Source organism: Acetobacter aceti NBRC 14818 (assembly GCF_000193495.2).
GTDB classification, from domain to species: Bacteria; Pseudomonadota; Alphaproteobacteria; order Acetobacterales; family Acetobacteraceae; genus Acetobacter; species Acetobacter aceti.
On sequence record NZ_AP023410.1, the window covers coordinates 2437501 to 2550000 of the forward strand.

Annotated in this window: 111 protein-coding genes, 1 tRNA gene, 2 rRNA genes, 2 pseudogenes and 1 riboswitch (1 of these 117 only partly in view); of the genes and pseudogenes, 69 read left to right on the forward strand and 47 right to left on the reverse strand. The window is 59.0% G+C overall.

Features of this window, described 5'->3' with window-relative positions; all coding sequences use genetic code 11:
• Positions 1–267 precede the first annotated feature (267 nt).
• From EMQ_RS11145 to EMQ_RS11155, 3 genes are all read left to right on the forward strand, one after another.
• Positions 268–3005 (forward strand): 23S ribosomal RNA (locus EMQ_RS11145).
• A gap of 108 nt (positions 3006–3113) precedes the next feature.
• A 5S ribosomal RNA gene (gene rrf / locus EMQ_RS11150) occupies positions 3114–3229 on the forward strand.
• 37 nt (positions 3230–3266) lie between these two features.
• A tRNA-Met gene (locus tag EMQ_RS11155) sits at positions 3267–3343 on the forward strand.
• On the opposite strand, the pseudogene EMQ_RS11160 reads toward EMQ_RS11155, so the two are convergent.
• Positions 3300–4978 (reverse strand): annotated as a pseudogene (locus EMQ_RS11160) (recombinase family protein). The gene EMQ_RS11155 and the pseudogene EMQ_RS11160 overlap by 44 nt on opposite strands.
• Between EMQ_RS11160 and EMQ_RS11165 the strand changes: the two are divergent.
• A complete protein-coding gene (locus tag EMQ_RS11165) occupies positions 4977–5237 on the forward strand; it encodes a hypothetical protein (protein WP_162467794.1) in 261 nt (86 codons plus the stop codon). The pseudogene EMQ_RS11160 and the gene EMQ_RS11165 sit on opposite strands and share 2 nt — an antisense overlap.
• Before the next feature lie 287 nt (positions 5238–5524).
• On the forward strand, positions 5525–5644 hold the full coding sequence (locus EMQ_RS17465; protein WP_010666006.1) for a hypothetical protein: 120 nt from the start codon (positions 5525–5527) through the stop codon (positions 5642–5644).
• 257 nt (positions 5645–5901) lie between these two features.
• Here the strand turns inward: EMQ_RS17465 and EMQ_RS11170 are convergent, their stop codons facing one another.
• From EMQ_RS11170 to dndC, 4 genes are read right to left on the reverse strand one after another with little or no spacing between them, the layout of a single operon-like run.
• Complete coding sequence (locus tag EMQ_RS11170; RefSeq protein WP_010666007.1) at positions 5902–7449, reverse strand: ATP-binding protein; 1548 nt, start codon at positions 7447–7449, stop codon at positions 5902–5904.
• On the reverse strand, positions 7446–9524 hold the full coding sequence (locus tag EMQ_RS11175) for an AAA family ATPase (RefSeq protein WP_010666008.1): 2079 nt from the start codon (positions 9522–9524) through the stop codon (positions 7446–7448). Before EMQ_RS11175 ends, EMQ_RS11170 begins: the two co-directional genes overlap by 4 nt.
• The gene (locus EMQ_RS11180; RefSeq protein ID WP_010666009.1) at positions 9524–9748 is read right to left on the reverse strand and encodes a DNA modification system-associated small protein; all 225 of its coding nucleotides are present in this window, start codon (positions 9746–9748) and stop codon (positions 9524–9526) included. The genes EMQ_RS11175 and EMQ_RS11180 overlap by 1 nt, the downstream gene beginning before the upstream one ends.
• Positions 9735–10895, reverse strand: a complete 1161-nt coding sequence (gene dndC / locus EMQ_RS11185) for a DNA phosphorothioation system sulfurtransferase DndC (RefSeq protein WP_010666010.1) — start codon at positions 10893–10895, stop codon at positions 9735–9737. Before dndC ends, EMQ_RS11180 begins: the two co-directional genes overlap by 14 nt.
• Positions 10896–11228: 333 nt before the next feature.
• Between dndC and EMQ_RS11190 the strand changes: the two genes are divergently transcribed.
• Both EMQ_RS11190 and EMQ_RS11195 read left to right on the forward strand, forming a co-directional pair.
• Positions 11229–11483, forward strand: a complete 255-nt coding sequence (locus tag EMQ_RS11190; protein ID WP_010666011.1) for a type II toxin-antitoxin system VapB family antitoxin — start codon at positions 11229–11231, stop codon at positions 11481–11483.
• Positions 11480–11905, forward strand: a complete 426-nt coding sequence (locus tag EMQ_RS11195) for a type II toxin-antitoxin system VapC family toxin (protein ID WP_010666012.1) — start codon at positions 11480–11482, stop codon at positions 11903–11905. Before EMQ_RS11190 ends, EMQ_RS11195 begins: the two co-directional genes overlap by 4 nt.
• 132 nt (positions 11906–12037) lie before the next feature.
• Here the strand turns inward: EMQ_RS11195 and EMQ_RS11200 are convergent, their stop codons facing one another.
• Positions 12038–12271 carry a hypothetical protein gene (locus EMQ_RS11200; protein ID WP_010666013.1) on the reverse strand — a complete coding sequence of 78 codons (234 nt, stop codon included), beginning with the start codon at positions 12269–12271 and terminating at the stop codon, positions 12038–12040.
• Positions 12272–12558: 287 nt separating this feature from the next.
• On the opposite strand from EMQ_RS11200, the gene EMQ_RS11205 reads away from it, so the two are divergent.
• The 3 genes from EMQ_RS11205 to EMQ_RS11220 all read left to right on the forward strand — a co-directional run bounded on the left by EMQ_RS11205 (position 12559) and on the right by EMQ_RS11220 (position 14947).
• Positions 12559–13239, forward strand: coding sequence for a DNA methyltransferase (locus tag EMQ_RS11205; protein WP_018307995.1), 681 nt, complete (start codon positions 12559–12561; stop codon positions 13237–13239).
• Between the two features lie 142 nt (positions 13240–13381).
• Positions 13382–14017 (forward strand): hypothetical protein, encoded by a 636-nt coding sequence (locus EMQ_RS11210; protein WP_231367947.1) that lies wholly within the window; start codon positions 13382–13384, stop codon positions 14015–14017.
• A 612-nt stretch (positions 14018–14629) separates the two neighbouring features.
• Positions 14630–14947, forward strand: coding sequence for a DUF736 domain-containing protein (locus EMQ_RS11220; RefSeq protein ID WP_026200067.1), 318 nt, complete (start codon positions 14630–14632; stop codon positions 14945–14947).
• A 61-nt stretch (positions 14948–15008) separates the two neighbouring features.
• Here the strand turns inward: EMQ_RS11220 and EMQ_RS11225 are convergent, their stop codons facing one another.
• Positions 15009–15257 carry a helix-turn-helix domain-containing protein gene (locus EMQ_RS11225; protein ID WP_018307993.1) on the reverse strand — a complete coding sequence of 83 codons (249 nt, stop codon included), beginning with the start codon at positions 15255–15257 and terminating at the stop codon, positions 15009–15011.
• Positions 15258–15528: 271 nt separating this feature from the next.
• Here EMQ_RS11225 and EMQ_RS17320 point away from each other — a divergent pair, with 271 nt between their 5' ends.
• The 9 genes from EMQ_RS17320 (at position 15529) to EMQ_RS11265 (ending at position 19800) form a co-directional block, all read left to right on the forward strand.
• A complete protein-coding gene (locus EMQ_RS17320) occupies positions 15529–15657 on the forward strand; it encodes a hypothetical protein (RefSeq protein WP_269208723.1) in 129 nt (42 codons plus the stop codon).
• Positions 15612–15734, forward strand: coding sequence for a transcriptional regulator domain-containing protein (locus tag EMQ_RS17200; RefSeq protein WP_231368046.1), 123 nt, complete (start codon positions 15612–15614; stop codon positions 15732–15734). Before EMQ_RS17320 ends, EMQ_RS17200 begins: the two co-directional genes overlap by 46 nt.
• A 58-nt stretch (positions 15735–15792) precedes the next feature.
• Entirely contained in the window at positions 15793–16314 is a 522-nt protein-coding gene (locus EMQ_RS11235) for a DNA -binding domain-containing protein (protein ID WP_231367945.1), read from the forward strand.
• 96 nt (positions 16315–16410) lie between these two features.
• Positions 16411–16707, forward strand: a complete 297-nt coding sequence (locus EMQ_RS11240) for a helix-turn-helix transcriptional regulator (RefSeq protein ID WP_006560342.1) — start codon at positions 16411–16413, stop codon at positions 16705–16707.
• Positions 16704–17753, forward strand: a complete 1050-nt coding sequence (locus EMQ_RS11245; protein WP_018307991.1) for a replication initiator protein A — start codon at positions 16704–16706, stop codon at positions 17751–17753. The genes EMQ_RS11240 and EMQ_RS11245 overlap by 4 nt, the downstream gene beginning before the upstream one ends.
• Positions 17750–18238 (forward strand): DUF2840 domain-containing protein, encoded by a 489-nt coding sequence (locus EMQ_RS11250; RefSeq protein WP_018307990.1) that lies wholly within the window; start codon positions 17750–17752, stop codon positions 18236–18238. Before EMQ_RS11245 ends, EMQ_RS11250 begins: the two co-directional genes overlap by 4 nt.
• Positions 18235–18864, forward strand: coding sequence for a S26 family signal peptidase (locus tag EMQ_RS11255; protein WP_010668428.1), 630 nt, complete (start codon positions 18235–18237; stop codon positions 18862–18864). The genes EMQ_RS11250 and EMQ_RS11255 overlap by 4 nt, the downstream gene beginning before the upstream one ends.
• Positions 18865–18910: 46 nt before the next feature.
• The gene (locus EMQ_RS11260; RefSeq protein WP_010668429.1) at positions 18911–19252 is read left to right on the forward strand and encodes a DUF736 domain-containing protein; all 342 of its coding nucleotides are present in this window, start codon (positions 18911–18913) and stop codon (positions 19250–19252) included.
• Positions 19249–19800 carry a lytic transglycosylase domain-containing protein gene (locus tag EMQ_RS11265; RefSeq protein ID WP_010668430.1) on the forward strand — a complete coding sequence of 184 codons (552 nt, stop codon included), beginning with the start codon at positions 19249–19251 and terminating at the stop codon, positions 19798–19800. Before EMQ_RS11260 ends, EMQ_RS11265 begins: the two co-directional genes overlap by 4 nt.
• Before the next feature lie 123 nt (positions 19801–19923).
• On the opposite strand, the pseudogene EMQ_RS17205 reads toward EMQ_RS11265, so the two are convergent.
• Positions 19924–20046: pseudogene (locus tag EMQ_RS17205) on the reverse strand (glutathione S-transferase); the annotation flags it as partial.
• Positions 20047–20196: 150 nt separating this feature from the next.
• On the opposite strand from EMQ_RS17205, the gene EMQ_RS11275 reads away from it, so the two are divergent.
• Complete coding sequence (locus EMQ_RS11275; protein WP_010668432.1) at positions 20197–20751, forward strand: TetR/AcrR family transcriptional regulator; 555 nt, start codon at positions 20197–20199, stop codon at positions 20749–20751.
• 200 nt (positions 20752–20951) lie between these two features.
• Here the strand turns inward: EMQ_RS11275 and EMQ_RS11280 are convergent, their stop codons facing one another.
• Entirely contained in the window at positions 20952–21551 is a 600-nt protein-coding gene (locus tag EMQ_RS11280; protein ID WP_010668433.1) for an alpha/beta fold hydrolase, read from the reverse strand.
• A 453-nt stretch (positions 21552–22004) separates the two neighbouring features.
• Between EMQ_RS11280 and EMQ_RS11285 the strand changes: the two genes are divergently transcribed.
• Together EMQ_RS11285 and EMQ_RS11290 are read left to right on the forward strand one after the other, a co-directional pair.
• On the forward strand, positions 22005–22238 hold the full coding sequence (locus EMQ_RS11285) for a type II toxin-antitoxin system Phd/YefM family antitoxin (protein WP_010668434.1): 234 nt from the start codon (positions 22005–22007) through the stop codon (positions 22236–22238).
• A complete protein-coding gene (locus EMQ_RS11290) occupies positions 22223–22621 on the forward strand; it encodes a type II toxin-antitoxin system VapC family toxin (protein WP_231367944.1) in 399 nt (132 codons plus the stop codon). Before EMQ_RS11285 ends, EMQ_RS11290 begins: the two co-directional genes overlap by 16 nt.
• 26 nt (positions 22622–22647) lie before the next feature.
• Here the strand turns inward: EMQ_RS11290 and EMQ_RS11295 are convergent, their stop codons facing one another.
• From EMQ_RS11295 to EMQ_RS11310, 4 genes are all read right to left on the reverse strand, one after another.
• Complete coding sequence (locus EMQ_RS11295) at positions 22648–24396, reverse strand: recombinase family protein (RefSeq protein WP_018307989.1); 1749 nt, start codon at positions 24394–24396, stop codon at positions 22648–22650.
• A 36-nt stretch (positions 24397–24432) separates the two neighbouring features.
• Complete coding sequence (locus tag EMQ_RS11300) at positions 24433–24858, reverse strand: hypothetical protein (RefSeq protein ID WP_010667351.1); 426 nt, start codon at positions 24856–24858, stop codon at positions 24433–24435.
• A 9-nt stretch (positions 24859–24867) separates the two neighbouring features.
• Positions 24868–25122 (reverse strand): type II toxin-antitoxin system prevent-host-death family antitoxin, encoded by a 255-nt coding sequence (locus EMQ_RS11305; RefSeq protein ID WP_010667350.1) that lies wholly within the window; start codon positions 25120–25122, stop codon positions 24868–24870.
• 72 nt (positions 25123–25194) lie between these two features.
• Complete coding sequence (locus EMQ_RS11310; protein WP_041247386.1) at positions 25195–25440, reverse strand: hypothetical protein; 246 nt, start codon at positions 25438–25440, stop codon at positions 25195–25197.
• A gap of 318 nt (positions 25441–25758) precedes the next feature.
• On the opposite strand from EMQ_RS11310, the gene EMQ_RS11315 reads away from it, so the two are divergent.
• Positions 25759–27021: a cation:proton antiporter gene (locus EMQ_RS11315; protein WP_014106140.1), complete on the forward strand. Its 1263-nt coding sequence runs from the start codon at positions 25759–25761 to the stop codon at positions 27019–27021.
• A 70-nt stretch (positions 27022–27091) separates the two neighbouring features.
• Positions 27092–27568: a DUF2840 domain-containing protein gene (locus EMQ_RS11320; protein WP_010668365.1), complete on the forward strand. Its 477-nt coding sequence runs from the start codon at positions 27092–27094 to the stop codon at positions 27566–27568.
• Between the two features lie 638 nt (positions 27569–28206).
• Here the strand turns inward: EMQ_RS11320 and EMQ_RS17210 are convergent.
• Positions 28207–28836 (reverse strand): hypothetical protein, encoded by a 630-nt coding sequence (locus tag EMQ_RS17210; RefSeq protein ID WP_231367943.1) that lies wholly within the window; start codon positions 28834–28836, stop codon positions 28207–28209.
• Positions 28837–28875: 39 nt separating this feature from the next.
• Between EMQ_RS17210 and EMQ_RS11330 the strand changes: the two genes are divergently transcribed.
• Together EMQ_RS11330 and EMQ_RS11335 are read left to right on the forward strand one after the other, a co-directional pair.
• On the forward strand, positions 28876–30444 hold the full coding sequence (locus EMQ_RS11330; RefSeq protein ID WP_231367942.1) for a DUF3363 domain-containing protein: 1569 nt from the start codon (positions 28876–28878) through the stop codon (positions 30442–30444).
• A 162-nt stretch (positions 30445–30606) separates the two neighbouring features.
• The gene (locus EMQ_RS11335; protein WP_026200066.1) at positions 30607–31041 is read left to right on the forward strand and encodes a ribbon-helix-helix domain-containing protein; all 435 of its coding nucleotides are present in this window, start codon (positions 30607–30609) and stop codon (positions 31039–31041) included.
• Between the two features lie 112 nt (positions 31042–31153).
• On the opposite strand, the gene EMQ_RS11340 is transcribed toward EMQ_RS11335, so the two are convergent.
• The 3 genes from EMQ_RS11340 to EMQ_RS11350 are packed head-to-tail and all read right to left on the reverse strand — an operon-like array spanning position 31154 to position 34596.
• The gene (locus tag EMQ_RS11340) at positions 31154–31927 is read right to left on the reverse strand and encodes a sulfite exporter TauE/SafE family protein (RefSeq protein WP_010667964.1); all 774 of its coding nucleotides are present in this window, start codon (positions 31925–31927) and stop codon (positions 31154–31156) included.
• A gap of 1 nt (position 31928) precedes the next feature.
• Positions 31929–33614, reverse strand: a complete 1686-nt coding sequence (locus tag EMQ_RS11345; RefSeq protein ID WP_018307987.1) for a bifunctional protein tyrosine phosphatase family protein/NAD(P)/FAD-dependent oxidoreductase — start codon at positions 33612–33614, stop codon at positions 31929–31931.
• Positions 33615–33669: 55 nt separating this feature from the next.
• Positions 33670–34596, reverse strand: coding sequence for an MBL fold metallo-hydrolase (locus EMQ_RS11350; RefSeq protein ID WP_010668596.1), 927 nt, complete (start codon positions 34594–34596; stop codon positions 33670–33672).
• Between the two features lie 106 nt (positions 34597–34702).
• Between EMQ_RS11350 and EMQ_RS11355 the strand changes: the two genes are divergently transcribed.
• The 9 genes from EMQ_RS11355 to EMQ_RS11395 all read left to right on the forward strand — a co-directional run bounded on the left by EMQ_RS11355 (position 34703) and on the right by EMQ_RS11395 (position 43446).
• Positions 34703–35359 (forward strand): peroxiredoxin, encoded by a 657-nt coding sequence (locus tag EMQ_RS11355; RefSeq protein WP_010668597.1) that lies wholly within the window; start codon positions 34703–34705, stop codon positions 35357–35359.
• Positions 35356–35757 carry an ArsR/SmtB family transcription factor gene (locus EMQ_RS11360; protein ID WP_010668598.1) on the forward strand — a complete coding sequence of 134 codons (402 nt, stop codon included), beginning with the start codon at positions 35356–35358 and terminating at the stop codon, positions 35755–35757. Before EMQ_RS11355 ends, EMQ_RS11360 begins: the two co-directional genes overlap by 4 nt.
• Positions 35758–36045: 288 nt before the next feature.
• Entirely contained in the window at positions 36046–37731 is a 1686-nt protein-coding gene (gene cydD, locus EMQ_RS11365; RefSeq protein ID WP_010668599.1) for a thiol reductant ABC exporter subunit CydD, read from the forward strand.
• Complete coding sequence (cydC, locus tag EMQ_RS11370; RefSeq protein ID WP_018307985.1) at positions 37728–39425, forward strand: thiol reductant ABC exporter subunit CydC; 1698 nt, start codon at positions 37728–37730, stop codon at positions 39423–39425. The genes cydD and cydC overlap by 4 nt, the downstream gene beginning before the upstream one ends.
• A gap of 89 nt (positions 39426–39514) precedes the next feature.
• A complete protein-coding gene (locus tag EMQ_RS11375; protein WP_018307984.1) occupies positions 39515–41140 on the forward strand; it encodes a cytochrome ubiquinol oxidase subunit I in 1626 nt (541 codons plus the stop codon).
• Between the two features lie 14 nt (positions 41141–41154).
• A complete protein-coding gene (cydB, locus tag EMQ_RS11380; RefSeq protein WP_010665736.1) occupies positions 41155–42291 on the forward strand; it encodes a cytochrome d ubiquinol oxidase subunit II in 1137 nt (378 codons plus the stop codon).
• Between the two features lie 10 nt (positions 42292–42301).
• Complete coding sequence (locus tag EMQ_RS11385) at positions 42302–42493, forward strand: hypothetical protein (protein WP_010665737.1); 192 nt, start codon at positions 42302–42304, stop codon at positions 42491–42493.
• Between the two features lie 123 nt (positions 42494–42616).
• Positions 42617–43048: a YeeE/YedE family protein gene (locus tag EMQ_RS11390; protein WP_010665739.1), complete on the forward strand. Its 432-nt coding sequence runs from the start codon at positions 42617–42619 to the stop codon at positions 43046–43048.
• Positions 43045–43446 (forward strand): DUF6691 family protein, encoded by a 402-nt coding sequence (locus tag EMQ_RS11395; protein WP_010665740.1) that lies wholly within the window; start codon positions 43045–43047, stop codon positions 43444–43446. Before EMQ_RS11390 ends, EMQ_RS11395 begins: the two co-directional genes overlap by 4 nt.
• A 63-nt stretch (positions 43447–43509) precedes the next feature.
• Here EMQ_RS11395 and EMQ_RS11400 read toward each other — a convergent pair whose 3' ends face one another.
• From EMQ_RS11400 to EMQ_RS11410, 3 genes are all read right to left on the reverse strand, one after another.
• Positions 43510–43938 (reverse strand): ester cyclase, encoded by a 429-nt coding sequence (locus EMQ_RS11400; protein WP_231367941.1) that lies wholly within the window; start codon positions 43936–43938, stop codon positions 43510–43512.
• A gap of 63 nt (positions 43939–44001) precedes the next feature.
• On the reverse strand, positions 44002–45285 hold the full coding sequence (locus EMQ_RS11405) for an ATP-binding protein (protein ID WP_010665742.1): 1284 nt from the start codon (positions 45283–45285) through the stop codon (positions 44002–44004).
• Between the two features lie 133 nt (positions 45286–45418).
• Positions 45419–46087: a DUF4410 domain-containing protein gene (locus tag EMQ_RS11410; protein ID WP_010665743.1), complete on the reverse strand. Its 669-nt coding sequence runs from the start codon at positions 46085–46087 to the stop codon at positions 45419–45421.
• Between the two features lie 136 nt (positions 46088–46223).
• Between EMQ_RS11410 and EMQ_RS11415 the strand changes: the two genes are divergently transcribed.
• The 7 genes from EMQ_RS11415 to EMQ_RS11445 all read left to right on the forward strand — a co-directional run bounded on the left by EMQ_RS11415 (position 46224) and on the right by EMQ_RS11445 (position 50047).
• Positions 46224–46895 carry a sigma-70 family RNA polymerase sigma factor gene (locus EMQ_RS11415; RefSeq protein WP_231367940.1) on the forward strand — a complete coding sequence of 224 codons (672 nt, stop codon included), beginning with the start codon at positions 46224–46226 and terminating at the stop codon, positions 46893–46895.
• Complete coding sequence (locus EMQ_RS11420) at positions 46892–47404, forward strand: SH2 domain-containing protein (protein WP_010665745.1); 513 nt, start codon at positions 46892–46894, stop codon at positions 47402–47404. Before EMQ_RS11415 ends, EMQ_RS11420 begins: the two co-directional genes overlap by 4 nt.
• Positions 47401–47853, forward strand: coding sequence for a periplasmic heavy metal sensor (locus EMQ_RS11425; protein ID WP_010665746.1), 453 nt, complete (start codon positions 47401–47403; stop codon positions 47851–47853). The genes EMQ_RS11420 and EMQ_RS11425 overlap by 4 nt, the downstream gene beginning before the upstream one ends.
• A 127-nt stretch (positions 47854–47980) precedes the next feature.
• Complete coding sequence (locus tag EMQ_RS11430; RefSeq protein ID WP_018307983.1) at positions 47981–48532, forward strand: glycine zipper family protein; 552 nt, start codon at positions 47981–47983, stop codon at positions 48530–48532.
• Positions 48533–48604: 72 nt separating this feature from the next.
• On the forward strand, positions 48605–48964 hold the full coding sequence (locus EMQ_RS11435; protein WP_010665748.1) for an EF-hand domain-containing protein: 360 nt from the start codon (positions 48605–48607) through the stop codon (positions 48962–48964).
• A gap of 37 nt (positions 48965–49001) precedes the next feature.
• Positions 49002–49370 (forward strand): hypothetical protein, encoded by a 369-nt coding sequence (locus EMQ_RS11440; protein WP_010665749.1) that lies wholly within the window; start codon positions 49002–49004, stop codon positions 49368–49370.
• Positions 49367–50047, forward strand: a complete 681-nt coding sequence (locus EMQ_RS11445) for a DUF4410 domain-containing protein (RefSeq protein ID WP_010665750.1) — start codon at positions 49367–49369, stop codon at positions 50045–50047. Before EMQ_RS11440 ends, EMQ_RS11445 begins: the two co-directional genes overlap by 4 nt.
• Before the next feature lie 30 nt (positions 50048–50077).
• Here EMQ_RS11445 and EMQ_RS11450 read toward each other — a convergent pair whose 3' ends face one another.
• The 11 genes from EMQ_RS11450 to EMQ_RS11500 all read right to left on the reverse strand — a co-directional run bounded on the left by EMQ_RS11450 (position 50078) and on the right by EMQ_RS11500 (position 61688).
• Positions 50078–50332 (reverse strand): hypothetical protein, encoded by a 255-nt coding sequence (locus EMQ_RS11450; protein ID WP_018307982.1) that lies wholly within the window; start codon positions 50330–50332, stop codon positions 50078–50080.
• 102 nt (positions 50333–50434) lie between these two features.
• Entirely contained in the window at positions 50435–52753 is a 2319-nt protein-coding gene (locus EMQ_RS11455; RefSeq protein ID WP_010669078.1) for a TonB-dependent receptor, read from the reverse strand.
• A 727-nt stretch (positions 52754–53480) separates the two neighbouring features.
• On the reverse strand, positions 53481–54551 hold the full coding sequence (locus EMQ_RS11460) for an ornithine cyclodeaminase (RefSeq protein ID WP_010668064.1): 1071 nt from the start codon (positions 54549–54551) through the stop codon (positions 53481–53483).
• Position 54552: 1 nt separating this feature from the next.
• Entirely contained in the window at positions 54553–55476 is a 924-nt protein-coding gene (rocF, locus tag EMQ_RS11465) for an arginase (protein WP_010668063.1), read from the reverse strand.
• Positions 55477–55559: 83 nt separating this feature from the next.
• A complete protein-coding gene (locus EMQ_RS11470) occupies positions 55560–56375 on the reverse strand; it encodes an ABC transporter ATP-binding protein (protein ID WP_010668062.1) in 816 nt (271 codons plus the stop codon).
• 30 nt (positions 56376–56405) lie between these two features.
• Complete coding sequence (locus tag EMQ_RS11475; RefSeq protein WP_231367939.1) at positions 56406–57089, reverse strand: ABC transporter permease; 684 nt, start codon at positions 57087–57089, stop codon at positions 56406–56408.
• A gap of 2 nt (positions 57090–57091) precedes the next feature.
• A complete protein-coding gene (locus EMQ_RS11480; protein ID WP_010668060.1) occupies positions 57092–57805 on the reverse strand; it encodes an ABC transporter permease in 714 nt (237 codons plus the stop codon).
• The gene (locus EMQ_RS11485; RefSeq protein WP_010668059.1) at positions 57802–58947 is read right to left on the reverse strand and encodes an NAD(P)/FAD-dependent oxidoreductase; all 1146 of its coding nucleotides are present in this window, start codon (positions 58945–58947) and stop codon (positions 57802–57804) included. Before EMQ_RS11485 ends, EMQ_RS11480 begins: the two co-directional genes overlap by 4 nt.
• The gene (locus EMQ_RS11490) at positions 58931–60457 is read right to left on the reverse strand and encodes an NAD(P)/FAD-dependent oxidoreductase (RefSeq protein ID WP_010668058.1); all 1527 of its coding nucleotides are present in this window, start codon (positions 60455–60457) and stop codon (positions 58931–58933) included. Before EMQ_RS11490 ends, EMQ_RS11485 begins: the two co-directional genes overlap by 17 nt.
• On the reverse strand, positions 60454–60759 hold the full coding sequence (locus tag EMQ_RS11495) for a (2Fe-2S)-binding protein (RefSeq protein ID WP_010668057.1): 306 nt from the start codon (positions 60757–60759) through the stop codon (positions 60454–60456). Before EMQ_RS11495 ends, EMQ_RS11490 begins: the two co-directional genes overlap by 4 nt.
• 77 nt (positions 60760–60836) lie before the next feature.
• Positions 60837–61688 (reverse strand): transporter substrate-binding domain-containing protein, encoded by an 852-nt coding sequence (locus EMQ_RS11500; protein WP_010668056.1) that lies wholly within the window; start codon positions 61686–61688, stop codon positions 60837–60839.
• 119 nt (positions 61689–61807) lie between these two features.
• Here EMQ_RS11500 and EMQ_RS11505 point away from each other — a divergent pair, with 119 nt between their 5' ends.
• Positions 61808–62695: a LysR family transcriptional regulator gene (locus EMQ_RS11505; RefSeq protein ID WP_010668055.1), complete on the forward strand. Its 888-nt coding sequence runs from the start codon at positions 61808–61810 to the stop codon at positions 62693–62695.
• Between the two features lie 150 nt (positions 62696–62845).
• Here EMQ_RS11505 and EMQ_RS11510 read toward each other — a convergent pair whose 3' ends face one another.
• Together EMQ_RS11510 and EMQ_RS11515 are read right to left on the reverse strand one after the other, a co-directional pair.
• On the reverse strand, positions 62846–63580 hold the full coding sequence (locus tag EMQ_RS11510) for an ABC transporter ATP-binding protein (RefSeq protein ID WP_018307980.1): 735 nt from the start codon (positions 63578–63580) through the stop codon (positions 62846–62848).
• On the reverse strand, positions 63577–64311 hold the full coding sequence (locus EMQ_RS11515) for an ABC transporter permease (RefSeq protein ID WP_187326315.1): 735 nt from the start codon (positions 64309–64311) through the stop codon (positions 63577–63579). Before EMQ_RS11515 ends, EMQ_RS11510 begins: the two co-directional genes overlap by 4 nt.
• Before the next feature lie 284 nt (positions 64312–64595).
• Here EMQ_RS11515 and EMQ_RS11520 point away from each other — a divergent pair, with 284 nt between their 5' ends.
• The 3 genes from EMQ_RS11520 to EMQ_RS11530 are packed head-to-tail and all read left to right on the forward strand — an operon-like array spanning position 64596 to position 67493.
• Positions 64596–65570, forward strand: a complete 975-nt coding sequence (locus EMQ_RS11520) for an ABC transporter substrate-binding protein (protein ID WP_010667949.1) — start codon at positions 64596–64598, stop codon at positions 65568–65570.
• 21 nt (positions 65571–65591) lie between these two features.
• Positions 65592–66755, forward strand: coding sequence for an acyl-CoA dehydrogenase family protein (locus EMQ_RS11525; protein WP_018307978.1), 1164 nt, complete (start codon positions 65592–65594; stop codon positions 66753–66755).
• A 51-nt stretch (positions 66756–66806) separates the two neighbouring features.
• On the forward strand, positions 66807–67493 hold the full coding sequence (locus tag EMQ_RS11530; protein WP_010669270.1) for an RBBP9/YdeN family alpha/beta hydrolase: 687 nt from the start codon (positions 66807–66809) through the stop codon (positions 67491–67493).
• 40 nt (positions 67494–67533) lie between these two features.
• On the opposite strand, the gene EMQ_RS11535 is transcribed toward EMQ_RS11530, so the two are convergent.
• Positions 67534–68145, reverse strand: coding sequence for a nitroreductase family protein (locus EMQ_RS11535; RefSeq protein ID WP_026200062.1), 612 nt, complete (start codon positions 68143–68145; stop codon positions 67534–67536).
• Between the two features lie 234 nt (positions 68146–68379).
• Between EMQ_RS11535 and EMQ_RS11540 the strand changes: the two genes are divergently transcribed.
• Positions 68380–69735 (forward strand): cytochrome P450, encoded by a 1356-nt coding sequence (locus EMQ_RS11540; RefSeq protein WP_026200061.1) that lies wholly within the window; start codon positions 68380–68382, stop codon positions 69733–69735.
• Between the two features lie 139 nt (positions 69736–69874).
• Here the strand turns inward: EMQ_RS11540 and EMQ_RS11545 are convergent, their stop codons facing one another.
• Positions 69875–72028, reverse strand: coding sequence for a catalase (locus EMQ_RS11545; RefSeq protein WP_132012090.1), 2154 nt, complete (start codon positions 72026–72028; stop codon positions 69875–69877).
• Between the two features lie 829 nt (positions 72029–72857).
• On the opposite strand from EMQ_RS11545, the gene EMQ_RS11555 reads away from it, so the two are divergent.
• Positions 72858–74228, forward strand: coding sequence for an NAD-dependent succinate-semialdehyde dehydrogenase (locus EMQ_RS11555; protein WP_018307973.1), 1371 nt, complete (start codon positions 72858–72860; stop codon positions 74226–74228).
• Between the two features lie 72 nt (positions 74229–74300).
• Here EMQ_RS11555 and EMQ_RS11560 read toward each other — a convergent pair whose 3' ends face one another.
• Positions 74301–74489, reverse strand: coding sequence for a hypothetical protein (locus EMQ_RS11560; RefSeq protein WP_010666525.1), 189 nt, complete (start codon positions 74487–74489; stop codon positions 74301–74303).
• A gap of 184 nt (positions 74490–74673) precedes the next feature.
• Positions 74674–75174 carry a DUF721 domain-containing protein gene (locus EMQ_RS11565; RefSeq protein ID WP_010666524.1) on the reverse strand — a complete coding sequence of 167 codons (501 nt, stop codon included), beginning with the start codon at positions 75172–75174 and terminating at the stop codon, positions 74674–74676.
• 11 nt (positions 75175–75185) lie between these two features.
• On the opposite strand from EMQ_RS11565, the gene EMQ_RS11570 reads away from it, so the two are divergent.
• The 4 genes from EMQ_RS11570 to EMQ_RS11585 all read left to right on the forward strand — a co-directional run bounded on the left by EMQ_RS11570 (position 75186) and on the right by EMQ_RS11585 (position 79898).
• Positions 75186–76271 (forward strand): A/G-specific adenine glycosylase, encoded by a 1086-nt coding sequence (locus EMQ_RS11570; RefSeq protein ID WP_026200060.1) that lies wholly within the window; start codon positions 75186–75188, stop codon positions 76269–76271.
• A gap of 48 nt (positions 76272–76319) precedes the next feature.
• A complete protein-coding gene (locus EMQ_RS11575; RefSeq protein WP_010666522.1) occupies positions 76320–76958 on the forward strand; it encodes a hypothetical protein in 639 nt (212 codons plus the stop codon).
• A 98-nt stretch (positions 76959–77056) separates the two neighbouring features.
• Positions 77057–78097: a ferrochelatase gene (hemH, locus tag EMQ_RS11580; protein ID WP_026200059.1), complete on the forward strand. Its 1041-nt coding sequence runs from the start codon at positions 77057–77059 to the stop codon at positions 78095–78097.
• A gap of 460 nt (positions 78098–78557) precedes the next feature.
• Complete coding sequence (locus EMQ_RS11585; RefSeq protein WP_231367938.1) at positions 78558–79898, forward strand: hypothetical protein; 1341 nt, start codon at positions 78558–78560, stop codon at positions 79896–79898.
• A 280-nt stretch (positions 79899–80178) separates the two neighbouring features.
• Here EMQ_RS11585 and EMQ_RS11590 read toward each other — a convergent pair whose 3' ends face one another.
• Positions 80179–81489: a hypothetical protein gene (locus tag EMQ_RS11590; RefSeq protein WP_190653913.1), complete on the reverse strand. Its 1311-nt coding sequence runs from the start codon at positions 81487–81489 to the stop codon at positions 80179–80181.
• Between EMQ_RS11590 and EMQ_RS11595 the strand changes: the two genes are divergently transcribed.
• From EMQ_RS11595 to cobD, 8 genes are all read left to right on the forward strand, one after another.
• Positions 81443–82267: an IS5-like element IS12528 family transposase gene (locus EMQ_RS11595; RefSeq protein WP_081617470.1), complete on the forward strand. Its 825-nt coding sequence runs from the start codon at positions 81443–81445 to the stop codon at positions 82265–82267. The two genes, EMQ_RS11590 and EMQ_RS11595, sit on opposite strands and share 47 nt — an antisense overlap.
• Before the next feature lie 782 nt (positions 82268–83049).
• Positions 83050–83270: riboswitch (cobalamin riboswitch) on the forward strand.
• A 113-nt stretch (positions 83271–83383) separates the two neighbouring features.
• Positions 83384–83791, forward strand: a complete 408-nt coding sequence (locus EMQ_RS11600; RefSeq protein ID WP_010665778.1) for a DUF1636 family protein — start codon at positions 83384–83386, stop codon at positions 83789–83791.
• Positions 83788–84849, forward strand: coding sequence for a cobalamin biosynthesis protein CobW (cobW, locus tag EMQ_RS11605; RefSeq protein ID WP_010665779.1), 1062 nt, complete (start codon positions 83788–83790; stop codon positions 84847–84849). The genes EMQ_RS11600 and cobW overlap by 4 nt, the downstream gene beginning before the upstream one ends.
• Positions 84850–84856: 7 nt before the next feature.
• Positions 84857–88210 carry a cobaltochelatase subunit CobN gene (gene cobN, locus EMQ_RS11610; protein WP_010665780.1) on the forward strand — a complete coding sequence of 1118 codons (3354 nt, stop codon included), beginning with the start codon at positions 84857–84859 and terminating at the stop codon, positions 88208–88210.
• Positions 88211–88242: 32 nt separating this feature from the next.
• Positions 88243–89565: a cobyrinate a,c-diamide synthase gene (locus EMQ_RS11615; RefSeq protein ID WP_026200057.1), complete on the forward strand. Its 1323-nt coding sequence runs from the start codon at positions 88243–88245 to the stop codon at positions 89563–89565.
• Entirely contained in the window at positions 89562–90170 is a 609-nt protein-coding gene (gene cobO, locus EMQ_RS11620; protein ID WP_010665782.1) for a cob(I)yrinic acid a,c-diamide adenosyltransferase, read from the forward strand. The genes EMQ_RS11615 and cobO overlap by 4 nt, the downstream gene beginning before the upstream one ends.
• Entirely contained in the window at positions 90170–91636 is a 1467-nt protein-coding gene (locus EMQ_RS11625; RefSeq protein ID WP_010665783.1) for a cobyric acid synthase, read from the forward strand. The genes cobO and EMQ_RS11625 overlap by 1 nt, the downstream gene beginning before the upstream one ends.
• Positions 91633–92658, forward strand: a complete 1026-nt coding sequence (gene cobD / locus EMQ_RS11630; protein WP_010665784.1) for a threonine-phosphate decarboxylase CobD — start codon at positions 91633–91635, stop codon at positions 92656–92658. The genes EMQ_RS11625 and cobD overlap by 4 nt, the downstream gene beginning before the upstream one ends.
• Positions 92659–92766: 108 nt before the next feature.
• Here the strand turns inward: cobD and EMQ_RS11635 are convergent, their stop codons facing one another.
• Together EMQ_RS11635 and EMQ_RS11640 are read right to left on the reverse strand one after the other, a co-directional pair.
• Positions 92767–94113 carry a PQQ-dependent sugar dehydrogenase gene (locus tag EMQ_RS11635; protein ID WP_187326299.1) on the reverse strand — a complete coding sequence of 449 codons (1347 nt, stop codon included), beginning with the start codon at positions 94111–94113 and terminating at the stop codon, positions 92767–92769.
• Positions 94114–94216: 103 nt separating this feature from the next.
• Complete coding sequence (locus EMQ_RS11640) at positions 94217–96403, reverse strand: FUSC family protein (protein WP_010665786.1); 2187 nt, start codon at positions 96401–96403, stop codon at positions 94217–94219.
• A gap of 241 nt (positions 96404–96644) precedes the next feature.
• Between EMQ_RS11640 and EMQ_RS11645 the strand changes: the two genes are divergently transcribed.
• Complete coding sequence (locus tag EMQ_RS11645; RefSeq protein ID WP_010665787.1) at positions 96645–96986, forward strand: YidB family protein; 342 nt, start codon at positions 96645–96647, stop codon at positions 96984–96986.
• A gap of 30 nt (positions 96987–97016) precedes the next feature.
• Complete coding sequence (locus EMQ_RS11650) at positions 97017–97529, forward strand: hypothetical protein (protein WP_010665788.1); 513 nt, start codon at positions 97017–97019, stop codon at positions 97527–97529.
• A 70-nt stretch (positions 97530–97599) separates the two neighbouring features.
• On the opposite strand, the gene EMQ_RS11655 is transcribed toward EMQ_RS11650, so the two are convergent.
• Positions 97600–99117: a replicative DNA helicase gene (locus EMQ_RS11655; protein ID WP_018307970.1), complete on the reverse strand. Its 1518-nt coding sequence runs from the start codon at positions 99115–99117 to the stop codon at positions 97600–97602.
• On the opposite strand from EMQ_RS11655, the gene EMQ_RS11660 reads away from it, so the two are divergent.
• On the forward strand, positions 99101–99286 hold the full coding sequence (locus EMQ_RS11660) for a hypothetical protein (protein WP_018307969.1): 186 nt from the start codon (positions 99101–99103) through the stop codon (positions 99284–99286). The genes EMQ_RS11655 and EMQ_RS11660 overlap by 17 nt on opposite strands.
• 188 nt (positions 99287–99474) lie before the next feature.
• On the opposite strand, the gene EMQ_RS11665 is transcribed toward EMQ_RS11660, so the two are convergent.
• The 4 genes from EMQ_RS11665 to cysQ all read right to left on the reverse strand — a co-directional run bounded on the left by EMQ_RS11665 (position 99475) and on the right by cysQ (position 103583).
• Positions 99475–100902, reverse strand: coding sequence for an FAD-binding oxidoreductase (locus tag EMQ_RS11665; RefSeq protein ID WP_010668411.1), 1428 nt, complete (start codon positions 100900–100902; stop codon positions 99475–99477).
• 143 nt (positions 100903–101045) lie between these two features.
• Positions 101046–101591 carry a hypothetical protein gene (locus EMQ_RS11670; protein WP_010668410.1) on the reverse strand — a complete coding sequence of 182 codons (546 nt, stop codon included), beginning with the start codon at positions 101589–101591 and terminating at the stop codon, positions 101046–101048.
• Positions 101588–102610 carry an L-threonylcarbamoyladenylate synthase gene (locus tag EMQ_RS11675; RefSeq protein ID WP_010668409.1) on the reverse strand — a complete coding sequence of 341 codons (1023 nt, stop codon included), beginning with the start codon at positions 102608–102610 and terminating at the stop codon, positions 101588–101590. Before EMQ_RS11675 ends, EMQ_RS11670 begins: the two co-directional genes overlap by 4 nt.
• Before the next feature lie 181 nt (positions 102611–102791).
• A complete protein-coding gene (gene cysQ / locus EMQ_RS11680; protein ID WP_010668408.1) occupies positions 102792–103583 on the reverse strand; it encodes a 3'(2'),5'-bisphosphate nucleotidase CysQ in 792 nt (263 codons plus the stop codon).
• Positions 103584–103972: 389 nt separating this feature from the next.
• On the opposite strand from cysQ, the gene EMQ_RS11685 reads away from it, so the two are divergent.
• The 5 genes from EMQ_RS11685 to EMQ_RS11705 all read left to right on the forward strand — a co-directional run bounded on the left by EMQ_RS11685 (position 103973) and on the right by EMQ_RS11705 (position 109645).
• Complete coding sequence (locus EMQ_RS11685; protein ID WP_018307967.1) at positions 103973–105130, forward strand: MFS transporter; 1158 nt, start codon at positions 103973–103975, stop codon at positions 105128–105130.
• A gap of 176 nt (positions 105131–105306) precedes the next feature.
• Positions 105307–106350 (forward strand): MYG1 family protein, encoded by a 1044-nt coding sequence (locus EMQ_RS11690; protein ID WP_010668919.1) that lies wholly within the window; start codon positions 105307–105309, stop codon positions 106348–106350.
• A 212-nt stretch (positions 106351–106562) separates the two neighbouring features.
• A complete protein-coding gene (locus EMQ_RS11695; protein ID WP_018307966.1) occupies positions 106563–108029 on the forward strand; it encodes a leucyl aminopeptidase in 1467 nt (488 codons plus the stop codon).
• Positions 108030–108037: 8 nt separating this feature from the next.
• Positions 108038–108484, forward strand: coding sequence for a DNA polymerase III subunit chi (locus tag EMQ_RS11700; protein ID WP_010669233.1), 447 nt, complete (start codon positions 108038–108040; stop codon positions 108482–108484).
• A gap of 306 nt (positions 108485–108790) precedes the next feature.
• A complete protein-coding gene (locus EMQ_RS11705; protein WP_010667793.1) occupies positions 108791–109645 on the forward strand; it encodes an aldo/keto reductase in 855 nt (284 codons plus the stop codon).
• A 109-nt stretch (positions 109646–109754) separates the two neighbouring features.
• Here the strand turns inward: EMQ_RS11705 and EMQ_RS11710 are convergent, their stop codons facing one another.
• Positions 109755–110147 carry a YidB family protein gene (locus EMQ_RS11710; RefSeq protein WP_010668381.1) on the reverse strand — a complete coding sequence of 131 codons (393 nt, stop codon included), beginning with the start codon at positions 110145–110147 and terminating at the stop codon, positions 109755–109757.
• Positions 110148–110309: 162 nt separating this feature from the next.
• Positions 110310–110948: a TetR/AcrR family transcriptional regulator gene (locus EMQ_RS11715; protein WP_010668382.1), complete on the reverse strand. Its 639-nt coding sequence runs from the start codon at positions 110946–110948 to the stop codon at positions 110310–110312.
• Positions 110949–111169: 221 nt separating this feature from the next.
• Here EMQ_RS11715 and EMQ_RS11720 point away from each other — a divergent pair, with 221 nt between their 5' ends.
• Positions 111170–112500, forward strand: the 5' portion of a protein-coding gene (locus EMQ_RS11720; protein ID WP_018307965.1) for an efflux transporter outer membrane subunit. It continues 166 nt past the right edge of the window; the window shows 1331 of its 1497 coding nt (coding positions 1–1331); its start codon is at positions 111170–111172; its stop codon lies off the right edge, out of view.

Here is a 112500-nt window from a genome sequence, read left to right on the forward strand (position 1 = left end):
CTTTTATCTGACTGCGGTGCAGCGGGTTTTAGAAAGTGTCTGGTGATGTATTCTTTGTCAGTGTGAATCGGTTGGTGCGTATGTGGGCGTGCCGAAATCCTGGGTTGGTCTGACCCATGAGCTGAGCAATCGGCTTGTGTTAAGGGATTTTGGCGGAAGCGTTCATATGCGATTTTGAAATGTGACGCGCTTGAATGAGCTGTCGTGCATGTTTCCTGAGATATCGGGGTTCTGCCTTGGTATGGATGGTTTCTGTGCATGGGAGCAAGTGAGTGCGAGAAGGGCGTTCGGTGGATGCCTTGGCACTAGAAGGCGATGAAGGACGTGGCACGCTGCGAAAAGCCACGGGGAGCCGCGAGTAGGCTTTGATCCGTGGATATCCGAATGGGGCAACCCCCTCGCAAGAGGATCCTGCACTGAATACATAGGTGTAGGAGGCAAACCTGGGGAACTGAAACATCTAAGTACCCGGAGGAAAAGACATCAATTGAGATTCCGCTAGTAGTGGCGAGCGAACGCGGAACAGGCCAGTGGCCATGAGAAGACAAGCAGAATGCTCTGGAAAGTGCAGCCATAGTGGGTGATAGCCCCTTATGCGTAATGCTTCTTATGGTCCTTGAGTAGGGCGGGGCACGTGAAACCCTGTCTGAACATGGGGGGACCACCCTCCAAGCCTAAATACTCTCTAGTGACCGATAGTGAACAAGTACCGTGAGGGAAAGGTGAAAAGCACCCCGATGAGGGGAGTGAAAGAGACCTGAAACCGGACGCCTACAAGCAGTCGGAGCCTCTTATGGGGTGACGGCGTACCTTTTGTATAATGGGTCAGCGAGTTTCTGTTTGCAGCAAGCTTAAGCCGGTAGGTGTAGGCGTAGCGAAAGCGAGTCTGAATAGGGCGACGAGTTGCTGGCAGAAGACCCGAAACCGAGTGATCTAGCCATGGCCAGGTTGAAGGTGCGGTAACACGCACTGGAGGACCGAACCCACGCCTGTTGAAAAAGTCGGGGATGAGCTGTGGTTAGGGGTGAAAGGCCAATCAAACTCGGAGATAGCTGGTTCTCCGCGAAATCTATTGAGGTAGATCGTCAGGTGTTGACCCCGGGGGGTAGAGCACTGGATGGGCTAGGGGGGCCCAAAGCCTTACCAAACCTAACCAAACTCCGAATACCCGGAAGTTTAGCCTGGCAGACAGACAGTGGGTGCTAAGGTCCATTGTCGAGAGGGAAACAGCCCAGACCACCAGCTAAGGCCCCTAAATCGTGGCTAAGTGGGAAAGGATGTGGGGATTCCAAAACAACCAGGAGGTTGGCTTAGAAGCAGCCATCCTTTAAAGAAAGCGTAATAGCTCACTGGTCTATTAGAAACCCTGCGCCGAAAATGTAACGGGGCTCAAGCCACGTGCCGAAGCTGTGGGTGCATACTTTGTATGCGCGGTAGCGGAGCGTTCCGTAAGTCTGTGAAGGAGACGGGGTGACCCTCTCTGGAGATATCGGAAGTGCGAATGCTGACATGAGTAGCGACAAACAGTGCGAGAAACACTGTCGCCGTAAGTCCAAGGTTTCCTGCGCAAGGTTAATCCACGCAGGGTTAGTCGGCCCCTAAGGCGAGGGCGAAAGCCGTAGTCGATGGAAATCAGGTTAATATTCCTGAACCTGCCAGAAGTGACGAATGCGAGATGTTGTCAGTCCTTATCGGATTGGACTGGCTTTTTGAGCATTCCAGGAAATAGCTCTGGCATATAGACCGTACCCTAAACCGACACAGGTGGACTGGTAGAGCATACCAAGGCGCTTGAGAGAACGATGCTGAAGGAACTAGGCAAATTACTCGCGTAACTTCGGGATAAGCGAGACCCGTGAGTGGGCAACCATTTGCGGGTGGCACAGACCAGGGGGTAGCGACTGTTTATTAAAAACACAGGACTCTGCGAAGTCGAGAGACGACGTATAGGGTCTGACGCCTGCCCGGTGCCGGAAGGTTAAGAGGAGGTGTGAGAGCACTGAATTGAAGCCCCGGTAAACGGCGGCCGTAACTATAACGGTCCTAAGGTAGCGAAATTCCTTGTCGGGTAAGTTCCGACCTGCACGAATGGCGTAACGACTTCCCCGCTGTCTCCAGCATCGGCTCAGCGAAATTGAATTCCCCGTGAAGATGCGGGGTATCCGCGGTCAGACGGAAAGACCCTATGAACCTTTACTGCAGCTTTGCAGTGGCATCAGAGACATTCTGTGTAGGATAGGTGGGAGGCTTTGAAGCAGGGGCGCCAGTTCCTGTGGAGCCATCCTTGAAATACCACCCTGAATTTTTCTGATGTCTAACCGCGACCAGTAAGCCTGGTCCGGGACCCTGCATGGTGGGCAGTTTGACTGGGGCGGTCGCCTCCCAAAGTGTAACGGAGGCGCGCGATGGTGGGCTCAGGCCGGTCGGAAACCGGCTGTCGAGTGCAATGGCATAAGCCCGCCTGACTGTGAGAGTGACAGCTCGATCAGAGACGAAAGTCGGCCATAGTGATCCGGTGGTCCCGCGTGGAAGGGCCATCGCTCAACGGATAAAAGGTACTCTAGGGATAACAGGCTGATCTCCCCCAAGAGTCCACATCGACGGGGAGGTTTGGCACCTCGATGTCGGCTCATCACATCCTGGGGCTGGAGCAGGTCCCAAGGGTTCGGCTGTTCGCCGATTAAAGTGGTACGTGAGCTGGGTTTAGAACGTCGTGAGACAGTTCGGTCCCTATCTGCCGTGGATGTTGGAGACTTGAGAGGATTTGTCCCTAGTACGAGAGGACCGGGATGAACATACCTCTGGTGCACCGGTTGTCGTGCCAGCGGCACAGCCGGGTAGCTAAGTATGGAAGGGATAACCGCTGAAAGCATCTAAGCGGGAAACCCACCTCAAAACTAGGTCTCCCCAAGGGCCGTGATAGACCATCACGTCAATAGGCCAGGTGTGGAAGCGCAGTAATGCGTGCAGCTAACTGGTCCTAATCGCCCACGAGAACTCACTTGCAAGCTTCTCCCAGAGAAGCACCCCATGCACAGAAATCATCCATGCCGCACATTTCAAAAATAACACCAACCGTTAATCACTGACCTACTCAGATGTGGGTTGGATGACCTGGTGGCTATGGCGGGGAGAGATCCACCCGATCCCATCCCGAACTCGGCCGTGAAAACCCCCAGCGCCTATGATACTGCGGCTTAAGCCGTGGGAAAGTCGGTCGCCGCCAGGTCTTCCAATCCACATCATAATCACATCACATAAACCACCGCGGGGTGGAGCAGCCCGGTAGCTCGTCAGGCTCATAACCTGAAGGTCACAGGTTCAAATCCTGTCCCCGCAACCAACGATACTTGCGATACGAACGCATCACGAACCCCAGTCCGGAAACGGGCTGGGTTTTTCGCGTTTCCATTGCCCGACGCGACTGCCAGGATACCAGCAAGATCGCCCCGGACATCGATCTGTAGCCCCTTGTCGGACGGGGTGAGAATGATGGCCTCGATCACCTCGGCCGCCTCCTGGCGCTTCTCGTCCAGCTCCGAATGCAGCATGTCGTGCAGGCGCGCGAGTTGCCGATGATAGAACTCTGCCATCTGCGGGTGCAGCAAAGGCGGGGGTGCCTCGGCGGTGGCGAGGAAGTCCTTGAGTTCTGTCTTGCGGGCTTCGAGCTTCGATCCGCGCTCTTTGACCGTCTCGATCGAGATGGCTTCCGAAAGATAGAGGTCCATCAGGCGCTGGATGTCGCGCTCGACCCGCTTCAGTTCTGATTCCGCTGCGCCGATGTCGGCCGACGCCTCCATGCGCAGTCGGTTCATCTCGGTGGTGAAGGCGGCGCAGAATTCGGCGAACAGGTCCGGGTCCATGAGATGGTGGCGCAGGGCATCGAGGACGCGCCGCTCCAGCTCCTCGCGACGGATATTGGTGCGGTTGTCGCATGTGCCCTTGTTGCGCGCGGTCGAGCAGCCGAGCAGCCGAGCAATGTGCCGGAGATCATCGAATAGCCACCACCACAGCAGCCGCATTTGCTCAGGCCGGAGAAGAGATAGCGGGGGCGGCGTTTCTCGCGGAAATGGTCGGGCGATGATGTGTCGCGTGTGTCCCGGCTGGCGCTGACGCTGGCCTGCCGCGCCTTGACCGCGTCCCACAGCTCCTGGTCGACGATCCGCAGCTCCGGCACCTCCTGGATCACCCATTCGGATTCAGGATTGAGGCGCGAGACGCGCTTGCCGGTATCGGGATCCTTGATGAAACGCTGGCGGTTCCAGACCAGGCGCCCCACGTACATCTCGTTGTTGAGGATGCCGGTGCCGCGTTCCCGATTGCCGTGAATGGTCGAAAAACCCCAGGCGCCGCTGCCTGGGGCAGGGATGCGTTCGTCGTTGAGACGGAAGGCGATGGCGCGCGGTCCCAGTCCGGCCGCGAAGTCACGGAAGATGCGACGGACCACCTCGGCTTCCGCTGGATTGATGGTGCGGTCGCCCCGGATCGGCTCGCCGTTGGCGTCGAGCTTGCGCACCACGTCATAGCCGTAGGCATTGCCGCCGCCGGACTTGCCCTGTTCGACCCGGCCTCGCAGGCCGCGATGCGTCTTCTCGGCCAGGTCTTTCAGAAACAGGGCGTTCATCGTGCCCTTGAGGCCGACATGCAGATGCGACACCTCGCCCTCGGAGAGAGTGACGATCCGCACGCCGGCATAGTTCATGCGCTTGAAGACGCCGGCGATGTCCTCCTGGTCGCGGGACAGGCGGTCCATCGCCTCGGCCAGCACGATCTGGAACCGTCCGCGCTGCGCATCCGCGATCAGCGCCTGAATGCCGGGCCGCATCAGGGACGCGCCCGAAATGGCGTGGTCGGTATAGTCCTCAACGATGGTCCAGCTCTGTTTCTCCGCGTGGGTTCGGCAGACGCGAAGCTGGTCGGCGATCGAGGCGTCACGCTGGTTGTCGGAGGAATAGCGGGCGTAGAGCGCGACCTTCATGACGAGGCATCCCTTACGGTCCGGAGCGGCGGCGCTGCTCCTGTTGCTGCGACCGGAACCAGTCCCGTGCCGCACGGCGCGCCATGAGGCGGACCAGCGCTATCAGGCGCGGGTCGGGGGTATTGGGTCGCAGGACGAGCCGCAACTCGGGCTCGGGCGGCCGATACGCCGGGACAATGGACTGGTTGGGTCTGTCCGTCATCGTTGCTCTCTTCCGACCGCATGGCAAGGAAAACAGACACACGATCCGGACAGATGACTGTTATTTCAATGAAAAATGGTAATCTAGGAAGGTGTGCCCACGCGTGCTCCAGAGTGCGGAATCGTAGTTATGGGTAGTCCCGGATACAGGCGCGTCGTACAAATACTGGCTTACGGCGGCGTTACGGGAGGGGAGGGCGAGTCATGAACGATACGGGAATGTGGTCCTGCCAGCTGGGCGAATGACTGGCCGCGTTTATGACGCTTTTGCCCACAGAGCGCTGAACGGGCTTGTCGAGTGGCGACAATCCACCACGCTGAAACGGCTTCTGTGTCCTATGGATAATGGCGCGCGGCCAGAGGGATCTGGTCACTGTGGTCGGTTATGCTGCCCTGATTTTAGAGGGCGAATTCGTACAGATGTTCGACCGATGGACCAACGGCCACACTCACGGGCTACAGTGAAGGCTAGCCAAAGACGCTCGAGTAGATCGAGTGGTATCTTGACTCGCGCCTGATCCGGAATATCAGTCCGGCTTATGCGAAGAAACTGATCCGGGCATTCGGCAAAGCCATCTTCGACCTGATTGACCAAGAGTTAAATTATTTCTCTCTGGCGATATGAAAAACGATAGACCTACGCTGAAGTTTGTAAAAACCCACTATTCTAGCTTGGCCGAGACTCAAAATCTAAAATATATCTTGCATGCGGCTTCTCTCGATCAGTCGTTCCGGCCGCCACGTAGGCTTTGCCGCTTGCCTTCGCTTTTCTTCCAAGCCAGAACGCGCTGCGTTCCACCGGCGCCCCGCATCTTCGCGTAGCACTCGCCGACTTGGAGGTTCGCAAGGTTGGAGCCTTTACCGAAGATCCGATTGACAGCAGTCGTTTTCGCATTCGTTGTGAAAGCCACGGTTAGGCCCATTTCGTTGAGGAAATCATCCTCCTCGCCGAGGAAATCATCTGGAGACTGACTAACCAACATAACCATGCCACCCTTGGATCGTGATTGGCGGATCAGCGACGACAGTGATGGAAGCTTTGTGCTGAGGATCCGATGCGCTTCATCTACCATGCACAAGACGCGTAGCGCGCGATTGCCGTTGTCATCCTTGTCGGAGTCCGGCAAACTGTTTAGATGTCGATCGAGAGCGTCCAGCAATAAGTTCACGGTCATTGTCTGCGTCGCCTCGGGAACGGACTTCGGCAGATTAATGATCCAGCTTTGTTTGAAAAACTCGGAAGGCGAGAGCATTGGCTCAAATAGCGGGAAGCGACAGAGGTCTGTGATGGAGGCCAATGCACCGTCGTGCTTCATTCCGGAGCTCTGATATTCGCGTGACATTGCATCGCGGATGTCCGACAATCGGGTTGGACGGCGGGTGCGAAGCGCTTGTTCTGCCGCAGCGGCAACAATCTCGCGCTGCTTGTCGCCAAGCCGGGTGCCCTTGAGACGTCCGAACGAATCTCTGAACTGGTCGGCGGCTATTTTGACGTCGTAAGGGTCGGTGGAATTCAAGTACAACACGTCCAGTGGGACCGGTTCACGCGGTGGCGAGATCACCGTGGCACTGAAGGTTTCGTTAAGCTTGTAGTCGCCGACGAGGTCACCCTTGAAGTCAAACGCGAGTATGGGGACGGCGACCTCTTTGCGGAGTTGACGCAGCATAGCCATGGCAGTCCGGGTCTTGCCAGATCCGACGCCTCCCATGATTGCGCAATGTGGGCTTCCGCCTTCACCGGTTGCCGTCCAGACAATACGTTCATTAGTGGCGACGTTAAGTCCAACCTCGCCAATAAGCAGTTCGATCGAGGTTGGACTCGGACCGTCTTCCGACGACTCTTCAGCTTGGCTGCCGCTCAACAGTCCGGCGGAGTCGGTCAATCGCCTAGTAAACCGGGCAAGGTCACCTTCTACAGCGGACCAATGATCGTCGAGGATATCTAAGCCGCGGCTCCAATGGTCGGCGACAAGCGCTTGGAAATCGCGGAGCGAAACGTCTAGCCGCCCGGAACGCTCGACGATGAGGGCCACCCACGCAGCCAAATCGGTTCCTTGTCCGAAAAGCGTATCGCCCTTGATTGCGAGGCCGAGTTCGCCTTCCACCCGTTTGGGAGGCTCAGGCAGCGCAAGGCTACAGGCGATCGCTAGCCTCGCAGGTGCATAGCGCGCCTTCAAAGTGAGGCGCTCCATGAATTTCCGGTTGAGAGTATCTTTGCTTTCGTCGGTTCGAAAATTGGCTCCGACGATGTCGATCAGCGAGACGCTCATGAGCGGCGATCCGTAAAATAACCTTCGACCGGCCAACTATGCCCGAATTCCACGTCGTCCTCATGCTGGATGGTATACGTCTTCAGAATGCGTGGTCGGATCACGTCGAAGTATTCGCCGACTACTTCGCTATCGGTGGAGAGTAGAATTACTTGACCATTGTTCTTGGCTAAGTGCTTCAGTACGTTTTTCCGGTGCTCCTCATCGAGGCGACCCATCGGAGTGTCGACAATCATTGGGAAAGTGCGCCTCGATACTTGAACGACGGCCGTTATCAATGCCTGCGTGAAGACCTGTTTCTCGCCCGCCGAAGGAAGGACTTCTCGGACGTCGCGGCCGCTCTTCGAAAGCATCCGCACATTGCAGTCGCCGTCAATGTCGATGTGATCGATGCGCGCGCCCTTATGGGCAATCGCTTTGTAAGCGGCGGTCATGGCCTCGGCGACGGCTCCAATCTGAGAGGGAACGGCGTCGGCTCCGATCGCGTCCAGAAGGGCGGCGATCTGCTCTGCCTTAGCTGCCCGGCGCAATCCGGGGGCCGCCGCTCCCAGTTCAGACCGCAGCTTGCCGAGTTGAGCGCGTTTTTTGTCCCGTTCAGTGCGGGCTAGTTCAAGGTGGCTACGCACGCCGCCGATGTCGCGTTGTAAGGAACCAAGGGTCGCAGACATCTCGGCCAATCGCGCGCGTTTGATGTCGAGATCGGGGGCAACCGATTGTGTGCGGTTGACTTCACCTTCGAGGCGCTTGATTTGCGTCTCATGGACTGTCTCTTCATCCAGCACTGAAACCACGCGCCCGGCGGCGAGACCGTCGAGGGCAATGAGGCGTTCCCTGGTTTTCTGCCGCTCGAACCCGGTGAGATATGGGTGCCGGAATTCAGGCGCTGTGTCGTCGTCCGGCGGGTTCCATAGCTTGTCCCAAACCAGACGAACCTTATCCATAACCGCATCACGCTGCTCGTCAACCAACGGAGGAATCACGTCCTCGACTGTCTTGCCAAGCGCGCTGACGAATGTATCCAAGCGACTATCGCCTTGGGCTTTCCCAGCCTCCCATTGCTCTCGGCGGTCTTCCTTACGAAGGCGTTCGGCAGTCTCTGCTCGCAATTCACGCCCGCAGAGCGCTAGTGCCAGGTCGCCGACAAGCATCGCTTGCAGCCGGGAGCGAGCAGCATCCAGATCGCTTCGGTGCTGTTGAATTCGTTGCAAAAGTTCCTGCAAATTTGCCTGAGTGCCATTGCCGTAGCTCATCAGGTCGCGTGTCAGGCGGTCTTGTTCGGATTCCATTGAAGCGATGTGGGCTTCCATCGCGATGGCTTTCTCGTTCGAATCCAAAATATCCTTATCCAGATCCTCGACTTCCTGTTCCAGCCGGACGACCGTGTCGCCCGTTGTGCCGGAAGGCTTCCCTTTCGATTTGGCGTAGTCCCGAAGGTCACTGGCAAGATCGCGCAAGACCGGCAGCCCAAGAAGACCTTCAACGCCGACCTTGACCTGAGTCGCCATCTCGCGTTCGGCGAATGTTCCGACCATCTCTCCGTCGAATAGAAAAAACCATCCGAGATAATAGGGGAGAAAAGTGGAGGCGACGTAGTCTTTAAACCAGTCAATTCGTTCTGCGCCAGTGAGCCTCGCAGGTCCGACGGCTTTGCGAACTGTCCCGGCGAAAGCGCGCGGATCCTCCTCAAATGGCTTGAATTGGCCGCCGGCGGTGAACCACCAAGTCCTTTGGAGCACAAGCGGCTGGCCTTCGTCGTCGTCGAAAACGAGTTCGACAGAACATGAAGTTCTGCCGTCGGCCAAGGCTCGTTTGTTCAGCACCCCTTGCATGAACGTCGAATAACTAACCTGGAGCCGGTCCGTGGTGGTGCCACCGAATTCTGCCGTAGCAATCAGTGGCATCCCGCTCTGGCCAAAGAGTCCAAGAACAATGGCGTGAAATAGCGAAGTCTTGCCATAGCCGTTCCTGGCACCGATCAGCACGACATTTTTGCGGTCAGTCGGCGCTGGGAAGTCGAAGCGAACGGCACCCGAGTATGCCCGCCAATCGCGGAGGACGATGGACCTCAGATGCATCAGGCGGCATCCTCACTCATTCGGTCGATGATCTCGTCAAACTGATCCCAGAGGCCGGCCTTACGCTGACGTCCGACCTGATCGGCCTCGATTTCCACCAGTTCACGTAAATCCGCGATGCGGATCCCGGCTGCACGACAATGTTTGCGCACAAGCGCTTCGCCCTCTTTGGTTGAGAATAGGACTACAGCATCCTTAGGCATGTCGATATCAGCCTTCCACATGTGGGTCTTCGGCCCGTTCCGCCGCTACGCGGCCTGAATTATTCATTGCGTCATCACGCCACACTTCGCGGATCCGGGCTATCTCTTCACTTGAAATGAGTTCGCGACCCATATGTTGCTGGATAGCAAGAAGCCGCCGCAGAATTTCAGCACGCGTGTCCGGCGTGAACGGACCTGGCACAAAGGTTCCGGCTTCACTGACTGTGAATTTGCCATTGCGGCGACGAGCAGAACGAAGATTGGGATCGTTCCGGATCTGCGATAGCCAATCCCGGAATTCAAGCAGCGGCCCGAACTCCGCAAATCCGGCTTCGACGAAGCCTTCCAAACTCCGATCCTTCTCGACGACAGTGCAGGTCCAGCATCCGAACCGCGACGACGACGTTCCACAAGAAGGGGCATCCGATTTACCCGTGACCACCGGACACTCGCCCCCCAACGAGTTGCGGTAGAGAGAAATCAGTTCGGTATGCGAGGCTCCCCACGGCGGCGGGTACGTGCCGAGGAACTCCCACACGTTTTCAGTCGTCAAGTCGACAATCGGGCGAAATACCATGCACCCTACCATGTCATTATGACGGTTTAGGCGCTGCCCATTGTCGTATTTGGCCACGGAAACAGCGCGCCTAGCGGACTCGTCCCGCCGGACGCCAAGCAGCAGGATGACCTGTCCGGTAGTGTCTACCTGCTCGCGAATATAGCGCGACGTTGGTTGGATTTTCATCCGGTCGGTGCACCACCGGAAGCTTCGATTCGGGGACGGGTAGCCGCGTCCGATCAGATTCACCCAGAACGTGCCGTCCAAGGTTGGCTGGGTGGTCACGACTTTTACCGGCAAGTTGAAGGCTTCGGCGGCTTCCCGCATTTGGGCTTGCACCGTTTTGATGTGCCCGATTACTAGCGGCGACTCAACCAGGGTATCGTTCGCGACAATATGAACGGTGCGTCGACGCTGGCTAGGGGAAATATTTAGAAGCATCTCGAAGACGAGATGAGCTACCAGGGTCGAGTCTTTGCCACCAGAGAAGCCTACGATCCACGGATGCGGTAGGTCGGAGAAGTATTCGGATCTGATTTCCTCGCGAATTGCCTTGATCTTGATCTCCAGATCATCATCGGCATCCGCAAATAGTAGGGTTTGGCTCATGTCAGCCAGATTCGATCATTCATTCTAGTCAGCCCTTCCGCTCCGCTGGTCCGTCCGCCCCAACATCAGAGTTGCGCTTGACCCAATCACCTACCCTCATTGCTCTCAACGATACTCGACGCTTCTCCTTAGACTCAACCCTCTATAGACTCAACCCTCTATGGCATCCGGCGCCCCCCGTTGCAATCTGAACGCTCTGGCCATTCTGTGTAGAACCCTGTCTCCGAAATGCTACAAAGTTTTGATCACCTTATCATAAACGTTTTCAGTATCTTGCACATCAAGATGGCTGAATGGTAGAGTGGATGATAAATTCTACCACCGGGTGATATCATGCATCTCAACATCAAAAACGACGAGGCGCACAGGCTGGCCGCCGAACTGGCCCGCCTGACCGGCGAAAACCTCACATCGGCCGTGACGACGGCCCTGCGTGAGCGCCTCGACCGGGAGCGGCGGCGCCATGCCCGCAACGACGTCGCCGAACGGCTTATGACGATCGGGCGGCGTTACGCGGCACTCCCTGACGGGGCGTCTACGGATCCCGATGCGATCCTCGGGTATGACGAGAACGGCGTGCCTGTATGATCGTCGTCGATACGTCGGCAGTCATCGCCATTTTCCGACAGGAACCAGAGGCTGCCGATTTCGCCACGCGCATCGGAAACGATGACGACCCGGTGATTTCGGCCGCCACGGTGGTCGAAGCGTCCCTTGTGCTCCGGGGCCTGAAACAGATCAGTCCCACCAGGGCGGAAGCCTGGCTGGACGAGTTCATCCGTATCGCCGGAATGCGGATCGAGCCGGTAACACCAGAGCAGGCGGCTCTCGCACGGGACGCGCATATCCGGTTCGGAAAAGGCACGGGACATCCGGCGGGCCTGAATTACGGCGACTGTTTTTCCTACGCGCTGGCAAAAGCTATGGGGGCGCCCCTCCTGTTCAAGGGAGAGGATTTCACGAGAACCGATGTCTTGCGGCTCATTGTCGACCCGTCCGACAAGTTCTGATTACTTCCTGCCCAGACGTATAAAAACTTCGACCCGCCTCTTTTCCGGGCTGTCTTAACGTCCCAGCGGGAGGTCAATGGTATCGCGGCCACTCGGTTCCCGAGGCGAGTAGCAGGTGATGGCCCGTATGGGTCATCCACTCTGCTCGTGCGAGATGGGATTCCCACATCGCCTTGTTCTGGCGAGGTCGGCATCTGGATCACGACGCAGCACGATCCGGGCGACCTCTTTCCAGTTTGCTTCGTCTTCGGCTGCGTCGAGCAGGCGAAGATAGACGACCAGTATCTTGAAATCATATGGCGTCAGGAATGGCTCCGTGGGGGCCAGATCCTGGAACGCGGGATTTATCTCGGGACGCGGAAACATAACAAGTCTCCTTGCGGCACGGGTATTCAGAATATCCTGAATCGTTTTTGTATTGCATCAAAATTTGACTGTTCCGATGTAGAAAATTCGAAAGACCATGAAAAAGAAGAGAAAAAACTTGGGGCGCTGCCCCCGGCGCACTTCGTAACGTCTTCCGCCCAGCTTCCTTCGCTGCGCTCCGTGCAGCCGGTTCCCCGCGAAGCCGTCACTCCGTTTTCACCCCCGCTGCTCGCCGCGAGGCAGTGGAACAGCGGGGGCTGTTCCTCGCGGAACAAAGGGCAAAGACCATGACCGGCAACACCAACACGGCAGCCGATTACCGCAATACCATCCTCAATGGCGATAGCGTGCAGCTTATGCGCGGACTACCCCGCAATGCGGTGGATTTCATCCTGACAGACCCGCCTTACCTGGTGAACTATCAGGGCAGGGACGGGCGGAAGGTTCGCAACGACGACAATGCGCGTTGGCTCCGACCGGCCTTCAACCAGATGCACCGTGTCCTCAAATGCGGCGGCTTTGCCATTTCGTTCTATGGCTGGAACCGGATTGATCTGTTTGCCGATGCCTGGAAGGCGGCCGGGTTCCGCATGGTCGGGCATATCGTCTTTCGCATGTCCTATTCGTCCTCTTCCCGGTTTCTTCGGTATGAACATGAAAGCGCCTATCTGCTGGCCAAGGACAACGTGACACCGCCCGCAAAGCCCATCCCGGACGTGATTGACATGCCCTATTCGGGAAACAGGTTGCACCCGACGCAAAAGCCGGTGGCTTCACTCCTGCCCCTGGTGGAAGCCTTTTGCCCGGTGGGTGGGCTGGTTCTGGACCCGTTCGCCGGTTCGGGTTCATCCCTGGTGGCGGCGCAGCATCTTGGCCGCGACTGGCTGGGTATGGAACTGGACTCGGACCATGCAGCCACGGCAACCCGTCGGCTGGCCTGGCACGGGGCGGCGAGGGCGGCGGCTTAAAGCCGCCCCCTTCTTCCCGTTACCGGACACGGCCGGAAAATCGCGCTGGTCCCGACGGACCGGCGGCAAAGACGCGCCGCGACCCGGCGCGTGCGGCGCTCGCCGGCATGGCCGGCTCGCAAAGTTAATGTATGGCAGGACGTTGGTCCTTGGCCCATTCGCAACGCTGCCGGGACAACGCGCCGCGTCCACGGCGCGAGCGGAGGGCGCCGACAGGGGGCGCCCCGGTCGTAGTCCGGCGCGCTCCGCGCGCTGTCCTGATCGTGAAACTAGTGTAGGAAAGTCCAATGCTATTTCATGGATATTCCTGAATCGTCGCGGCATGTGTGTGGTGTTCCTCCTCGTGGAAAGGACGCGATTCATGCTGCTCGGTCTCGGTATTGTCCTCGGCTTCGCCGGTATCGGTTTCCTGTGCTGGCTGCTGTTTCTGTGCGCGGTCTATGCCGCGCCCCTGTTCGTGGCGGCGATGGTCTCCACCATACTCTACGACCATGGCGTGCTGTCCGGCGCGCATGCAGCACTCGCGGGCATCGCCGCCGGGATCATGGTCCTGGCATGCGGCCAGACGATCCTGGCGTCCTCGCGCGATCCCGCGCTCCGGGCATCGGTGTCGCTCCTGCTCGCCCTGCCGGCCGCGCTGGCGGGATTTGGCACGACGCTGGGTTTCTGCGGCATGGGCGAGATGGGCGTCGTCCCCGGATACCTGTTCGCGACTTTCGGGGCGCTGTGCGTCGGTGGGTCCGCATGGACACGGCTCTGTGCCATTCAGCCAGCCTGACGGAGTGCTCGGGGTCGGAGCGGGCGGTCAGTTCCCGTTGCGGGCGTGCGGTCGGCTTTGGACGGTGCAAACGCCTTTCCCTCTGTGGCAGCAGTCCGCACAGACCCAATCGGCTTGAAACGGCAGCCAGCTTTGATGCAGGGAACGCAGGCTATTGCCGGTGTGGCTGATGGGCAGCGTCCCGTCCCGTGTTCCGTTCCTGACCGAGTGGGGAAGGTTGCGGCGGCGTGGTGGGTCATTCCAGCGGCGGACATGATCGGGTTTCTCTCGCGACAGCAAACGATCTCTCCCGACACCCCACGACCCTGTCACGGAACACGACGGGCTGACTTGTCTCCCACAATACTGACGGCGCCGCACACCATGGCCTCTCGATATGGCCGATCTGCCCGAAGAGCGGCTTCGCCTCGCCCGGCTCTGGCGCAACGGCGTCCCGCAACTTTCTTCCTCTGCCGGCTGCGCCGTCATTCCTCGCGCATCAACAAAGTTCCGCGCCGCCGTCCTCCGCGTTGCTCCGGCCTGCACGCAGGTGCGCCGCCGGTCGTCTCCGGGCTGGCGATGGCCATCGAGGCCACGGTGGTCGCGGCCCGATACAAGCCAGGAGACAGGACAATGATCATCGGTTCATTCAAGAAGGTGGGCGAGGGGTACGAGGGCGAGATCGTCACCCTGACACAGAAAGTCCGGGGGATCCGCTTCGTGCCCGAAGGCAACCGGGCCAGCGACAATGTTCCCAACTTCCGGGTCCAGATCGGAAAACTCGAAGCCGGGGCCGCCTGGATCAAGCACACCACGGACTGGCGTGAATATCTCAGCGTGAAGCTGGACGATCCGACCCTTCCCGGTCCGATCTTCGCCAGCCTCTTCGAAGAGGAAGGTGGCGCCTACAACCTAGTCTGGAGCCGCCAGCGCCCGCGTAACGGGGACTGACCACCCCCACACTGGCCCTTCCCGGCGCCGCCGGGAGGGGCTTTCCCTACCGCCAGGCGGCCTACCGTTCCTCACTGGCTGGCGTCACGGTCGCGGCGACATGACTTTCATCCAGCAGCACGGCTGGTCGTACGCCCAGCGCCTGCGACGCATGCCACAGCGAGAGCAGCGTCGCGTTCTGGCGCCCGGTCTCGATCCAGCTGATATAGGCGCGGTCCACGCCCATCCGTTCCGCCAGGGCTTCCTGGCTGAGACCGGCGGCGCGTCGCAGGCGCCTCACGTTCGCGCCGAAAAGTCCTCGGATGTCCATCCGCAGGATAGGAACGATTTGTGTATTATCGCGCTACGTATTATAATACACGAACGGTTTCTCTCCCGCCAGAGTGATGTGCTGAGCGCATCACGTAATGCCGGAAAAACCGACATTTCCCGCCCGCGTGGCCTGAATCTTCCTCCCTCCTCCAAATAGTCCCTATCTGGTCAAAGATTTTCGGGATCACCTCCCTGAGTCTTCGGGACTACCCGTTCCGGTTCCGCACCGGATACTGGGTCGAATCCGTGACATATTGGGGGAGGGGGGCGTGCCGACAATCCGGCCGTGGGATGCCGACCCCTTCGTCGCGCCTTCGCCGGGCTCGACCCTGCCGGTCTCGCCCAGGAATGGCTGCGGCACAACCCGGCCTACCGGCACGATCATGCCGCAACCATGACGACGGGCAAGATTGACGCCGAGGCATGGCGCGCTTTCGCCCGTCGCTGGGGATTGCGTTTTCCCTGTCGACCCTGATCTCCCCGCCTGGCTTGCCCCTGCGTTCTGGGATCCGGACATCGCACCCGAGGTCGCCGTGCGTGGCGATGGGGGTGACATTCTGTCTCGTCTCACGCCGTACGCGCGGGCACGACACGACGGTCCCGATGGTATCCATCTTGTGCTGGACAGCGCAACAGGGCCGCTGCGCATCGTCATCGTCGTCGATCGGCAACCCGATGCGCCAGGAACCTGGTTTGTTATCGATGATGGGCACCTCGCGACCCGTCTCGCCTGCATTGCGCGCTTCGGCCGCCTGCTTGCCGGCCAGGCGCCTGGCCCTCTTCCCTCCACTTTGCGCCTGAGTTCCCAGCAGAAACTGCGCCAGGTTCGCATGCTTTGCATCGTCGAAGGCCGGCACATAGGAATGGCGACACGCCGGATCGCGGCGGGCATCTACGGCGAGAGCATCCTGCACCTGTCCCGCAATGAATGGCGTGCCAGCTCATGGCACCGGGCTTTCTACCGCGATCTCGACGCTGCCGCATTCTATCAGAACGGCGGTCACATCGCTCTCCTTCAAGGGCTGAAGCAGGGGGGTGACAGTCTGGCGGCCTGAACTTTGTCATCCCTCCCCAGGCTCCATTCTCCGGCAGCGTCTTTCCATGAGCCGCGATATTCCGCACGCGGCCCGATCCAACGGGAGGAACACCTCATGCGTGTCCAGCCGACACTGCCACCGCGCTATCTGCGCACCCCGGACGCGGCCAATTTCGTTGGCCTGTCCATCCGCACCCTCGAAAAACACCGGAGTTGCGGTACCGGTCCGCTCTACCGCCAGCTTGGCGGCCGGATCGTCTATGCCGTGGAAGATCTCTGTGCCTGGGCCGACCTGAACGTCCGGCTCTCCACCGGGGATGGTGGTGGCATTCCCATGCCGTCCGATCCCCGCGCCTATATCATCCGCTTGCAGGCCAGGGCTCGCAAGGCGCAGCGGAGTGCCGGACGATGATGCCGGCTGCCGATAGCTGGCGTCAGCCCGACCGCCGCTTTGTGGTCACGGGATCGGCTCGGCCCTGCGACATCCGCGATCTGATGGGGCGTCCGTTTTTCGCGCTGGGGCACATGGCGCGCCTTGAGCCCCTTCGCTACCGCTCGCGTCAGATGGAAATAGTTGTCGAAGCCTCGGCTCCTCTGGGAATGGCGACCATCCGGGACGCCGATATCCTGCTCTGGCTGACCGGCCAGATCGTCGATGCCCTCAACCACGATCTGTGGGTGTCGCGCCATGTGCGCTTCACGCCCTGGCGTCTGTTCCAGGATCTGGGATGGGCTGACGGCACCCACCAGTATCGCCGGCTTCATGGCGCCCTTGCACGTCTGGCGGAAACGCGCGTCACCACCAGCCTGCGGCAGGGGCCGGAGTGGCGCGAGAAGCCGTTCGCCTGGATCAGTGACGTCCGGATTTCCCGTGAGGATGGGGTAGCCCTGACCCTGCCGGACTGGCTCATGGAGATGGCCTGTGATCGCTCCCATGTCCTGAGCGTCGATCCCGCCTATTTCCGCCTTTATGGCGGCCTGGAGCGGTGGCTTTACCGTCTGGCGCGCCGACATGCCGGCCGGCAGAAAGATGGATGGCGTTTCGATCTTCGTGATCTCCATGCCCGGTCCGGCACCCTCTCTCCCTGGCGGAATTTCGTGATCGACGTCGCCGGCATTGCCCGTCGCCAGGTCGTCCCAGGTTACGACTGCAAGGTCATTTATGGCGGAAAACAGCCAGTCCTGCGTATTTCGCCAACGGTATTACCCACCGGTTCTGTGGATAACCGTGTGAATCCTACCATTGCTCACGGTGCGGAAATACCGTTGCTGACGGTGCAGAAAACGCCGCAGTGCGTTGTTTTCAAAAGCGGAATCAGTCCCGTAACTTATATAACTAATATAATAACTTATTATGTAGGGGATTCCGGTCTTTCGGTTTCCCTTCCGGCAGCTCAATCGGGGCATGGAAAAAAGGCTCGGGAAACGGTCGCGGATCGCCTGGTTGGTGTTCCATGAGCGCCCCTTCTTTCCGGCCAGCAAACCATGCACTCACCACGGTCGAACTGACCTGGATCGAGAAGCGCATCGAGCACTGGATCCGGTTCGGCCGTCCCGTCGAGGACCGCATCCTTGATCGCAGGCGCCGGCTGATGAGCTTCACGCCGGACAGTGTATTTGCGTTCATCCGCTGGGCCGCAAACGATTTCGGCACGGTGGTGTCCTGCATCGACATCGTGCGCGCGGTCGGAGCTTCGGAATCATGCCAGACCGTGCCGTTCGTGCGCCCCGGTGGCGAGAGTCTGCTGCGGCAGAACGGCTGGCCAAAGGTGCGTCGGGTGCTGGAGGCCATCGACGGCGTGGAGGCGCTGGGAATTGACCCTGCGGCCGCCTGCCCCGATCACTGGCGGCACCTGCATCACCGGCTCACAGTGGTGCAGGAGCCGCGTCCCTACACGCGTGAACGCCACGAGGCGTGGCTGCGCAGGAGGGCCGCGTCATGACCCGTCGCGCCTGGTTTTTCGCCACGTATTTTGCCGTGCTCGGCGTGGGCGCCTCGCTGGCGTTTCATCCCACACCGCGCTGGGTCTGGAACGAGACGGCGAGCGTTCCGGTCGGGCTATATCGCATCCAGCCTACCACCCCGGTCCATGTCGGCGACATCGTCGCCATCCGCCTGCCGGAGCGCGAGGCCACGTTGCTGGCCACACGCGGCTACCTGCCGTTCGGCGTGCTGCTGCTCAAGCCTGTGGCAGCACTGGCGGGGCAGAGTGTCTGTCGCATCGGCGTCCACGTCACCATCGACGGCAAGGCGGTCGGCGACGCGAAGACCGTCGACCATCGGGGCCGCAAGCTGCCCGTCTGGCAGGGCTGTCAGCATCTCGGGCCAGGACAGGTCTTCGTCATGAACGCCGCTGTGCCAACCAGTCTGGATGGGCGGTATTTCGGTGTCCTGCCGATGGAAACAGTGATCGGCCGCGCCGTGCCCGTGCATGTCCGGACCGGTGAAGCCGAGCCACCACCGCCGCATTTCGCTCCCCTTCCGGAACCGCCCGAGCCGATGCGGGAGCGACCGCTTCTGGCGCCGCCCATGATGCCCATGAAACCCGGTGAACCACCCATCCAATGATGGTCGCCAGCCATTGAATTTTCATACACCCGAAAGGACTTCTCTCATGAGCCAGATCGGTTTTTTCACCCGGACGTCGGATGGTTTCGCCGGACGGGTGCGCACCCTGTCGCTGGACGCTGAACTGACCTTCATGCCGGCGGAAAACAATGGCGCGGAACATGCACCCGATTATCGCATCCATCTCGGTGAAGGCGATTCAGCATTGGAGATCGGTGCCGGGTGGAAACGCACCGGGGAGCGTGCCGGCGAGTATGTTTCCGTTGTCCTGGACGATCCCTCTTTCATGCAACCGATACGCGCCACGCTGTTCCAGGCCGGGCGCGGCGGGCGTGAGTGGCAACTGGTCTGGAACCGGCCTGCAAAACGTCCAGGAGGTCGGGAATGAACACCCGGTTTTTCATGTCCGCCGGCGTGTTGGCCGTGCTCGCGCTGCCGCTCTCGCCGACCATTGTCCGGGCGCAGGATTTTGACGATCTGGTGCGTCAGGCAGCGAAGCAAAATGCGATCCCGGCGACGTGGGTACGGGCGGTCCTGCGGGCCGAAAGCGCTGGCGATCCGGACGCGGTATCCGGTGCCGGTGCGATGGGGCTGATGCAGCTCATGCCCGGCACCTGGAAGGACGTCCGCCGCACGCTCAATCTGGGGGCCGATCCCTTCGATCCGCACGACAATATCGCAGCCGGGGCAGCCTATCTGCGATGGCTGCACGACCGTTATGGCGATGCGGGTTTTCTGGCTGCCTACAAAGAGAGCGCAGTCAGCGATCGTAGGGTGACCGAGGGCAAACCAGTCCTGTGTCTCGACATGCGCATTGAGCAGCGGCAGGAGTTTGTCGGTCCAGCGCGTGGCGGTTCTCATATCGAGAGGATATCCGAATTTCCGGATCAGACGGGCGGCATTGGGGCCGTTGCGAACCTCGCTCGACGCCACTGAAAGCCATTGTGTGATGGTGGCCTGTGACATGGCGTCTTCAGGCCACCAAGCGCGGTCCGCCAGCCGGGCGGCAAGGTAAACCAGGATGGCCTGAGAGTCCCGAAGTGTGAAGTCACCATCCACCAGAACCGGGACTTCCCCGAACGGGTTCAGTTTCCGGAAATCCGGATCATGGTTCTCACCTGCCGCGAGATCGACCGGAACCAGATCCAGCTTCGTATCGGTCAGGGCCGCGAAAAGCCGGATCTTGTAGCAGTTTCCGGAGACGTCCAGATCATAGAGAAGCATCACGGGGTGTCCTGTGACCGGAGATAGAGGACAGGAGGTGGACGGGACTTGCCCGGCAGCACCATGCATCCTACTGTGACGAACGACCGTTCGTGAGTCAAAGGCGAAATGAGAGAACCCGTTCCTATCCACCGGATCGTTGTCGAAGCCCGCGAACTGTTTCGCGAGTATGGCTACGAAGGGGCGTCCATGCGCGATCTGGCCGATCGCGTGGGCCTGCGTCCGCAAAGTCTCTACACGCGCTTTCCGTCAAAGGAATCGCTGGTGCGCGAGGTGCTGGCCATGACACTCGACGACACGCTGGCCGGTCTTCCGGATCCTGCGACGGACTGGCGTGCGGCTTGGCGGACGCTGATCAAACGGATCGCCGGGACATTCGAGGCGAGGGGGCGCTGCGTGGGATTGCATCTCGCGTATGGCGTGACGGCGCAGACACCGGACGCTCGGGACGCGGTGCGGGCGTTTTTCGCACGATTGCGCGATGCGATGGCCGGGATTCTGGAAGCTGGGAAGATTTCCGAACCGGTATCCGTCGCAACGGATACCCTCGCGCAACTCGAAGGGGCAACGCTCTGGATCACGACCGAAGGCGATATGGAACCTCTCCGGCATGCTGTAGAGCGTGCCTTGCGTATTGGTGACCAGGAAGGGAGGGCCGTGTGATCGAAGCCGGAAGATTGCGTCTCTCGCCCCATCAGATGACGGATTGAAGCCGTAATGCCGGCGTGCCCGGTCACTCAGTGACGCGCGCGAGCTGAGTGTCCAAACTGTGTGAAGACTGACTTCAGACTGTCATCGATTCCGACGCGTAGACTGATGACAGGAGTGCGGGGCGGAGAACATCCGGTTTCGATGAATAACCGTTACAAAGTCGCCGTTAAATGACGCTTCACTTCAATTGCAACGGCTTCGGAATGCGTTTGAGCGAGATCATGATCTGCACCGGGAAAAATGTCGAGGCGAGCATTGGGAAGAAGCGACAGCAGTCGTTCTCCGACTGCTAAGGGACTAATAGGGTCTGCGTCCCCCCAGAGCAGCAATGTTGGCATATCAATGCTTGGTAACTGACTCGATAGATCAACTACGGGATCTGCAATCCATTTTGCTGCCTGCGGGAAGGTGGAAAAATAATCGGACTGCCATTCCGATCCACCTAAGTCCGCGACTGGCACTCCACCCGATGTTGCGGCGAGCACGAGAGATCTGACCATGCCCGGAAATTTCAGTGCCAGTTTCATCGCTATAAAACCGCCCATTGACTGGGCAACGATGCTTACTGGTTCGGTTATTTCATTAGCCACCAAAGTGGTCAAATCATTGATGCTGTTTATGCTAGGGAGAGGTGGCTCAGTGCCCAATCCCGGCCAAGCAAAAAAGATACCGTCAAGCTGGGCATGGGCTGCGACAGGTTTCCAAAAGGAAGCACTGCCACCTGCACCGGGAAGAAACAGCGTCTTAAACATAGCCAATTCTATCGTAGCTTTCGGCGATATGGAAGATAGCGCTGAATAATCGACTTGAGGTAACTTCTGCCTGCCTACCCCGCTCTTACTAAGCAGATAGGCAGTCTTTTGGGGGATTCCCGCCAGTTCGCTGTCGGAAAGCGCGATCAGAGACAGGCCATTAATTGATTGCCGTTCATGATGGACGTGCCATTTGGTGATGAAGAGCTAGCCCTTCCAGAAAAGTCCGGGTCTCTGGGCTCAGCACGACATGATGTGCCTGTTGTCTTACCATCAACCCGTTTCTCCGTCGTTGTGACTAGGGCCTTATATGGTGAGCAGCCCCCACTGGGTGGACCATCGAGTATGATGGGAATCACCAGGAAACGGGGCAGTTCACACACGGGTGGAGCGGAAGGCTGCTCTTGCCAAAAGAAAGGTGGTTAGCTATATAGTTAGACAAAGAGATGCCCCATGGCTCAGTTCTCGGTTCACGATGCCAAGACCAACCTGTCCCGTCTGATCGCCGACGCACTTGCGGGCGGTGAGGTGGTGATCGCGCGTGGTTCCGTACCAGTGGTGCGTCTTGTGCCGGTGGAACCGCAAGGTCGTCGCGTGTTTGGGGCGCTCAAAGGCAAGATCACCTTGGATAAGACCTTTAATGAAGTGCTGCCCGAGGATGAACTGGACGGGTGGAATCTCGTTTGAGGCTACTGCTTGATAGGCACGCGCTGATCTGGTGGCTGGCGGGCGATGAGCACCTGAGTCACCGCGCCCAGGAGGCCATAGCGGATGAAGCCAATGTCATTGCCGTGAGCGCGGCTTCGGCCATGGAGGTCGCAACCAAGTTCCGCATCGGTAAACTGCCGGGGGCGGCGCTGCTGGCGCAGGACTTTGAAGCTATTGTTGCCGGGCAGGGGTTCGTGGAACTGCCAATCAGCGTGACTCACGCGCGCGTCGCAGGCGAGATGAACATTGCTCATAAAGACCCGTTTGATCGTTTCCTGATTGCCCAAGCGCAGGCCGAGGGTATGACGTTGATCTCCAACGAGGCCTTGTTTGACAACTTCGCCGTCAATCGTCTTTGGTGATCGAAGTTACTATGGTTATGAAAAGATCAAGCGAGAGCAGAAAAAATCTTTTCAAAACAATTATCTAAACCCGCTTTATTCTCACCTTGCGATTGTCGCAAATTGAGAACCAATCCTGCCCCCGCAATACCCGATACCGACACTCCCGAAGCCCTGGCTCCGGGAGTGTTCGTGTTTTTGGCTCCCTGACCGTGCGAGGCGGCGAAATCCAATAGCGTGCCCAGTTCGCCATGCAGCGTGGCGTGTATCTCGCCCCGAACCTTGCCGGGTGTGACGACGATTTTCTCGATCAGTGCCCGGATGGCCTCTGAGGCTTCCTGCCGCTCCTCGGGATGGTTCAGGGTTTCCGCCAGCCGCTCGACCTTGTGTTTGAAGATTCCGGCAACGTTGGGATGGATATCCGGCACGTCCTGGGGCTGGGCAGCGAGCAGGGCGACCAGTTCATCCTCTCGGGTCTCCATCTCGCGCATGCGCTCGACCATGCCGCGTGTATAGCCGCCATCCTCGATCACCTGGAGCATCTGTTTCAGCCCCTTGCGCAGTTTCGTCAGTTCCGTCTGCCAGCCCGCCGTACTGGCGCGACGCTCATGGTTGGCGCGATTGGTTTCCTCGACATAGGCGCGCATCGCCTCCGCCGCCGCTTCGGGCGTCATCAGTCGGTCCTTGAGACCCGACAGCATGCGGTCTTCCAGTTCCGGACGGCGGATGGTGGTTTTGTTGGTGCAGGAGCGGTTGTCCATATGGGTGGAGCAGGCGAAGCGGTCGCCGCCCCGGATCGAGCAGGGACCGCCGCACACGCCACAGAACACCAGACCGGAGAGCAGGGATTTCGGGCGGCGCTGGCCATTGAGGCGATTGTTGGAGGCGCGGATACCGGCGCTGATGTTCACGCTCTTTTCCGCGATCAGTGCCTGCTGGGCACGGACGGCTTGCCAGAGATCATCGTCCATGATCCGTAGATCCGGAACCTCGGTGACGATCCACTCTGATTGCGGGTTCAGTCGCGAGACGCGCTTGCCCGTCTGCGGGTCTTTCAGATAGCGCAGGCGGTTCCAGACCAGCCGACCGATATAAAGCTCGTTGTTGAGGATGCCGGTGCCGCGCAGGGCGTTGCCCCGTAGGGTGGTGTTGTTCCACTTACCGCCCGTGGGGCTGGGGATGCCTTCGTCGTTCAGGCGTCCGGCGATGGAAAGCGCACTGCGTCCGGACGCAAACTCACGAAAGATGCGGCGGACGATTTCCGCCTGCGCGTCGTCGATCTCGCGTTCGCCCCGGATCAGTTCGCCCCGTGCGTCCATCTGATGCACGACACGATAACCGTAGCAGATCCCGCCGCCGGATTTGCCAGCCTCGACGCGCCCGCGCAGCCCGCGATGGGTCTTCATGGCCAGATCCTTGAGGAACAGGGCGTTCATCGTTCCTTTCAGGCCGACGTGAAGCTCGCTGATCTCGCCTTCCGCCACGGTGACGATCTGCACTCCCGCGAATTGCAGGCGCTTGAACAGGGTGGCGACGTCGGCCTGATCGCGGGAAACGCGATCGAGCGCCTCAGCCAGCACAATATCGAATTGTCCGGCCTGGGCGTCGCGCAGCAGGGTCTGGATGCCGGGGCGCAGGATCATGCTGGCCCCGGAGATCGCCGCGTCGCGGTAGGTATCCACCACCCGCCAGCCCTCGCGCGTGGCGCGCTCTTCACAGAGCCGGAACTGGTCCTCGATCGAAGCCGCCCGCTGGTTGTCCGAGGAATAGCGGGCATAGAGCGCGACACGGGTCATGACTTTACTTCCTTTATCCTTATAGGTTCTCCATGCTCAGCGACGCACGACGGCGCTTTTCTTCTGTCGGGCGAGGGCCACGAACTCCGCCTTGATCCGGGTGAACAGGCCCGGAGGAATGAAGCCGTAAGCGAAAACACCCGCTTTGCCGGGGACCGGCGACACGCCGCTGCTCGGCCATTCATCGACGTTGTGCTCCGAGACGATGACCCAGCTTGGGACATCATCCAGTCCGATCGCCGCCTTGACCTTCGCCGGTATCTCGATCCCGACCGTATCGCCGGAAGGCGGCGTATGCGTGATTGGCAGAAGCACGACGTAGCGGGGCCGCAGCACGCTGTCGCTGGCCGCAACGAGGCAGGCGGGACGATCCTTGCCCTGATCCTGTCCTCGCGCGGTCTCATGCGTCCACAGATAATCGTAACGGATCACGAGGCCCGGCTTCGGTTCGGGAAACGACACCGACGGCCCTTATTTCAGCAACTCGTCGAGATGCGCATGTTCGGGGTCCATCTCGGCGCGCTCCACAGCAGCCAGCACCACGTCGGACACATCCTCCATCCGGTGGCTTCGCTGGGCCGCCGCGCGGAGCCAGTCATAATGATCGGCGGACATCAGCACATATTCACGGCGGCCGTGCCGGGTGATCTCAACCGGCTCACGCTGGGCCTGATGCTGGAATTCGCCGAATTTGCGCTGGAATTCGAGGGCGCCGACGGTGGGCATGAGCGGGGCATCCTGCTGATGGAGTGGTGATGCCCAAATTATACGTATAATACCTCTTTCTCAAGGATAATCTCATTCCTCCTGTTCCGGCCTGGCCCTGCTGGCGGGATCGTTGTCGTTGGCGATCTGGCCCAGCCGCCGCTCGAATTCCTCGCGGGCGATCTGCCGTCCCAGCAGGCGCGCCAGGACGAGGATCAGTGCGTCCGTTCGCGCCTTCATGGCCGGATTGGGAAGAGCGGACTGGATATTGTCCGTGGGTTCGTTATCGTTGGCCGGAGAATTCGGTCCGGCGTTCGATATGCGGTTTTCGTCCGTCATCGTCCTGCCCTTTCCGTCTGGAGAGGGCAGCAGGATCACGCGCTGAAAATTGCCGCGCAACCGAAAAAATATAGCCATTCCAATGGATTGTCGGCGTGTATCTGCTGCTGCGTACTGGGGCGTAGTCAGGCGTACATTTGGCGGTGTTTTGTACATAAAACGGGAAATCACAAGTTGGTGAATGGTTGGTTTGAGGTTACGACTCGCTGATTGGGTGACTGCGGCTTCTGCCATTCATCAAACCGTCAAGCCCTCCCGCTAATGGACCATGTCCCGGTTTTTCTTGACGTAAAGCGCCTGAGCGGCCAGCGGAGGGGCATGGATACGATCAGCCTCCTTGCCCTGCTGCTGAGCCTCTCGGCAGGCTTCAGCATTCTTAATCACCATACGTTCCGCGTTCCGGTCACGATTGGTGTGCTTGTCTTCTCGTTGCTGACATCGCTTCTGGTGATGGTCCTGAATCCGCTGATTCCGGCCTATGATCTTCAGGCCCTTCCGCGATCTGTACTCGGCGCCATCAATCTGCCTGCGGCACTTCTGAATGGCGCGCTGTCGCTGCTGCTTTTTGCCGGCGCCATGCAGGTCAATGTCGGGCATCTGCGCGCAAAGCTTGCCTCCGTCACCGCCCTCTCTGTCCTGGGGACCGTGCTGGCCGTCGCCTTTCTGGCGATCGCGGCATGGTCTGTCTTCCCGCTGCTAGGCCATACCGTTCCCTTCGCATGGTGCATCGTGCTGGGTGCCATCCTCGCGCCCACCGACCCGGTTTCGGTCGTGGGAATGCTGAAACGTCTGGGACTACCGGGACCGCTTCAGGCTGTTTTTGCGGGAGAAAGCCTGTTCAATGATGGCGTGGGCGTTGTCATTTTCGGTGTAACGATCGGATTGGCGACCGGAGACAGTCAGGGAGTGGCCGCGTCCGGAATTGCCCTGAGCTTCTGCCGCGAGGCGCTCGGTGGCGGTTTTCTCGGAGCGCTCACGGGATGGATCGCGCTCCGTGTGCTCAAGGCGCAGCGGGATCCGCATATCGACCTGCTGACGTCGCTGGCTCTTGCGACCGGAACTTTCAGCATCGCCAACCAGCTTGGCATGTCAGGCGCGATCGCGGTCGTTGTCGCCGGTCTTTGTTTCGGAACACGTTACAGCCATTCCATTTTTGATGAAGCGTCGCGCAAGGAACTCGACGTCGCATGGTCACTCATTGACGAGGTCCTGAACGTCCTGCTGTTCATGCTGATCGGCTTTGAAATCCTTGAGATCACGCCGCATCTGTTTACGGTTCTGGCGACACTTGCCGTAATCCCCCTGTCCATTGCCGTGCGGGCTTTGAGCGTGCTGTTCTCGACCCTTCCGGTCCATCTTCGTCAATGGGAACGGGGCCGCGTTCTCGGCGTCCTGACCTGGGGCGGGCTGCGAGGTGGTATTTCGGTCTCACTGGCGCTTGGTCTACCGCCCGGAGAACTGCGTGATCTGTTGCTGCCCGTCTGTTACGGTGTGGTGGTGTTCACCATCATCGTGCAGGGATTGACCATGGAACGGGTCGCCCGCCGGCTTTATCCGGCATCTCCATCTCAACCTCAATAACGGGTTCCTCCATTCTTCCATCGGCATTCGTGTCGTCTGATGAGCCGACCGTGAAGAGGAAACAGACGTGATGCCCGACGATCCGTCCGTCCTGATCACGACGGTTGAACTGACGTGGATCGAGAAGCAGGTGGAACGCTGGCTGCGCTTCGGGCGGCCGGTCGCGGACACGATCCTCGACCGTCAGCGGCGCATGCTAAGCTTCGCGCCCGGCAGTGTGTTCGCCTTCGTCCGCTGGGCCGCCAACGAGTATGGCACGGTTGAATCGCACATCGACATCGTGCGCACGGTCGGCTCCGGCGAAGACTACCAGACTGTCCCATGCGTGCGGCCGGGCGGCGAGGTGTTGCTGCACCAGACTTCATGGCCGCGCGTCCAGCGTGTACTGGGAGCGATCGACGCGATCGAGGCGCTGGACATCGACCCGACAGAGGTCAGTCCCGATTACTGGCGTCACCTGCACCATCGGCTGGAGGCACGGCAGCAGCCCGATCCCTATACCAAAGCACGGCATCGGGCATGGCTGCGTCGTCGCGCGTTGCATTGAGTGTGCTTCCCGCGTCTAGCTTACCGACGTTTGCCCGTGCCTTTCCCTTCTCTTTCCGGTCAGCTTTTCCATCCTCCTGTCGCGTTCGTTTTGTGCCGGGACAACGCGGCGCTTCGCGCCGCGAGCGGAAGGCGTCGGCTGTGCCGCCGCGTCTATTTCGGGTCGCCTTTGGCGCTCCTTCGAACACCCATTCGACGAACGATCCGACGTTCAGTGACACGCGTTTTCCCGCATCCGGAACACCATACGCAGGGGGTGGATGGCCCGTCTGGATGCACAACGAGCGCAGGTTGACCGATTGGTCATCGTCACCGTGAGCGTCATCACTTTGACAGTTCCCGATGATGTTCGGATGTCGCTTCCGATCACGTCCGACGCATGATTTTGACGTGTGTTCGGCACGTCATAAGATGCACCGAAGATAGGTCGCGGCAGCGTTTCGTCGTCCAGTTCGCGTGGTGGCGCGAGGCGCTTCGTGGCAGGTTTTGCCAGTCATTCCGGTCAGGTTGGCAAGGGGGCATCAGATTCGGAAAAGCCGAATTCAGAGGCCGGAAAGAAGAAAAAACGTGAGGGCAAGATTAAAGGAACCGGCACTCCAGCCGGTCCTGACCTGTGGTTTTCTCTGTCTGCACATGGGGTTAGAGAAAGTTTGTGTGGCACTCTGGATTTTGCTCTCCTGAGCCGTCATTTTTCAGGAGTGATGGTTTCCCGCCGTTTCTGACGGCACTGTCCCTGGAAAAACCCGGTTTTGGCGAGGTCCGGCCATGGCGCAGGATGACGACACCGCGTTCCGTCCCCGGCCGGGACGCATCCGCTCGAAGGGTAGCGCGACACGCGGTCGCACGGACTTTCTGGCCAGCATCCGGACGCAGGTTCGCCGGCAATCGCTGCACCCCGGAAAGAGGGGCGGCAGCGGGGCGGGCGGCGGCAGTGGCCGCCGCTTCTCTTCCGGGTCTGGTGAGACCTCGCGTTCGGGGAGCGCAGCGCGTTCCGGTTCCACCCGTGGCGTGGGACGCGGGCGGGGCGCGTCCTTCGTCCGCGCGCGCGGGATCGCCGGCTGGCGGCATCAGGTTCCTGGTTCCCGGCGTGTGGCCGTGAAGGCGCGTGTGGTGCGTCAGGCCGGGAAGGGAGGCGGGGCCGCCGCCCATCTGCGCTACATCCAGCGCGATGGCACGTCCCGCGACGGCGAGCGTGGCGTCCTCTATGGTGCGGAGACCGACCGCGTCGATGCGAAAGCTTTCCTCGAACGCGGTGCGGACGACCGGCATCAGTTCCGTTTCATCGTCTCACCGGAAGACGCCGACCGGTTGGACGATCTGACGGACTTCACGCGCGACCTGATGACGCGGATGGAAGCCGATCTCGGCACACGGCTGGACTGGGTGGCGGTGAATCATTTCAACACCGGCCATCCCCATGTCCATGTCGTGGTCAATGGCCGCGACGACCAGGGCAAAGACCTCGTCATCGATGGCGGCTACATCACCCACGGCATTCGCGAACGCGCCTCCGAATTCGCGACGCTGGAACTCGGTCCCGTGTCCGAGATCGAGCAGCGGCAGAAGCTGGAAACCGAGATCGACCGCGGCCGCTTCACCCGCCTCGACCGTGCCCTGCTGGATCAGGCAACAGAAAACCATCTCGACATGCGCCCCGGCATTGAGACGCCGACCTCCGATCTGGTGGACCGGCGGCTGCGCCTGTCGCGCCTCGCGAAGCTTGAACGCATGGGACTGGCCAGCCAGACGGAGCCGGGGAGATGGACGCTCGACGACCGGCTGGAAGAGCGTCTGCGCAATCTCGGTGAGCGCGACGACATCACGCGGCAGATGCACCGCGCCCTGAAGGCGCGCGACAAGGGAACAGCGCCGACGCGCGACCCGGCGCATTTCCGCCTTCATGGCGAGGTACCAGAGAGGCCGGTGACGGGACGGCTGGTGGACAGGCACCTGACGGAAGAACTGGGGGAGAAGCTGTCGCTGGTGGTCGATGGGATCGACGGGCGGGTGCATCATCTGCGCGGCTTTGATCCTGCCCAGATGGAGGACATCCCCGGTGGCGCGATCGTGGAAATCGCGGCGGCCCCGGTCCCCGACAAGCCGCGCCCATCCGACCGGGCGATCCTCACCCATACCGAGGATGGGATCTATCGCCCTTCCGCCCATCTGGAGCGGATGCAGCTCGACCGCTGGAGCATCAAGGGTAACCCGGAAGACCTGATCAAGGGGCATATCCGCCGTCTGGAGGCTCTACGTCGGGCGGGGATCGTGGAGCGGCTGGAGGCCGACCGCTGGCGCATCCCGGAAGACTTCCAGCAACGCTCCATCGCCTATGACGCCGCCCGTGCGCCGAAGGCGACGGTGCGGCTGCTGTCGGCCTTCGATCTGGAAGCGCAGATCGGCTCAGATGGGGCGTCCTGGCTCGACCGGCGTCTGGTGGCCGGGATAAGCCGTGAGGGCGACCGGGTGGAGGCCGGGTTCGGAGGCGAAGTCGGTGACGCGCTGGCGAGACGGCAAAAGGCGCTGCTCGACCGTGGCGATGCCAGCCTTACCCCGGAGGGCATGGTCCGTTATCGGAAGAACCTGCTGGCGACGCTGGAAGGGCGGGAAGTGGAACGGGTCGGGCAGGCTATGGCCGAGAAGCGGGGGAAATTATGGCGACCCCTCGACCGCTTCGAGACCATCCAGGGCACGATGAAAGGCCCGGTCGATCTGGCCAGCGGGCGCTTCGCGGTGCTGGAGAGCGGGCATGAATTCTCGCTGGTGCCCTGGCGGCCGGAGATCGGCAGACAGCACCAGAAGGAGATGGCCATTTCCATGGATGAGCATGGCGGCATCTCCTGGGAACTGGGACGGGGCAGGGGCCTTGGCCTGTAGCGGGAAAGTATCACGAGTCGTTCCGGAACTCTGACAAACACCGACAAAAGCCGCCAATTTTACGCTTGGCTACGCCCCGGTACTATGCCGACCAATCAGGGACTTGCGTCGGGAAAATTTCAGCGCACTCTGTCATCGGACCTCCAGATCGGGAACACGGCGATGACCAGACGGCAGCGGATGAACGTGTATTTCGAGCCGGGCCTGCTGAAGCAGGTCGAGGCGCTGGCGGAGCGCCGGAAGGTGTCGAAATCGGCGGTGATCGAGGCGGCGGTGCTGTCGCTGGTTTCTGGCGAGGACGATGGACGCCGGGATGCCGCCCTGTCGAAGCGTCTGGACCGGCTCGGGCGGCGGATCGACGATGTGGACGAGGCTGTCGCCGTGCTGGGCGAGGCGTTCGCGCTCTATACCCGTGCCTGGATGAGGCATCAGCTTCCCATCCCGGCGAACGAAAACGAAGCCGCCAGGGATCGGGCGGCGGACATGTATGCCCAATTCAATGAGGTGCTCGTCCGGCGGCTGGCGAGGGGACAGCGGTTCCTTAACGAGCGGGTGCGGGATGTTGCAGGGCGGAAGGAGGCAGGTACGGGCTCATAAAGTGAGCGCACGTCGCGGCGATATTGCAGAAGGAAGCGCAAGCTTCGTACTTTGCGCGCATGCGCTTATCTGCTTCAAGGCACTCTTAGGCGGGCGATCATGGATCGTCCTATTAGAAACTGCGCCAAATCATATAGGTGGCTACACAAAAAATAACGCCAGAGAAGAAAACAGTCAGGGCGCCGGTGGTACCGGCCAGGGCCCGCGCCGCACGCATCCCGCCGAAGCTGCCGGCGATACCGCCGACGATGAACAGCACGGCCAGGTTCCAGTCGATCAGGCCGGATGCCATGTAGCTGAGAGCGGTGCTGGCCCCGAACGCGGCCACGGCGACCAGCGAGGTGCCGATGGCGTTGAGGATCGGCATCCCGGTGGAGGCGATCAGCGCCGGCACGATCAGAAACCCGCCGCCGATCCCGAAAAAGCCCGACAGCGCCCCCGTCCCCAGGCCATAGGTCATGACGCGGCCTACATTCTCACGATTGCAGGCGGCCCCCGCGCACCCCTGGTTGCGCCGTCCGCGCACCATCAGAACGCCGACCACGATCATCAGCAGCGCAAAGCACAGCAGCAGGCGACGGCCGTCCATCGCCTTGCCCAACGTCGCCCCGCCGAACGCCCCCACAACGCCACAGGTGGCGAAAATTGCGGCACAGCGCCATTTGACCGTGCCCGCGCGCGCGTGCTGCGCCAGCCCCGCCAGCGCATTCACCGCAACGGCAAGGGCGCTGGTGCCGATGGCGACATGCGGGTTGGCAACACCGACGACATAGACCATCAGCGGCACGGCCAGAATCGACCCCCCGCCGCCGATCAGCCCCAGCGTGAAGCCAACCACCGCACCGGAGAGAACCTCGAGCGCCAGATGTGTCAGGTCGGGCGGCATGTCACGCTCCTGAAGCGTTCCGGGGAGCGGCCAGCAGTTCGCGCCCGCGCAGCATGCCCCGCCAGTAGAGCTGGGGCATGACCTTCTCCTTGAGGAACCATGCCAGGCGCGTCGGCTGCGTGCCGCGCAGCAGCCACAGCGGCAAGGTCGGCGCCAGCCGCCCGCCGTAACCGAACTCGGCCAGCACGATCCGCCCGCGCTCCACCGTCAGCGGACAGGCGCCATACCCGTCATAGGTCGCGACGGGCGCCTTGCCGTCCAGCGCCGCCAGCACATTGACCGCCACGACGGGGGCCTGCTTGCGCACGGCGGCGGCCGTCTTGGCGTTCGACGTGCCGGCAACGTCCCCCAGGGCGAAGACATCGGCAAAGGTCGCATGCCGCAGCGTCGCGGGATCGACGGCCACAAACCCGTCAGCCCCGGCCAGCGGGCTGGACCTGACCACCGCCGGCGCCACCTGGGGCGGCACCGCATGCAGCATGTCGAATGTCTGCTCGACCCGCTCCGACCCACCTTCCGTCGCCCGCTCGAAAGTCGCCACGCGCCGCGCGCCATCCACCGCCACCAGCTTCGAACGCAGATGAAGGTCGATGCCGTAGCGTTCGATATAGGCCATCAGCGCGGGCACGAAGGCCGCGACGCCGAACAGGGCCGGCGTTGCGGTGTCGAAACCCACCGAGATATCCTTCAGCACGCCGCGCCGCCGCCAGGCATCGCAGGACAGGTACATCGCTTTCTGCGGCGCCCCGGCACATTTGATCGGCATGGGCGGTTGGGTGAACAGGGCCCTGCCGCGCGACAGGCCCTGCACCAGTTGCCAGGTATAGGGCGCAAGATCGTAGCGGTAGTTGGAGGTGACGCCGTTCCTGCCCAGCGTCTCCTCCAGGCCCGGAATCGCCGCCCAGTCCAGCGTCAGGCCGGTGGCCACCACCAGAACGTCGTAGGACAGCACCGTCCCGTCCTCCAGCGCGGTTTCACGCGCCTCCGGCAGAAAGCCCGCCACGGGCTGACGGATCCATGTCGCCCCAGCCGGAATCAGCCCCTCTTCCGGGCGGCGCGTCTGTTCGGGCGTAAAGATGCCGCCCCCCACCATGGTCCATCCCGGCTGATAATAATGGGTGGCCGACGGGTCCACGATGGCCAGCGCAATACCCGGCCTGCGGCGCAGGATGCTCGCGGCCGTGGCCAGTCCTGCCGCACCGCCACCCGCGATGACGACGTTGAAGCGTCGTGCACCCGGCCGCCCGGTCGCCGGCTGCGGCACATGCGGCGCGGCGTTCAGGTGGTCGCCCAGCGCGGACAGATCGACCCCCGCCGTCCGGCCGGCCGCCAGGATAGCATCCGCCGGCATGCTGCCCGCCTGCGCCAGGGCCCAGAGCCGCGCCGCCCTGTTCCCGCCCTGGCAATAGGCCAGAACCGGGCCCGGCATCCGCTCCAGCGCAGCACGCATGGCCTCCACCGCCCCGTCGCTCGGCAGGCTGCCCGAACGAACGGGAATGGCGAGGAAATCCAGCCCCCGGCAGCGCGCCGCCTGTTCGATCTCGGCGGAGGGCGTCTGGCTGGCCCCCTCACCATCCGGGCGGGCACAGATGATGGTCCTGAAACCGTCCGACGCCGCCGCATTCACGTCGGCAACGGAAAGCTGGGGCGAAACGGCAAACTGGGGTGTCAGGAAACGAAAGGACATGGATCGGAATTCCCGGTCGGCGGAGAATGGAGAAAAGGCGTGCGGAAAATGGCGGTCAGAGCGCGTCGATCGGAATCTTGATGTAACGGGTGCCGTTCGATTCCGGTTCGGGCATGCGCCCGCCGCGCATGTTGACCTGCACCGAAGGCATGATCAGGTTCGGCAGCGACAGCGTGGCGTCGCGCGCGGTCCGCATCGCGGCGAAGGCATCCTCGCCCACGCCATCATGCACATGGATATTGTCCCGCCGCTCGGCACCGATCGTGGTTTCCCACGCGAAATGGTCGCGACCGGGCGCCTTGTAGTCGTGGCACAGGAACACGCGCGTCGCGTCCGGCAGCGCCATCAGGCGACGGATCGAGCGGAAGAGCTGACGCGCTTCCCCGCCGGGAAAATCGGCCCGCGCCGTTCCGTAATCCGGCATGAACAGCGTATCCCCGATAAAGGCGGCATCGCCGATGACGAACGCCATGTCGGCGGGCGTATGGCCGGGTACGTGCAGGGCGATCGCCTCAATCCCGCCGATCGCGAACCGGTCGCCGTCATGGAACAGCCGGTCGAACTGCGAGCCGTCACGCGCGAACTCGGTGCCGGCATTGAAGATCTTGCCGAAGACCGACTGCACCCGCACGATCTCGGCCCCGATGGCCAGCTTGCCGCCCAGTTGCGCCTGCAACCAGGGGGCCGCCGACAGATGGTCGGCATGGGCATGGGTTTCGAGCTGCCATTGCACCTCCAACCCCTCGGCCCGCACATAATCGACGACCTTCTGCGCCGTGGTATGGCTGGTCCGGCCCGATGCCGCCTCGTAATCCAGCACGCTGTCGATGACGGCGGCCTGGCGGGTGGCGGGGTCATGCACCACATGCGTAGCCGTAAAGGTCGCCTCATCGAAAAACGAGCGGACCACGGGGGCAGGAGCCTGTCCCCGCTCGACCTTCTCAACCTGGGCGATGGCGGTTTCCAGTGCGGAATCGGACATGACGGCCTCCCATTTGTTAAGTAAAATTCTTAACTAATGTATATCAATTTATTTAATAATGAAACATCCTTGCGTCAAGGCTGGCGGGCGATTTATGAAAGGAATCATGACCGACTCCGATTCGACGATCTGCGCCGCCGCGCCCGCATCCCTGCCGAAAATCGGCGACGAGGCCCCGGATTTCATCGCGCGGACCACGCATGGACGCCTGCGCCTGAGCGACCTGCGAGGGCACTGGGTGCTGCTGTTTTCCCACCCGGCGGATTTCACACCTGTCTGCACCAGCGAATTTCTGGCCTTCGCGACGGCCTTCGACCAGTTCCAGGCCCTGGACTGCGCCCTGGTCGGCCTGTCGGTGGACAGCCTGCCCGCCCACCTGGCGTGGATCGAGGCCATCCGTGCCCAGTTCAGGGTCACGATCCCCTTCCCCGTCATCGAAGACCCGTCGATGGCGATCGCACGCGCCTACGGCATGCTCGACCTGACGGCGGAAAGCAGCGCCACGGTCCGGACCGTGCACGTCATCGACCCCGACGGCATCATTCGCGCCATCACATGGTACCCAATGTCTGTCGGCCGTTCGGTGGCGGAAATGCTGCGCCTGGTCGCCGCATTGCAGAAAGTCTCGACGGAAGACGTGCTGACGCCCGAAGGCTGGCAACCGGGCCACGATACGGTCCTGCCGGCCGTCCAGACCCAGCAGGACGCAGCGGAAGCAGGCCTGGCGTGGTTCATGCGCACCCGGCCGGACGCCCGCGCGTGACCATTCTGACGGCGGACGGCGCCCGAGAACTGGCCGAACGACTGAAACTGTTCGCCCAGCCGCAACGGCTGCTGATCCTGGCCCAACTGCTCGACGGCCCCCGCGCCGTCAGCGCACTGGAAAGCAGCACGGGGATCGGCCAGCCGGTCCTCAGCCAGCAGCTCGGCATCCTGCGCCGCGCCGGCATCCTGCGCACCGAACGCGAATCCCGCGCCATATTCTACAGCTTCGCCGACACCGAAGAAGAGAAATGGGTGCGCCTCCTGCTGGGCATGCGGCCAACGCAATCCAGCACAGACACCCATAGCCACCCCGGCATCACCCACACGCCCCGCATCGCGCGCGAGGAAGCCGGGGCCGTCTTTGCCCGCGTCGGCGCGACAACCAGCCGGGAATAACCCCAGGCATCCCAACGGGGCCACATAACGGCCCCAGGGACGACCTCGAAAAATACTGACGACAGAACGCACGTTCGCGCCGCCCACCAGGTGCGACGCGAACGCCAGCGGCCGTCCGCGCGCCCACTCCACCCAATTCCATCCGTCACCACGCAGGCCGCAGCTCCGCATGGGACGCGATCACGGTCCCTTGACCGCATATAATTTCATAATTATATTAAATTACACTTTCATAACTCATGAAAGTATTACCAATCCTGCCGTGCGGCAGGTGAAAGTGCGCAACCCATGCGGACGGCGGACAGAGGGCTGAGCGGCCTGGCATCGCGCGCCGGCCTTTGGCTGGGCGTGGCGGTGGTCCTGAATGGCGCGGCGGCGGCCATGCTCGTGCTGCAACTGGTCGTCCTGGCACGCATCGTCGACAACCTGACCTTCCACGCCCACCCGTTCGGCCAGGAAGCCGGCCGCGCGGGCTGGCTGGCGGCCCTGCTGGCCGGCCGCGCGATCCTGGGCTGGCTGGCGGACATGGCCGCCGTCACGGCGGGCATGAAAGTCACGGCCGCCCTGCGTGCCGACGTACTGGCCCACCTGCTGCGGGTCGGCTCCCCACGCATGGCCGGCCTGGGCACCGGCGAGACCGTCACAACCCTGACCGACGGGATCGACGCCCTGGAGCCCTATGTCGCCCACTACTTGCCGCGCGCCGCGATGATGGTCGTCATGCCGTTGATGATCCTGGGCTGCGTGGCTGGCCTGGACGGCTGGAGCTTCGCAATCCTGGCCTGCACCGGGCCGCTGATCCCGCTGTTCATGGCGCTGGTCGGCTATCGCGCGCAGGCGATCATGGACCGGCAATGGACCCAGCTTCTGCTGCTGGGGAACGGGTTTCTCGACTTCCTTCAGGGCATGACCACCCTGCGGCTGTTCGGCCACGCGCACCAGGCCGCAAGCACCGTCGGGCGCATGGCCGACGATTATCGCCGGACCACCCTGTCGGTCATGCGGGTGGCGTTCCTGACCTCGGCGGCGCTGGAGTTTTTCGCCAGCCTGTCGATCGCCCTGGTCGCGGTGGTGTTCGGCGCACGCCTGCTGTCCGGCCAAGCCGATTTTCGCACCGCCTTTCTGGTCCTGCTGCTGGCCCCGGAATATTTCATGCCGCTCCGCGCCTTTTCCGCCAGCTATCACGCGCGCCAGAACGCGACCGTCGCAATGCGTCGCATCGCCGCCCTGCTGGCCCTGCCTCAGGCGCCAATGGCGGCCACGAACACATCCCCCCCGCCATCCGGGCCGGTCGCCGGCATCGCCTGCATCAATCTCTCGGCCACCTACGGCACCGACGACGCGCCGGTCCTGGCCCATGCCTCCTGCCAGTTCCCCCGCAACGCGCTGACGGTGGTGGTCGGCGAAAGCGGAGCCGGCAAGACGACCCTGCTGCGCCTCCTGCTGGGCCTTCTGGCCCCGTCGGCGGGCGATATCGTCGCGCAGGGTGAAGCGGGGCAGCCGCTCGCAGGCCCCTGGCGCGACCGGATCGGCTGGGTGCCGCAATGCCCCTGCCTGCCGTCCGGCACCATTGCCGACATCCTGCGCCTGGGCGCTCCGGACGCCGATCTGGCCCAATTGCGCGCGGCGGCGACACAGGCCGACGCACTGGCATTCATCGAGGCGCTGCCCCAGGGGTTCGATACGCCCATCGGCGAACGCGGCGCCCGCCTGTCGGGCGGGCAGGCGCGCCGCCTGGCCCTGACGCGGGCCCTGATCCGCAATCCGGCCATCCTGATCCTGGACGAACCGACATCCGACCTGGACCCGGACAGCGAAAGACGGGTCGCGGATGCCATCCGGCGCGCCGTGCCGGGGCGGATCGTCATCGTCACGACGCACCGGCAGACGATCATCGGGCAGGCCGATCACCTGCTCTCGGTCGCAGACGGCACGATCCGCCCCCTGTCCGCCAGCGAAAGGGCGGCAGCATGAGCCAGATCTCCCCCCTGTTCGCGCCGACACGGCCAATCCGCCGGCGGATGGCGGCCGGGCTGGCCCTGGCCTGCCTGGCGGCTCTGGCGAATATCGGCCTGCTGGCCCTGTCCGGCTGGCTGCTGGCGGCGGCGGCCACCGCCGGGCTGGTGGGGCTGGTGGCGGCCCACGCCTTCAACATGGCCCTGCCGGCGGCGGGCGTCCGGTTCCTGGCCACGCTCCGCATCCTGGCCCGTTACGGCGAACGGGTCGTGACCCATGACGCAACGCTGGGCCTGGTCGGCCAGATCCGCGCCCGGAGCTTCGACCGGCTGGTCCGGCAACCGCCCGCGCACCTGTCGCGCCAGCGCAGCGGCGAACAGCTTTTCCGCTTCGTCTCGGACACCGAGCGCGCGGGCCATGCCTATCTGGATGCCGGCGTACCCTTCGTCACGGCGGCAATCTGCGGACTGGCCTCCGTCGGCCTCGTCGGCGCCTTCGTCCCCTCGGCCGGCCTCGTGCTGGCAACCGGCCTGCTGACCTGCGGCGTGCTCCTGCCGCTGGCGGCCGGATGGCTGTCGGATCGCGCGACCGCCCGCATCGCCACCCAGCAGGACGCGATGCACGGCGACCTGGTGGACATCCTGCAAGGCGCGGACGAGATCGCCTTCCTGGGCGCGGAGGATGCGATGCGCCGCCGCCTCGACACCCGACAGGCGGCGATCCGCCACGCCCGCCTGCATCTGGCGGCGATCGAGGGCGGCGCGCGGGCCCTGACCGGCGCAATGGCCATGCTGACCGCGCTGGGCGTGCTGGCCTGCGCATCCACGGCCCTGCATGCCGGCCTCCTGTCCGCCGCCTGCCTGCCGATGCTCGGTCTGGGGGCATTGGCGGCATTCGAAAGCGTGGCCCCGCTGCCGGCGGCGCGCCAGATGGCCCACCATGCCAGGCTGGCCGCCCGGCGCATGCGCGCGGCCTGCACCCTGCCGCCTCCGTCAAGCGGCGGGTCGCTGCTCCCGGTCGCCCCGCTGGACCTCGACATGCGCGCGGTCGGCATGCGCTACGCTCCGGACGAGGACTGGGTCCTGCGCCACGCCGACCTCACCATCCGCCAGGGCGAGCGCGTGGCCCTGGTCGGGCCGTCCGGCGCGGGCAAGAGCACGCTCGCCCGCCTGCTGTTCGGCTTCCACGCCTACCAGGAAGGCACGATCCGCTTCGGCGGCGTGGAAGCACGCGCGCTGGACCCGGACGCGCTGCCCGGCCTGGTCGGCATCATGGCGCAGGACGCCCACCTGTTCCAGGGCAGCATCCGCCGTAACCTGGCCATGGCCTGCCCCACGGCGAATGAAGCCGCGATGTGGTCGGCGCTCGAAACCACCCAACTGGCCGCCTTCGTACGCCAGGCGCCGGCCGGCCTGGACACGCTGATCGGCGAGGCCGGGCTGCGCCTGTCCGGCGGCCAGGGCCGGCGGCTGGCGCTGGCCTGCGTCCTGCTGCGCCGTCCCCGTTGGCTGATCCTCGACGAGCCGACCGAGGGGCTGGACGCGGCGACCGAACGAGCGGTGATGGCCGCCCTCATGGCCTCCCTGCCGCCGGATGCGACGCTCCTGTGCATCACGCATCGCACGGCCATCCTGCCCTTTCTGGACCGGGCGATCGCCATGACCGATCGCGGTTTCCATGACGTCGCGACACATCGCAGGAGGCCGCAATGACATGACGGCGGCCGCGTGTCCCAGGACACGACAATGACCCCCGCGCCGAAAACGCGCGGACCAGATTGCAGAAATCAGGAGAATTGAGCGTGGAGCTTATCAATCCGGATGTCGTCGACCTGTCGCGATTCCAGTTCGCGCTGACGGCACTTTACCATTTCATGTTCGTGCCGCTCACATTGGGGCTGACCTTCATGCTGGCGGCGATGGAGACGGTGTACGTCGTCACCGGCCGGCAGATCTACAAGGACATGGCCCAGTTCTGGGGCAAGCTGTTCGGCATCAATTTCGCCATCGGCGTCGCGACCGGCATCACGATGGAATTCGAATTCGGCACCAACTGGTCGATGTATTCCCGCTTTTTCGGCGACATGTTCGGTACGCCACTGGCCATCGAGGGCCTGATGGCGTTCTTCATGGAATCCACCTTCGTCGGGCTGATGTTCTTCGGCTGGGACCGCCTCAGCCGCCCCGCCCACCTGGCCATCACCTATCTGGTCGCGCTGGGCTCCAACCTGTCGGCGCTGTGGATTCTGGTGGCCAACGCCAGCATGAACATGCCGGAAGGCGCGCATTTCGACCCGGACACCATGCGGATGCAGTTCGACAGCGTGGTGAAGGTCATCTTCAACCCCGACGCACAGGCCAAGTTCGTCCACACGTCGGTCGCGGGCTACGTCTCGGCGGCGATGTTCGTCATGGGCATCAGCGCGTTCTATATCCTGCGTGGCCAGCACAAGGCTTTCGCCGCACGCTCCTTTCGCATGGCGGCCCTGTTCGGCATCATCTCCACCGTCGCCGTCATCACGCTGGGCGACGTGCTGGGCAGGCTGGACTACGAACACCAGCCCACCAAGATCGCCGCGATCGAGGGGCTGTGGCACACCAGCAAGCCGCCATTCGAACCGTGGCTGGCCTTCGCCCTGCCCGATGACGCCAGACAGGAAAACCATCTGGAAATCGGCGTCCCCTTCGTGCTGACGCCGCTGGTCGCCCACAGTTTCGACACGCCGATCACCGGCATGACCGAACTGGAGGAACAGGCCGGCCCGCGCATCGCATCGGGTATCCAGGCCCTGTCGGCGCTGCGCCGCTACGGCCAGGGGCACGACCCGGCGGACCTGGCGCAGTTCAGGGCGCATGAGGCCGACATGGGCTTCGGCTTCCTGGCCATGCGCCACGCCCCCGGACAGGACGTCACCGCCATTTCCGCCGCCGAGATGGACAGCGTGGTGCGACAGACCGAGCCCGACATCCTGCCGAACGTGTTCGTCACCTTCTGGTCGTTCCGGATCATGGTGTTCCTGTCACTGTGGTTCTTCGCCGTCTTCGCCCTTTCCGCCTATGTCAGCCTCACGAACCGGCTGGAACGCAACCGCCTGCTGCTGAAGCTGTGCATGTGGTCCATCCCGCTGCCCATCCTGGCCACCGAGTTCGGCTGGATCACCGCCGAAGCCGGCCGCCAGCCCTGGACGGTGTTCAACCGCCTGCCCACCTTCCTGTCCGCCTCCAGCCACGGCGTCGGCTACATGATCTTCTCGCTGGCCGGCTTCGCGCTGCTCTACTCCACCTTCATCGCCGCCGAACTGTTCCTGATGTTCAAATATGCCCGCCTCGGCCCCGATCACGGCGCGCATGGCGCGCAAGGGCCGCACCTGACGGTCGCACACGATCGGAAGGATGCGTTTTCCATCGCCTCCTCCCTGTCTTCGTAAGGGAATTTCGTAAAATGGACTCGTACGCAATTCTGAAACTGGTCTGGGCCGCCATCCTCGGCATCCTGTTCATCGGGCTGGGCACGATGGTCGGCATGGACATGGGCGTGGGCACGCTGCTGCGCTTCGTCGGCCGCAACGACGGCGAACGCCGCACGGCGCTGAACATCGTCGGCCCGCACTGGGACGGCAACCAGGTGTGGTTCATCCTGGGCGGCGGTGCGATCTTCGCCGCCTTCCCCACGCTGTACGCCACCTCGTTCTCGGTCTTCTACGTCGTCATGATCCTGCTGCTGTTCAGCATGATCCTGCGGCCTGTGGCGTTCGAATACCGCTCCAAGGCCGACAGCCGGCACTGGCGCGCCAGTTGGGACGTCGCGTTCCTGGTCTCCGGCACGCTGCCGATGTTCATCTACGGTGCTGCCTTCGGCAATGTGCTGGAGGGCGTGGGCTATCATTTCGGCTGGACCGGCCAGTATTACCAGGATGAATCGTTCCTGTCCTACCTGGTCAATCCGTTCGCGATCCTGTGCGGCCTGATGTCGGTCGCCCTCAGCGTCTACCAGGGCGGCGTCATGCTGATGCTGCGCTCCGAGGAACCGATCCACGGTCGCGCGCGGCGCTATGCGATGCGCGGCGGCATCGCCGCTGCAATCCTGTTCGCAACCGGCGGCGTGTGGATCAGCCGCCTGAACGGCTTCCGCCTGACCGATGCCGATCCCGGCATGCCCGCCAATCCGATCCAGGGCCAGCATGTCACTGTCAGCGCCGGCGGATGGCTGGAAAACTTCCAGGCCCACCCGGCATTGTGGTTGATCCCGCTTCTGGGCGTCGCCTGTATGCTATTCGGCACGCTGATGGTGCGCGCCGACCGTCCGGTCCTTGCCTGGTGGACCGGTGTGGGGTCGTGGATCGGCACGATCGGCACCGTCGGCACCGCGATGTTTCCCTTCCTCATGCCCTCCGCCACCACGCCGGACCAGAGCCTGACGATCTGGAACAGCACCGCCAGCGCCTACGGCCTGGCCTGCATGCTGGTGGTGGCCGCGATCTTCGTGCCGATCATCCTGTCCTACACATCGTGGTGCTACTACGTCATGCGCGGCAAGGTCCGCACAGCCGACGTCATCCACGATACCCACAGCTACTAAGGACCCTGTCATGAACATCATGCGCCTGGCCGGGCTGGCCGTCGCCCTGGTCGTCTCGCTTCTGTTCGCCGTCTTCGTCGGCGACCAGGGGCCATGGTATTTCGCCTGGGTAGTCGGCACGGTGATGATCATCCTCATCGCCGGCGCCGGCGCCATCCTGCTCGATGCGCAGGACGAACAGGCTTCGGAACGGGAGATCTGATCATGTTGGGCGATCTGGAACGCATCATCTTCTTTATTCCCGCGCTCTATCTTGCGCTTTACCTGCTGGCCGTCGCCTGCGCGCGCCGCCTGCTGCCGTGAGCACAGGCAGGAGGAGACGCGCATGAACTGGGCGCATGACATCCAGGCGGCTTGCGGAGGCATGCTGATCGGCCTCTCGGCGGCGCTCTTCCTGCTGCTCGACGGGCGGGTCGCCGGCATCAGCGGCATCCTCGGAGGCCTTCTCGGACCCCGGAACCGCGCGACCGCCGGCAACGCCGCTTTCATCGCGGGGCTCCTCCTGGCCGGGCCGCTCTATCGAGTTTTTACTGGAAGATGGCCGGCTGTCCATATCGCCGCGTCCTGGCCCGTGCTCGTGTTGGCTGGGCTGCTGGTCGGTTTCGGTACGCGGCTGGGATCGGGCTGCACCAGCGGGCACGGTGTCTGTGGACTGGCTCGCCTGTCCAGGCGTTCGGCGGCGGCCGTCGCCACCTTCATGATCACGGCGTTTATCACCGTGTTCGTCACCCGGCACCTGATAGGGGGTGGATCGTGAGCATCATCGTTGCCCTAGGCTGTGGGCTGTTGTTTGGCCTTGGCCTCGCCCTGTCCGGTATGGTCGATCCTACGCGCGTGCTGGGATTCCTCGACCTCGCCGGAGCGTGGGACTCAAGCCTGATCTTCGTATTGGGCGGCGCGGTCTCTGTCTCTTTTCTGGGTTATCGTCTGTCGCGCAGGATGAGTCGGCCCGTCTGCACCGAACATTTCGACCTGCCCACCCGAACCGCGATTGATCGCCGCCTCATCGGTGGGGCGGTATTGTTCGGGATCGGCTGGGGGTTGGCGGGGTTATGTCCTGGACCGGCGATCGTGTCACTGGGGCTCGCGCAAGGTGGCGGCGTGGTGTTCGCCGTTGCAATGATGGCCGGTATGTTGGCCGAATCACTGTCCTGAGGGGATGTCGCGACGTTTTCGAACATATGGCCTCCGGCCGTGCTGCATCGTGTCGCTCATGCATCAGGCGGGGTTGCGCAGTCGAGCCAGAACCGATGCGAGATCGTTGATCCCCCAATGTTCCGCATACCGCCCCTGTTCCACGCGAACGATGTCGATAACGTTGATGGTGACGGGCTTGCCGGTCGCGGAAACACCCATGAAGGGTCCAATATGGGCGCCATTGATGGTCTTGCGCGTCGTGACCTTGTCCCCTTCGGCGATCTGGTCGTGTATGTCCACGGTCAGGTTTCCCAATGCCGGACGAAGAATATTCTCGAAGGTATTCCACATGCTCTCCGGACCATCAGGTGCGCCGGGCGGGGCCGAGCGATTGACGAAATCTCGTCTCATAAGCGCGTCGAAAGCATCCCTGTTTCCCGCCACGATCACCTGCATGTTGAAGTCGAGTACGACCTGTTTGTTCTTTTCAATCAAAAAATCGTCCCGCATTTTCAGTTCCTTCATCGTGAAATTTTTTGGTATTGGAGCCGCATTGGCCGGTTTCTCCATCAATTACTCGACCGCGATACCGTAATTGACATCGGACCACAGCATGTCGGTGTGCCGGCGGCCCCCCATCGTGTCCGGCCGCGACGCACCTGAAGAAAGAGTGCAGGGCAGAACAATTCGCACAATGAGGCCACATGGGTTCGCATCGAGCAGCGCCATGTGCCCCTGATGTCGGCGAACGATTTCAGCGACGATCGGCAAGCCGAGACCAAGATGCCCGTCGAAATCGGCGCGATCCGGAACCTTTCGCGTGTGTCCCAGCAGTGCCGCCCGCCGTTGCCGTGAAGGCATCCCAGGACCATCATCGCTGACTTCCAGGACGACTTCGCAATCTTCTTCGCGCAGAGTGACAGACACGTTACTCGCATGCCGACATCCGTTTTCGATCAGATTTCCGAGTGCCCGCGTCATGGCCAATGGTTGGCAGCGCAGGAGGATCGGGTATTCAGCCAGGTTCCGCACCGAGCGGTCCACGGCGACGAAGTCGGCGCTCACCTCCTGCGCGAGGGCCGCAAGGTCGACGACTTGCCATTCTTCCGTCTCGTCATAGCCTCGGAACAGCGACATGGCGTTGTCCAACATGCGTTTCATCAGGCCTATGTCCCGTTTCATTCCCTCCCTTCGCGTATATTCGTCACCCATTTCCGCCCGCAATGCGAGGCGAGTCAGGGGCGTGCGAAGATCATGCGCGACACCCATGAGGGCACAGATCCGTGCCTCACTCGATCGGGCAAGACGCTCCTGAAGCGCATTGAATGCGCGGATGACGCCCCGGACCTCGGATGGCCCCGTCTCATCGATCGGTGCGGGTCGACCCTGAGCTTCGTACTGCGATACGGCGTCCGCCAACAGTCCCAGCGGGCGGCGGATAGACCGTGCCGACCATAGCAGCAGTACAGCAGTGCCGGCGGCAATCGTTCCGATCCAGAGCATGATGGGCAGCGTCGCCAGCATCATGCCCGGTCCGCTGACACGGGCGTAATTGCGGACGAGAAAAGTCGCCCTCGGGACGTCGAAGCTGACATGGGTAAATCCCGGGCGCCAGACGTCACTTGCGCAATTCATGACGAGGGGTGCTGGCGTGGCAGGCATCTCCAGTGCATAGAGCGCGCGCCGCAGGGTCCGTGTCGCGAAAACGTCCGTTTCTGGCCGACAAGGCGTGTCGGTGTTCAGGACGACGATCAGGTCGGGCGTGGAGAGCGACGACGCGATAGCGGACTGGTCCGGTGCCGGAACCGCCTTGATCGCACGGAGCGTGGTGGCGATGCCGATGGCGTCGGGCCCCACGGACCGGGCGGCGGCATTGGTTCCTCAGTGCGCAGCGTCAGGAACGCTGCCGCCGCCATTGCCAGCATGACGACCGAGCTTCCGCCGAGCAGAAGCGCCATTTGCCCGCGCAGAGATCCTGGTCGGGGGAATCTCATGCGGGGACACTCCAGCCCATGGCCCGGTAACAGGCGAGAACTTCACGCGTGATGGCACCCGTCGCGTTGTGCAGATCGGCGTCCGTTCCCTGCCGGCGGCCGAGCAGCAGGTTGAGGCCACCCCCGATCGCCATGTGGATCGGGACGGCCGTTCCGAGCGTCACCGCCGCGGGCACGATCAGTCCGGGCTTGCGGCCGCTGTCGGCGTTGATGTCGAAGGCGGTTGCCGGCGCGCGATCGACGCGACGCGGATCGTCAAGCCGGATATGGGCGGCGAGCGTCGATCGTCCCGCACCGAAACCGATCATCGTGCGTTCCATGGCGTTACCCGGATCGACGCGCGCGAGCGTTACACGTAAGATCGGGTATGCCGGGTCCGAGATACCGGGCATCTGCAATGCGGCGGGAATTCCCGCCTTCCGTAAGGCCGGGATCAGGCTGGATGCCAGGGTGGCGTCTGTCTGCGAGATCGTGGCGTCCGGTCCCGTCACTGCGACGAATACCACATCCGGCGGGGAAAGGGCGGCGAACGGAACCACGGCGCCGGGCTGGCGGTGGCTGACCGTGGCACTTGCACAGCCACCGAGGACCAGCAACGTCAGCATGCTGGCGACTTTGGCGAATGTCGTGCCACGGATCACTGAAGTGGGATGAGCGTGTGTCATGCCATTGTTACGGTCTGTAAGGCTTGCTCCCCCGGTTCCAGCGTAAAAAATGCGTGGTTGGAGAATTTTGGTCCGCTGGCGGGGGATGGTCGATCATCCGCCGTATCATCGCGAACAGCGGACACGGCGGAATGGCATGACAGGATGGCGCTTCAGCAGGGTGATCGGCGTGCAGCTTGCCGAATGCGCGGCTCCAAGCCACACAGGGGCGGGATATCGGTCGATGGCGGATGAGCGTCGGCGCTATGGCGAGGCGTCCGATGACGATCTTCTGCGCTGGTCGGGAATGGGGGATCGTGACGCGTTCGATCAGATCGTGCTCAGGCATGGTCCGTATGCGCTGCGCACGGCCTGTCGCCTGACTCGCAATGTCGAAGCGGCAGAGGATCTGGTGCAGGACGCCTTCGTGCGGGCATGGAGTCACGCGCGCGATTTCGACGGTTCGCGCGCTCGGTTTACCACCTGGCTCTACCGGGTCATCGTCAATCTCAGCATAGATCTTGCCCGCCGGAAGCAGCCAGAACCGCTGCCGGAAGGATTCGATATGACCGATGACGGACCGTCCGCTGAAAGTCGGCTGGATGCGATACAGGAACACCAGGCGCTCGTCACAGCGCTTCAGGCGGTACCGCCGAGGCAACGGGCGGCGATGGCGCTGGTGTATGACGAAGGTCTGTCCGGCGCGGAAGCGGCACGCCGCATGGGGCTTTCGGCCAAGGCGGTGGAACGGCTGCTCGCGCGGGGACGCGCACTCCTGCGGGAGACGCTGGGGAGGGATGGACGCACGGAAGGGGGGCAAAGCTCATGATGACGCAGAAAAGATTCCGCACTCTGGCGGAGTGCTACGGCGCGGATCTCTCCCGCTGGTCTGCGGCCGATCGTGGACTGGCGGAAACGCTTCTCGCACAGTCTCCGGAGGCCCGTGCCGTCTTGCGGGAACAGCAGGAGGTGGATGCCGTCATTGCCCGTGCGTTCGATGCTCAGGACGCGGAGCTGCATGCCCGGAGCGCTCATGAAGACACGCATGCCGCCCTGACACGCCTGCGCGCCGGGGTAGCCGGACGGATCGCTGAGCAAAGTGGAAAAATGAGCCCATCGCGTGGATGGCGGCGTTTTATTTTCCATCGGCCCCTCGCGCAGCCAGCCTGGGCGATGACAGCAGACGGCCTTGTCATCGTCCGTCGCGCGGGATTGGTACTCGGCTGCGCCTTTGCCGTGACAGGTGGTCTGTGGCTGGGATGGGTGCAGTCGTCCGGCGGGGCGGGCGACCTGTTCAATTCGCTTCTTGTGATTCCAGTAAGTGGTGGCGGATCATGATTTTTTACGACGCGAACGGCGAGCCTCGCCGATGGCTGCTGGTCGGTTCGCTTCTGCTGAATCTCTTTCTTGTTGCCGTCGTCGGCGGTCAATATCTGCGCCATCGTGAGGGTAATGCGCCTGTTCTCATGCGCGTTCTGCAGCATGTGACGTCTCGGCTCGATGCCAAGGACGCGGAGGCTTTCCGCACGGTATTGCGCCAGGAAGCGCCACGCTATGCCCAGGCACAGGAAAACCTCGCGCGGGCCCGCGCGGAAATCGACCGTCAATTGCTGGCGCCGCAATTCGACCCGGTGGCGACACGCGCCGCCATGCAACAATGGCGGGCCGCGTGGAATGTCTTCGTCGGCACGTTCAGCGACGCTCTGGTCGAGGCCATGGGCCGTCTGTCTCCAGCGGGGCGTCGTGCGCTGGTCAATGCCGCGCCACACCAGCGGCCGGATATCTGATCCTTTTTTTGACGAAGCAGGACACTGCTGAAACGCCTGATCCGGGGGACGCCGATCCGTCGTCCGTAGAACGCATGGTCGCCAGCGCGACCATGGTTTCTACCTCAACCCTGGTGGGTCAGGCTTCATGTTTCAAAGACAATTCTCCACGCGTAAGCCACTCTTCTCCTACGGGCGGACCGTGATCCCCCTGCTTGGCGCTCTCACGCTTGCGGCATGCACGTCGCCCGCTCCGGTCGCACCGAGTTTCGCGGTCATGCCTCGTCCCGACGAAAACTTCGCGACGTTCCAGAAGAATGACGCCCAATGCCGTCTCTACGCACAGACGCAGACGGGCGAGACGCCGTCGCAGGGTGCTGCATCGAGCGGCCTGAAAAGCGCCGTTCTCGGCACTGGCGTCGGCGCCGCTTCGGGCGCTTTGCTCGGAAGCGTGACCGGCAACGCCGGGAACGGCGCAGCGATCGGTGCGGGAAGCGGCCTCCTGGTCGGTTCGGTCATCGGGGCGGGTCGCGCGCGGCAGACCAGCCAGACGCTCCAGCATCGTTATGACGGCGCGTATGCCCAATGCATGGTCGGCCATGGCGAGCAATTGCCCCCACCACCGATGGCCTATGGACCGCCGCCCATTATCGCCTATCCGCCACCAGCCGTGATCTACCCGGTGCCTGTCGGTCCTTAAAAAATTATGCCGACCCCGTCGTATTCCGGTCCTCCGTCCGTAACAGCATTGGACAATCGAACGGAGGTCAGCATGTTCGACGCTTTCAAAGAGTTCGCGATCAGGATCGGAGCTTTTGCTCTTCTGTCACCTCTCATCCTGGGCATGGTCGGACCGGCTCTGAGTGACATGGCGTTCGCGCAGGACGGTTCCGGCGACCGACGCATGGCGAGCTTCCAGGCAGCTGATGCGAATCACGACGGGCGCATCTCGCAAGATGAATTCGAGGCGTTTGCCAAGGCCCGGATGGCGTCGTCCGGCGGCATGCGCGCCGCCATGTTCAGCCGGCTCGCGCCCGAGGACCAGAAGGCACGGCTCGACGAAAAATTCGCCCAGATGGATACCAGCGGCAAAGGATATCTGACGCCCGACGACTGGCATCCGCAGTCCTGAAGAAAAACAAAGCGACCTTGAATATTGGAGGAAAAGAATGTCAAAAATCTCTCATGCGCTTGGTGGCGCCATTAGCATCGCGGCTTCTATCGCTTTCGCCGCTCCGGCCGGAGCCGGAACGGCGACCTACTGGGGGCCGCATGGCGGCGTGGCTGCGGTGCATACGCCCGGCCCATATGTTCACCCGGTGCCCGGTCCCTGCTGCTACGCCCCCTGGCGCGGGGCGGGGGCTGTTGCGGCCGGCGTCGCGGCGGGTGCCGCGATCGGTGCGGCAGCGCATCCTTATCCCTATCCTTACGGTTATCCTTATCCGGTCTATGTCGCACCGCGCCCGGTCGTCTATCCGCCTGCGGTCATCGTAGCGCCAGCTCCTGCCTATGTGTATCCGGCGCGCCCGATGCCATGACGCCGTTCTTTTTGAAGGACTGCTCCACGGCGGTCGCAGGAAAATTCCCAGTGATCGGAGCGGTTCTGCTCCTCACGTCCTGTGCCGGCGCTCATGTCCAGAATCCCGTGACCATGACCGATAGACAACCTGTCGCCCCGGTTGCCGTGACCGTGACGACCAGCATGTCCCGGACGACGGAGAATGCACCGCGCCTGGATCGCAACACGCAGGCTTTGGCCGCTGGCCTGGCGAAAAGCCTGGAGAAGGCACATATCGTCGCTTACCCTGCCGACCCATCGGAGGCGACGCCTCATGCGAACGGTAGTGAACTTGCGCTCGTGGTCGATATCGGTACACTCCAGGCTGGCAGTGTCTGGACGCGTGAACTGGTCGGCTTCGGGACCGGCAAAAGCCGCCTGCAATCCCATATTATATTATATGATGAACGTGGAACACAATTGACGGATCTTCTGGACTTTACCGTCAAGGCCGATAGCGGTTCCATGCCTGGGGTCATCGTCAGCGCCTGGAACCCGATCGGGTTTGGCATCCACAGCGCGCGTGCCATCACAAAGGAGGCGTTGAGCGACGGCCATGAAGACGCGGACAGGACCGCAAAAGCTATCGTCAAGAAAATGGTGGAGTACTATCGAGCGAACGGATGGTTGCCGCCTGAAAATGTGGGAAGCGAATAATTCCGTTGTCCCAGTCCTTTTCCAAGCCACTCAAATCGCGATTTCGAGCGTGTGTCGGTATCGGCCAGACCGTGCCCCCGCAACCATCTTTAACGAAATCTCCGATAGAACAGTCGCCTGGGTCTCAGCCCGTGCGGCTTTTTTTGTGCCCAAAGCCTGGGAAACGTGGAGAAGAGCCGCGAGACGGCCTTCCAGCTCAATCATGTGCCGCTTGTGGTCCGTGTCCCACAATACGATCACGCGGTCGATCAGACCGCGCAGGGATTCGGCGGATTCAAGAACCATCTCGGGGCAGCTCAGGCTCTCCGTCAGAGCAATCACCTCGGCCAGATAAAAATCTGCCAGATCAAAACTTTATACCGTCGTTTCATTCGCTACTGCATGTTCTCAGAAGTTGTAATGAAGCTCGCAGCCAATCCAGCGGGGTGACTGGATATACTGGATACGATTGTTGTCACTTCCGGTAAACGAATAGGTATTGCCTTTTCTATTCTGCAGGTTGTCGACATATACAGCAGCATTCCATTTTCCCGTTTGAGGGCCGAATTCCATGCGCAGACCCAGAGAACTGATCTTGCTGGTCTTGGCATTATTATCGCCCAATGCTGCCCACATGTTGTCTTTCCATGTGTAGCTGGCCTGTAGTGTGACCCGATAACGATCCACATTAATATTGTAGCGTGTGACCGCGCTCCACGAGAAGCGAGGGGAAAAGGGGAGTGACGAATTACGTGTTACCGGTGGGTCAAGAGACAGTCCATTGATGTAGTTGACCGGACTTTTGGCTCGTGCATCAAGATAGGCAAAAGAGCCTCGGAGATCGAGGTTGGGTACAAGGTTGTGTAATGTTGTGGAAAGTTCACCACCGCGTGTGCGGGCACGAGGAATGGTGCCAAGCGTCAGGGAGTTTGCAGTTGGTGTAATCGGCGCAAAAAACAGTGTCTGGCGATTATGATATTCGTAATCAAATAGGGAGCCTTCCACCATAAGTTTGTTATGGAAGAGGGAGGATTTGATACCGATTTCATAAGCGATCAGATTTTCCGGCTTGACGTAATCAAGGGCGCCGGCCGCTAGAACAGGGGCCGCAAAATATGAGCCTGCCTTGTATCCGTTTGAAATTGTGCCGTAGGCGTAAGTATCTGGTGCAATCTTGTAGCGTAGCCCCACGCGACCGGTGAAGCGATGATACTCATGGCGCGCATTCACACCGGTTAGGGCGTCGCCGACCTGCGCATAGTAAGGGGCGAAAAGTCTTGGGCTGTCGGAAGCGATGGCCGAATATCGGGAACCACCGTTAAAGCCACGCTCATCATAAGAGAAACGACCCGAGGCGATGAAATCCAGTTTTTTGGTTATGTTGGTTACTGTATTGACGTAAACGCCTGTGGACAGGTTCTGCTGCGAAAAATGATTGTTCAGATTGATCGCGCTGCTGGATTGCAGACGCAGGCTGGTATAGTCGCCGTCAATCTTGTCGTAAGATTCGAAAACACCAACGGTAAGATGGAAGATCTTTGCCAGTTTCATACGCAAATGCATGTCGTGGGACTGTACAATGGCTGTATCATTCCATCTGTAATCGGAAATGTGCAGGGCTGAGCCATCATAATTATCGGTATCATCGCGACGATAGAAATCGATCGCTGTCGTGGATGAGAATGTTCCGAAATTGAACTCTTTCGTATAATTGACAGAAAGACCGCCACCGTTCTCGTTTCTCTGTCCGGATGTGTTGCCTGCACTTACGGCGTTGGCCGCCGGATGCAGGCCTGTATCGCCTTTGGATACCGGTCCCAGATCCTGCGGAGAAGTAGAGGTGCCTTTGTCACGTGTGTAATGCAGGTTGAGCAGCACGGACGATGTGTCATCCACTTCAAATTTTGTCAGATTGCGAATGGCCAGAAGATCCTGCGCACCATAGCGCTTGCCTGTATTGATATCTTTCTGCCAGCCATCACCATTTACGTAATTGAAAGCCAGTCGATTGGATATTTTGCTGGTGATGGGAGTGTTGATGGCGAAACGGCCGCGATTGGTATTATAGCTGCTGTAACCCCATTCCGCATAACCGCCGAACTTGTCAGAGGGTTTTACTGACTGGATATTGATGCTGCCACCAGTGGTGCTGCGACCCATGTCAAAGCCCTGTGGACCTTTTTCCGTGGCGACACTGTCGATATCAAGCATCTGCCCCGTATAGAACACGGGGAAGGGAGCGAATACACCATCCAGATAAATGCCGATTCCACCCATGTTGGTGCCGACATAGTCATCAAGACCGACACCGCGAATGGAAAAAATCGGAGCCGAACCAGAAACGGCGTTAGTTGCCGTCACGCCTGGCGTAAATGCTGCGATATCCTTTGGGCTTTCAAGGTGAAGAGAGCGAAGCTCCTTGCCACTGATCACATTGACTGTGCCTGGAGTAGAAAGATGACGCTGCGCCCGTGAACGGGTGACCCTTATCTGTTCAGCCTCGCCCTTATGCGCGATCGCTTTCGGATGATGCTGCGTGGAGAGAGTGCGTGTGCGTCCTGCGGCAACATGTTTTGCATCGACCGGTTGAGAACCGGTAACAGTTGTTGCTGTTGCAGCCAAAGACGATGTCGATGCCAGAAGCAGGCAGGGGAGGGTCGGCAGCACAATATATGCTGGAACTGTAGCCAGAAGACGGGAGGAATGACGTAAAAAATATGATTTCATGAGAGTGTTCCTATTTCATTCCTGCTTGGACCGATTTCTGGGTTGAATGGAGCTCGGTTGAGTGGCTGTGGATTAGTGAGGGTGTATGTGTCTTTTGCGTTTCAGATGATCAGGTCACCATTTTTGTTGAGGGAATTGTTCGGATTTGTTGTTCCTGTATTCATTTTGGATTCTATTTTATTGTTCTGTATTTTGTAGTTTTTATGTTTTTTATAAAAATACATCATGCCTTTTGCGTGGAATCGGCATCTTCCATAGATATCCGGGCTATGTAGAAACACCTTTAAATTGTTCTGATTTTGTAAAGATTTTGAAGTTGTATTTTGGTTTCACCTATAGCGTTCGAAAAGATGTTCATGCTTTTCTCATTGCGTTTGTTGTATCAGATCTATGAAGCCTTTTTAGATTTTTTAATTCGATATCGGAATGTATTTTTTCTTGATAGCAAGCGTAAGGCTAGCTTACGGTCGATATACGTAACTGTGTTTTTCTTCACTGGATTGCTTCCGCGGTTTTGCATCCGTTATGTGAAGCCGATGCGCCATGGAAGGATAGAAATTGGGTGGTGTTAGATTAAGAATATTCTTGTTTTTCAAAAAAGTGTTGATGTTCCCATCAGTGTGGCGAAGTCCTGTCAGGCTCCAGCTTTGAGGCGTGAATCGGCTCGCTTGTTGTCAGGCTGACTGCACAGGCCATCATGCAGTCAGCCTGAATCACTTCTTGATGGTCAGGATGCGACCGCCATTTTGGAACGCTGAAGCATGCCGAACAGATCGCGCGGATCATCAGGATCCGCCACCATGTCCAGCTTCTCAAACAATCCGGTCTCTTCCAGCTTGTCGCGAACGTAGCGGAGCGCCGAGAAATCCTCGATTGCAAAACCGACTGAATCGAACAGGGTGATCTGGCTTTTCCCTGTCCGTCCTGCTGTTTTTCCTGCGATGACCTCCCAGAGTTCGGTCACGGGATGATCTTCCGGAAGTTGCTGGATCTCGCCTTCGATACGGGTCTGTGACGGATATTCGACAAAAATGGAGGACCGCAACAGGATGTCCCGATGGAGTTCGGTCTTGCCGGGGCAGTCGCCTCCGACAGCGTTGATATGAACGCCCGCGCCGACCATATTGTCGGTCAGTATCGTGGCGCACTGCTTGTCTGCGGTGACGGTCGTGATGATGTCCGCATCTTCTACAGCCACTTCGATTGTGTCGCAGATGGTGATGTCAAAACCCATGCCTGCCAGATTACGAGCGCATTTTTCCGAAGCGGTACGATCAATATCATAAAGACGCAGAGCGCGGATGCCGACCAGTTCACGGAACGCGATGGCCTGGAATTCCGACTGCGCGCCGTTTCCGATAATGGCCATTGTGCGTGAATTGGCTGGGGCCAGATGCCGGGCCGCCATGGCGGACGTTGCGGCCGTGCGCAGGGCTGTCAGGATGGTCATTTCCGAGAGAAGAGTGGGATAACCGGAGCTGACATCAGCAAGCATACCGAAAGCTGTTACGGTCTGCAGTCCTTCCTTCATGTTCTTCGGATGGCCGTTCACATATTTGAAGCCATAAAGGCTGCTGTCACTTGTCGGCATCAGTTCAATGACGCCTTCAGCGGAATGCGCTGCAATACGCGGGGTTTTGTCGAATTCCGGCCACCGTTTGAAGTCGGCCTCAAGGTAGTCGGCCAGTTCCCGCAGGAATGTGTCGATGCCGATGCGATGCACAAGCGCCATCATGTTCTCAACCGAGACGAACGGCACGAAGGCGAGGTGTGAGGGTGCAGGAGCAGAGGACGACATATCAATAAGTCCTTGTCTTGTGTTCGAGAACGCGTCGGCCCAGCAGGCTTGCTGCGAGATCGGTCATGAGACGTGCCGTCTTGGCCCGTACGTCGAGGAACGGGTTGAGTTCCGCCAGATCCAGAGAGGTGACGAGGCCGCTGTCATGGAGGATTTCCATGATGAGGTGCGCCTCCCGGAATGTTGCGCCTCCGGCGACGGTCGTGCCGACGGCAGGTGCGATTTCGGGATCGAGAAAGTCCACGTCGAGACTGACATGCAAACGACCGTTGGCGTGTCTGACACGATCAAGAAAACTGTTCAGCGGTGCGACGATGCCCTGTTCATCAATGGTGCGCATGTCAAAGACGGTCATACCGATGGCTGCGACATGGCGTTTTTCCGCCTGATCGACCGAGCGGATACCCATCATGCAGACATTGCGCGGATCGACGGTAGCGGCGGGAACCGGGAAACCCTCGAAGCCGGGCTGTCCCGTAAAGTAGGCGACAGGCGTGCCGTGCAGATTGCCGCTTGTGGTCGTGTGGAGGGTATGCAGATCGGTGTGAGCGTCCAGCCACAGCACGAATTGCGGCTGGCCCAGTTCCTGCGCCCTGCACGCCACGCCGGGGATCGTGCCCGCAGACATGGAATGGTCGCCACCGAGGAAAATCGGCAGATCACATGTGCTGGCCATCTCGTAGGCCCGGCGGGTCACGCTTTCAGTCCACGCTATGATCGCATCCAGATTGCGCACGGCGGGATTGGGGTGACTGACGGCGGGAGGCTGCGCGGGTACTGCATCACCCACATCGGTCACTTCCCATCCAAGATTTTGCAAAATTTCCGGCAGGCCCGCGATGCGAAAGGCCGTAGGGCCCATGATGCATCCTCGTTCGGATGTTCCGCTCTGTGTCGGGATGCCCAGAATCTGGCATGTTTTCATATCATTTCCTTTTCCTGTTCATGGTCACTGACCGCTAAATGCGGACAAGCCGGGCCTGTCCGTCTCTCTCTCGATTCAGTATGTCAGGTCTTGCGCATGAAATGGCTGACAAACTGGTCAAATCGTTCGTCCATGCCGCCCTGAAACAGGGCCTGTGGCGTTCCCTGCGCTCGCACTGTGCCCTGCTCCAGAAAAACGATCCGGCTTGAGACATCCCGTGCAAAAGCCATTTCATGTGTCACAATCAGCATTGTTCGGCCTTCTGCGGCCAGATCCTGCATGACTTTCAGGACTTCTCCCACCAGCTGCGGGTCCAGTGCTGAGGTCGGTTCGTCGAACAGCAGCACACGCGGTTGCATGACGAGGGCTCGCGCAATGGCGATGCGCTGCTGCTGTCCACCGGAAAGCTGGCTGGGGTAATAGTCAGCACGGTTCAGCATGCCGACGCGGTCGAGGGCTTTCTGCGCCTCATCCCTGACTTCCTGCCGGTTTCGCCCCTGAACGTGGATCGGCGCTTCCATCACGTTCTGCAAAACCGTCTTGTGGCTCCACAGACAGAAGTTCTGAAACACCATGCCAACCTGCGACCGCAACCGGTTGACCTGCTTCTGATCGGCAATACGCAGTTCGTTCCCCTGCTGACGAAATCTGATGTTTTCATCCAGAACAGTCAGAGAGCCGCTGGTGGGGATCTCCAGAAGATTGAGGCATCTCAGGAAAGTCGACTTGCCGGAACCGGATGCGCCCAGAATGGAAATGACTTCACCCTCGTGCGCATCGAGATCAATGCCGCGCAGCACTTCCAGCGCGCCATAGCGCTTGGTCAACTGTCGCGTCGTGATGACCGGTGCAGTCGTGGTAGCGCTGGCCGGTATGATGTGTGGCTGGGTCGTTTCCATGAAAACTCCGAATAAGATCGTTTGCGTGGGTCAGACCCGGTTGCGGGGAAGAAGCCAGCGTTCCAGCATGTGGACGCAGCCGACAATCACGAAGGTCAGTGAAAGATAGATCATGCCGGCAATGGTAAAGATCTCCTCGGATCGGTAGGTTTTCGAAACCAGTCTGTAGGCAATGCCGGTCACATCCATCAAAGTGATGACGCTGGCGAGGGAGGTGGCCTTGAGCAGCAGAATCGCTTCATTGCCGTAATTCGCGAGCCCATAGCGCAGGGCCTGCGGCCAGATGATCCGGCGACGCAGCAGGAAACCGGACATGCCCATGGCCTGTGCGGCCTCGATCTCGTTCCGGGGAACCGCTGCGATGGCGCCACGAATGATCTCGGCCCCATAGGCGGAAGTGTTCAGGGACAGCGCGAGAATGGCGCACCAGTAGGCCTGTGCCAGAAATGGCCACAGGAAAGAGGAGCGCAGATATTCGATCTGTCCGAAGCCGTAATATATAATGAAGATCTGGACCAGCAGGGGTGTTCCCTGAAACAGCCCGACATAGAGACGCGCCAGCCAGCGCAAAGGAGCAAGCCGATTGTGCGCTAGCGCGGCGACACTCGCGGCAAGGACAAATCCTGCACACAGCGCGATGCCGGTCAGCTGGAGGGTAAGGGGAACGCCGGTCAGAAGTTCCCCTGCTGTGCGAGCAAGGAATGGCCAGTCCATTTCTATCGCTCCCAGCATCGGCCAAGACGTTTTTCAACGGACCTGATTCCGAAACCCGTGAGTTGCCCCATGAGCAGATACAGCAACGCGGCGGTGCCATAGAAAAGAAGCGGCTGTCGGGTCGCGCCGGAAGCGATGGTTGATTGCCGCAGGAGTTCCACGAGACCGATAATGGACAGCAGCGCGGTCTCCTTCAGGACGGATTGCCAGATGTTCCCGAGTGCGGGCAAAGCGAAACGGAGCGTCTGGGGAGCGATGACGCGCCACAGAAGAACAGGTCGGCTCATGCCGCAGGCTTTACCGGCTTCGATCTGGCCTCGATCAAGACGCAGATACGCGCTGCGATAGGCTTCGGTCTGATAGGCACCCGAGACCAGGCCGATGGCGATAACCCCGATGACGAAGGATGGCAGCGAGAAGAACCCCGGAAAACCTGCCAGATGCATGAGGTGGATCAGTGCCAGCGAGCCGCCGAAATAGAAGAGATAGACAACCAGTATTTCAGGTATTCCCCGCAATACGGTTGTGTAGAAAGTGCCGATCCAGCGCAGGATGGGTGTGGATGACAGTTTCAATGCGGCTCCGGCAGTACCCAGCAGACCTCCGATCGCAAAGCTGCACAAAGCGGCGATCAGAGTCAGGCCAGCCGCGATGACCAGCAGTTTGCCCCAGCCATCCGGCCCGAAACCGACAAGGGTAAGGGACGAAGTATTCATGCGGCCACTCTGGAGGCAAAGCGTCCGCAGTCAAAGGGAGCCAGCGTGGCTTCAAGGGTGCCGCTGACAAGGGATTTGGCGACAGCCTCACCAACAGCTGGAGAAAGCTGGAATCCATGTCCGCAGAAGCCGAAAACATGCCAGAGATCTGGCGTGCCCTGACCGGGACCGATGACGGGAATACCGTCAGGCGTTGCGCCTTCCAGCCCGGTCCAAGTCCGCAGGACCGGCACATGCGCCAGCGCCGGAAAGGCTTCGAGTGTCGCGGCTGCACTCTGCGGCATGCGGTCCATGACCGTGAACGATGTATCCTGATCGGGACAGGGCTTTCCCAGAATGCCGCCACCGATAACCAGCGATCCGACAGCGCTCTGCTTGAAGGAGAGCGGCCTGTCGATGCCGATGACGACGGGCGTGAGAAACGGTTGTGTCCGTGCCGTGACCATCATCGACGGCGCGACGGTCTTGAGCGGCAGCGTCTGTCCGGCCATCGCCGCCACCCGCGCACCCCATGCGCCACCACAGTTGATGAGAACGCCGCCTTCATGCTGGCCAAACGATGTTTCCGCCCGCCATCCTCCACCCCGGACGCGCTCCAGTCCCAACACGCGGCAATTCTCCACGATCCGCGCACCCGCCGCGACGGCAGCTTCCCGAAATGCGCGTGTGGCGGCGGCCGGATTGGCGTGACCATCCCGTCGGGAGATGAGACCGCCAAGGGCGTTCTCCGAGACGCCGGGAAGCAGGGTACGTACGTCTTCGCGTGAAAGAAGCTCTTCTTCTCCAAGCCCGCGCTTTTTCATGTCTTCAGCACGGCCAACGGCCCATGACATTTCGGCCTCATCAAGCGCAAGGCCGATCTGGCTGACCCCGAGGCGAACCTCACAGGCATCAGCAGCTTTTTCTCCGACCAGTCGGTCGAGATGCACCCAGTGTTCCATGGCGCGCTGCGAGAGAGGGTATTCCCGCCAGTCGCGCATCAGCATTCTCAACCCGCCCGCGTTGACGCTGGAAGCGTGTCGGCCCGCGACATTTTTATCGAGCAGCGTGACGTTCCATCCGGCTCTCGCCAGAAACAGCGCGATCGAGCAGCCCTGAAGCCCGGCACCGATGATAAGGGCGGTTTCACTCTGCCGGGACATCGCTCGTCGCCTCCACATCATGTTCAGGCTTGTCTTCCAGTGTGAGCAGCTCGGTCGCGCTGGGGTCCAGACCGGTCAGACCGGCGAGTGCCCCTAGTGGGAGGGGGCGTATCGGAGGTCGTCCCCTGAAAACCGGTGGCGTGGAGCCGCAGGCACCGCGATCTTCCTCGATCAGGCGTGCTGCGGTGATCATGCAGTTGCGTCCCTGACAGGGCCCCATGCCGCACCGCGTTTCACCGCGCAGGGCGTCCATGTTGCCAAATCCGGCGCGGATTTTCTCGCGTAGAGCGCCGGCGGTCAGTTCCTCGCAACGACAGACGATTGTGTTGTCGTCCGGCAGTTTGGCGGACAGACCCGGTGGGAAAGCTGCATCCAGAAAGGGGCGGACGGACAGGGTTCTGTCAACGGCCTGCTGACTCTTGCTGGAGATGCCATCTCCTTTGCGAAGTTCGGCGAGAATGGCCTGTGCTGTCAGTCGTCCATGCGCAATGGTGGCCTCTGCTCCCCCGATCCTTCTGGCGTCACCCGTGATGCGGACAACGCAGCGCTCCGGCTGAAGGTCAGGCGGCAAGGCGGATGAGGCGAGACCGTCCGATGTTGTGCGCGGACGCCAGCTGGCGTTGGTCTGATCCCATTGCAAAGCCAGACCGGCTCCATTGGGAATATCGATAGCGGGCACGATGCCGTCATGCACGACCAGCAGATCGCAGGGCTGACGCACTCTCCGCCCTTTGACCGTAAAGCTGACAGCCTCGACTTTCCGTTCACCCTCTGCGGCGAGGTCAGACACACCGGACGTCATGCGCACGCCTGAGCGTTTCAGCTGTGCCAGCCATCCCAGTCCCTTGACCACTGGAAGAAGGCCATTCCTGCGTAGATAACGCATAGCCCGCAGACCATCGGAAAAACGGTCGGTGCGTGCAATGAGAGTTGGTTTCACGCCCAGCTTGTGAAGCTGTGTCGCCAGCAACAGCAGCAAAGGGCCTGTTCCTGCCAGAACGACATTGCCAGTCGGCTTGAGATTGCCCGCTTTCAGGAGTGTCTGGACGCTCCCCGCCGTCATGACGCCGGGAAGTGTCCAGCCGGGAAAAGGCACGGGTCGTTCCATTGCGCCGTGGGCCAGAATGACAGTGGTGGCACGGAGGTAGCCTGCGTCCATCCCACGCAGCCATCCCACGGTTCCATCCGGTCGAACCTCCCACACGGTTGTCAGGGGGCGATAGTCGATGCGTGAGCTGGCGCGGAACCGTCGGATCAGGTCCGCTCCGGCGCGGTAGGCAGGACCAAGTGCAGCAAGCAGCGCCTGTCTGTCAGAGCTCTGTTGAGAAATGTTGTCTTCCAGATTGCGGAAGATCTGACCGCCCGGTGTCGGCTGCATGTCCAGAACGATGACCGAGCGGTTTGCTTCGGCCAGTTCGATGGCGGCTGTCATGCCTGCCGGGCCGCATCCCACAATGATGATGTCAGCATCCATTGGCACGGAGGGGCGCATGTCGGTTGCCTGCGTCATTGTGCGGAGTGTTCCAGAGCGATGGCGGCACCATTCTGACGACGGACCCGCATGCGGTCGCGGACGATTGTCAGGCAGGCCTGCTGATTGCCGATGCCGTCAATTTCCACCAGACAGTCGAAGCACTGACCGATCATGCAATAAGGCAGACGGGGCGCGCCGGACACGGGCGTCAGTCGGTTGAATGGGACACCAGCGCGCAGCAGACAGGCGGCAACGCTTTCCCCTTTGCTGGCGGAGATCGGTTGGTCATCCAGATAAACCGTTATGCTGTGCGTGAGTGGTGCGATGGGAGAAAACATCTTAACTCTGCAATCGGAATGAGGAAGCGTGACCGGACGGTGTCCGTGAGAAAATCTATCGGAATATTCAGAATTTTTCAGTCATGGATCGAAATATCCGTGCCAAACCATTTTTCAGACAGGGCCTGGTTCGTGCCGTCCCTGTTGACGGAAGCAAGTGCGGCATTGAAAGCGTTGCGGAGGGCGTCATCGTCGGGACGGAACGCCATGTTGGTTGTGTCTGACCCGAGAACGCCGCCGGAAAATGTCGGACCCGTCATCACGAGGGAGCCCTTGGGAGCCGCTTCCATAAGGGTTTTGAAAGTTGTGACGTTGGCAATTGCGATGTTTATGCGTCCGGCCGCGAGTTCGAGACCAAGTTGCTCGAAAGAAGGATATTCCCGGACTGTCAGCCCCTGAAGATAGGCTTCGGCAAAGACGGCGGCTGTTGACCCGGTCTGAACGCCGATCACCTTGCCAGCAAAGGCGGCTTTCAGGGCGTCCAGCGCCGATCGTGCTGTCTGTGGTTCCTGCGTGAGATCGAAAGAACTTTCCCCGTATGGCAGATGCGCCAATGGATCGGTGGCTGTTGTCAGAAAGCCATTGGGTGCGCGTGTATAGGGAATGGAAAAAGAGACGACCTTGCTGCGCTCTTCCGTGACGCCCATTGAAGCGATGATGGCGTCGTACTGCCCGACGCGCAGTCCGGGGATCAGGCCGTTCCAGTCCTGCGTCACAACCCGGCACGTTACCTTCATGCGCAGGCAGAGAATGTTCACAAGATCCATTTCATAACCGGCATATGAACCATCCGGTTTTGCAAAAGCCCAGGGAGGATAGGTGCCTTCCGTGGCGATGGTGAGTGTGCGCGAATACTCTTCAGCCCGACTGGAACCCGACCATGTCAGGAACATTCCTGCTATCGCAAGACAGGTCGCACGAAGAGGCATTCATGATTTCCTGTTGATGAGTATGACAAAAAACTACGTAACTTCATTAGATTTTTAAATGCGATATCGGAACATATTTTTTCTTGGCAGAAAGCATAAGCTCAGCTTAAGCTTGATGAATGCAGCCATCCCGTATTCCGTCCCTGAACTGGCTACGCGTTTTCGATGCGGCGGCGCGGCATCAGAGTTTTGCCTCGGCGGGGCGTGAGTTGAACATGTCGGCGGCTGCGGTCAGCCAGCAGATCCTTGCCCTTGAGACCTATCTTAGAAAGCCGCTGTTTGTCAGAAGTCCCAACAGGGTCCGATTGACCGTGGAGGGGAACGAGTTTCTGCCGACTGTGCAGGTGTCCTTGCGAGCCATTGAGTCGAAGACGGCTTCCCTTTTTCCCAGAAAAAATGAAGAGCGGATTTCTCTCGTTGCCAGTCAGTTGATGGCCATGAGCTGGTTGCCACGTCGTCTGGTCGCTTTCGAGCAGGCACATCCGTCGGTTCGCATTGATCTGATCATAGAGGACATACAGCGTCACGCCGAACCGGATCTCGCGATCCGGTTTGATCATGGTATGTCCACGCTCTCACATCCGGGCTGGCTGATGGGTATAACGCATGTTGTTGTTGGCAAGGCGTCGGATATTGAGGCTATAACAGATGCCAGTGACATAACGGATTTCAGATTGCTGGATGTGCGGTCTCATGCGGTCGGGTGGAATACGTTGCTGACGCGATATGCGGGTATGGCTGATGATCCTGCTCTGACAGTTGAATCCGTTGATACAACGCCTCTTGCGCTCATGATGATCAAGGAAAGTCACGCATTGGCGCTGGTGCCCTGGCCTGCGTCCGAAAATCTGGTGCAGGCGCTTGGGCTGGAAATCTGTAAAACCATTCCGGCCATTCCGGGACTGGGCAATTATTATATAGAGCAGTTTACGGGGCATGGCGCCCGGCCGATCATACACACGCTGTGTGAAGAGCTTCGCAAGGCGGCACGGGATACAGACTGTTGAGTGTCTGGGAATGATAGACTGTAAGTTCGACGATCCACGCGATCTGTTCGGTATACTTCAGCGTTCCAAAATGGCGATATCGCATGGCACCGCCATGCCACAGATCGCTGAACACCTCTCTCGGATCATGACGCCACTGTTCCGTTTCTTCTATTCATCAACACCAAGATGTTTCAGAAGCGCTGAACGCAAGTGCACAAAAGCGGGATCGTAATGGCGTCGTGGGCGAGGGAGCGAAATGGATACTTCAGCCCGGATATGTCCTTTTTCAAGCACGACCGCCCGATCCGCCAGCAGAAGCGCTTCGTCCACATCATGTGTTACCAGTAGCACCGCGCTTTTGTGACGTTGCCAGAGGGCTGACACCAGATTCTGCATGTGCAGACGTGTCAGCGCGTCCAGTGCGGCAAACGGCTCATCCAGCATCAGGAATTTCGGTTCCCGAATGAGTGCACGTGCAAGTGCGGCACGTTGAGCTTCTCCTCCGGACAAGGTCAGTGGCCACGCGTCCGTGCGATGTCCAAGTCCCACTTCCTCCAGAACCTGGCGTGCGTCAGAACGTGTCGCGCCAGCTTTTCCGAGCATTACGTTCTGCCAGACTTTTTTCCATGGCAGGAGGCGGCTTTCCTGAAACACCACCGCAGATTCCTGCGGGCAGGAAATCTGTCCTTCCCTGACAGGGTCAAGTCCTGAGAGCGCGCGCAGTAATGTCGATTTTCCCGAACCGCTCCGGCCAAGCAGGGCGACAAACTCGCCTTGGGCAATATCCAGATTCAGTTTATCCAGCACGGGAGAACCATTTCCGAAGCGACGGCTCAGACCGCGCACACTGACTGCCGGCTGGAGATCAGTAGCCACTGTAGCCAGAGAAGAGATGTAGTTCATCCGATGTTCCCCGGCCGCTGGGCATGAGCAGGACGCCAGACCAGCGCCCGATGTTCCAGTATCCGCACGCACTGGTCAGAGATCAGTCCGAGAAGCCCGTAGATGGCAAGACCTACGAAGATGATGTCGGTGCGCAGAAAGTCCTGTGCATCCATCATCATGTGTCCGATACCACTGTCAGCGTTGACCTGCTCAGCCACGACAAGCATCAGCCATGAAATGCCGACTGCAAAACGGACGCCGACCAGCAGATCGGGCAGAGCGCCCGGAAGGATCACATCGCGGATCGTCTGGCTACGCGACAGGCGCAGGGTGCGTGTCATCTCCAGCAGCTTGGGGTCGATCGAACGGATGCCCTTGTGAAGGTTGAGATAGATTGGAAACGTGGAACCAAGAGCCACCAGAAGGATCTTTGGCGTTTCTCCGATGCCGAACCAGAGAATGAAAAGGGGAACAAGCGCCAGCACGGGCAGCGTGCGAAAAATCTGGAGCGGAGCGTCAACAATGTTTTCGCCAAGCCGGGACAGGCCGGAAATCAGGGCGAGACTGATTCCCGCCACAAGGGCGAGAGAGAGGCCAGCAGCGGCACGAAGAAGGGAGACACCCATATTGGTCGAGAGAGTGCCGTCCTGAACAAGGCTCCAGCCGGTGCCCAATATCTGGATCGGAGACGCGACCAGTCTGGTGGAAAGCAGGCCGGTGGAGCAGGCAGCCTGCCAGCACAGGATCATCAGCAGGGGAGAGAGATAACGGGCGACATTCCGGTAAGGCACTCTTCCAAGCCAGTTTCTTCGGGGAGAAGACAACGTGGTGACAGAAGGGATGGCAAACCGGGTTAGGGAAGGGGTGGTGCTGTGCTGGATTGCGCCTGACATGGTCTGGTGACTCCACGCTCTCGTTATTTCAGTGAGCACACTCTTCCATATTTACACCTTCATATAAGGTGAAATATTTTCATATCATTCATTTGTGTGATTTAATTGAATTGTGCGACATTAAGTGGTGGTTTTTGGGAATGAAGCAGATAGCACCAAGCCGTCCGTTCAGGGCGCTCCACCTTTACATCGTGATCTCCATGCTGACGCTGATTATCGGCACATTTCCTGTCACCTCGGCCTGGGCGGATGACGAACTGGTAGTGGCGGACCAGAAGGGGCAGCAGAAAGCCCTGATGCAGGCGTCAGGCGTGGACAAGGACGTGCCCTATCATATCCGCTGGGTGGAATTTGAAGCGGCGGCACCGCTCCTTCAGGCTCTTGGAGCCGGAGCCGTGGATACGGGAATCGCTGGCGACGGCCCCTTCATCTTCGCGTGGGGAGCGGGGTTACCCATTCGGGCAACGTGGCTGATTCCTCCCCGTGGCGGCGGCAAGGCGACCGCAGTGGTCGCGCCGGAGGGTTCTTCCATCACCAGTGCGGCCCAGTTGTCGGGCAAGAGAATTGCCACTGGCCGAGGGTCCATAGGTCATCTGCTGCTGCTGCGTCTGCTCGCTACGGGGGCTATTCCCGCTCCGGCGCCAAAAATCGTTTTCCTTCTTCCTGCCCAGGCCAAAGCGGCGCTCGATACCCAACGTGTGGATGCATGGTCCACATGGGAGCCCTATGTTTCCCTTGCTGTTGTCGCCGGGCATGGACATGTCGTGGCCGATGCCGCTGACCTGATGCCGAACAACAGTTTCTTTGTGGCCAGCACGGAGGCTCTGACAAACAAGCGCGCCCATCTGGTGGATTTTTATCGGCGTATGACGGCTGCTTATGAGTGGGGTACCCGGCATCAGGCAGAGTATGCCCACATACTGGCCCGACAGACCGGAATTCCTGACGATGTGGCCGTTTCTGTTGCTGAAAAACTTATTGCCACCCCCGCGCCAGTGACATCTGATACCATCAGAGCTGAGGCATCTGTTGTCGCTACCTATCGGTCCGCCGGTTTTGTTACGCGATCGGATGCTTTTGATGAAGCCTTTGAGCAGAATCTGACATCACCCTGATGAAAGCGGATATTTTTGATCATGGACGGATCACGGATTATCGAACCCACTCTTACTGAAGTCGAAGTGCCGGACGAACTGGTCAGACGCTTTGCCGAGCGGGCCGCCGATCATGATCGGCGTGGTGAAATCGGATTCGATAATCTGGATGATTTGCGCAAGGCAGGACTGCTTGCTCTGGCAGTGCCCCGCAGCCATGGGGGAAGTGGAATCAGCCTGCGTCAGATCGCGCGCATCGTTGCCCGTGTGGCGGAAGGCGATCCGTCCACAGCCCTGATTCTTGCGATGCAGTATCTTCAGACTTTGGAAGTTGCCGTGTCCCGCACATGGTCCGAGGATGTGCGGAAGGAAGTGTTTGATTCCATCGTCCATTCGGGAGCGCTGCTCAACGGTCTGCGCGTCGAGCCGGAACTCGGCACACCGGCCCGCGGCGGCATTCCGGCGACACGCGTGCGACGAGAAGGAGATCGCTGGCTGCTTTCCGGTCGCAAAATCTTCTCGACGGGTTCCTCGGCACTGCATTGGGGCATTGTCTGGGGCGCAACGGAAGAAGAAACGCCCCGTATCGGGCAGATTCTGGTGCTACTCGACTCCCCCGGTGTTCGGATTGAGAAAAGCTGGCATCAGTTGGGGATGAGAGCGACGGGAAGTGACACCATCATCTTTGAAGATGTGGAGGTACCAGAACGCTATCTCATCAATTTCAATGAGAGTGGCAGCAAACCTGAACCATCGATTCTCGCGACGGCGCATACGGCTGTCGTGGCGGCGCTTTATGATGCGGTGGCCCGTTCGGCGCGGAACTGGCTGATTGATTTTCTGAACGCGCGTGTGCCCACGGCGCTGGGGCGTCCTCTTTCAACACTCCCGCGCTTTCACACCGTGCTGGGTGAGATCGATGGACTTCTTCTCACAAACAAGGCCTTGCTGGACAGTGTGTTTTCAAAAATAGAGGATGAAACCATTATGCAGGTGGAAGCGGGGCAGATCAAGCGTCTTGTGACCGAAAACGCCATTGCGGCGGTGGCGCGGGCTGTGGAAGTGACAGGGAACCCCGGCCTCAGTCAGAACAATCCTCTGGAACGCCATTATCGGAATGTCCTGTGTGGACGCATTCATACACCACAGGCGGATGCTGTTCTTGAAGCAGCCGGACGGACCGCTTTTGAAGCCGTTAAGGGATAGACCCGGCATGGACGCACCAATGGAGTGACTTCCCTCAGCAGGAGACCAGTCATGCAGATTGCCTCGTCATTCGGTTCCGAAAAGTTTTTACCGCATCCGGGTTCATGGCTGGATGATGAGATGGATGCTGGACTGAAAACTCTCATGCTGCGTCTGATGACGTTTGATGTGCTGATCGTACCTGGTCTGGATGGATCAGGAGAACATCACTGGCAGTCATTGTGGAAACATTTTCTGCTCCACCAAGGGATTTCCGTGCGTTCTGTCGAGCAGCATGACTGGAGCAGCCCTGATCTGGAAACATGGAAAAAGACACTGGTCTCTTCAGTCCAGCATTGTTCGCGATCAGTGCTTGTTGTTGCGCATAGTCTGGGTGCGTTGCTGACAGTTCATTGCGCAGATCTGGAGATTGCCGGTGCGTTACTGGTAGCGCCCGCAGACGCGGAGGAAACACGGGCTCCGGCAAGAGGGCGGATAAAGGGTTTTGCGCCTTTGCCACAGGGAACTCTGCGTTTTCCATCTGTGCTGGTGACAAGCGATAATGATGAGTGGCTATCTCCGGCCCGTGCCCGGTTTATGGCGCATTGCTGGGGCGCAGACCTGTTTCCCGCTGGCAGGGTTGGTCATATCGGGAATCAGGAAAATCTGGGGATATGGCGAGAGGGATTTCGTGCTCTGGAGAAACTTCTTGACCGGATCGACAATGAACGGGTGGTGGCGGAAGAATCCCAGATCTGAGTCAGAAGCGGCGATCTTTTATTGATCGCCGCCTTGCTGATCAGGATGCCGTTGTGGGGGGAATGAAATGGCCTTCAGACGCCAGAGCATCGAGTGTGATGCGGGTCGAAGGCTTTTCCCGTTCCTGCAAATTTTCCGGAAGCTGGGTTGCAGGGCCGCGATGTCCGATGATGATGGCCGCATGCACGACATGATCTTCGGGGAGTTCCAGACCGGCGTGAGCCAATTCCTTGTCGAATCCGCTGACCGGGTGGGTGTGCCATCCGTTCTGATTGGCTTGCAGCTGGATCAGGACGCTGGCTGCTCCTGCATCGAAAGCGTGCGACGGGGCCTCAATAGGTTCGCCTGTGCGGGCGCTGTCGGTGACGGTGCGTGAGGCGATATAGACGATTGCGGAAGCGTTTTCCGCCCATGCACGGTTGAATGGGATCAGCCAGGAGAGGAATCGCTCCCAACCCGGCGTGTTGCGTCGTGCGTAAATGAAACGCCACGGCTGGGCGTTGTAGGCCGAAGGCGCCCAGCGACCTGCATCAAGGATAGCGAGCAGATCTTCCTGTGTGATTTCATCAGGTGTGAAGGCACGTGGTGACCAGCGGTTGAGGATAAACGGGGCTACCTTTGAACCGGTTTCTCGTTCCGGAAGTGATGTCATCGTGTGGGAAACTCCGAAAGAATCATAACGGGAAGAAACCCCTTGAGGATCTTCCAGTCTTGTTTCTGGTTGCACTGAGGAAATCAGCAGGCCAGCAGAATGACGGATGACTGTCAGGAGTAAAAATGAATAATCCTGAAGAGTCTTATGCGAAGGCGCGTTTGACGCTCTGACATATCTGTCTGCATGTTTCACAGACTGGCCGTTCATTTCATTTCCCGTTATTTCGCAGATATGGCTGTCCTTTTCTCTCCTCCCATGCCGCACTTGCCGTCGGACGATATCACAGGCCTCGGTGTCCTGTTCCGTCTGAAACAGAACGGATTTGGAGCTTTTCCGGCCCGCTGTTTTTATGAGCCTGTCCTGTCGCTCCGTGCGCTGGGCAGACCTCTGGTGGTTGCAGCCGGACCGGAGGCCATCAAGGCGGTGCTTTCCACGGACGCGGCGTCCTTTCAGCGTCTGCGCATGGGGCGGCGTGTGCTCAGTCCTATTGTGGGGGAGGGCATTCTGGTCAGTGAAGGTGCTGTCTGGCGTCGTCAGAGAAAGGCGATGGCGCCAGCTTTTACACCGAGGACGGTGCCGACACTCGCCAGACACATAGCGGCCTGCGCGGATATGACACTGCCGCGTGTCAGTATGGAAAAGCCGGTCGATGTTTTTTCCCTGACCCAGACACTCGCACTCGATATTGCCGCTGTAACGATGTTTTCAATGACGAGCGAAACCTTCGGTACGCAGTTGCGAACGATGGTGACGTCCTTCATGTCGGGGATTGGTCAGCCGCGTCCGGCAGATTTCCTGTTGCCGCCGTCAGTGCCGACGCTGACGGACTGGCGACGGAAACGCTTCCGCCGACGCTGGGTCGCGCTGATTGAGGCGATTATTGCTGAACGGCCGAAGATTGGCGCGCAGGATGACGCGCGCGACCTTTTCGACCTCCTGATGCAGGCGTTTGGAGAGGAAGGCGGTGTTGCCGGTCAGGCCGTGGTGGATGAAGTCGCCACGATGATTGTGGCGGGGCATGAAACGACGGCAACCGCTCTGTTCTGGGCTGTCTGGTTGTTGGCCAATGCGCCTGAGTGGCAGGACGCCATAGCGGAAGAGGTCCACTCAATCGATCTGTCATCTGATCATGCCGCAGCAGCTTTGCCAAAACTGACTGTCACGACAGCCGTGGTGCGAGAGGCGCTCAGACTTTTTCCACCGGCATTCATGACAGGGCGTGAGGCTGTCAATGACGTTGAGCTTTGCGGACGGTCCACTCCCGGTGGCGCGATGATGCTGCTTCCCTTCTGGATGCTGCATAGAAATCCTGAACTCTGGGAAAATCCTGCGGCGTTCGATCCGGGACGTTTTCTGAACGGGAAGGAGCCGGAGCGGTTTACGTTCCTGCCATTTGGTGCGGGGCCGCATGTCTGCATAGGCGCGCAACTGGCCATGACCGAGGCTGTTCTCGTGCTCGCGCGGCTCGTTCAGCTGTATCGTTTTACAGCTGTGGATGACGAACCTGTTTTGCCGGTTGGGGTTCTTTCCACCCGCCCGTCACGCTCCGTGCCGTTCAGGTTCTTTCCACGCCGGAGCAATGGCTAGGGAGAAATACAGCTTTCAGGGAAGCGATCCATAGTCAAAACTCTTTACGGTGGCATATATTTTACAAAAAAAAGGGGCAGAGTCTGACTCTGCCCCCTTTGGTGCGGCACGGGGCAACACCCCGTATAATGACCCGGCTTTAAGCCAGATCGCGCACTTTTGGCTCGCGTGCCCAATGCCGCTTCACGCCGACCTTCTCGAACTCATCGAGCGGGACAACGCCATCGTCCTTTTCAACGCCCGTACGGTCGAGAATGATCTGCGTGCCCTTGCAGTGAGCAATGGTTTTGCAGTGGGTGTAGGCATCCATGAACCACTGCACAGCCGCAGAATCATGCGACAGTTTCTTGGCCTGATCTGGCATCAGGATGGAGATGACGCCATCAAAAAGCACGGAAGGCGATCCGGCGAGCAGTCCATCGGCTTCAAGCGTGCCGCCCTGGACCGGAATGCCTCCGACTTTGGGAGCGACGAGAACCGCTGTGCCACCTTTTCCTTCGATCAGATCCTTGAACTTTTTGATTTCAGCCAGATCCGATCCTTCCGCGAACAGGATTCCGATCTGACGGCCTTTCAGGGTGTTTTTGGCCTGTTTCTGAATGGAAAGCGCATCAGAAATCTTCAGATCGATCGGTTCCTTGGCGGCCTTCGCCTTCGCCGGCAGCTCTATGGCCAGACCTGTTGCAACCCGCTTGGCGAGGGACTCGTCAACATTGCGCAACTGGGCCACGATCCGTTCCCGTACATGCGGAATCTGAACCTTCGAGAGTTCGAAGACAATGGCCGACGCCGTATGCGCCTGCTCGCTTTCCGTGAGGGAGCGATAATACATGCGTGGCTGGCTGTAATGGTCGGCGAAGGTTTCTGAACGCACGCGAACCTTGCGGGTCGGATCATTGTCCTCGGCGTTTTCTTCGAACGTCTTGAAACCCGTTGTCGGACAGGCGCGTGGACCGCCGGTTTCTCCAGCTTCCGCCAGACTGTTCGGCTCATAATTGGCGCGACCGACCGGAAGGAGGGTCTGCATCATGCCGTCCCGCTGGAAATTGCTGAACGGACATTTAGGCGCGTTGATCGGGATCTGGTGGAAGTTTGTTGTTCCCAGACGGGATTTCTGCGTGTCGAGATAGGAGAACAGACGGCCCTGCAGAAGAGGGTCGTTGGAGAAGTCGATGCCGGGAATGATGTTGGTCGGCATGAAGGCGACCTGCTCGGTCTCCGCGAAGAAATTGTCCACATTCCGGTTGAGCGTCATGCGACCAATGATCTCGACGGGAATATCTTCTTCCGGAATCAGCTTGGTGGCGTCCAGCACATCGTAAGGCTGCTTGGCAGCCCAGGCTTCGTCGAACACCTGTATGCCCAGATCCCATGCCGGGAAATGACCCTGACTGATCGCTTCAAAGAGATCCTGACGATGGAAATCGGGATTGTTTCCAGCGATTTTGACGGCTTCGTCCCATGTGGTCGATTCAATGCCGAGCACCGGTTTCCAGTGAAACTTGACGAATTTTCCTTCACCCTTCTCATTCACAAGACGGAAGGTGTGGACGCCGAACCCTTGGATCATGCGCAGGGAGCGGGGAATGCCGCGATCGGACATGGCCCACATGACCGTGTGCAGTGATTCCGGCATCAGGCTGACGAAATCCCAGAACGTGTCGTGGGCGGAGGCTGCCTGAGGATAGCCACGATCGGCTTCCATCTTCACGCTGTGGACGAGGTCAGGAAATTTTATCGCATCCTGAATGAAGAAGACCGGAATGTTGTTGCCGACCAGATCCCAGTTGCCGCTGTCAGTATAGAACTTCACGGCAAAGCCACGGACATCGCGAGGCGTGTCCACAGAGCCTGCGCCACCCGTCACCGTGGAGATGCGTGTGAAGACCGGGCAGGTTGTACCGACCTTCTGAAAGATTGACGCTTTCGTCAGTTCGGGAATGGCTTTGGTGCATTCGAACACACCGTGCGCGCCCGAGCCTCTGGCGTGCACGATACGTTCAGGAATGCGTTCGTGGTCGAAGTGGAAAATCTTCTCGCGGAGAATGAAATCTTCCAGCAGGGTCGGACCGCGTTTGCCTGCTTTCAGGGAGTTTTCGTTGTCCGAAATCCGGTGACCGAAATTGTCGGTCAGATGGGCGACCCCATCAGAATGGTCGCCGTCATGTGCAATGGTCTGATGAAGCTCGCCACCCGGAGCGACCGTATCTTCTGTTTTGATGTGCCCGGCGCCAGGGGGATGGTCATGCAATCCGTTATCGATGCTTGGGTTAGGACTGGAGTCCTTGGGCATGAATGCCTCCATCAGATCTGGAAAGAAAAGCGGGTCATCTCATCCACTCCCGGAAATGGGTTGCTGGGTGACCGCGTGCATGATTTCCCAACGACTGATGAGGTATAGGGTTCCGTTCCCGGGGATTTCAGATCAACACATTATCGGGAATGTAATGGGCCAGTCGGTATTCACTCCCAAGGCAATGCAATCAAACGGGTCCTGGTGCTCCATTAATTGCCGGGTCAGACTGTCACATCTCTTATGCAGGACCGCGTCATTTTCCAGCACCGTAACGGTATGGTTGCTGGCGACGGCATGTTTCCACAGTCTCAGATAAGACATCATCACGCCGAGAGCTGGTTCCACATAACGGTTCTCGGGGGCATGATGCTGTCCGCCACGAGATCTGTTCGAGAGAGGGACCACTCCTCCACTGCCGGGAAAACTTCGATGTGCTGGATGTGCGGATTGTTGCGAAAAAAGCATCCTTGCGGTTTGTTTGGCGCTCAGGATTGATGACAAATGTCTGCGGTTTCATCATGGGCCGTTCACCGGTTCCGGTCAGGTCGATGTCCAGAAAATACGAGAAAAGAATGTGTTTTCGTTAATATTGGGAGATTAATTATTTCTTTCGTGAATTGAAAAAATAGATGATTATTAAGGTGTATAAATAAATATTTGCGAATATTTTGAATGGATAAGTGTGATATTAAGACCAGACAAATGAGGACAAAAGCCTCTTCTCCGCCCCTTTTCGTTTTGAAAAAATCATTGGAGTATGCCGCCGCACACCCGCTTTTGGCTCGGGTAAGGATTGCTATCCGGATAGCAGAGAGGAGAAACCGTCATGTCTGCCTACAAGACACTCAACCCGACTACGGGCAAGGTCGAGAAGACTTTTGACGAGCATACCGACGCTCAGATGATCGCCAGGCTGGAAAAGGCCCATACGCTCTGGAGAGATGACTGGCGTCACCGTTCCTTCGAAGAGCGCAAAAAGATTGTCAAAGCCGCCGCAGAAGCCCTGCGTCGCGACAAGGAAAAGCACGCGTCCCTGATCGCCACCGAGATGGGCAAGTCCATCGGTGAATCCATCGGTGAGATCGAGTTTTCCGCCGATATTCTCGATTATTATGCCGACAATGCCCAGCAGTTCCTTGCTCCCAGGGATATAAAGACATCCTGTAGCAAGGCGCAGGTCATCAGCCAGTCTCTTGGCGTGATCTATTGTGTCGAGCCGTGGAACTACCCGTATTACCAGCTTGCCCGCGTGGCTGCGCCAAACCTCATGGCGGGCAACACGGTCATGGTGAAGCACGCGCCGACCGTGCCGCAGTGCGCACTGGCGTTCGAGCAGCTCTTCATTGATGCAGGCGCTCCGGAGGGAGCCTACAGCAACCTGTTCATCAGCAACGATCAGTCGGAAAAGCTGATCGAGCGTCCGGAAGTCTGCGGCGTGGCCCTGACGGGCAGCGAACGCGCAGGCAGCGCCGTGGCGTCGCAGGCTGGCAAGGCTCTGAAGAAGAGCACCATGGAGCTTGGCGGCACGGATGCGTTCATCGTGCTGGAAGATGCTGATCTGGACCTGACCATCCAGAACGCCATTTTCGGTCGTTTTGAGAATAACGGGCAGGTCTGCACCGCTGCAAAGCGCATGATCGTTCATGAGAGCGTCGCTGACGAGTTCACCGCGCGTCTGAAATCCGCCATCAGCGAGTTCCGTTATGGTGATCCGCTGGACAAGGACAACACGCATGGTCCGATGAGCAGCGAAAACGCCATGAAGCTCGTGCTGGAGCAGGTCGATATCGCTGTCAAAGGCGGAGCCAAGCTTCTGACGGGTGGCGTGCGTCTCAATCGGGATGGCTTCTTCATCCAGGCCGGTATCCTGACCGACATCACGCAGGACAACCCGATCTTCTACAAGGAGATCTTCGGGCCGATCGCATCGATCTACCGCGTGCGTGACGAGGAAGAGGCCATTGCTCTGGCCAATGACTCGCCGTTTGGGCTGGGTGGTTCGGTCTACACGAAGGACACCGAGCGTGGCTGGCGTGTCGCCGAGCGGATCGAGACAGGCATGGTGTTCATCAATGCGATGGGCGGCGGCGGCCCCGAGATGCCCTTCGGTGGCATCAAGAACTCGGGTTATGGCCGGGAGCTCTCCGAGTTCGGTATCGAGGAGTTCATCAACCGCAAGCTGGTCTGCATTCCATAAGCAGCGCGTGGAATAACGCAGTCGGAATGAGCAGGGGCCGAAAGGCCCCTGTTTTCGTTAGGATCTGTTGGTTCAGTCTACGGGAGAAAGTGACGGCTTCGCCTGCTTTTCCACGTCTTTGACCAGTTCGGGATTGGTGCGGCGCAGCAGGCTGGCGCGCAGCATGATGGCGGTATCCCGAGCCGATGACTGTCGCCAGCGGATGAGAAAGTCTCGATCCGCCTGCAAATCCGGCTCGTGTGTTTCGGGAGAGTCTTTCATAAAACCTGGTTCCGGGGTTCTTCTTGGGTCAGTGATTCGTACCCGGAAGAAACACCAGGCAGTTCATTGTGGGCTCTTCTCTCACGTCCCCATGATTCGAAAGTAAATTATCTGCACTTCGGCCCTGTGTTTCTGTAATACCAGAATCGTGTCCCTTTCAGGGCAGTGGAGTGCAGCTTCGGGGTTATTTCCGGGTGGCGTTCCGTTCAGCAAGACGGGTGCCCAGCGCTTCCAAGGCATCCCGCAGTGGTCCTTCCGGCATATCATCAACGATGACAGGTGGCACATTGGGGGGCGTGCGGCGCACGGAACGACCCGACGCCTGACTGGAGGGCTGGAAATCCTGCGTCATCTTGAGACGCTCAACGATCCGCTGGCCGCACCACATGTTGATCCGGTCAATCAGGGCGGTCTGCATGTGCTGGATTTCCATGGCGACAGGGCCACGGCAGGCAATGGTGAGCGTGCTCGCTGACAGTTTGCGCGGCTCGGTGCGCGTTCCGAGTGACTCTCCCACAATCTGCATCCAGTCGATGAACAGCGTCACGCTTGCAGGCGAGCGTTTGCGGAAGGCTTCCCGTGTCAGGTTGGGGATCATGCTGCCCAGATCGCGCGGCTTGAAGGAGCGACGCGGGGGCTCGGCTGTTGCTGTCTCGCTCTTGCGTGCCGGTCGTGCGGGTTTCATAAACTGGCTCCGTGATTCCCTCAGACTCAGATCTTCTCGCATGGTACGACCATAACCGCAGAACGCTTCCCTGGCGCGCCTTGCCGGGGGAAACGGCTGATCCTTACCATGTCTGGATCAGCGAGATCATGCTGCAGCAGACAACGGTCGCTGCCGTCATTCCCTACTACCACAATTTTCTCAAACGGTTCCCTGATATTGCGGCGCTCGCCCGTGCTCCACTGGACGAAGTGCTACAGGCATGGTCAGGTCTGGGCTACTACTCCCGCGCCCGCAATCTCCATCGCTGCGCGGAGGAGGTGGTTCGTCTGGGGGGATTTCCTCGTGATGTAACCGGTTTGCAGGCCTTGCCGGGCATTGGAGCTTATACGGCGGCGGCCATAGCGGCGATTGCTTTCGGTATTCCGGTCGTTCCTGTCGACGGGAATGTGGAGCGGATTTCAGCCCGTATCTTCGCCGTGCAGGAGCCGATGCCGGGAGCGAGGAAGCTGCTGGCGGCCAAGGCCGTAACGCTCAATGGTGGTCCGGAGGCACATAAGCGGCCATCGGACTTCGCGCAGGCCCTGTTTGATCTTGGCGCCACGCTCTGCGTGCCCCGTTCTCCCGCCTGCGTGCTGTGTCCGTGGCAGAAATCCTGCAAGGCGCGGAAACTTGGCATACAGGCGGAACTGCCGAAAAAATCTCCCAAGGCCGAACGTCCCACCCGTCATGGCGTGCATTTCCTGTTGATGGATGATGCAGGTCAGATGCTGGTCAGACGGCGTCCTCCGCAGGGGTTGCTGGGGGGAACGATAGAACTGCCGGGACCGGAGTGGCGGGAGAAACCGTGGAGCACGGATGAGGCGGAGGCGGTCGCTCCTTTTGCCGATCGCGTGTCCGGGGGGCTTCTTGTTCCACAATGGACGAGTGTGGGAACGGTCAAGCACGTCTTTACGCATTTTACGCTACTGATTGATGTGTATGCGGCACGGGTGCGAAGTCTGCCCAATCCCCGTGAGGAAGAAGGCTTTCCTGTCGCGCTTGAAAAGGTGGATGGACTTGCGCTTTCTTCTCTCATGCGGAAATGCGTGAAAACTGGTGTAAAAGGGTCTGACTGACGATCGCGCTTCTCCGGAAGGAGAAACAATGACGGCAAGGAGAGAACTGTGGCGGAGACACCGCGTGCTGATGAAATCTGGCTTTACGACAGCTACGGTCGGTTTCTGCATAACGATGCCCTCGATGACCGGTTGGTGGCCCGCGCGCCTGCCGATCTACCCAATGGCTTGCCGGGGCTGATCTTCGGGATCGACCCGACGCGAAGCGAGGATCCGTTCGTGCTGCTCAAGCGTGAAACGCGTCCGATGCCTTTGCCGCAGATCGAGCCGGTCATGGAGGAGGGTGTGGCGCTCGCTTTCCGCATTCTGGACAGCGAAGGTCCGTATGCCGATGCCCGAAACGGATTTATCGCCACCAGACAGGACGGAAGTGTCGTGCTCGGGACTCCGGAACGGGGTGAGGGTATTCTGTTTGCACCTATGCCTTTCTACACGGCCAGAAGCCTGTTTCCGGCCTCAGGTATAGAACTGACAGATCATCATGGGCTCGTGGTGCCTGCGCCCCAGCCTCTGACGGGGCTGCGCGTGCAGATTGCCGGACGGCCTTATTCGCTGGAAGTCGGGGGTGATCTGCTCGCCCGGATGGGCGAACTCTCACCGGGTGAAACGGTCTCTCTGGTCTTGCCCGCGACAGCGACGGAGCCCGGAACGACGATTATGGCGACCCGAAAAGCACACTCATCATAAAAGGCTGGAGGCAGGCACCCCGGAGGTGACCTGTCCCGGCCTGTTAACTGTCTTTCCTATTCCGGCCATCATGTCGGATGTACTGTCCGGTGATGTTTATGGCCTTTATTCACGTCACATCCCAAGAAGCAGCCGCCGCTCCCATGGGGCGTGGACGCATTGGTGTGCTGCTCACCAATCTCGGAACGCCGGATGACACCAATTTTGGTGCGGTGCGTCGGTACCTGTCGGAGTTTCTCTCCGATCAGCGTGTGATCGAAGCCAACCCCGCCATCTGGCAGCCGATATTGCAGGGTGTGGTTCTGACGGTCCGGCCGGGCCGCAGCGGCAAGGCTTACAAGCGGATCTGGAACGAGGAAAAAAACGAAAGTCCCCTGCGCACCTATACAAGAGAACAGGCGGAGTTGCTGGCGGCGCGATTTCAGACCGATGATGTCCGGGTCGGTTGGGGTATGCGTTATGGCTCGCCGTCAGTAGGTGAGGCTGTAACGGAACTGATGCGTGAAGGGTGTGATCGCATCCTTTTCATGCCGCTTTATCCGCAGTACAGCGCGACGACGACGGCCACGGCCAATGATCAGCTGTTCCGTTTTCTGATGACGGTAAGACGGCAGCCGGCCATCCGCACCCTGCCGGCGTTTGCGGATGATCCTGTTTATATCAAGGCTCTTGCCGAGACATTGCAGCTTGCCCTGTCGGGTTTGTCTGAAAAGCCCCAGATGATCGTGACGTCTTTTCATGGGTTGCCGAACGAGTATGTCGCCAAAGGTGACCCGTATCGTGAGGATTGCGAACGGACGGTCGTGGCGCTGCGTGCTGCCATGGGTCTGTCCGATGAAGACATGCCTCTGACGTTTCAGTCGCGTTTTGGACCTGCGAAATGGCTGGAGCCCTACACAACTCCGTTTGTTGCGGCATTGCCCGCAAAGGGTATTACGCGCGTCGCCGTTATCACACCGGGGTTCATGGCGGATTGTATCGAAACGCTGGATGAACTGGGCAACGAACTGAGAGATGAGTTCATGGCGGCGGGAGGAAAGGAATTGACGCTTGTTCCGTGCCTGAATGCCTGTCCACAAGCCATTGACCTGTTGGAACATCTTGCCCGTTCCGAGCTGTCCGGTTGGGTGAAGCTCTGAGTGTTTTTTCCTGATCAGCAAGGTTTTGGTGTGCTGGTCAGGATTTCTTCGTTTTTGTTCGTGCTGCGTTGAATTTGCATAGCGTTCTGGAGACAGGGCATCGTTGCTTTCTGATGAACTGGCTCAGGATATTCCTGTCTTGAGTGAATCTGGTTGATCAAATCACTTGGGGAGAGCTTTTTCTGGGATGGTTGTCTCCTTATTATGATTGTATCTTTTTTTATAAAAGTATATTTTTATTATAATAATAAAGTAAATGAGTCAATTTATTCTGTATTTGTTCTTATTTTCTATGAGATTTTAAGGGTTTGTGCAGAATTTGTTAACTAATTTTTCTTAACGTCAGGGCTCTGTCGCCGGACAATTGTTCGGTTCCCGAAAGCCGCACATCACGATGTTGCTTCTGTAGATGAAAAACTTGCAGACGTAATAAGGTGAGGTGCTGATGGAATGTGAATTCATGAGCAACATCAGTCGTAATGCTTCAGCCAAACTCGAGAAAAACACGAGTGAAGTTCCGGTCGCTTATGTGGAAGGCGGCTGGTACGGACGTTCTTCAGTTGCCGATACACAGCAGGCAGGCGTGTCCTCAGTTTCAACGACACTTAGCAGTCAGTCATCATTGGGATCGGAACAAGAGAACGATTTTCCGTCTTCTTCGGTTGCGGCTTCGGGAACAGGTGATCTCTCCACAGCGGTTGATCTGTCTATTTCCGGTGAAGATGAGGATCAGGTGGCGTCATCTTCTGATGAAGTGGCTACGAAGGTTTCATCTGATCTGGGAAGTGATGAGTCTGTTGTTGTTTTTGGAAGCCCGGCAAGTATTTCTCAGACGCTGGCCAATGACGGTTCCGCTGTTCTGAAGAGCAGCACTGATGCTTCCGCAATGGAAGATCAGACGAAAGCACAGACAGTATCTTCTGCTGCGGATATCGGCTCGTTAAGTGATGCTGTATTGCCGCAGGCAAGTTATGGCGTTCCATGGATTGCGTTGACAGATTCCAGTGCAAATGTCTCGACCAGCGAAAATGCTGTGGCAACGGGCGCGGCAAATGCGGGTGTTTCACAGGAAAATGCTGCTTCCCTGATGGCATCCACAGATCAGAGCACAACCACGCCGGATACAACAGAAGCGACTCTGTTGAGTGCAGTAGGTACGACCGATGTGTCGAATCAAGCGGATAACTCGTCTGTTTCCGTGACCAGCACTCTCTCGGGGGCGAATGATATTGTCGTCAACAACGGAGTGATTGCTCTGGATGGTGGAACCAACACCGTCGTCGCCCAAAATGATGGGACTGTCTCTGTTTGGAGTGCTGCTGGTTCAACAAACTTCAATGACGCTGGTTCAGGAAATGCCGAGTTCTACGTCACCGGTACGGGCACATTTGATGTTCAGGATACAGGTTCCGGTGACGCTACTCTGAAAGTCATCCAAACGGCTTCTTCAGATGCCTCGGGAACAATTACGGGAGGCGCCAGGCATCTGGATGTGACGACGGGGTCTGGTGCTGTCAGTATTGTCGCGGGTCTGGGTGGTCTGGATCTTTCGACGGCAGGTTCCGGTGCATTGCAAATCGATGTGACACAAGGGACTGATCATATTCTGATTGCAGGTGACCAGACAGGAAATGTGACTGTTTCCGGTGCCGTGGTGAATACAGATGCCAATTTTGGTATTATGGGTGTGACATCAGAGCAGGTTATCAACGGGAACTTCGTTGTGGGTCTGACAGATGGTAATTCAGTGACGTTTCTTGGAGCAGCTGGAAGCGATAATATTACGCTGTATCTTGCCTAATGAATCATAAAGCAGGAATCGCATGACATGGCTGAAAACGCTATGAGAGCGGAGATGTAAAATCACAGAGATGTAGCGTGTTTAGTAATATTATAGGTTAGATGATTATATTAAACGATTTATTTTTAATAAATAACGCTAATAAAATACTTTTATAAAGTGTATAAATATTAATTATTTATTATTTATATAGCGTTTCAAAAAAACGTTTCTTTTTTACTTATCTTCAAAGGAGTTCTGCTGGAGTGAATCCAGCAGAACTTGCCCATCAACAAAAAGCTCAGGACAACTTGAAGCTGCTGGCCTGCAGAGAATTGTTGTCATGCACATCCGACAGCAGCACTGAGGTGTGGTTGTCAATATTAAGCAGAGTGCCTGATGTATTCGTGGTGGCGTTTTGCAGGATAGATCCCAGATCCGACTGTGTAAGGCCGAAACCGGACAGTTCAATGACGTTGTGAGCGGAAGCTGTGAAGTCCATTATCACATCAGTAGCGCCAGCTGCCGTTTTGATGATGTCAAAGGTATTACCTGTACCGGAACCACCGGTCATCTGCATGCTGCTATAAGCCTTGAATGTGTCACCCCCGGTGCCGCCTGTAGCAGTGAAGGAACCAGAGTTACTCGCGGCACTGATGAAAGTCATCGAACCGGTGCCGTCCTGGACGACGGACTGATGTCCTGTACCGCCTGTAATGGTGGAACCCGTTCCCCAGACATTGAGGTTCAGCTGTGCGGTTGAATCCATGGTGCCAAAAGAGGCATAAACGGATTGACCTTGAATATAGTTAGTGCCCTGAATTGAACCGGTAACGTAAAAACTACCGTAACCGCCAGACGCGAAGTCACCATTACCATCTGTAGCCCAGTTGACCAGCGAATTCTTCAACGCTCCGACGGTCGTGCCGGTGCCGTCCGTCGTCAGGTTGCTGTTGGTCAGGGTAACAATTGAACTGTTACGTCCCAGCGTGACATCGGAGTTGGAAATCAAATTTGCGATTGTCTTTATGCCTGCATTGATCGTTCCGTTATTGAACGTATCAAAGACCGAATCGGAGCCTGTCGTGATGGTGGTATTGGAGCATTGCAGGAACTGGGATTTGGCTCCCGTTACAATGGTGGCCCCATTGGCATCGACAAAGCTACTGTAAGCTCCGGTATAAAGATTACCGGTAGCGTCAATAAAGGTATTTCCAACAGAATTGGCGGCGTTCACTGTTCCCGCAAAATCTGAAATGGTATTATTTCCACCTGTGATAGTCAGGTTATTGCTGCTGGTAGAAGATGCAAAGCTGATTTTACTGTCGGTTCCGTTCATAGTCACATCAACATTGCCGAAAATATAGGCTGTATTGTTGTACCAGACGGTCAGATCAGCAGCATTGCTGCCGATGTTCTGGACTATGTAGTTTTGGCCTGACGTGAGATATGTCGATGAATTCTCATCATCGAACAGTATCGTTTTGTAGGCATTGCCTGAGAGCCCTTTTGGAAATTCGCTATGATAGGTTTTCAAGAGGTTTTGAGCGTGATTCAAAGGCAGGATGTGGACGCCAGCACAACGAGGCCGCATGGCCGAAATTACACGCAAGACGAAACGCTATCCGTCTGATCTGACAGATGAGGAATGGGAGCGCATAGCGCCTCTGATGCCCCCTGCGAACCGGCGTGGTCGGAAACGGACAACCGATTTCCGTGAGATCATCAATGCTCTGCGCTATCTCGTGCGCTCAGGCTGCGGTTGGGAGATGCTTCCGGTTCATTTTGGCCCATGGCAAACGGTTTACTGGTGGTTCCGCAGGCTGATGCGCCGTTTCCTGTTCCAGACCATTCATGATGTCTGTCTGATGCTTGATCGTGAAGCGGCAGGACGCGAAACCAGTCCATCGGGTGGTGTCATTGATAGCCAGAGTATCAAGGCACCCCACGCAAAGACACGTGGTTATGACGCAGGCAAGAAGATCGTCGGTCGGAAACGTCACATCGCAGTTGATACGGATGGCCGCCTTCTCCTGGTCCAGCTGACAACAGCCGATATTTCGGACAGTGCAGGAGGACAGATGATCCTTGATGCCATTCGTAAACGCTGGCCTTGGGTGAAGCACCTGTTCGCCGATGGAGCCTATGACCGCCTCCAGTTGATGGATAAGGCCACTTTTCTCGACTTCACAGTCGAGATCATCCGGCGGTCAGAGACAGCAAAAGGGTTTGAAATCCTGCCGCGTCGGTGGGTTGTGGAACGGACCTTCGGTTGGATGATCCGCTGGCGTCGCCTTGTGAAGGACTACGAACAGCGGATCGACGTCGCAGAGGCCATGATCCACATCGCCATGGGAAGCCTCATGCTACGCCGAAACGCTCATCCGTGAATTTCCAAAAGGGCTCTGAAGCGTTCGAGACCATTGAAAACCTCGTAATTTTGTTTGTTGTTCATTTTTTGAACTGCCTGAATTGCTTTGCCACAAGGAGACAAAAAGGTAAACAAGAAACCAAAAATGAAAGCAAAAGTGATTAATTTAACTTTCTGATAATCTTTCAAATGATTGCAGTTTTCTGTTCCGATGTGATTTTGGCAATTGTTTCTCTGAAGTGAGAAGGTAATTTCTTTATTCAACAATGATATGGTGGAAAATTAGTTAATTTTTTGTTAATATTTGCGATATTGATAGTATATTTATGGTAATCTATTGAGGTATGTGGCGCATAATATAGAAATGTTATTTCAATATTATGCAATTTAGGATGGATTTTTTATAATTAATAAAAAATATATTTACAATTTCATATTTATTTATGAAATATATATTTTATAAAATAATTGTAAAAATATTATATGTATTTTATAAAAGTAATACAATAATTTTATATATCAATAATACATATTATTTTTTAATAAATATATAATAATATTGCGCATTATACATTATGAAAAAATAATAATGAAAGAGGTATTTGTGGTATTTAAAAATATATTTTGGAGTTTATTTCATATATTTATCTGAAAATATATAACTATACAGATATAATAGTCAATAAAATTGTTAATTGAAAGGAGAATTTCTTATAATATCCAGTAAACAAGACAGAAAGCACTCTATTGCTATTGAATGCTGCGAGAGGTGTGTTCTGCTTTGACAGTCCTTGGCCTCGCCGATAGACAGATGGGGATGGTGTTCCGCAAGGAACTGAAAAGGGAAGCCGGTGCGGTCCTAAACCAACTCCGGCGCTGCCCCCGCAACTGTAGACGGTTTGTGACGTCCCTCTTTCTCCCGTGACGGGAGAACGCCACTGGAATTTTCCGGGAAGGCGTGGGTGTCCGGGATATCTGTCCCGATCGTGAGTCAGGAGACCTGCCGTCATAAATAATGAAGTGTCATGGCCCGGCGGGGTGCCCGGATCATGAGGGCCCGCGCTCTTCGTGTGCTCCCTCCTGTTGGAGGCCTTGCTGACCGCACCCTGTTTTTGCAAGGACGCAAGGACAGGACATGAATGATCTGCCTGCCGGAACCAACGAAACAATTCAGACGGACCGTCCAACTCTGCATGTTTGCGTGACATGCCGACGCTCCGCTCCGGAAGCCGTGCCGCTTGGGCGCACACTTTACGAGACACTGCTCGATAAAGCCGATACGGCGAGTGTGATTCTTCAGCCGGTCTCATGTCTGGCTGCCTGTAGCAATGGTTGCACAGCAACCATTTCGATGCCCGGAAAATGGGCTTGGCTGCTTGGCCATCTCAATCCCGACAAAGCCGACGATCTCCTGATCTACGCAAGTCTGTACGCAGCATCGAAAACCGGCACCGTCATGCCGTCCAAACGTCCGCTTTCTTTGAACGACATGATTCTGGGCCGCTTTCCAGCCCTGCTTCCCACACCACAGGAGCCGATATGAATTCCATAGCCCCAACGTCCCCATCTGCTGTTGGCGTAAAGATTCCTGTCACCGTGATCACCGGTTTTCTGGGAGCGGGCAAGACCACGCTGCTGCGAAATCTCCTCTCGCAGGCGCAGGGACGACGAATTGCCGTCGTGGTCAATGAGTTCGGCTCATTGGGAATCGATGGTGAAACACTGCGATCCTGCGGCATCGAAGGTTGCCCGGATGAGGATATCGTTGAACTCACCAATGGCTGCCTGTGCTGCACCGTTGCGGATGATTTCCTGCCGACCATGCGTGCCCTGATCGACCGGCCGCAACCGCCTGAGCATATCGTGATCGAAACATCGGGTCTCGCTCTGCCAAAGCCGTTGCTTAAGGCGTTCGGCTGGCCGGATATCCGTACACGGATGACTGTGGACGGCGTCATCACACTGGTCGATACGCCTGCGGTCGCGGCTGGCCGATTTGCTGATGATCCGGAAGCAATTGCCGCCCAGCAGGCTGCCGATCCTTCCCTTGATCACGATAATCCTCTGGCAGAAGTGTTCGAGGATCAACTGCTGTCGGCCGATCTGGTGGTTCTGAACAAGACCGATCTGCTGGATGAAGTCGAACTGGAAAACGTAGAGGCGGAAATCACCGCGCTCTTGCCGCGTAAGCGGGTAATGCTCCGGGCCGTGGAAGGTAAGCTTGATCCGGCAGTGCTGCTCGGACTTGATGCTGGCGCGGAAGATGATCTCATGGCGCGTCCTTCTCATCATGACGGTGCTGATGAGCACGAACATGATGATTTCGACTCGTTTGTCGTTACTGTGCCTGAGCAGAATAGTGCGGACGCCTTTGTGAAGCATCTGGCTAAAGTCGCGGTCCAGTTCGATATCCTGCGTCTGAAAGGTTTTGCCGCCGTAAAGGGCAAGCCCATGCGGTTGGCAGTGCAGGGCGTGGGCAACCGGATGCGTCATGCCTTCGACAAGCCTCTGACAGGTGACGATCGGACGGGACGCCTTGTTGTCATCGGCCAGAAAGGGCTGGATCGTCAGGCTATCGAAATGGCTTTACAGGCGCTCTGAGTCTCTCATGCACCTCCTTGTCCGGGATCAATTGTCCATCGACGAACAGGATGTGGCCGAAGATCTCGGCCATGCGCCCGCTGACGTCATCGTCCTGTCCTTCACGGACAGCGATCTACTCTCTCTTGAGCGGGCCTACGAAAGAATGGCGGACCCGGGCTTTTCGCTGAGATTGGTGAATCTCGCTCGTCTGCGTCATCCCATGTCGATCGACCTGTATGTTGAGCAGACCATTGCCTATGCGCGGTGCGCGGTGATCCGTCTGCTGGGGGGACTGGAATACTGGCGCTATGGTGTTGAGGAAGTAGCGTCCTGCTGCCGTTCCCAGGAAATTCCGTTTATCCTGCTGCCCGGTGATGATCGGGAAGATACCCAGATCGCCGCTTGGTCCACCGCAGAAAGTGAAATCTGCTTACGGCTAAGCGGTTTTCTGAAAGAAAGCGGTCCACGCAATACTAATGAAGCCCTGAAACTCATGCGTTATACCGCTGGGTTGGGTGAAGATGACGGCGCATTGCCTGAGGTTCTTCCGGCTGCGGGTATTTACCGACACGCCCGTAATGATCTCGCATTGCGTGCCACACTGGTTTTCTATCGGGCGCATCTGCTGTCGGGTGACACAGATGCTATCGATGGGCTGGCTGACAAGCTTGAACAGCACGGCATGGCGACCGAAGTCCTGTTTGTCTCATCCCTGAAACAGGCAGACGTCGCAACGTGGATTGAAGACCGTCTGCTCGCAGCGGCACCCGACATCGTGCTCAATGCGACGGTCTTCGCTGTCAGGGGAGAAGGTATGGTGACATCCCCTCTTGAGGCGGCTGGTGTAACGATTCTGCAGCTTGTACAGCCTGCGTCCACTGAAGGCGCGTGGCGAGAGAGCTTTCGGGGCCTAGGCCAGTCCGATCTGGCCATGCAGATTGTCCTGCCTGAACTGGACGGCCGGATTGCGACGGCTCCCATTTCCTTCAAGGAGGAGGCGACGCCCGGTCATCCGGCGCGTCGTAAAGCATGGCGATCGGGGATCGATGCCACGGTGCGGCAGGCTTTGGGATGGGCGCGTCTTGGACATCTCGCTGCAGCAGACATGAAACTGGCAATCATCCTGTCCGATTATCCCGGAGCAAGTGAGGCAAGTGTCTCAGCACAGGTTGCGCATGCTGTCGGGTTGGACAGCTTTGCCAGTCTGTCCAGTATTCTGGAGATGTTACGCGATGCGGGCTACAATTGCGGTGACTCTGCGAACGCTGATTCTGAGAGGTTGGTCACAACGCTGACGCAAGGAACAGAATGCACGGTCTGGTCTCTTTCTGACTACAGGCGTCATTTTGAGGACCTGCCTGAGTCTTTTCGTCTGTCGGTTATGGCTGCATGGGGCGAGCCGGAGGACGAGCCGTTATTACGAGATGGTCTGTTTTGTTTCCGCTTTTGCCATTTGGGGCATGTGGTGATCGCCGTGCAGCCGGACCGGGGACGGCATGAGGATCGAAAAACGCAGTATCACGACCCGGATGTACCGCCATGTCACGGCTATATCGCTTTTTATCTGTGGCTGCGTCTGGTCTGTAAGATTGACGCTATGGTTCACCTGGGGGCGCATGGTACGCTGGAGTGGCTGCCGGGAAAAGCGGTCGCATTGTCCGAAAGTTGCTGCCCGTCTGTCCTGACGGCAGGCATGCCGGTGATCTATCCATTTATCGTCAACAATCCCGGTGAAGCGGCGGTGGCGAAACGACGTCTGGGTGCCGTAACCATCGGGCATATGACACCGCCGGTGATGAAAGCAGGTCTCTTCGGAGATATGGCGGAACTTGAAGCATTGATCGATGAATATGCAGAAGCCGACGGGATGGATCGTCGTCGTGTGACATTGCTGCGTCGTGATATTCTCAACCGGGCATCCAGCATAGGTGTACTGGCGGAAAGTGGTGTTCGATCCGCAGAAGGCGATGAAGCTGAAGCGCTTGCTCGACTGGATGCCTATCTCTGCGACGTAAAGGACCTCCAGATTCGTGATGGGCTGCATGTCTTCGGACAGATGGCTCCAAAAAGTAATGATCTTGTAAAAACGGTTTCGAATCGCTCCGGTGTTGATGAGGAGAGCGTGACACAGCGCCTTGTTCTCAGCGCTCAGCAGGAGCGTGAATCTTTTCTGGCGGCACTCGAAGGGCGCTTTGTTGAGCCCGGTCCAGCTGGTGCACCGACACGTGGGCGTCTTGATGTCCTGCCCACAGGTAGAAACCTTTTCACAATTGATCCTCGGGCGATTCCAACGCCTGTTGCCGTAGAACTGGCTCGTGCGCAGGCAGAGCAGATTTTGACGCGGCATTTGCAGGAAGAAGGCGAGCCGCTGCGTCATTTGGTCATGGATCTGTGGGGATCGGCAAGTTTACGGACTGGTGGAGAGGATCTGGCGCTTGCGTTGCTGTTGATGGGGGTCAAGCCTTTATGGGATCGCACCAGTGGCAGGGTCAGTGGGATCGATATTGTTCCCATGCCGGTGCTTGATCGTCCGCGTGTCGATGTCACATTGCGTGTTTCCGGTTTTTTCCGGGATACCTTCCCAGCACAAATTGGTCTTTTTCGACAGGCAGTTGAAGCTGTTGCTGCGCGCCGGGAAAGTGACGACTGGAATCCGCTCGCCGCAGCTTGTGTAGACAACACTTCTGTTCCTTCACGTGTTTTCGGGCCTGCACCCGGATCATATGGCACCGGTCTGGAAAATGTCTTGCAGACAGGAAGCTGGACGGAGCGCGCTGATCTCGCGAATGCGTATCTTGATGCCAATAGCTGGAGTTATGACAAGGAGCAGGATCAGTTTCAGGATAATGACGGTCTGAGCCGTCAGATCGGGCAGGCGGATGTTATTCTGCACATACAGGATCATGCCGAAACGGATATTCTGGAAACGTCTGACATGGCTGCGCATGAAGGCGGACTGGCTGCTGTCGCGGCATTCCTCGATAAGAAACCGGTTATGTGGCACGGCGATACATCAGATCCCGATGGTCCGAAGCTGCGGAATACAGAGGCAGAAATTGTCCGTGTCGTGAGAGGACGACTGACAAATCCCCGTTGGCTGTCCGGGATGCGACGACATGGCTATCGGGGAGCTGCGGAAATGTCGCGCGGAGTGGATGCGTTGGCTGCTTTTGCAGCAATGTTGCCGACGCGGTTCGATCATCAGTTCGATCTGGTGTTTGATGCGATGCTGGCCGATTCTGACACTGATTCTTTCATAAAAGCAGCGAATCCTGCCGCACATCAGGCTATTCACGACCGACTCAAGGAAATGCTGCGACGGGGTCTGTGGCATCCCCGGAAAAACAGTGCGTATGATAGCTTGGGTGGCCAGGTATGAGCACGATTTCGAAAACTGCTGTGACGGGCATGATGCCGAAGGCTCTCATGATTGCAGCACCGCGATCAGGTGGTGGTAAAACAACAGTAACTTTGGGATTACTGGCAGCTCTCAGAGAACAAGGTATACGGGTGAGAGGGGCCAAGACAGGACCGGATTATATTGATCCAGCTTTTCATGAAGCAGTGACAGGACAACCAAGTTTCAATCTCGATAGCTGGGCAATGCCTTCGCCCGTGCTTGAAGGATTGCTGTCAGATGCTTTGCAGGACACGGATCTTTTGATTGTGGAATCCGCCATGGGGCTGTTCGATGGCCTGATGGAGCCAGAAGGAGCACGCGGAGCACCGTCCGACATTGCTGCCCGGTTTGAGATTCCTGTCGTGCTTGTGCTCGATGTTTCGGGGCAGGGCCAATCGGCTGGCGCCGTAGCGCATGGATTTGCAACGCTGAATGCGCATGTGCGGATTGCGGGCGTTATTCTCAATCAGGTTGCTTCACCGCGTCATCTTGCTATGGCGGCAGGTGCGGTTCAGTCCGCTGGTCTGCCCGTATTGGGTGCGTTTATGAGAGATAAGACGCTGGTGTTGCCGGAACGTCATCTCGGATTGGTGCAGGCGCGGGAACAGTCCGAATTGCAGACAGTATTGCGCCATCTGGCGGATCGGACTGTCAAGGCGCTGGATATGGACGTCCTGCTGGCGGTGGCAAAACCACTGTCCGTGGGAAGTGCTTCACCGGTTGTGGCTATGTCGCCTCCCGGACAGCGGATTGCCTTAGCTGATGATGCGGCTTTTTCGTTTTTTTACGGACATATCGCACAGAGTTGGCGACAAGCCGGTGCGGAAATTGTGCCATTTTCACCGTTAGCGGATGAAGCTCCTGATCCGTCGTGCGATGTATGCTGGTTGCCGGGAGGATATCCTGAATTACATGCTGGCGTCTTGTCATCGGCCAGAAACTTTCATCATGGATTGAGAAAGTTTGCAGAATCTCGTCCGGTTCATGGTGAGTGTGGCGGGTTCATGGTGCTGGGAAAGGCGCTGGAAGATGCGCAAGGCATCCTTCATCCAATGGCTGATCTGCTTGGTCATGTCACTAGTTTTGCAAAACGAAAGATCAATCTGGGCTACCGTGAAGCTGTGCTACGCGCATCCTGTGCGCTGGGAGAAGCAGGAACACGTTTTCGGGGACATGAGTTTCATTACGCTCAGGTGACTGATCTCGGTTCAGATCAGCCTCTCGTAAATCTTTTTGATGGAACTGGGAAAGAACTTGGGCCAGCTGGTGGGCAGCGTGGTCTGGTTTCCGGTTCGTATTTTCATGTGATGGCAGAATGGGAAAAACAGGCATGACTGATGAGGCAGACAACCAGCGACATCAGATGAAGATGCAGCGACGCAAGGAAGTGCAGGATCAGGAAGTTGCTGAAAAGACCATTGAAAAAGGTCTTCTCGCCATCAATACAGGCCCGGGGAAAGGGAAGTCGACAGCAGCGTTCGGTCTGGCCTTGCGGATGCTGGGGCGCGGCAAGCGGGTTATTGTGGTTCAGTTTATCAAGGGAGCCTGGTCCACAGGCGAGAAAATCGCGCTTGAGCGGTTTGATGATCTGCTTGAATGGCACACGCTTGGCGAAGGTTTTACGTGGGAAACGCAGGATAAAGGCAGGGATATTGCGGCGGCAGTTCGTGCGTGGGAAGTGTCGCGCATTGCCCTGCGTCGCGAAGATGTGGGACTGGTTGTGCTGGACGAACTGAATATCGCCTTACGTTATGATTATCTGCCGCTGGAAATGGTGCTTGAGGATCTCGCGGCGCGTCCGACCATGCAGCATGTGGTGATAACCGGCCGCAACGCCCCAGCTGCTCTGGTGGAAGCAGCTGATCTGGTCACGGAGATGACGCTTGTGAAGCATCATTTCAAGGCAGGCGTAAAAGCGCAGGAAGGTATCGAATTCTGATGGCGCGTGCGCTGATGTTTCAGGGAACCGGCTCCAGTGTCGGCAAGTCTGTGCTGGTGGCAGGCCTCGCTCGGGTGTTGACCAGACGAGGTTTGCGTGTGCGGCCCTTCAAGCCTCAGAACATGTCCAACAATGCCGCGGTGACTGCCGATGGTGGCGAAATCGGAAGAGCACAGGCATTGCAGGCGCGGGCCTGCGGTGTGCCGCCAACCGTGGATATGAATCCCGTGTTGCTGAAACCGCAGAGTGACGTCGGTGCGCAACTTGTTGTTCGGGGAAAGGTTCAGCGAGCTTTTCAGGCGAAGGAATATGCTTCGATCAAACCCACATTGATGCCTGAGGTGCTCGACGCATTTTACGGACTGGCCGATCAGGCGGATATTGTTCTGGTGGAAGGGGCCGGGTCTGCTTCCGAAATCAATTTGCGTGCACATGATATTGCCAATATGGGCTTTGCACAGGCGGCGGATATGGATGTCGTGCTGGTCGGCGATATTGACCGGGGTGGAGTCATAGCCAGCCTTGTGGGAACGAAGACGGTTTGTGATAAAAAAGACTCTAATCGGATCAAGGGGTTTATTGTAAACCGGATGCGGGGTGATCCTTCATTATTTGCGGATGGCATGGATTTTATTGCTGATCGGACAGGGTGGGAAGCTCTTGGTCTGGTCCCGTACTGTGATGCCGTGCGTGCTCTGCCTGCCGAGGATGCTGCCGATTTGCAGACGGTTTCCAAACGCGGCGCACGGGTCAGAGTTGTCGTACCGCATATGCCCTGCATCGCCAACTTCGATGATCTTGACCCAGTGAATGCGATGCCCGCTGTGGATCTTCTGATTGTTGAGTCTGGTCAGTCACTGCCTGTTTGCGATCTTGTCATTCTGCCCGGATCGAAAGCAACAATTTCTGATCTGAAGTTTTTTAGAAATCAGGGATGGGATGTAGATCTTGTCGGACATGTCCGACGGAAAGGGGCTGTTCTGGGAATCTGTGGTGGCTACCAGATGTTGGGACAGTTGATTTCTGATCCTGACGGCGTGGAAGGAAGCATGACTGAAACAGCGGGCTTGGGTTTGCTGGATGTGACGACATGCCTGACGTCGGATAAGCAGCTTATCGAAGTGGAGGGACTGCTTCTTCCTGAAAATGTTCCTGTCAGTGGCTATGAAATTCACATGGGTCGGACAACAGGTGCCGCATGTGAACGACCATTTGCGTCAATAGTAGGGCAGAATGAAGGGGCCTGTTCGGCCGATGGTCGTATATGGGGAACCTATCTGCATGGGGTGCTGTCCAATGGTGCAGCAAGACAGGCTTTGCTGAACAGGATCGGTCTGGATACGGGCTCATTGAGAGATCACGTTGAGGACGTGGAAGAAGCTCTGGATTCTTGGGCTGATCATCTCGAAAAGCATGTTGATATCGGAGCGTTGCTGGCATTGGCTCGTGTAGTGAAAAGGTCATGACTGTTCTGCCAGAAATCCCTGAGCATGGCGGGCAGGTTGAACTGGTCATGCGGGCATTTCCAGAAGCTCCAGAGCCATTTATTGATCTCTCGACAGGTATCAGTCCTTATCCCTATCCATTCGGAAAATTACAGCAAACTGATCTGGTCCGCCTTCCCGAGCAGGGAGAAGAAGAAAGACTGATTGATGCGGCCATGCAGGCATACGGCGTACAGTCGCCAAAGCTTGTTGTTGCTGGTCCGGGAACGCAGCTTCTGATTTCTCTGCTTCCTTATGTGCTGAAAAGCAGACAGGTCATTGTGCTCGGTCCCACTTACAGTGGCCATGCGACTGCATGGCGCAATGCTGGTTCTGATGTTCATACCGTCAGTGAGATTGAGAGGTTCAGGGAAGAAACAGCGCGACCCGGTCGTGTTGGTATTCTATGCAATCCGAACAATCCGGATGGACGTCGCCACGATCCGCTGGCTCTTCTGGCTTTGGCTGAACGTTGCGAGCGTGTGGGAAGCCATCTGATTATCGATGAAGCCTATGCTGATTTTGAAAATCATATCAGCGTAACTTCCTATCTTCCACATCCTGCCTTGAGTGTTCTCAGGTCTTTTGGAAAAACTTATGGTCTTCCCGGTGTTCGGTTGGGTTTTTTGCTGACTGCGGAAACTCTGGCTGAGCGTATGAGGAGTATGCTTGGTGCATGGGCCGTTGGAACGGCTGCGATTACCATAGGATGCAAGGCTCTGAATGATCGGGAGTGGCTGGATCAACAGAAAATGAAACTTGTCTGTGATATGCAAAGGTTTTTAATTCTTTGTCGGAAAATGGATATTTCTGTTGTCGGACATACCAGCTTGTTTGCTCTTGCCAGAAGCAATGAGGCGCTCGACTTATGGTCTCATTTATGTAAGCAGGGTATTGTTACACGATCTTTTTCAGAAAGGCTGACCGATATTCGATTTGGATTGCCTCGTTCGGAAGCTGGATGGCAGAGGCTGGAGCATGCTTTTAAAACGTGGCGTCCATAACAGCGAGTCGCTTTACAGAGTATTCCTTCGACAACAAAAATCAGAATCATTGTTCTTGAGTGGGAGAGCGTTTCGCAACGGAACCACTCTCCCCACCGAGACGCTCTCTTACTGAGTAGCTGCTGCGGTCACCCGCCAGACCGCGTTCCCGACATCGTCTGCCACCAGCAGCGCACCGTCCCTGTCCAGCGCAAGGCCAACAGGACGGCCATACACATGATCTTCGTCACCCGTCAGAAAGCCGGTGAGAACATCCTTCGGTGTACCAGTGGGTTTTCCATTCTCAAAAGGCACATAGATCACCTTGTAACCACTTTTGGGCCGTCGGTTCCATGAGCCGTGCTGGGCAATGAACAGGCCACTACGCCAGTCGGTTGGCAACGCCTGCGCATCCATAGCAAAAGCAACACCAAGAGAGGCTGTGTGTGGGCCGATTGCGTAATCCGGGATAATAGCCTGCGTGACCAGCGATGGATTTTCAGGTTTCACACGAGCGTCGACATGCTGACCGTAATAGCTATAGGGCCAGCCGTAAAATCCGCCTTCTTTGACTGCTGTGATATAGTCCGGCACCAGATCGCTGCCGATTTCATCCCGTTCGTTAACCGCAACCCAGAGAGCGCCGGTTTGTGGCTCCCATGCCAACCCATTGGGATTGCGCAGACCCGTGGCGTAGGGAGTCAGGGTGCGGCTTGCGAGATCCAGACGCAGGATGCGCGCCCGGTCCTTTTCCGCTTCCATGCCATTTTCCGCGACATTGCTGTTCGATCCCACCGTGACAAACAGAGACTGTCCATCGGGTGCGGCCAGAATGTTCTTGGTCCAGTGGTGATTATATCCCGACGGAAGGTCGACAACCTTCTCGCCCGGTTCGCTGATATGGGTTTCGCCCTCGTGATAGGGGAAACGCATGATCGCATCGGCATTGGCGACATAGAGGTTGTTTCCGATCAGCGCCATCCCGAACGGGGAGTGGAGATGTTCAAGAAAGACCTCGTGCGTGTCAGCCTGTCCTGACTGCCTGGAATCTCTCAGCAGGATGATTCTGTCGGGACTTTTGCCTCCGGCTCCGGCTTTCTTCATGAAGAAGTTGGCAAAGACACTTTTGACAGAGTTCGCATCCGTGCCCGGCGATTCGGATTCGGCCACCAGAATGTCACCGTTGGGCAATTTGTACAGCCAGCGCGGATGATCCAGACCGGTTGCATACGGCGTGACCGTCAGACCAGCCGCTGCGACAGGATGAGCATCGTTCTGCCATCCGACAGGTGAGGCGACATTGATTGTCGGAACCAGTCGCGGGTCGGGAGCGGGCAGCGTGGGCCGGGGGCCTGTGCCTTCCGCCACGGGCAGCGTCGCCCTCTCATTCTGCAGGACAGTTTTCCAGAGGCCGCCCCCAATCAGGACGATGACGACGGCGCCCCCGAGCCCGTAAATCCAGGTCTTTCGTGACATGCTCTTTTCCTTTTTGCGCCAGACCGCGCTGATATCGGACAGATTCAACGCCCGGAAAAAGAGGATGTTTTACGGAGATAGATAATTTTGCTGGAAAAGAGGCTCACACCTTGAAGCGCTTGGAGGCGTCGAGGAAGACGCGATTGGCATCCAGCTCATGTGAGACGACGATCAGATAGGCGATAGCGCGCGTCAGCTCGATGCGTGTGGTGATATTTTCTTCCCGCCCTTCAATCTGGCGAAGAATGGCTGTGGCGCGGCGGGCAGTGGTGGAAGCCCGGTTATATTTGCCGGTGAACTGACTCATCCGGTTCAGCGTCGCCTGCACGGCCTGTCGCGCCTGCGGTGGGAGCTGGTTACGGGCCTGAACATTGCGCAGACGGATGATGTTGAGGCCAATGGTCATGGCGGCCAGAGTGCCCTGCAGATAGCCCTCGATGGTGGGGGAGGGAGTGGGACCGGCATGCCGGATGACGCGGGCGAATCGATCGATGTTTCGACCGGTCCAGTCCTGCGTCAGCGGAATCGGTTGGGCCGCGGCCAGCGTACGCAGATCCTGCAGCATGGTTCTCCGCATCCGCCAGCGTTCATCGGCCGCATTGAAAGGCAGCACGAGACGGAAGATCGCCACCGCAAAAGCGACACCCAGCAGGACAGCGCCCGTTGAGTTGAACCAGCCGATCTCGTTCCAGCGCCCCTGATTCCATGTGTGCACAAAGTTCGGGAGAAGCAGCGTGTAGGCCGCGGCATGAAGCGCCGTGGAGGCATTGCGGGCGGCGAGTCCTCCGGCGACGCTCGGGATGAACATGGCGGCGATCAGCATCTCGTATTCCGACATGCGGGGGATCAGCAGAAAGACGAGGAAGAACGAGACAACGGCGGCCCAGATGCCGCCCTTGAGGAAGTTGGTCGTGGCGAGAACAGGATTCTCTCTCGTGGCGAACAGGCCGCACACCAGTGTCACGAATGTCACAAAACCGAGGCCGGTCGGCCATGCCGTGATTTCCCACAGCAGAGCGGACGCCACAGTCGCGGCGGCGGCTCGCACGCCGTTATAGGCGGCCTCACGCCAGTCGCGGTGGGACTGGAGCCGGAAACGGAAATGGTCGCCGGGAATGACGGTGTGGCTGGCCTTGAACTCCGCCAGCGCGATATCGAGTTCCGCCAGCAACTCATCCAGTGCGTTATGCAGAATGCGTTGATCGAGGAGCCCCGGAATGCGCGGATCTTTGGCCGTGCGGTCACCAATCGCGATTTCTTCAGTCAGGGCGTCGACGATACGCTGGCGACATTCGGCCCGCAGCAATGACAGGTCATGCCGGACCAGCTCGACATTTTCATCCGTATCAAGGCGAGGCGGCACGGTCTCCAGAAAGGTCCGGGTCAGGAGCGCCGTCTGATCGAAGACTGGCTGGGCCCGGTCCAGCGACTGGAGTCTGACCGTCATGCCGAGACCGCGTGACAGCAGAACGGACACGGCGGCGAGGGCGGCGCGGGCGTGATCGCCCTCATGCCCATGCGGGCCCATCTCCACTTCACTGAATTCGATCTGGTCGTTGATCGACAGCAGGGGGCCGAACAGGGTGCGGGAGCGGATCAGGGCGGCCTGATTCCCTTCCAGAAGGCTCGAGATGGCTTCCGAGACGCTGGTCAGCGCGCTCCGCAGTTTCGTGCGGATATTGGAACGCGCCGTGGCGGCGAGATTATGCGCGAACAGCCCGGCCAGAAGGGCTTCGCAGGTGATGCCGAGAATGATGTAGGTGGCGCGGGACATGGCCACCATGAAGACGTTTTCCGGATTGTTGACGGCGCCCAGCGCGATGATGGCCGTGGTGTAGCCCGCCAGAACGAGCGCGTAGGACCGGAAGTTGTGGACCAGCGTGGCCAGCGCGCAGCACACGCCGAGCCAGATGGCGAGCGCCGGGAAAAACAGCCACGGATATTGCGGGAAGGCCGAGATCAGGGTGATCGACATGATCACGCCAATGGCGGTTCCGACGATACGCCAGCGGGATTTGGAGAGGCTCTCGCCGCGGGAGCCCTGCGCCACGATCCAGACGGTCATGGCCGCCCATTGCGGGTCGTCCAGCTCCATCCACATGGCGATGACCAGCGCCATCATGGCGGCTACGGTCGTGCGGACCGCAAACCCCAAGGCTGCCGGTGTGGGAGCATACAGCCAGCGAAACGCGTTGTTCCGTGTCTCTCCCGGCTGCCTTATTGGACGCAGATGGCTCAGGAAAGGAACGCGCTTGATCAGAAAGAGTGGAATTCCGGGAAGCGCGGGCACGGTTTTGCCTGAAACAGAGAACGGGAAGTGGGATTATGGATAACGAAACTTTGCCCCGTGTCTTGTAGGGCTGGCCGCATATCAGACATTTCCATTGCGAAATCCTGTCCCGGATGGGGTTATGTGACCATAACGCAGCTGTGATCTGTCGCCAATGCATGCGAAGTGGAGTAACATTCGGGAGCTGGCAGGGTTGCGCTTCCAGCAGCGGTGTCTTCGTGCGGAACAGGGAGCTTACTCAATGAGTGTTTTTGATAATCTTGTCGACAAGGTCAGCAGTGCGCTTGGAGTGGATCTCCATGAGAAACTGAGCGGACAGATCCAGACGCTTCTGCAGCCGGAAATGATCCAGAATATCGTTGCCAAGGCTGATGAGGCCGGACTGGGCGACAAGGTGCGCTCGTGGATCGGTAAGGGTGACAATCTGCCGGTTACCCCGGATGAGATTCGCCAGATTCTCGGCAATTCCGAAGTGCAGGCGCTGGTGTCGCGCACCGGTCTGCCGGCTGAGACGCTGCTTCCCGTGCTGTCTCACTTCCTCCCGCAGGCTGTCGACAAGAAGACTCCCGAAGGCGAAGCCTGAGAAAGAGACAGGTGTTGCGAGGGGCATGAGATGACAGTCGGCGAAGGTATAACCCGGATAGATCTCTGGATTCTGGATCGGGTCTTTCAGCCGCTGGCGGATCGCTTGCCGGAACGACTCCCTGCTTTCGAAGTGGGGATGAGTCTCCTGTTTGGCTCTCTCATGCTGTCGGGAGCGGCGACGGCGGCAATGATCTTCCTGCTGGGCATGGACCCGTTCAGCGCCATGTTCGACATTCTGATCTGGGTTCTCTGGGTGTCGTTCTATCTTGGCGTCAATCGGGTCCGCTCTCTGGTCAGATCCGGTTTCGTCAATCCTTTGCGAGCCATGTTTCTCGGTCTGAGACCGATCTCTGTGGTGTTTCTGATCTACTCTGCCTGGCAGGGTTCGACCGTGGACGCGCATTACACTCTGGCGGCATGGTTCAATACTCTGGCCAATGCGACATTCACGATCGGGGTCTATCTGGCGTCGTGCAACGTCAAACCCCCTGAGCAGCAGGCATCGGTCTGGCAGAGGGATTTCGTCGGCGCGCCAGATTAGGGCATCTCACTTTGAAAATGTGTTTTGGGGAGGCTTTTTGAAACAGGCTTCACCAAAACCCTACCATCACTTAGCGCCCGTAATCCTCATGCACCGTGTCCAGATCCGCAAAGCGGGTGTACTGGCCTTCGAAGTAAAGCTGCACGGTGCCGGTCGGTCCATGACGCTGTTTCTCAAGGATCAGTTCCGCCTTGTTGTGGACCAGTTCCATCTTGCGGCCCCAGTCTTCAAGCGCCGCCTGATATTTATCTGACGAGTCATAGGCCGTTTCTTTCGGCTCACGCTGCTGGAGATAATATTCGTCACGATAGACGAACATCACGGCGTCGGCGTCCTGCTCAATCGAGCCCGATTCACGCAGATCGGACAGCATCGGGCGCTTGTCCTCGCGGCTTTCCACCTGACGGGAAAGCTGGGACAGCGCGATGACCGGCACTTCCAGTTCCTTGGCAATGGCTTTCAGGCCCTGCGTGATCATCGAGATTTCGAGCACGCGATTGTCCGGGCGTGTGCCGACGGCGGGCCGCATGAGCTGGAGATAATCCACCACGACAAGGCTCAGCCCCTTGGTCCGCTTCAGGCGGCGGCAGCGCGTGCGCATGGCCGAAAGCGAGATGGCGGGGGTGTCGTCGATGACCAGTGGAAGCTGGGTCAGTTCGCGGCTGACACGCACGAACCGGTCGAATTCCTTTTGTCCGATATCGCCACGACGGATGCGCTCGCCGGACACTTCAGCCTGTTCGGAGAGAATACGTGTGGCGAGCTGCTCGGACGACATTTCGAGTGAGAAGATCGCCACAGCACCTTCCGGCTGCACGCCTTCACCCTTTTCACGCGCGGCGTTCAACAGGGCGCGTGCGGCCGAGAAGGCGATCTTGGTGGCGAGCGCGGTTTTGCCCATGGCGGGACGACCGGCGAGGATCAGCAGATCGGACGGATGCAGGCCGCCGGTCTTCTTGTCGAAGTCACGCAGGCCGGAGGTGAGGCCTGACACATCGCCTTCGTTGCGGAAGGCTTTTTCGGCGGTTTCGATGGCAGAGGCGAGCGCCCGGTCGAAGCCGGTGAAGCCACCGTCCTGCCCCTTGTCGGTCGCCAGCCGGAAAAGCTGTTCTTCGCCTGCGGCGATCTGGTCCTGCCCGCCGAGGTCGGTGCTGCCGAAGGCGCTGTTGACGATCGTCTCGCCGATATCGATGAGCTGACGACGAATCCATGCGTCCTGAATCGCCCGGCCATAGTCGCCAGCATTGATGATACCGACCGTCGCCGTCAGCAGTCGGGCGAGGTAAGGGAGGCCACCGACCTCATCAAGGATGCCCGAATTTTCCAGCGTGGCGCGCAGCGTGACCGGATCGGCCAGCATGCCGGCCTCAATGCGCTTGGCGATGGCGTCATAGATCGCGCCGTTCACCCGGTTGGCGAAATGCGCGCCAGTCAGGAAGTCCGAGACGCGGTCATAGGCCTTGTTGTTGGTCAGCAGTGCGCCGAGTAGCGCCTGTTCGGCGTCCACATTGGAGGGAGGCTGACGCAGCGAAACACCAAGGAGTGCGCCGTCAGCGGGAAGAGCGGGTGCTATGGGAGAGTCGGTCATTGTCACGCTGACTGTTTATCATTCCAGAGAGAGGGCGGACAGTCCCGAGAAGGGCGGGGCGTTGGATCGGATGATGGCTGCTGCTGGAGCAGAAGAAATTCAGGAAGACCGCATTGGTCGTTTTACGGGGCGCTGCCCCGTGCCCCGCAAAGGAACGCAGTCCCTTTGAGCCCGATTTGTTTCACAGCAATCTTCTGATAATAAATCAAAAGTTTTTGGGTGCCGCCTTTTTTCAAAAAGCAGGCCTTTCCGAAGCTTTTTGAAAAAGCTTCACCAAAAACTTTTTTATGTTGAGCGAACCATTCTTAAGTTAGAGGAGGGCTTCCGGTAACCGCAGCCCTCCATGCATTGGGAACATTAAGCCGCCGGGAAAATCTTCCCCGGATTCATGATCCCTTCCGGGTCCACCGCGCCCTTGATGCGGCGCATCATGTCCAGCTCCGCACCGCCACGCCAGCCTGGCATCATGTAGGTCTTGAGCTGTCCGACGCCATGTTCGGCGGAGAAGGAACCACCCAGTTCGCGCACGATGTTGGCGACGGTATCCATCATCTCGTGATCGCGGGCGAGGAACGCCTTGCCGTCTGCGCCTTCCGGCTGGACGAGATTGAAGTGAATGTTGCCGTCGCCGATATGGCCGAACGGGGCGACGCGGATACCGGGGATCAGCTTCTCGCAGGCCGCCGTGGCGCGGTCGATGAAGGTCGGGATGGTGGACAGAGGCACGGAGACGTCGTTCTTCACGGACGCACCGGCCCGCTTCTGCGCTTCCGCGTGTTCTTCGCGCAGCTTCCAGAAGGCCAGACGCTGTGTCTCGCTTTCTGCCAGCACAGCGTCGCTGACCAGTCCGTCCTCGAAGGCCTTGCCCAGCACTTCTTCCATCAGATCGCGTAGTGCGCCGCCTTCGCGTGGGCTGGCCAGTTCCACCAGCACATAGGCTGGGGCCGGCTCAGACAATGGCAGGGATGCGTCGGGGATCAGCGTGTTGACGAGGTTCATGCTCAGGCCGGACATGAACTCGAACGCCTGAATTGCGCTGGGCTCCGTGTTGCGGAAGGCTGAGAACAGGGCCAGCGCGCCCTTGGCGTCCGCGACGGCGCACAGGGCGGCCTCGATGGATTTTGGCTTTGGCTGAAGCTGAAGAATGGCAGTGGTGATCAGACCAAGCGTGCCTTCCGAGCCGATGAAAAGCTGGCGCAGCGCGTAGCCGGTGTTGTCCTTGCGCAGGCGACGCATCACGTCGAGCACCTGACCGTCCGGCAGCACGGCTTCGAGACCCAGCACCAGTTCGCGGGCATTGCCGTAGCGCACCGTATTATTGCCGCCCGCATTGGTGGCCAGCACGCCGCCGATCTCCGCCGAGCCTTCCGAGGAAATGGACAGTGGCAGCATCAACCCGGCAGCCGTCGCGGCGTCCTGCGCCGCCTTCAGCGTCACGCCCGCTTCCACAACCATCGTGTTATCGATCGGATCGATCTCCCGCACCTTATTCATGCGACTGGTGATGATGACCAGCGCGTGGCCAGTCTCATCCGGTGTCGCGCCGCCGACCATGCTGGTATTGCCGCCCTGTGGCACGACCGGGACATTATGTTCCGCGCACAGTCGCACGGCTTCCGCGCAGGCTTCCGTACTGGCCGGACGCGCGACGGCGCAGGCCTTGCCGTGGAACAGGGAGCGCCAGTCCGTCAGAAACGGAGCCATGTCGCTGGCGTCCGTTAGCAGGCCACCAGGACCGAGGGCCTTTTCCAGAGAGGCAAGCAGGGCGGGGGGAAGACTGGTCATGCGGGTTCGTCCGGATAGGGGCCTGATAGGTGTTTTATAATGCGGAAGGACCAAGAACTGAAATCGGGGCTGTTCCCTGTTCTTTTTCTCCAGAAAAAGATGGAAGCCGCCTCCGTCAGCGGGAAGGGAGCAAGATCATGTCTCTAATGAAGATAGACGGCATTGGGGACATGATGCGGGGCAGGTTTCAGCGAGTGAAACAGCTCGCCACCCGCGACCCCGGCGATACAGCCCACCAGCAGGACCATGCCGATCAGTCCGAAACGGGTGTGCGTGGCTGACTGTGCCGCCACCAGCAGACTCTGGGTCTCCGCCCGGGCCTGCTGGGTCAGAAACAGTTCCGCCTTGAGGGATGCATTGGTCGCCCGCACGTTGCGCAGTTCCATGTCCAGCTTGTTCAGATTCTCTGAAAGCTCACGCACACGCTGTCGTTCCAGCTGCACATCGCCAGCCGAGGCTGAACGAGTGGCGCGGGGACGGGGTGACGCCGTGCTGGTGGCCCGTTTTGGCGGGTTGGGAGCGATGGCCGTGAAGAGATTCTTGAGAGCGCCGCCGGTGATCTTGTTGCGTTGCGCCCGTGCACGCAAGGCGGAGAGAGCGGCTTCAGATTGACCGGTCTGTTCTTCCAGCACCAGAGCCAGAATATCGGAGAGAACTTTCAGCTCTTTCGGATCAAGCGAGTCGCTCATGCGACGTGATGCTCCTGTGACGAGGGGACATCGGGAGCCGGACGCGGGGCGGCTGCACGACCGAGGCGATCACGAATGGCGAGACCAAGACCGGTTTCAGGGATCGGCTGCACGACGATACGTCGACATCCGGCCTGCGTTCCCTTCTGGTCGAGATAGCGCAGGCCCGCGAACAGCCGCGAGGCCGCTTCATCGAGACGACCGGTCCCACTAAGATTCCACGTTACACGTGCGCCGCTCAGCGGAGGGCCAAACGCCAGAAGTGCGTCATCGGGCTGCACCGCTTGCACGTCCAGAACAACCGGCAGGCCGGGTGCATAGTGAGACGTCAGCATGCCGGGAGCGACGGGTGCGTTCGGTTCCTGTAGTTCACGATGGCGGTCCACAGGGCCGATGACGGCTTCAATATCCTCGACAGTCACGCCGCCCGGACGGAGCAGGCGCGGCGTGTCACCGGACAGGTCCAGAATGGTGCTTTCCACGCCGACAGCGCAGGGACCGGTATCCAGGACCGCATCAATACGACCGCCCAGCCCTTCCATGACATGCTCGGCGTTGGAAGGGCTGACAGCGCCGGAAAGGTTGGCGGAAGGAGCCGCGACAGGCCGTCCCACGGCGCGCAGAAGCGCGAGCGCGGTGTCCTGCGCCGGGACACGCACGGCTGCTGTCGGCAGACCAGCGGCGGCGAGGTCACAGATTTCACCATCGTTACGACGCTTGAGCACAAGGGTCAGCGGACCGGGCCAGAAACGCTCCGCCAGCTTACGGGCCAGCGGCGTTGCCACGACATGTCTGAAGGCAGCGTCTGCACTGGGAAAATGACTGATGAGCGGATTGAACCGGGGACGGTTTTTGGCCTCAAAGATGCGGGCCACGGCAAGAGGGTTCGTCGCATCCGCGCCAAGACCGTAGACCGTCTCCGTTCCGAACGCGACAAGACGACCGTCGCGCAGAAGTTCTGCGGCGCGGATCAGGCCCTCGGGCTGCTCTGCGTCATCGGAAACTAGGCGGTCGGTCATACGGCTCCTCAGATGAGGCTGTCGGCTTATCACGGAATGGCGACAAACGGCCAGTTTGGATTTCAGGCCTTTATTGCTACCGCGAGGGCTCGATTCCCTGTCTGCTGGGGTCATGATCGTCACCGAACGCATCCACGCAGCGACCGGAAAACTGGCGGTGGAGCATGGTCGCTCCGTCGCGTCAGTCGTCAAGGTCGCCCGTGCAGACAAAGAACGGGTTTTTCCAGCCGGGCTTGCTGTAACGGAGGGGGCCGCTGCCATCGAGCAGCATGACCTTCCCGCCCGCAGCCTCCACAATCGCCTGAGGTGCCGCCGTGTCCCATTCCATTGTCGGCCCAAGACGCGGGTAGAAATCCGCCACACCTTCGGCCACGCGGACAAACTTCACGGCCGAGCCGATATTGCCCAGCGAGGCGATGGGGCGTTCACCCAGAAACTTCGCCAGAGCCGGATCATCGCCATGATGACGGGAGGCAAGGACTGCCAGTCCATCTTTGGGTGCTTTGCGGACGTGGATTGCATGCTCGCCGTCGGCGTCGTAGCGGGTCGCGCCCAGCCCTTCTCCGCCGGTGTAGAACTGTCCGTAAGCAGGGAGGGCCATAGCGCCCAGCACCGCCCGGTCGTCCCTCACCAGACCGATATTCACCGTGAAGTCATCCCGTCCGGCAGCAAATTCCCGCGTGCCATCCAATGGATCCACCAGCCAGTATTCCGCGCCGCCTTTCACGCGGATGCCTGCCGCCATCTCTTCTTCCGCAATCACCGGAATATGCGGGGCAGCAGCACGCAGTCCGGCCAGAATATGCTTCTCCGCCGCCTGATCGGCTTCCGTCACCGGAGAGCGGTCCGACTTCGTGGTGGTCACGAAGCCCTTGGCCCGGATGGCGTTGATGATGTCGCTGGCCTCACGGGCGAGACGAAGAGCGAGGGCGAGGAGCGCGGCGTCAGAGACCGGAGAGTTGGAAAGCGTCATGCCTCTTTCTTACTCCACAGAAGTGAAGGCGCAATTGATTATCTGGTGACTGTGGGTCTTAGTCCGCCTCTGTGCCGGAACAGAGAACGGTCGGGAGGCGCGCCCGTTTCAGGGAGTGCGTCTGTTCTCTTCCCACTCTGTGCGGAAGCATCCGTTCAGGAGAGCGCCGTGACAGGGCTGGTCTGGCAGTCGTCCTGTTGTGATGCGGCTTTATGGTTTGGCACACGCTTTTCAGGGCTTTGCCCCGAACCCCACAAAGGGACGCGGTCCCTTTGATCCCGACTTGTTGAATCAGGCTGCTTCACAAAACGGACAGGGTGGGTCGATAGTCTGCAAAATCGTTACAGCGGCCTGCTATACGGACGCCCCAGTTCCTTTCAGGAAGCCATATGACCGCCTCTTCCTCTCCCGGTCGCGGGATGACCCTCGCCATGGCGGCCGCCACGGGTCTTGCCGTCGCCAGCATCTATTATAATCAGCCGATGCTGGGCGTCATGGAGCGGGCGATGCCGAGCAGTCTCACGGCGCTCGTTCCCATGACGACGCAGCTTGGTTACGCGCTCGGGCTGTTCGCACTGGTGCCGCTGGGAGACCTGCTGGAACGTCGGCAACTGATTGTCTGGCAGTTCGTGCTTCTGGCCGCCGCACTGGCGATAACGGCGCTCGCGCCCGGTGCGGGGATTGTGCTGCTCGGCTCGCTGCTGATCGGAGCGGCAGCGACCGTCGCCCAGCAGATTGTGCCGTTTGCGGCGCACCTCGCGCCACCGGAGCGGCGCGGTGCGGTCGTGGGTGTCGTCATGTCCGGGCTGCTGTGCGGTATTCTGCTCAGCCGGACACTGGCTGGATTCGTGGCGGACCACGCGGGCTGGCGGGAGATGTTCTGGCTGGGTGTGCCGTTGAGTCTGGGTGCCGGTGCCGTCATGCGTCTGCTGCTGCCCTACAGTCGTCCTGATACACAGCACAGCTACGCCAGTCTCATGGCGTCACTGGTGCATCTCTGGCGGGAATTTCCGGCGCTGCGTCTGGCCGCCTTCACGCAGGCGCTGCTGTTTGGAGCGTTCTCGGTCTTCTGGTCCATTCTGGCGCTGCATTTACAGGAGCCGCGTTTTAATCTGAGCGCAGAGGCCGCAGGGCTGTTCGGGATCGTCGGCGCGGTAGGGATTCTGGCCGCCCCGCTCGCCGGCCGGTTTGCCGATCGGCATGGACCGCACCGGGCCATTCTGGCGGGGACCATTCTCACACTTCTGTCGTGGGTGCTCTTTGGCACATGGCTGTCGCTGGGCGGTCTGGTCGTCGGCTGTATTCTGCTGGACTTTGCGGTGCAGAGCGCGCTCGTCTCGCATCAGCACATTGTCTATGCCCTGCGCCCTGAGGCTCGCTCCCGTCTCAATACGCTTTTCATGGGGGTGATGTTTCTTGGTGGCGCAACGGGTGCGGCCGGAGCATCGGCAGCGTGGGTCATTGGTGGGTGGAGTGCTGTTGCATTGTTCGGTGGCTTGATGGCGGCGGGCGCTTTGGCGTTGCAGGTCATTTCCGCACGAAGCTGATTGTGCAACGGCCCCCCGTGCGGCATGAGAGGCGCTCAGGTCGGTATTGTCCTATAGCGTGCCGGTTCGCGGCAGTTCGGCGCGGATCATGACCTGAGAAGCTGGTTTACTGTTCGGACGGAGACGGTCTGAACGGATCAGGTTCCAAAACATTTTCGGCTACAGCGGATTTTTTCATGTCAGAACACACTCCCATCGGTCTGGATCAGCAGGCTTCCCCCGTTCGGGCTCTGACCCATTCCGGGAATTTCCATACGGATGAAACGCTGGGGTATGTGATCCTGCATTATGCGCTGGAGCCGGAGGGCGATCTGCGTGGCCGCGTGCTGAACGGTGGTGAGGGCGGGCGGCTTACCTTCGTGCGCTCGCGTAACCCGGAAGACATTCAGGCGGCGGATATCGTGTTCGACGTCGGCGGTGAGTATGCGCCTCCCAAGGGGCGTTATGACCACCACATGCGGGTCAAGCCGCTGCGTGAGGACGGCACGCCCTACAGCGCCGCAGGCCTGCTGTGGAAGGATTACGGCAAGGCCGCGATCAGCAACATTCTCGGCGCGGTCCTGAAGAAGCCGGTCAGTGAAGCCGATGTGGCGTCAATCTGGCAGACGCTCGACAAGTCGCTGATCCTGCCCGTCGATCTGGACGACAACGGTGTGGCCAAGATGGGCAAGCTCTCGCTGGCGGATATCGTGTCGGCCTGTAATCCGCCGTGGGATACGACGGAGCTTTACGGCGTGGAGGACGCAAAGACGAAGGAAACCACCGGTTTCGCCAATGCCGCCAGTGCTGTTGCGGCGCATCTGGTCAATTCCATGGACCGCGTACGCGCCAGTCTGAAAGCCGCCAGCCGGGTGATGGAGGCTTATGAGAAAGCCGAGGACAAGCGCATCCTGCTGATGGACACGGGCATGCCGACCGAGAAGATGATCTTCGAGAACGATCTGCCGGTGGTCTATGTTGTTTCGCCGACCAATAACGGTCAGTGGAACGTCAAGGCGATTCCGCCGACACGGGGTGATTTCGGTCAGCGCGTTTCCCTGCCGGAGGCATGGGGCGGTCTGGAAAAATCGGAACTGGCGAAAGTATCGGGCGTGCCTGATGCCGTGTTCGCGCATCCGGCCCGGTTCATCTGCGGTGCCGGTAGTCGTGAAGGCGCATTGAAAATGGCGCAACTGGCGTTGCAGATCGACGCGTCACTCAAGGCAGGCAAATCCGCCTGAGTTTCTACCATCAGATCAGGGCGCGGGGACCAGTGGTCCCTGCCGGGTTCGGGCAGAGCCCGGGATCCTGAATTACGGAAGACATCAGGTGAAGCGAGGCCAGCCGTTGCCAACCTTCGTCCCCCTCGCTACCTCTAACAGCGGATAGCTCCGGGTGGGGCAGCGGAACCGGTCCGTCGCCGCCGCCTGTCAGACAAGGAAAAGGCGTCAACGTGACAGAGATCAGCTTCTCCGACCTCGCTCTCCCTACCAGTGGTGCTCTGGCACTGCCGGAATTTGCCGATACGGCGCGGTCCGACTTTTTCGCCACTGTGGACAAGGCGACCGACGGGGCACTGACCCGTGCGGCGGAAGCGGCGTCTTTTACCTTCAAGCGTGGTTCAACCTGCGTGGTGCTGGCTCCCGGCGCGAAGCTGGAACGCGTCGTGCTGGTGGGTCTTGGCGACAAGGACAGCCTGACCGAAACAGCCGCCGAGCAGGCGGGCGGCACGGCGGCCCAGATGCTGACCATGCACGCGCAGGGCGCACTCTCCACGGCGGCGCTTGACCCGAAGCTGGCGGTGCATGTGGCGCTTGGCGTGTCGCTCGGCCTGTATCGCTTCGATCGCTACCGCACGACGGAAAAGAAAGACGACAAGCCGAAGCTGGCTTCCCTCGCTATTCTGACGAAGGATGTGGCTGGTGCGAAGGCGGCATGGGCAGGCTGGGAAGCTGTGGCGAAGGGCGTGACCCTGACGCGCGATCTGGTCAGCGAGCCCGCCAATGTCCTGACACCGGCAGAATTCGCCAAGCGCACCGAGGAACTGAAGAAGCTCGGCGTCGAAGTCGAAGTGTTCGACGTTCCTGCGCTTGAGAAGCTGAAATTCGGCTCCATGCTCGGTGTTGCGCAGGGCAGTGACAACCCGCCGCGCATGGTGGTGATGCGCTGGAACGGCGCTGGGGATGACTCCGCACCGCTGGCCTTTGTCGGCAAGGGCGTGACGTTCGATTCCGGCGGTATTTCCATCAAGCCTGCCGCTGGCATGGAAGACATGAAGTGGGACATGGCCGGTGCGGGCGTCGTCACTGGTCTGATGGCCGCGCTGGCTGGTCGTAAGGCGAAGGTGAATGCGGTCGGTCTGATCGGGGTCGTCGAGAACATGGTCTCGGGTAACGCGCAGCGTCCGGGTGACGTGGTGCGCAGCGCATCCGGCCAGACCATCGAAGTGCTGAACACTGATGCCGAAGGCCGCCTCGTTCTGGCCGATGTGCTCTGGTATGCTCGTGAGACGTTCTCACCGCGCTACATGGTCGATCTGGCCACGCTGACAGGTGCGATCATCGTTGGTCTGGGCCATGAATATGCTGGTCTGTTCTCCAATGACGACACGCTTTCCGCAAAGCTGACGGAAGCCGGTTCGGCGACCGAAGAAAAGTTGTGGCGGATGCCGATGGGCGAGGAATACGACAAGCAGCTCAAGTCCGACATTGCCGACATGAAGAACATCGGCGGTGGTCGTGCGGGTGGTTCCATCACGGCGGCGCAGTTCCTCAAGCGCTTTGTGGGTGAGACGCCGTGGGCGCATCTCGACATTGCAGGCGTAGCCTGGGCGACAAAGGCGAAGAACGGTTCTCCGAAAGGCGCTTCCGGTTTCGGCGTGCGTCTGCTTGACCGGTTCGTGCGTCAGTTCGAGGGCTGACGGACCCGGTGGCCGAAGTCGGCTTCTACCATCTGACACGCACTGGAGCGTTTGAAGCGCTGCCGGTGCTGCTTGGCCGCACACTGGATGCGGGCAAGAGGGCGGTCGTCAGGTGCGGTGACCCGGAAGCGGTCGCCGCTCTTGATGAGGCGCTCTGGAAAGTGCCTGAGCCTGTCTGGCTTCCCCATGCGGCGACAGGCGGCAAATATCCCGAGCGACAGCCTGTCTGGATTACGGCGGGTGACGATGTGCCCAATGGCGCAAGTTTTCTGTTTCTGACGGGTATAGAGGAAGCGTTGCCCGTTGAGCCGTTCGAGCGCGTGTTCGATCTGTTCGATGGACAGAATGAGGCGGCGGTCGCGGCGGCGCGTCTGCGCTGGGTGGCGTTGCGCGATGCCGGACACACGTTGGCTTACTGGAAACAGGAAGCGAAGGGCTGGACGAGAGCGCGCTAAAAGCACTCGTGCTCGCGTGAGCGCCATACATACAGAAAGTTTTTGACTGTCTTTGTTAAAATGAATGGCGCTTCCTAAATCTTTTTAAAAAGACACCTGCGGAAAATTGTATATTTTTACCAAGGGTTGTGAAAATAAGCCCGCTGATCAGTGACAGAGTTTTTCCTCTGCATGGATCATTTCCCGTTTTCCCGCGTTGAAACGGTCTCAGAGAATACAAGAGCGGATTGCGAACGGCAGGCTGCGACACGAACGCAAATCCTACATGATGAATGTTGCAGACAGTTTCCGTGAAAGGAATATGTCATGACAGGCAAGGTCAGATTCAGAAATGGTGTTGAGGTCCCGGCTCTGGGCATGGGAACATGGAATATGGGAGACGATGTTTCCCTGCGTAGCGATGAGATCTCCAGCCTGCAGGCTGGTCTCGATGCGGGGCTACGTGTGATCGATACGGCTGAAATGTATGGGAATGGTCGCTCTGAAAGCGTTGTGGGCGAAGCGATAGAAAAGCGGCGTAGTGACGTCTTCCTTGTCAGCAAGGTTCTGCCTTCGAATGCGTCCGCCAAGGGTGTTGTCCGGAGCTGCACGGATTCCCTCAAGAGGCTGCGGACCGATTACATGGATCTCTATCTTCTGCACTGGCAGGGAAGTGTACCGCTTGAGGAAACATTTGAGGCTTTTGAGAAATTACGTGATCGCGGCATGATTGGAAGCTGGGGTGTCTCGAATTTCGATACGGCTGACATGAAAGAGGTGGAACAGACCAGCCAGGGTGAAAACTGTGTCGCCAATCAGGTTCTTTATAGCCTGAGTCATCGTGGAATCGAATTTGATCTTCTGGCTGAAGACCATGACCGTCAGGTGGTGACGATGGCCTACTCACCGCTCGGTCAGGGTGGCGGGATGCTGAAGGACAATGTTCTGGCGAAAATTGCCCAACAGCACTCGACAAGTCTGGGTCCTGCAACACCTGCGCAGATCGCGCTGGCATGGGTTCTGCGTCAGTCGTCTCTCATCGCCATTCCCAAGGCTGGATCGAAGAAGCATCTTCTGGAGAATATTGCTGCGCAGGAAATCAGATTGACGGATGATGACCTTGCTGCGCTGGACAAGGCCTTTCCTCCTCCAAAAAAGAAGGTTCCTCTGGAGGTTATCTGAGGGAGCGGAAAGCTGTTTCTTTCATTATTGCTCAGTAAGTTACGGCCGGAAGGATATCCTTCCGGCCGTAAAAAGCGCTTTCTATCGCAGCCTGTCCACCTCGCCATTCTTACATGACAGATGGTTTCTGCTTCTGCTGGGCCTGCTTCGCGTTGCGATAGACGATACCGGGAACAACGGACGCAAGGCCGGTAATCACGGCATCCGGCGAGAGCCCCGTTTCTTCGGCAAACTTGCTCAGAACAGCTGGAGGAAACAGTGTTTTCACATCTGCTTCCCTGGCGGGTGTCTTGCTGATTGCATCGCGCCAGCCCTGAAGAAGATCATCAAGACCCGCTTCGTGAGCACGTCTGCGCACTTCCGGAATGCCAACAGCGCCCTCTTTGCCCATATATTCGCTCACAGCCGAGGCGAGGCCGGAGTTATCACTATGGGCGCGGGTCATGAAATCGACCGCGTCATTCAGGCTGCCGGGCAGATTGTCGTTCATTCTTTTGGTCATGACAGTCTCCTTTGACCGTATTCGGCAAGCGGACGTCACTGTCTCTGTCGGATGGCATTGAGTGTGAAAATGTCTGACAGGATGCAGAGCCGCTTGTCTGTCTGAAGACTGAACGGATGGAGGCCTGTGAAGTTCAGCCGCCATCCGCGTATGACAAAAATTTCAGCTTGCGGAATACACTGCCAGAAACATGGTGACTGTTGCGTCAGCTATGCGGTCGATATCGGCGTCTGTCGTGGAGACAGGCAGTTCAAAACGGCGACGCGTGACGATCCGTGTCTGGCACAAAGTATAGAATTGTTCGGCAGCGAACATCGGATCGGGAACATTGAGTTCGTTTTTTTCTGTGCGGTCCGTCAGCCATCTGGCCAGCGTGTCGATGCAGATGGCGGGTGCATGTTCCCAGAACGTCTCGGCAAGATGCGGGAAATGCCGTGCTTCAGAGATAATGACGCGATACAGGGACAGGGTGGTGGGCGCGATGATCAGGGCGATGGTTGATCGGGCCAGGGCGTGCAGCGTCTCCCGTGGGGGAAGGTCCGCGTTGACAGGACGAAAGGCGGCCGGAAGATCCCGCTCGGCTTTCTGTTTGACCACGGCAGTGAAGAGTTCGGCCTTGTTATCGAAGTAGTTGTAAAGAGTGCCTTTGGAAACGCCGGTATGGCGGGCGATGACGGACATGCTGGCGCCTTCATAGCCATATTCCGCAAAGATTTCGTGGGCCCCTTTCAGAATCTGTTCCCGTTTGGCTGATGCGGCTTCCCCGGAATGTTTTGGTGAGCCGGTGCTCTGGTCTGTCATAATCTTCTCTGATGTCGTGGGGATGCGGGCGTGATTGACGCCCTAGGGAAAGCCGATAGGGTGCATGCTGACCGATCGGTTCGGTCAGCGTCAAGTTAGAGTGCCGCTGGCGACAGAGGCGGGATCGTCAGATGGGGGCGGCTGACCAGAGTGAGGCTGCCTGCGGGAAGTGTAAAACGCCCATCACAGTGTTGCGATGGGCTGTGGGGGTGAGAGTGTCTATGTGGTTGCGCACGGCGAAATCGAAGCAGGTTCTGACCGGTCTTGTTCTTCTGTTGTCAGGCTGCGCGGTCGGACCGAACTATAAGAAACCCCAGACATGGACGCCGCCAGCGTGGAAGATTGCGCAGGCGGGCAGCAAGGGCAGCGTGACGATTCCCGACGCGCCGGACGTCAACTGGTGGAATATTTTCCAGGACCCCGAACTGACCTCTCTTGAGAAGCGGATCGCGACCGAGAACCTTGACGTGCAGCGTGGCACGGCTCAGCTCGCCGAGAGCAGGGCGCAGCTTGTTCTGGCGGGCGCCGAGCGGTTTCCGGCTCTGAGCGCATCCGGTTCCTATGCGCGGGCACAGTATAGCTCCCAGAACCTGCGTCGCATCGTTTCTCATATTGCTGAAAGTACTGGTGGCGGCATTGGCCAGCTTCTTGACCAGAACGCCAGCAATGCGACCATTCCTCTTCTGGATCGCTGGCGCGATGGCGTGGATGCGACATGGGAGGTTGATCTGTGGGGGCGTGTGCGTCGTCAGTATGAGGCGGCTCAGGCCTATCTGGATGAAAGCACCGAGCAACGCCGTTCCGTGCTGATCGCCCGCGAAGCCGATCTGGCGCGTGATTACATGACGCTGCGCGGAACGCAGAAGCAGCTCGCGATTCTGCAACATAATCGGGACGATGCGCAGCGTGTGCTGGAGTTGAGCACATCACGCTACCAGCACGGCCTTGTCAGTGAGCTGGATCAGGAAGAGGCGCGCTCGGAGCTGGAGGCCATTCAGGCCCAGATTCCCCAACTGGAGCAGGAAGCCAAGCTGGAAATCAATGCGATCAGTCTGTTGATGGGAACACCGCCCGGTAGTCTGGATGCGGAACTCTCCACGCCGACAGAGTTCCAGCCGGTTCCGCCGCGTGTGCCGGTTGGACTGCCGTCCGAGCTTGCAGAGCGCCGTCCGGATATCCGTGCGGCCAGTGACGAGTTGCATGCTGCGACAGCGGAGGTCGGTCAGGCGATCGCGGATTTCTATCCACGAGTCACAATCGATGCGAGCTTCGGCATGCAGTCGTTCTCTTTCCGGGATCTGGGGCTGTGGAATGCTCGGGCATGGAATGTGGGACCGACCATCACGATTCCGATTTTTCAGGGTGGGCGTCTCGCGGGGCAGCTTGAGTTGAAGAAGGCCAGCCAGAAGGCGGCGGCCATTCAGTATCGCAAGACCGTGCTGTCGGCGTGGAAAGACGTGGACGATGCCCTGACGGCTTTCACCAAGGACGGCCAGCGGACGGACGATCTGGCGGCGAAGAAGGCTGCAGATCAGCGTGCTTATGAGCTGAC

Coding starts and splice junctions, on each gene's coding strand:
- cobW (WP_010665779.1), top strand. CDS start 83,788: ATGAATTCCATAGCCCCAACGTCCCCATCTGCTGTTGGCGTAAAGATT.
- EMQ_RS11385 (WP_010665737.1), top strand. CDS start 42,302: ATGAACATCATGCGCCTGGCCGGGCTGGCCGTCGCCCTGGTCGTCTCG.
- EMQ_RS11650 (WP_010665788.1), top strand. CDS start 97,017: ATGACAGTCGGCGAAGGTATAACCCGGATAGATCTCTGGATTCTGGAT.
- EMQ_RS11535 (WP_026200062.1), bottom strand. CDS start 68,145: ATGACATCACTTCCGGAACGAGAAACCGGTTCAAAGGTAGCCCCGTTT.
- EMQ_RS11165 (WP_162467794.1), top strand. CDS start 4,977: ATGACGAGGCATCCCTTACGGTCCGGAGCGGCGGCGCTGCTCCTGTTG.
- EMQ_RS11565 (WP_010666524.1), bottom strand. CDS start 75,174: ATGAAACCCGCACGACCGGCACGCAAGAGCGAGACAGCAACAGCCGAG.
- EMQ_RS11710 (WP_010668381.1), bottom strand. CDS start 110,147: ATGACCAAAAGAATGAACGACAATCTGCCCGGCAGCCTGAATGACGCG.
- EMQ_RS11450 (WP_018307982.1), bottom strand. CDS start 50,332: ATGGTTCTTGAATCCGCCGAATCCCTGCGCGGTCTGATCGACCGCGTG.
- EMQ_RS11345 (WP_018307987.1), bottom strand. CDS start 33,614: ATGTCCTTTCGTTTCCTGACACCCCAGTTTGCCGTTTCGCCCCAGCTT.
- EMQ_RS11285 (WP_010668434.1), top strand. CDS start 22,005: ATGGCTCAGTTCTCGGTTCACGATGCCAAGACCAACCTGTCCCGTCTG.
- hemH (WP_026200059.1), top strand. CDS start 77,057: ATGGCCTTTATTCACGTCACATCCCAAGAAGCAGCCGCCGCTCCCATG.
- EMQ_RS11435 (WP_010665748.1), top strand. CDS start 48,605: ATGTTCGACGCTTTCAAAGAGTTCGCGATCAGGATCGGAGCTTTTGCT.
- EMQ_RS11195 (WP_010666012.1), top strand. CDS start 11,480: ATGATCGTCGTCGATACGTCGGCAGTCATCGCCATTTTCCGACAGGAA.
- EMQ_RS11200 (WP_010666013.1), bottom strand. CDS start 12,271: ATGTTTCCGCGTCCCGAGATAAATCCCGCGTTCCAGGATCTGGCCCCC.
- cydB (WP_010665736.1), top strand. CDS start 41,155: ATGGACTCGTACGCAATTCTGAAACTGGTCTGGGCCGCCATCCTCGGC.
- EMQ_RS11260 (WP_010668429.1), top strand. CDS start 18,911: ATGAGCCAGATCGGTTTTTTCACCCGGACGTCGGATGGTTTCGCCGGA.
- EMQ_RS11355 (WP_010668597.1), top strand. CDS start 34,703: ATGACCGACTCCGATTCGACGATCTGCGCCGCCGCGCCCGCATCCCTG.
- EMQ_RS11220 (WP_026200067.1), top strand. CDS start 14,630: ATGATCATCGGTTCATTCAAGAAGGTGGGCGAGGGGTACGAGGGCGAG.
- EMQ_RS11205 (WP_018307995.1), top strand. CDS start 12,559: ATGACCGGCAACACCAACACGGCAGCCGATTACCGCAATACCATCCTC.
- EMQ_RS11515 (WP_187326315.1), bottom strand. CDS start 64,311: ATGATCCTGTGCTGGCAGGCTGCCTGCTCCACCGGCCTGCTTTCCACC.
- EMQ_RS11400 (WP_231367941.1), bottom strand. CDS start 43,938: ATGCGGGACGATTTTTTGATTGAAAAGAACAAACAGGTCGTACTCGAC.
- EMQ_RS11625 (WP_010665783.1), top strand. CDS start 90,170: ATGGCGCGTGCGCTGATGTTTCAGGGAACCGGCTCCAGTGTCGGCAAG.
- EMQ_RS11445 (WP_010665750.1), top strand. CDS start 49,367: ATGACGCCGTTCTTTTTGAAGGACTGCTCCACGGCGGTCGCAGGAAAA.
- cobO (WP_010665782.1), top strand. CDS start 89,562: ATGACTGATGAGGCAGACAACCAGCGACATCAGATGAAGATGCAGCGA.
- EMQ_RS11670 (WP_010668410.1), bottom strand. CDS start 101,591: ATGAGCGACTCGCTTGATCCGAAAGAGCTGAAAGTTCTCTCCGATATT.
- EMQ_RS11480 (WP_010668060.1), bottom strand. CDS start 57,805: ATGAATACTTCGTCCCTTACCCTTGTCGGTTTCGGGCCGGATGGCTGG.
- EMQ_RS11660 (WP_018307969.1), top strand. CDS start 99,101: ATGGGAGAGTCGGTCATTGTCACGCTGACTGTTTATCATTCCAGAGAG.
- EMQ_RS17210 (WP_231367943.1), bottom strand. CDS start 28,836: ATGCCGGTCGTCCGCACCGCGTTCGAGGAAAGCTTTCGCATCGACGCG.
- EMQ_RS11305 (WP_010667350.1), bottom strand. CDS start 25,122: ATGCCCACCGTCGGCGCCCTCGAATTCCAGCGCAAATTCGGCGAATTC.
- EMQ_RS11265 (WP_010668430.1), top strand. CDS start 19,249: ATGAACACCCGGTTTTTCATGTCCGCCGGCGTGTTGGCCGTGCTCGCG.
- EMQ_RS11505 (WP_010668055.1), top strand. CDS start 61,808: ATGCAGCCATCCCGTATTCCGTCCCTGAACTGGCTACGCGTTTTCGAT.
- EMQ_RS11340 (WP_010667964.1), bottom strand. CDS start 31,927: ATGCCGCCCGACCTGACACATCTGGCGCTCGAGGTTCTCTCCGGTGCG.
- EMQ_RS11315 (WP_014106140.1), top strand. CDS start 25,759: ATGGATACGATCAGCCTCCTTGCCCTGCTGCTGAGCCTCTCGGCAGGC.
- EMQ_RS11635 (WP_187326299.1), bottom strand. CDS start 94,113: ATGTCACGAAAGACCTGGATTTACGGGCTCGGGGGCGCCGTCGTCATC.
- EMQ_RS11490 (WP_010668058.1), bottom strand. CDS start 60,457: ATGACGCAGGCAACCGACATGCGCCCCTCCGTGCCAATGGATGCTGAC.
- rocF (WP_010668063.1), bottom strand. CDS start 55,476: ATGAAAACATGCCAGATTCTGGGCATCCCGACACAGAGCGGAACATCC.
- EMQ_RS11240 (WP_006560342.1), top strand. CDS start 16,411: ATGCGTGTCCAGCCGACACTGCCACCGCGCTATCTGCGCACCCCGGAC.
- EMQ_RS11485 (WP_010668059.1), bottom strand. CDS start 58,947: ATGTCCCGGCAGAGTGAAACCGCCCTTATCATCGGTGCCGGGCTTCAG.
- EMQ_RS11615 (WP_026200057.1), top strand. CDS start 88,243: ATGCCGAAGGCTCTCATGATTGCAGCACCGCGATCAGGTGGTGGTAAA.
- cysQ (WP_010668408.1), bottom strand. CDS start 103,583: ATGACGCTTTCCAACTCTCCGGTCTCTGACGCCGCGCTCCTCGCCCTC.
- EMQ_RS11425 (WP_010665746.1), top strand. CDS start 47,401: ATGATTTTTTACGACGCGAACGGCGAGCCTCGCCGATGGCTGCTGGTC.
- EMQ_RS11540 (WP_026200061.1), top strand. CDS start 68,380: ATGGCTGTCCTTTTCTCTCCTCCCATGCCGCACTTGCCGTCGGACGAT.
- EMQ_RS11430 (WP_018307983.1), top strand. CDS start 47,981: ATGTTTCAAAGACAATTCTCCACGCGTAAGCCACTCTTCTCCTACGGG.
- EMQ_RS11250 (WP_018307990.1), top strand. CDS start 17,750: ATGAGCGCCCCTTCTTTCCGGCCAGCAAACCATGCACTCACCACGGTC.
- EMQ_RS11600 (WP_010665778.1), top strand. CDS start 83,384: ATGAATGATCTGCCTGCCGGAACCAACGAAACAATTCAGACGGACCGT.
- EMQ_RS11255 (WP_010668428.1), top strand. CDS start 18,235: ATGACCCGTCGCGCCTGGTTTTTCGCCACGTATTTTGCCGTGCTCGGC.
- EMQ_RS11420 (WP_010665745.1), top strand. CDS start 46,892: ATGATGACGCAGAAAAGATTCCGCACTCTGGCGGAGTGCTACGGCGCG.
- EMQ_RS11175 (WP_010666008.1), bottom strand. CDS start 9,524: ATGCATCTGAGGTCCATCGTCCTCCGCGATTGGCGGGCATACTCGGGT.
- EMQ_RS11715 (WP_010668382.1), bottom strand. CDS start 110,948: ATGACAGACCAGAGCACCGGCTCACCAAAACATTCCGGGGAAGCCGCA.
- EMQ_RS11665 (WP_010668411.1), bottom strand. CDS start 100,902: ATGACCAGTCTTCCCCCCGCCCTGCTTGCCTCTCTGGAAAAGGCCCTC.
- EMQ_RS11530 (WP_010669270.1), top strand. CDS start 66,807: ATGCAGATTGCCTCGTCATTCGGTTCCGAAAAGTTTTTACCGCATCCG.
- EMQ_RS11275 (WP_010668432.1), top strand. CDS start 20,197: ATGAGAGAACCCGTTCCTATCCACCGGATCGTTGTCGAAGCCCGCGAA.
- EMQ_RS11190 (WP_010666011.1), top strand. CDS start 11,229: ATGCATCTCAACATCAAAAACGACGAGGCGCACAGGCTGGCCGCCGAA.
- EMQ_RS11390 (WP_010665739.1), top strand. CDS start 42,617: ATGAACTGGGCGCATGACATCCAGGCGGCTTGCGGAGGCATGCTGATC.
- EMQ_RS11245 (WP_018307991.1), top strand. CDS start 16,704: ATGATGCCGGCTGCCGATAGCTGGCGTCAGCCCGACCGCCGCTTTGTG.
- EMQ_RS11495 (WP_010668057.1), bottom strand. CDS start 60,759: ATGTTTTCTCCCATCGCACCACTCACGCACAGCATAACGGTTTATCTG.
- EMQ_RS11520 (WP_010667949.1), top strand. CDS start 64,596: ATGAAGCAGATAGCACCAAGCCGTCCGTTCAGGGCGCTCCACCTTTAC.
- EMQ_RS11595 (WP_081617470.1), top strand. CDS start 81,443: ATGTGGACGCCAGCACAACGAGGCCGCATGGCCGAAATTACACGCAAG.
- EMQ_RS11500 (WP_010668056.1), bottom strand. CDS start 61,688: ATGCCTCTTCGTGCGACCTGTCTTGCGATAGCAGGAATGTTCCTGACA.
- EMQ_RS11705 (WP_010667793.1), top strand. CDS start 108,791: ATGACAGGCAAGGTCAGATTCAGAAATGGTGTTGAGGTCCCGGCTCTG.
- EMQ_RS11645 (WP_010665787.1), top strand. CDS start 96,645: ATGAGTGTTTTTGATAATCTTGTCGACAAGGTCAGCAGTGCGCTTGGA.
- EMQ_RS11690 (WP_010668919.1), top strand. CDS start 105,307: ATGTCAGAACACACTCCCATCGGTCTGGATCAGCAGGCTTCCCCCGTT.
- EMQ_RS11170 (WP_010666007.1), bottom strand. CDS start 7,449: ATGAGCGTCTCGCTGATCGACATCGTCGGAGCCAATTTTCGAACCGAC.
- EMQ_RS11475 (WP_231367939.1), bottom strand. CDS start 57,089: ATGGACTGGCCATTCCTTGCTCGCACAGCAGGGGAACTTCTGACCGGC.
- EMQ_RS11280 (WP_010668433.1), bottom strand. CDS start 21,551: ATGTTTAAGACGCTGTTTCTTCCCGGTGCAGGTGGCAGTGCTTCCTTT.
- EMQ_RS11455 (WP_010669078.1), bottom strand. CDS start 52,753: ATGAAATCATATTTTTTACGTCATTCCTCCCGTCTTCTGGCTACAGTT.
- EMQ_RS17465 (WP_010666006.1), top strand. CDS start 5,525: ATGGCGCGCGGCCAGAGGGATCTGGTCACTGTGGTCGGTTATGCTGCC.
- EMQ_RS11555 (WP_018307973.1), top strand. CDS start 72,858: ATGTCTGCCTACAAGACACTCAACCCGACTACGGGCAAGGTCGAGAAG.
- EMQ_RS11585 (WP_231367938.1), top strand. CDS start 78,558: ATGAGCAACATCAGTCGTAATGCTTCAGCCAAACTCGAGAAAAACACG.
- EMQ_RS11560 (WP_010666525.1), bottom strand. CDS start 74,489: ATGAAAGACTCTCCCGAAACACACGAGCCGGATTTGCAGGCGGATCGA.
- EMQ_RS11350 (WP_010668596.1), bottom strand. CDS start 34,596: ATGTCCGATTCCGCACTGGAAACCGCCATCGCCCAGGTTGAGAAGGTC.
- cobD (WP_010665784.1), top strand. CDS start 91,633: ATGACTGTTCTGCCAGAAATCCCTGAGCATGGCGGGCAGGTTGAACTG.
- dndC (WP_010666010.1), bottom strand. CDS start 10,895: ATGAGCCAAACCCTACTATTTGCGGATGCCGATGATGATCTGGAGATC.
- EMQ_RS11335 (WP_026200066.1), top strand. CDS start 30,607: ATGACCAGACGGCAGCGGATGAACGTGTATTTCGAGCCGGGCCTGCTG.
- cobN (WP_010665780.1), top strand. CDS start 84,857: ATGCACCTCCTTGTCCGGGATCAATTGTCCATCGACGAACAGGATGTG.
- EMQ_RS11310 (WP_041247386.1), bottom strand. CDS start 25,440: ATGACGGACGAAAACCGCATATCGAACGCCGGACCGAATTCTCCGGCC.
- EMQ_RS11415 (WP_231367940.1), top strand. CDS start 46,224: ATGACAGGATGGCGCTTCAGCAGGGTGATCGGCGTGCAGCTTGCCGAA.
- EMQ_RS11440 (WP_010665749.1), top strand. CDS start 49,002: ATGTCAAAAATCTCTCATGCGCTTGGTGGCGCCATTAGCATCGCGGCT.
- EMQ_RS11510 (WP_018307980.1), bottom strand. CDS start 63,580: ATGAACTACATCTCTTCTCTGGCTACAGTGGCTACTGATCTCCAGCCG.
- cydD (WP_010668599.1), top strand. CDS start 36,046: ATGCGGACGGCGGACAGAGGGCTGAGCGGCCTGGCATCGCGCGCCGGC.
- EMQ_RS11675 (WP_010668409.1), bottom strand. CDS start 102,610: ATGACCGACCGCCTAGTTTCCGATGACGCAGAGCAGCCCGAGGGCCTG.
- EMQ_RS11545 (WP_132012090.1), bottom strand. CDS start 72,028: ATGCCCAAGGACTCCAGTCCTAACCCAAGCATCGATAACGGATTGCAT.
- EMQ_RS11685 (WP_018307967.1), top strand. CDS start 103,973: ATGACCGCCTCTTCCTCTCCCGGTCGCGGGATGACCCTCGCCATGGCG.
- EMQ_RS11655 (WP_018307970.1), bottom strand. CDS start 99,117: ATGACCGACTCTCCCATAGCACCCGCTCTTCCCGCTGACGGCGCACTC.
- EMQ_RS11410 (WP_010665743.1), bottom strand. CDS start 46,087: ATGACACACGCTCATCCCACTTCAGTGATCCGTGGCACGACATTCGCC.
- EMQ_RS11470 (WP_010668062.1), bottom strand. CDS start 56,375: ATGGAAACGACCCAGCCACACATCATACCGGCCAGCGCTACCACGACT.
- cydC (WP_018307985.1), top strand. CDS start 37,728: ATGAGCCAGATCTCCCCCCTGTTCGCGCCGACACGGCCAATCCGCCGG.
- EMQ_RS11180 (WP_010666009.1), bottom strand. CDS start 9,748: ATGTGGAAGGCTGATATCGACATGCCTAAGGATGCTGTAGTCCTATTC.
- EMQ_RS11320 (WP_010668365.1), top strand. CDS start 27,092: ATGCCCGACGATCCGTCCGTCCTGATCACGACGGTTGAACTGACGTGG.
- EMQ_RS11225 (WP_018307993.1), bottom strand. CDS start 15,257: ATGGACATCCGAGGACTTTTCGGCGCGAACGTGAGGCGCCTGCGACGC.
- EMQ_RS11295 (WP_018307989.1), bottom strand. CDS start 24,396: ATGACCCGTGTCGCGCTCTATGCCCGCTATTCCTCGGACAACCAGCGG.
- EMQ_RS11460 (WP_010668064.1), bottom strand. CDS start 54,551: ATGTCGTCCTCTGCTCCTGCACCCTCACACCTCGCCTTCGTGCCGTTC.
- EMQ_RS11525 (WP_018307978.1), top strand. CDS start 65,592: ATGGACGGATCACGGATTATCGAACCCACTCTTACTGAAGTCGAAGTG.